This window comes from Bacillus sp. AFS031507 (assembly GCF_002584635.1).
Taxonomy (GTDB): Bacteria; Bacillota; Bacilli; order Bacillales; family Cytobacillaceae; genus Neobacillus.
Genome location: NZ_NUOW01000016.1, coordinates 57,672 through 173,014 on the forward strand (window position 1 = coordinate 57,672; position 115,343 = coordinate 173,014).

99 protein-coding genes and 2 pseudogenes (2 of these 101 cut by a window edge) are annotated in these 115,343 nt (G+C 37.5%); 70 read left to right on the plus strand and 31 right to left on the minus strand.

Annotation, left to right across the window (positions count from 1 at the left end; translation table 11 throughout):
- From COE25_RS17140 to COE25_RS17190, 12 genes and pseudogenes are all read left to right on the plus strand, one after another.
- Positions 1-3,395 carry the 3' portion of an endo-alpha-N-acetylgalactosaminidase family protein gene (locus COE25_RS17140; protein WP_256358552.1) on the plus strand. 778 nt of this gene lie to the left of the window's left edge, so the window shows 3,395 of its 4,173 coding nt (coding positions 779-4,173); the start codon falls outside the window, past its left edge; its stop codon occupies positions 3,393-3,395.
- 54 nt (positions 3,396-3,449) lie between these two features.
- Positions 3,450-3,662 (plus strand): Ig-like domain-containing protein, encoded by a 213-nt coding sequence (locus tag COE25_RS17145; protein ID WP_098933444.1) that lies wholly within the window; start codon positions 3,450-3,452, stop codon positions 3,660-3,662.
- 23 nt (positions 3,663-3,685) lie between these two features.
- Positions 3,686-3,763, plus strand: a pseudogene (locus COE25_RS32285) (S-layer homology domain-containing protein); the annotation flags it as partial.
- Positions 3,758-3,976 (plus strand): S-layer homology domain-containing protein, encoded by a 219-nt coding sequence (locus COE25_RS32290; protein WP_373605362.1) that lies wholly within the window; start codon positions 3,758-3,760, stop codon positions 3,974-3,976. The pseudogene COE25_RS32285 and the gene COE25_RS32290, both read left to right, overlap by 6 nt.
- 313 nt (positions 3,977-4,289) lie before the next feature.
- Entirely contained in the window at positions 4,290-6,065 is a 1,776-nt protein-coding gene (locus COE25_RS17155) for a sensor histidine kinase (RefSeq protein ID WP_180247525.1), read from the plus strand.
- A 2-nt stretch (positions 6,066-6,067) separates the two neighbouring features.
- Positions 6,068-7,687 carry a response regulator gene (locus COE25_RS17160; RefSeq protein WP_098933446.1) on the plus strand — a complete coding sequence of 540 codons (1,620 nt, stop codon included), beginning with the start codon at positions 6,068-6,070 and terminating at the stop codon, positions 7,685-7,687.
- Entirely contained in the window at positions 7,684-8,301 is a 618-nt protein-coding gene (locus COE25_RS17165; protein WP_098933447.1) for a YesL family protein, read from the plus strand. The genes COE25_RS17160 and COE25_RS17165 overlap by 4 nt, the downstream gene beginning before the upstream one ends.
- Positions 8,302-8,783: 482 nt before the next feature.
- Positions 8,784-10,067, plus strand: coding sequence for an ABC transporter substrate-binding protein (locus COE25_RS17170; RefSeq protein WP_098933448.1), 1,284 nt, complete (start codon positions 8,784-8,786; stop codon positions 10,065-10,067).
- 84 nt (positions 10,068-10,151) lie between these two features.
- Positions 10,152-11,033, plus strand: coding sequence for a carbohydrate ABC transporter permease (locus COE25_RS17175; protein WP_098933449.1), 882 nt, complete (start codon positions 10,152-10,154; stop codon positions 11,031-11,033).
- A 4-nt stretch (positions 11,034-11,037) separates the two neighbouring features.
- Complete coding sequence (locus COE25_RS17180; protein WP_098933450.1) at positions 11,038-11,916, plus strand: carbohydrate ABC transporter permease; 879 nt, start codon at positions 11,038-11,040, stop codon at positions 11,914-11,916.
- Between the two features lie 48 nt (positions 11,917-11,964).
- Complete coding sequence (gene gnpA, locus COE25_RS17185; RefSeq protein WP_257208866.1) at positions 11,965-14,139, plus strand: 1,3-beta-galactosyl-N-acetylhexosamine phosphorylase; 2,175 nt, start codon at positions 11,965-11,967, stop codon at positions 14,137-14,139.
- A gap of 14 nt (positions 14,140-14,153) precedes the next feature.
- A complete protein-coding gene (locus COE25_RS17190; protein ID WP_098933451.1) occupies positions 14,154-16,199 on the plus strand; it encodes a beta-galactosidase in 2,046 nt (681 codons plus the stop codon).
- A 99-nt stretch (positions 16,200-16,298) separates the two neighbouring features.
- Here COE25_RS17190 and COE25_RS17195 read toward each other — a convergent pair whose 3' ends face one another.
- The gene (locus COE25_RS17195; RefSeq protein WP_180247526.1) at positions 16,299-16,487 is read right to left on the minus strand and encodes a TetR-like C-terminal domain-containing protein; all 189 of its coding nucleotides are present in this window, start codon (positions 16,485-16,487) and stop codon (positions 16,299-16,301) included.
- 501 nt (positions 16,488-16,988) lie between these two features.
- On the opposite strand from COE25_RS17195, the gene COE25_RS17200 reads away from it, so the two are divergent.
- Both COE25_RS17200 and COE25_RS30820 read left to right on the plus strand, forming a co-directional pair.
- Positions 16,989-17,699, plus strand: a complete 711-nt coding sequence (locus COE25_RS17200; protein ID WP_098933452.1) for a DUF421 domain-containing protein — start codon at positions 16,989-16,991, stop codon at positions 17,697-17,699.
- A 200-nt stretch (positions 17,700-17,899) separates the two neighbouring features.
- On the plus strand, positions 17,900-18,049 hold the full coding sequence (locus COE25_RS30820) for a hypothetical protein (protein ID WP_180247527.1): 150 nt from the start codon (positions 17,900-17,902) through the stop codon (positions 18,047-18,049).
- Positions 18,050-18,125: 76 nt separating this feature from the next.
- Here COE25_RS30820 and COE25_RS17205 read toward each other — a convergent pair whose 3' ends face one another.
- Together COE25_RS17205 and COE25_RS17210 are read right to left on the minus strand one after the other, a co-directional pair.
- Positions 18,126-20,159: a Na+/H+ antiporter gene (locus COE25_RS17205; RefSeq protein WP_098933453.1), complete on the minus strand. Its 2,034-nt coding sequence runs from the start codon at positions 20,157-20,159 to the stop codon at positions 18,126-18,128.
- A 366-nt stretch (positions 20,160-20,525) separates the two neighbouring features.
- Positions 20,526-21,608, minus strand: a complete 1,083-nt coding sequence (locus COE25_RS17210) for a branched-chain amino acid aminotransferase (RefSeq protein WP_088085306.1) — start codon at positions 21,606-21,608, stop codon at positions 20,526-20,528.
- A gap of 363 nt (positions 21,609-21,971) precedes the next feature.
- Between COE25_RS17210 and COE25_RS17215 the strand changes: the two genes are divergently transcribed.
- The gene (locus COE25_RS17215) at positions 21,972-22,436 is read left to right on the plus strand and encodes an SRPBCC family protein (protein WP_098933454.1); all 465 of its coding nucleotides are present in this window, start codon (positions 21,972-21,974) and stop codon (positions 22,434-22,436) included.
- Positions 22,437-22,470: 34 nt separating this feature from the next.
- Here the strand turns inward: COE25_RS17215 and COE25_RS30825 are convergent, their stop codons facing one another.
- Positions 22,471-22,635, minus strand: coding sequence for a hypothetical protein (locus COE25_RS30825; protein ID WP_179195699.1), 165 nt, complete (start codon positions 22,633-22,635; stop codon positions 22,471-22,473).
- A gap of 134 nt (positions 22,636-22,769) precedes the next feature.
- Between COE25_RS30825 and COE25_RS17220 the strand changes: the two genes are divergently transcribed.
- The 4 genes from COE25_RS17220 (at position 22,770) to COE25_RS17235 (ending at position 26,424) form a co-directional block, all read left to right on the plus strand.
- The gene (locus COE25_RS17220) at positions 22,770-23,153 is read left to right on the plus strand and encodes a hypothetical protein (RefSeq protein WP_098933455.1); all 384 of its coding nucleotides are present in this window, start codon (positions 22,770-22,772) and stop codon (positions 23,151-23,153) included.
- 97 nt (positions 23,154-23,250) lie between these two features.
- Positions 23,251-24,468 carry a TerD family protein gene (locus COE25_RS17225; protein WP_098933456.1) on the plus strand — a complete coding sequence of 406 codons (1,218 nt, stop codon included), beginning with the start codon at positions 23,251-23,253 and terminating at the stop codon, positions 24,466-24,468.
- A 281-nt stretch (positions 24,469-24,749) separates the two neighbouring features.
- Positions 24,750-25,109, plus strand: a complete 360-nt coding sequence (locus tag COE25_RS17230) for a P-II family nitrogen regulator (protein ID WP_088085309.1) — start codon at positions 24,750-24,752, stop codon at positions 25,107-25,109.
- 4 nt (positions 25,110-25,113) lie between these two features.
- Positions 25,114-26,424 carry an ammonium transporter gene (locus COE25_RS17235; RefSeq protein WP_098933457.1) on the plus strand — a complete coding sequence of 437 codons (1,311 nt, stop codon included), beginning with the start codon at positions 25,114-25,116 and terminating at the stop codon, positions 26,422-26,424.
- Positions 26,425-26,587: 163 nt separating this feature from the next.
- Here COE25_RS17235 and COE25_RS17240 read toward each other — a convergent pair whose 3' ends face one another.
- Positions 26,588-27,580, minus strand: coding sequence for a metal-dependent hydrolase (locus COE25_RS17240; protein ID WP_098933458.1), 993 nt, complete (start codon positions 27,578-27,580; stop codon positions 26,588-26,590).
- A gap of 51 nt (positions 27,581-27,631) precedes the next feature.
- On the minus strand, positions 27,632-28,774 hold the full coding sequence (locus COE25_RS17245; protein ID WP_098933459.1) for a glycosyltransferase family 4 protein: 1,143 nt from the start codon (positions 28,772-28,774) through the stop codon (positions 27,632-27,634).
- A 180-nt stretch (positions 28,775-28,954) separates the two neighbouring features.
- Between COE25_RS17245 and COE25_RS17250 the strand changes: the two are divergent.
- Positions 28,955-29,119, plus strand: a pseudogene (locus tag COE25_RS17250) (alkaline phosphatase); the annotation flags it as partial.
- Positions 29,120-29,234: 115 nt separating this feature from the next.
- Here the strand turns inward: COE25_RS17250 and COE25_RS17255 are convergent.
- Together COE25_RS17255 and COE25_RS17260 are read right to left on the minus strand one after the other, a co-directional pair.
- The gene (locus COE25_RS17255; protein WP_098933461.1) at positions 29,235-30,017 is read right to left on the minus strand and encodes a GNAT family N-acetyltransferase; all 783 of its coding nucleotides are present in this window, start codon (positions 30,015-30,017) and stop codon (positions 29,235-29,237) included.
- 93 nt (positions 30,018-30,110) lie between these two features.
- Entirely contained in the window at positions 30,111-30,626 is a 516-nt protein-coding gene (locus tag COE25_RS17260) for a DUF2269 family protein (protein WP_098933462.1), read from the minus strand.
- Between the two features lie 388 nt (positions 30,627-31,014).
- Here COE25_RS17260 and COE25_RS17265 point away from each other — a divergent pair, with 388 nt between their 5' ends.
- Entirely contained in the window at positions 31,015-31,887 is an 873-nt protein-coding gene (locus COE25_RS17265; protein WP_098933463.1) for an alpha/beta hydrolase, read from the plus strand.
- Between the two features lie 71 nt (positions 31,888-31,958).
- Here COE25_RS17265 and COE25_RS17270 read toward each other — a convergent pair whose 3' ends face one another.
- The gene (locus tag COE25_RS17270) at positions 31,959-33,668 is read right to left on the minus strand and encodes a PucR family transcriptional regulator (RefSeq protein WP_098933464.1); all 1,710 of its coding nucleotides are present in this window, start codon (positions 33,666-33,668) and stop codon (positions 31,959-31,961) included.
- Positions 33,669-33,947: 279 nt separating this feature from the next.
- On the opposite strand from COE25_RS17270, the gene COE25_RS17275 reads away from it, so the two are divergent.
- From COE25_RS17275 to COE25_RS17325, 11 genes are all read left to right on the plus strand, one after another.
- Entirely contained in the window at positions 33,948-34,832 is an 885-nt protein-coding gene (locus COE25_RS17275) for an oxamate carbamoyltransferase subunit AllH family protein (protein ID WP_098933465.1), read from the plus strand.
- Complete coding sequence (fdrA, locus tag COE25_RS17280; RefSeq protein ID WP_098933466.1) at positions 34,829-36,373, plus strand: acyl-CoA synthetase FdrA; 1,545 nt, start codon at positions 34,829-34,831, stop codon at positions 36,371-36,373. Before COE25_RS17275 ends, fdrA begins: the two co-directional genes overlap by 4 nt.
- Before the next feature lie 3 nt (positions 36,374-36,376).
- Positions 36,377-37,804, plus strand: a complete 1,428-nt coding sequence (locus tag COE25_RS17285; RefSeq protein WP_098933467.1) for a YlbE family protein — start codon at positions 36,377-36,379, stop codon at positions 37,802-37,804.
- Positions 37,805-37,896: 92 nt separating this feature from the next.
- A complete protein-coding gene (locus COE25_RS17290; RefSeq protein ID WP_257208867.1) occupies positions 37,897-39,060 on the plus strand; it encodes an ankyrin repeat domain-containing protein in 1,164 nt (387 codons plus the stop codon).
- 25 nt (positions 39,061-39,085) lie between these two features.
- On the plus strand, positions 39,086-40,036 hold the full coding sequence (arcC, locus tag COE25_RS17295) for a carbamate kinase (RefSeq protein ID WP_098933468.1): 951 nt from the start codon (positions 39,086-39,088) through the stop codon (positions 40,034-40,036).
- 36 nt (positions 40,037-40,072) lie between these two features.
- On the plus strand, positions 40,073-41,524 hold the full coding sequence (locus tag COE25_RS17300) for a cytosine permease (RefSeq protein WP_098933469.1): 1,452 nt from the start codon (positions 40,073-40,075) through the stop codon (positions 41,522-41,524).
- Positions 41,525-41,605: 81 nt separating this feature from the next.
- Positions 41,606-42,058 (plus strand): nucleoside deaminase, encoded by a 453-nt coding sequence (locus tag COE25_RS17305; protein WP_098933470.1) that lies wholly within the window; start codon positions 41,606-41,608, stop codon positions 42,056-42,058.
- Positions 42,059-42,446: 388 nt separating this feature from the next.
- Positions 42,447-44,003, plus strand: a complete 1,557-nt coding sequence (locus COE25_RS31640) for a SulP family inorganic anion transporter (protein WP_098933471.1) — start codon at positions 42,447-42,449, stop codon at positions 44,001-44,003.
- 285 nt (positions 44,004-44,288) lie between these two features.
- Positions 44,289-45,758: an amidohydrolase family protein gene (locus COE25_RS17315; RefSeq protein ID WP_098933472.1), complete on the plus strand. Its 1,470-nt coding sequence runs from the start codon at positions 44,289-44,291 to the stop codon at positions 45,756-45,758.
- A 126-nt stretch (positions 45,759-45,884) separates the two neighbouring features.
- Positions 45,885-47,450 (plus strand): glutathione ABC transporter substrate-binding protein, encoded by a 1,566-nt coding sequence (locus COE25_RS17320; protein ID WP_098933473.1) that lies wholly within the window; start codon positions 45,885-45,887, stop codon positions 47,448-47,450.
- 78 nt (positions 47,451-47,528) lie between these two features.
- Positions 47,529-48,752 carry an amidohydrolase gene (locus COE25_RS17325; protein WP_098933474.1) on the plus strand — a complete coding sequence of 408 codons (1,224 nt, stop codon included), beginning with the start codon at positions 47,529-47,531 and terminating at the stop codon, positions 48,750-48,752.
- A 28-nt stretch (positions 48,753-48,780) separates the two neighbouring features.
- Here the strand turns inward: COE25_RS17325 and ncs1 are convergent, their stop codons facing one another.
- From ncs1 to COE25_RS17365, 8 genes are all read right to left on the minus strand, one after another.
- Positions 48,781-50,253 carry an NCS1 family nucleobase:cation symporter gene (gene ncs1 / locus COE25_RS17330; RefSeq protein ID WP_218964327.1) on the minus strand — a complete coding sequence of 491 codons (1,473 nt, stop codon included), beginning with the start codon at positions 50,251-50,253 and terminating at the stop codon, positions 48,781-48,783.
- Between the two features lie 23 nt (positions 50,254-50,276).
- Complete coding sequence (locus COE25_RS17335) at positions 50,277-51,584, minus strand: SLC5/6 family protein (RefSeq protein ID WP_098933475.1); 1,308 nt, start codon at positions 51,582-51,584, stop codon at positions 50,277-50,279.
- Positions 51,581-52,273 (minus strand): response regulator transcription factor, encoded by a 693-nt coding sequence (locus COE25_RS17340; protein ID WP_098933476.1) that lies wholly within the window; start codon positions 52,271-52,273, stop codon positions 51,581-51,583. Before COE25_RS17340 ends, COE25_RS17335 begins: the two co-directional genes overlap by 4 nt.
- Before the next feature lie 13 nt (positions 52,274-52,286).
- Positions 52,287-53,027, minus strand: a complete 741-nt coding sequence (locus COE25_RS17345) for a sensor histidine kinase (RefSeq protein ID WP_098933477.1) — start codon at positions 53,025-53,027, stop codon at positions 52,287-52,289.
- A 97-nt stretch (positions 53,028-53,124) separates the two neighbouring features.
- Positions 53,125-54,120: an ABC transporter ATP-binding protein gene (locus COE25_RS17350; protein ID WP_088085327.1), complete on the minus strand. Its 996-nt coding sequence runs from the start codon at positions 54,118-54,120 to the stop codon at positions 53,125-53,127.
- Positions 54,120-55,142, minus strand: coding sequence for an ABC transporter ATP-binding protein (locus tag COE25_RS17355; protein ID WP_180247528.1), 1,023 nt, complete (start codon positions 55,140-55,142; stop codon positions 54,120-54,122). Before COE25_RS17355 ends, COE25_RS17350 begins: the two co-directional genes overlap by 1 nt.
- Before the next feature lie 13 nt (positions 55,143-55,155).
- Positions 55,156-56,076: a nickel ABC transporter permease gene (gene nikB / locus COE25_RS17360; protein WP_088085328.1), complete on the minus strand. Its 921-nt coding sequence runs from the start codon at positions 56,074-56,076 to the stop codon at positions 55,156-55,158.
- Between the two features lie 19 nt (positions 56,077-56,095).
- Entirely contained in the window at positions 56,096-56,998 is a 903-nt protein-coding gene (locus COE25_RS17365; RefSeq protein WP_088085329.1) for an ABC transporter permease, read from the minus strand.
- Positions 56,999-57,292: 294 nt separating this feature from the next.
- On the opposite strand from COE25_RS17365, the gene COE25_RS17370 reads away from it, so the two are divergent.
- The 7 genes from COE25_RS17370 to galE all read left to right on the plus strand — a co-directional run bounded on the left by COE25_RS17370 (position 57,293) and on the right by galE (position 66,756).
- A complete protein-coding gene (locus COE25_RS17370) occupies positions 57,293-58,870 on the plus strand; it encodes a glutathione ABC transporter substrate-binding protein (RefSeq protein WP_098933536.1) in 1,578 nt (525 codons plus the stop codon).
- A 95-nt stretch (positions 58,871-58,965) separates the two neighbouring features.
- Entirely contained in the window at positions 58,966-60,204 is a 1,239-nt protein-coding gene (locus COE25_RS17375; RefSeq protein WP_098933478.1) for an amidohydrolase family protein, read from the plus strand.
- Positions 60,205-60,225: 21 nt separating this feature from the next.
- Positions 60,226-61,446: an amidohydrolase gene (locus COE25_RS17380; protein WP_098933479.1), complete on the plus strand. Its 1,221-nt coding sequence runs from the start codon at positions 60,226-60,228 to the stop codon at positions 61,444-61,446.
- 626 nt (positions 61,447-62,072) lie between these two features.
- Positions 62,073-63,266 (plus strand): nucleoside transporter C-terminal domain-containing protein, encoded by a 1,194-nt coding sequence (locus COE25_RS17385; protein ID WP_098933480.1) that lies wholly within the window; start codon positions 62,073-62,075, stop codon positions 63,264-63,266.
- Between the two features lie 225 nt (positions 63,267-63,491).
- Positions 63,492-64,304 carry a UTP--glucose-1-phosphate uridylyltransferase gene (locus COE25_RS17395; protein WP_098933482.1) on the plus strand — a complete coding sequence of 271 codons (813 nt, stop codon included), beginning with the start codon at positions 63,492-63,494 and terminating at the stop codon, positions 64,302-64,304.
- Positions 64,305-64,310: 6 nt separating this feature from the next.
- A complete protein-coding gene (locus COE25_RS17400; RefSeq protein ID WP_098933483.1) occupies positions 64,311-65,588 on the plus strand; it encodes a UDP-glucose dehydrogenase family protein in 1,278 nt (425 codons plus the stop codon).
- A gap of 178 nt (positions 65,589-65,766) precedes the next feature.
- On the plus strand, positions 65,767-66,756 hold the full coding sequence (gene galE, locus COE25_RS17405; protein ID WP_088085350.1) for a UDP-glucose 4-epimerase GalE: 990 nt from the start codon (positions 65,767-65,769) through the stop codon (positions 66,754-66,756).
- Between the two features lie 31 nt (positions 66,757-66,787).
- Here galE and COE25_RS17410 read toward each other — a convergent pair whose 3' ends face one another.
- Positions 66,788-67,855 carry a glycosyltransferase family 61 protein gene (locus COE25_RS17410; RefSeq protein WP_257208870.1) on the minus strand — a complete coding sequence of 356 codons (1,068 nt, stop codon included), beginning with the start codon at positions 67,853-67,855 and terminating at the stop codon, positions 66,788-66,790.
- 227 nt (positions 67,856-68,082) lie between these two features.
- Here COE25_RS17410 and COE25_RS17415 point away from each other — a divergent pair, with 227 nt between their 5' ends.
- The gene (locus COE25_RS17415; RefSeq protein ID WP_098933485.1) at positions 68,083-69,165 is read left to right on the plus strand and encodes a glycosyltransferase family 61 protein; all 1,083 of its coding nucleotides are present in this window, start codon (positions 68,083-68,085) and stop codon (positions 69,163-69,165) included.
- A 72-nt stretch (positions 69,166-69,237) separates the two neighbouring features.
- Here COE25_RS17415 and COE25_RS17420 read toward each other — a convergent pair whose 3' ends face one another.
- Positions 69,238-69,993, minus strand: a complete 756-nt coding sequence (locus COE25_RS17420) for a glycosyltransferase family 8 protein (protein WP_098933486.1) — start codon at positions 69,991-69,993, stop codon at positions 69,238-69,240.
- 3 nt (positions 69,994-69,996) lie between these two features.
- Positions 69,997-70,911, minus strand: a complete 915-nt coding sequence (locus COE25_RS17425; RefSeq protein ID WP_098933487.1) for a glycosyltransferase family 2 protein — start codon at positions 70,909-70,911, stop codon at positions 69,997-69,999.
- Between the two features lie 139 nt (positions 70,912-71,050).
- Between COE25_RS17425 and COE25_RS17430 the strand changes: the two genes are divergently transcribed.
- On the plus strand, positions 71,051-72,034 hold the full coding sequence (locus tag COE25_RS17430) for a glycosyltransferase family 2 protein (protein WP_098933488.1): 984 nt from the start codon (positions 71,051-71,053) through the stop codon (positions 72,032-72,034).
- Between the two features lie 89 nt (positions 72,035-72,123).
- Here the strand turns inward: COE25_RS17430 and COE25_RS17435 are convergent, their stop codons facing one another.
- Positions 72,124-73,077, minus strand: coding sequence for an NAD-dependent epimerase/dehydratase family protein (locus COE25_RS17435; protein ID WP_098933489.1), 954 nt, complete (start codon positions 73,075-73,077; stop codon positions 72,124-72,126).
- A 75-nt stretch (positions 73,078-73,152) separates the two neighbouring features.
- Here COE25_RS17435 and COE25_RS17440 point away from each other — a divergent pair, with 75 nt between their 5' ends.
- Positions 73,153-73,845, plus strand: coding sequence for a glycosyltransferase family 2 protein (locus COE25_RS17440; protein ID WP_098933490.1), 693 nt, complete (start codon positions 73,153-73,155; stop codon positions 73,843-73,845).
- Positions 73,845-74,537: a glycosyltransferase family 2 protein gene (locus COE25_RS17445; protein WP_098933491.1), complete on the plus strand. Its 693-nt coding sequence runs from the start codon at positions 73,845-73,847 to the stop codon at positions 74,535-74,537. Before COE25_RS17440 ends, COE25_RS17445 begins: the two co-directional genes overlap by 1 nt.
- Before the next feature lie 32 nt (positions 74,538-74,569).
- Here the strand turns inward: COE25_RS17445 and COE25_RS17450 are convergent, their stop codons facing one another.
- Positions 74,570-74,878 (minus strand): hypothetical protein, encoded by a 309-nt coding sequence (locus COE25_RS17450; RefSeq protein WP_098933492.1) that lies wholly within the window; start codon positions 74,876-74,878, stop codon positions 74,570-74,572.
- A gap of 657 nt (positions 74,879-75,535) precedes the next feature.
- Here COE25_RS17450 and COE25_RS17455 point away from each other — a divergent pair.
- Both COE25_RS17455 and fabF read left to right on the plus strand, forming a co-directional pair.
- Positions 75,536-75,817 carry a phospholipase A2 family protein gene (locus COE25_RS17455; RefSeq protein ID WP_098933493.1) on the plus strand — a complete coding sequence of 94 codons (282 nt, stop codon included), beginning with the start codon at positions 75,536-75,538 and terminating at the stop codon, positions 75,815-75,817.
- A gap of 177 nt (positions 75,818-75,994) precedes the next feature.
- On the plus strand, positions 75,995-77,236 hold the full coding sequence (gene fabF / locus COE25_RS17460) for a beta-ketoacyl-ACP synthase II (protein ID WP_088085361.1): 1,242 nt from the start codon (positions 75,995-75,997) through the stop codon (positions 77,234-77,236).
- A gap of 364 nt (positions 77,237-77,600) precedes the next feature.
- Here fabF and rlmN read toward each other — a convergent pair whose 3' ends face one another.
- Both rlmN and COE25_RS17470 read right to left on the minus strand, forming a co-directional pair.
- Positions 77,601-78,668 (minus strand): dual-specificity RNA methyltransferase RlmN, encoded by a 1,068-nt coding sequence (gene rlmN, locus COE25_RS17465; RefSeq protein ID WP_098933494.1) that lies wholly within the window; start codon positions 78,666-78,668, stop codon positions 77,601-77,603.
- A gap of 80 nt (positions 78,669-78,748) precedes the next feature.
- The gene (locus COE25_RS17470) at positions 78,749-79,627 is read right to left on the minus strand and encodes a TRM11 family SAM-dependent methyltransferase (RefSeq protein ID WP_257208871.1); all 879 of its coding nucleotides are present in this window, start codon (positions 79,625-79,627) and stop codon (positions 78,749-78,751) included.
- A gap of 259 nt (positions 79,628-79,886) precedes the next feature.
- Between COE25_RS17470 and COE25_RS17475 the strand changes: the two genes are divergently transcribed.
- The gene (locus tag COE25_RS17475; protein WP_098933495.1) at positions 79,887-80,339 is read left to right on the plus strand and encodes an NUDIX hydrolase; all 453 of its coding nucleotides are present in this window, start codon (positions 79,887-79,889) and stop codon (positions 80,337-80,339) included.
- 79 nt (positions 80,340-80,418) lie between these two features.
- On the opposite strand, the gene COE25_RS17480 is transcribed toward COE25_RS17475, so the two are convergent.
- Complete coding sequence (locus tag COE25_RS17480) at positions 80,419-80,814, minus strand: hypothetical protein (RefSeq protein ID WP_098933496.1); 396 nt, start codon at positions 80,812-80,814, stop codon at positions 80,419-80,421.
- Positions 80,815-81,157: 343 nt separating this feature from the next.
- On the opposite strand from COE25_RS17480, the gene COE25_RS17485 reads away from it, so the two are divergent.
- Both COE25_RS17485 and bioB read left to right on the plus strand, forming a co-directional pair.
- A complete protein-coding gene (locus COE25_RS17485) occupies positions 81,158-82,018 on the plus strand; it encodes an alpha/beta hydrolase (RefSeq protein WP_098933497.1) in 861 nt (286 codons plus the stop codon).
- Positions 82,019-82,374: 356 nt separating this feature from the next.
- Complete coding sequence (gene bioB, locus COE25_RS17490; protein WP_088085373.1) at positions 82,375-83,373, plus strand: biotin synthase BioB; 999 nt, start codon at positions 82,375-82,377, stop codon at positions 83,371-83,373.
- 84 nt (positions 83,374-83,457) lie between these two features.
- Here the strand turns inward: bioB and COE25_RS17495 are convergent, their stop codons facing one another.
- Positions 83,458-84,291 carry an RMD1 family protein gene (locus tag COE25_RS17495; RefSeq protein ID WP_098933498.1) on the minus strand — a complete coding sequence of 278 codons (834 nt, stop codon included), beginning with the start codon at positions 84,289-84,291 and terminating at the stop codon, positions 83,458-83,460.
- 248 nt (positions 84,292-84,539) lie between these two features.
- On the opposite strand from COE25_RS17495, the gene COE25_RS17500 reads away from it, so the two are divergent.
- From COE25_RS17500 to COE25_RS17520, 5 genes are all read left to right on the plus strand, one after another.
- Entirely contained in the window at positions 84,540-86,126 is a 1,587-nt protein-coding gene (locus COE25_RS17500; protein ID WP_373605361.1) for a spore germination protein, read from the plus strand.
- Positions 86,123-87,322: a Ger(x)C family spore germination protein gene (locus tag COE25_RS17505; RefSeq protein WP_098933500.1), complete on the plus strand. Its 1,200-nt coding sequence runs from the start codon at positions 86,123-86,125 to the stop codon at positions 87,320-87,322. Before COE25_RS17500 ends, COE25_RS17505 begins: the two co-directional genes overlap by 4 nt.
- The gene (locus COE25_RS17510; protein WP_098933501.1) at positions 87,319-88,410 is read left to right on the plus strand and encodes a GerAB/ArcD/ProY family transporter; all 1,092 of its coding nucleotides are present in this window, start codon (positions 87,319-87,321) and stop codon (positions 88,408-88,410) included. The genes COE25_RS17505 and COE25_RS17510 overlap by 4 nt, the downstream gene beginning before the upstream one ends.
- 258 nt (positions 88,411-88,668) lie before the next feature.
- Complete coding sequence (locus COE25_RS17515) at positions 88,669-89,235, plus strand: LOG family protein (RefSeq protein WP_098933502.1); 567 nt, start codon at positions 88,669-88,671, stop codon at positions 89,233-89,235.
- A 39-nt stretch (positions 89,236-89,274) separates the two neighbouring features.
- Complete coding sequence (locus COE25_RS17520) at positions 89,275-89,502, plus strand: tyrosine-type recombinase/integrase (RefSeq protein WP_257208872.1); 228 nt, start codon at positions 89,275-89,277, stop codon at positions 89,500-89,502.
- Between the two features lie 133 nt (positions 89,503-89,635).
- On the opposite strand, the gene COE25_RS17525 is transcribed toward COE25_RS17520, so the two are convergent.
- A complete protein-coding gene (locus COE25_RS17525) occupies positions 89,636-93,538 on the minus strand; it encodes an endo-beta-N-acetylglucosaminidase (protein WP_098933504.1) in 3,903 nt (1,300 codons plus the stop codon).
- A 593-nt stretch (positions 93,539-94,131) separates the two neighbouring features.
- On the opposite strand from COE25_RS17525, the gene COE25_RS17530 reads away from it, so the two are divergent.
- The gene (locus tag COE25_RS17530; RefSeq protein WP_256942526.1) at positions 94,132-94,368 is read left to right on the plus strand and encodes an IclR family transcriptional regulator C-terminal domain-containing protein; all 237 of its coding nucleotides are present in this window, start codon (positions 94,132-94,134) and stop codon (positions 94,366-94,368) included.
- 94 nt (positions 94,369-94,462) lie between these two features.
- Here COE25_RS17530 and COE25_RS17535 read toward each other — a convergent pair whose 3' ends face one another.
- Positions 94,463-95,626 (minus strand): Gfo/Idh/MocA family protein, encoded by a 1,164-nt coding sequence (locus tag COE25_RS17535; RefSeq protein ID WP_088085382.1) that lies wholly within the window; start codon positions 95,624-95,626, stop codon positions 94,463-94,465.
- 473 nt (positions 95,627-96,099) lie between these two features.
- Between COE25_RS17535 and COE25_RS17540 the strand changes: the two genes are divergently transcribed.
- Together COE25_RS17540 and scpC are read left to right on the plus strand one after the other, a co-directional pair.
- A complete protein-coding gene (locus COE25_RS17540) occupies positions 96,100-96,744 on the plus strand; it encodes a LytTR family DNA-binding domain-containing protein (RefSeq protein ID WP_088085383.1) in 645 nt (214 codons plus the stop codon).
- Positions 96,745-96,875: 131 nt separating this feature from the next.
- Complete coding sequence (gene scpC / locus COE25_RS17545) at positions 96,876-98,390, plus strand: succinyl-CoA:acetate CoA-transferase ScpC (RefSeq protein ID WP_098933505.1); 1,515 nt, start codon at positions 96,876-96,878, stop codon at positions 98,388-98,390.
- 171 nt (positions 98,391-98,561) lie between these two features.
- On the opposite strand, the gene COE25_RS17550 is transcribed toward scpC, so the two are convergent.
- The 3 genes from COE25_RS17550 to COE25_RS17560 form a co-directional block, all read right to left on the minus strand.
- Entirely contained in the window at positions 98,562-98,813 is a 252-nt protein-coding gene (locus COE25_RS17550; protein WP_098933506.1) for a DUF2535 family protein, read from the minus strand.
- Between the two features lie 201 nt (positions 98,814-99,014).
- A complete protein-coding gene (nspC, locus tag COE25_RS17555) occupies positions 99,015-100,142 on the minus strand; it encodes a carboxynorspermidine decarboxylase (RefSeq protein ID WP_098933507.1) in 1,128 nt (375 codons plus the stop codon).
- Between the two features lies 1 nt (position 100,143).
- Positions 100,144-101,382: a saccharopine dehydrogenase family protein gene (locus COE25_RS17560; protein WP_088085387.1), complete on the minus strand. Its 1,239-nt coding sequence runs from the start codon at positions 101,380-101,382 to the stop codon at positions 100,144-100,146.
- Positions 101,383-102,074: 692 nt separating this feature from the next.
- On the opposite strand from COE25_RS17560, the gene COE25_RS17565 reads away from it, so the two are divergent.
- From COE25_RS17565 to COE25_RS17625, 14 genes are all read left to right on the plus strand, one after another.
- Positions 102,075-102,509: a carbohydrate kinase family protein gene (locus COE25_RS17565; RefSeq protein ID WP_257208873.1), complete on the plus strand. Its 435-nt coding sequence runs from the start codon at positions 102,075-102,077 to the stop codon at positions 102,507-102,509.
- A 1-nt stretch (position 102,510) separates the two neighbouring features.
- Positions 102,511-103,305 (plus strand): nucleoside hydrolase, encoded by a 795-nt coding sequence (locus COE25_RS17570; protein WP_257208869.1) that lies wholly within the window; start codon positions 102,511-102,513, stop codon positions 103,303-103,305.
- A gap of 171 nt (positions 103,306-103,476) precedes the next feature.
- Complete coding sequence (gene rbsK, locus COE25_RS17575; protein ID WP_098933509.1) at positions 103,477-104,352, plus strand: ribokinase; 876 nt, start codon at positions 103,477-103,479, stop codon at positions 104,350-104,352.
- Between the two features lie 184 nt (positions 104,353-104,536).
- Positions 104,537-104,701: a hypothetical protein gene (locus COE25_RS30830; protein WP_180247529.1), complete on the plus strand. Its 165-nt coding sequence runs from the start codon at positions 104,537-104,539 to the stop codon at positions 104,699-104,701.
- 580 nt (positions 104,702-105,281) lie between these two features.
- Positions 105,282-105,788, plus strand: a complete 507-nt coding sequence (locus COE25_RS17580) for an acyl-CoA thioesterase (RefSeq protein WP_098933510.1) — start codon at positions 105,282-105,284, stop codon at positions 105,786-105,788.
- A 529-nt stretch (positions 105,789-106,317) separates the two neighbouring features.
- Entirely contained in the window at positions 106,318-107,502 is a 1,185-nt protein-coding gene (locus COE25_RS17585) for a sulfite reductase subunit alpha (protein WP_098933511.1), read from the plus strand.
- A 135-nt stretch (positions 107,503-107,637) separates the two neighbouring features.
- Positions 107,638-107,916: a hypothetical protein gene (locus COE25_RS17590; RefSeq protein WP_098933512.1), complete on the plus strand. Its 279-nt coding sequence runs from the start codon at positions 107,638-107,640 to the stop codon at positions 107,914-107,916.
- Positions 107,917-108,114: 198 nt separating this feature from the next.
- Positions 108,115-109,644 carry a PucR family transcriptional regulator gene (locus COE25_RS17595; protein ID WP_098933513.1) on the plus strand — a complete coding sequence of 510 codons (1,530 nt, stop codon included), beginning with the start codon at positions 108,115-108,117 and terminating at the stop codon, positions 109,642-109,644.
- A gap of 154 nt (positions 109,645-109,798) precedes the next feature.
- A complete protein-coding gene (locus COE25_RS17600) occupies positions 109,799-110,449 on the plus strand; it encodes an aspartate/glutamate racemase family protein (protein WP_098933514.1) in 651 nt (216 codons plus the stop codon).
- Positions 110,450-110,524: 75 nt separating this feature from the next.
- Entirely contained in the window at positions 110,525-111,451 is a 927-nt protein-coding gene (locus COE25_RS17605) for a DMT family transporter (RefSeq protein WP_180247530.1), read from the plus strand.
- Positions 111,452-111,542: 91 nt separating this feature from the next.
- Positions 111,543-113,168 carry an OPT/YSL family transporter gene (locus tag COE25_RS17610; RefSeq protein WP_142354483.1) on the plus strand — a complete coding sequence of 542 codons (1,626 nt, stop codon included), beginning with the start codon at positions 111,543-111,545 and terminating at the stop codon, positions 113,166-113,168.
- Positions 113,169-113,179: 11 nt separating this feature from the next.
- On the plus strand, positions 113,180-114,241 hold the full coding sequence (locus tag COE25_RS17615) for an S-methyl thiohydantoin desulfurase family protein (RefSeq protein WP_098933516.1): 1,062 nt from the start codon (positions 113,180-113,182) through the stop codon (positions 114,239-114,241).
- Positions 114,242-114,261: 20 nt separating this feature from the next.
- Complete coding sequence (locus tag COE25_RS17620) at positions 114,262-115,209, plus strand: DUF1177 domain-containing protein (RefSeq protein ID WP_098933517.1); 948 nt, start codon at positions 114,262-114,264, stop codon at positions 115,207-115,209.
- A 57-nt stretch (positions 115,210-115,266) separates the two neighbouring features.
- Positions 115,267-115,343, plus strand: partial view of an AroM family protein gene (locus COE25_RS17625; protein ID WP_098933518.1) — the 5' end (the start) only. 595 nt of this gene lie beyond the right edge of the window; 77 of the gene's 672 nt are visible here — the first part of the coding sequence; it begins with the start codon at positions 115,267-115,269; its stop codon lies beyond the right edge, outside the window.

Here is a 115,343-nt window from a genome sequence, read left to right on the forward strand (position 1 = left end):
CATTACCACACGCTAAAGTAGTGATCACAGAAGATGCAAATGGTGATGATCAAATGGACTGGCAGGATGCAGCTATTGCTTACCGTAATATTATGAACAATCCTGTTGGCAGCGACAGAATGTCCGAACTTGTTGTTCACCGTATACCAATGAACTTTGGTAGCCAGGCAACAAACCCATTCTTAAAGACATTAGATGAAACAAAAAGAATATATTTATCAACTGATGGGCTTGGACAGTTTGTGGAACTAAAGGGTTACCAAGCAGAAGGTCATGACTCGGCACATCCGGATTACGGCGGACATATAGGTGTACGTCAGGGCGGACAGAAGGATATGGATACACTTGTAAGAAAAGCACAGAGCTATAATGCTTTCATGGGTGTACATATTAGCGGCACAGGTGCTCACCCGGAAGCAAAGGCTTTCGATGATCAATTGGTGAATTTAAATAAACCTGGTTGGGACTGGATTGACCAATCCTATGACTTTGATGATCCAACCTACCGTAGAGAAGTTTATACTGGCAACCGAATGAAACGATTACAGATGTTAAAGGACGATGCACCAACACTTGACTTTATTTATGCTGATGCATGGTATGAACAGGGCTTTAATGGAAGAAGATTTGCAAGAGAAGTGAATTCTTTGGGATGGGCCCTTACTACTGAGTTTCCAAATGTATTAGAAGATGAAGCCGTTTGGAATCACTGGTCAGTTGATTATGATTACGGTGGAAAAAACATAAAGGGCTACAGCAGTGACATCGCAAGATTTATAAGAAATAACCAGAAGGATACTTGGATAGTTCGTCACCCAATCCTCGGCGGCACGGAGGCAACTGATGCTGAAGGATGGCAGGGTAGAGTAAATTATGATGAAATGATCGATGTTGTCTTCAAAACAAATCTACCAACCAAATATCTGCAAAGCTTCCCCATGACGAAGTACGATGTGAAAGACAATGTAGGGAGAGTTGAATTTAAAGGAAATGTTGTTGCGCAGAGAACAGATGATGGAAAAAGAACATTTACGAAAGATGGTAAAAAGCTTCTAGAAGAAGATGTAACAATTACGAAAGCTTCTGATGGAGGGAACATTTATGATAAGGTAACGTATTCAAACCTCAAATATTTGCTGCCATGGTCGCCAAATGCCGATAAGACAGATAGTGAATTGGCTAAAGTTGAAGAGAAATTGTACCACTACAATGAAGTTGGCGGATCATCGACTTGGGAGCTTCCAAATAGCTGGAACAATGTATCAACAGTTAAGTTATACACATTAACAGATACCGGTAAGAAAGATAAAAAAGTATTAAACGTAGTTGATGGCAAAATCACGATTGAAGCAGAACCAAAACAAGCTTACGTTGTATACAAAGGTGATGTTTCTGTAACTGCTGAAGATATGAAGTGGGGATTTGGAATGCCTACAAAGGATCCAAGCTTCAACAGCGGAACATTAGATCACTGGAAAGTAAAGAGCGGTGCTGCAACAGTAGAACGTAACAATCGTGGACAATATGAATTAGTAGTAAAAGAAAACAATGAAGAGACTTTATTAGAAACTAAATTATCAGGATTGAAGCCAGGAACATACTCAACTTCAATATATGTTCAGGTTGGCAATACACCAAACCGTACAAATGCTAGCGATCCAAACACTGCAGGAAATGCAAAACGTAAAACGACTATTGGTGTTAAAAATTTCGGCGGAGCAAACATAACTAACTATACTGAAAGTTCACCGCTTAAAAACTATATCTCAGCTGACTCAAAGCACAGCACAAATATGCAGAGAATGAGAGTAGTATTTGATATAGCAGAAGGACAGGAAACTGCAAAATTATACTTGCAAGTAGCTCCAGGAACAGCGACTGTAACATTTGACGATGTACGCTCTGTACCTACAAAGAGAGTTGTTCCACAATCTTCAGATGTAGTATTAGCTGAAGATTTTGAAAATGTTGACCAAGGTTTGACTCCATTTGTTATAGCAGATGCTGACGGAGTAAGTGATCCACGTACTCATTTATCAGAATTACACGCTCCATACACTCAAAAAGGTTGGAATGGAAAAGCAGTTGATGACGTATTAAATGGCGAATGGTCCATTAAGTCCCATAAAACTGGTAGCGGTCTCATCATGAGAACATTACCGCAGACTTTAAGATTCGATAAAGGAACAACTTACGAAGTATCATTCAAATATGAAAGTCAGTTTGATAAGAAGGTTAATTTCGTTGTTGGTAACGGTACTAAGGAAGTGATGAATGTACCAATGCCACAGGCAACCGTTCCTACACAGTTCACTGTTAAATTTACAGCAAGTACGGAAGATTTCTGGATCGGAGCAAGAAATACGGCCGGAAGTTCAGCAGGAGACTTTATCCTTGATGATCTAGTGGTTAAGGAAGCAAAGGATGCTACAATTGAACCGCTGCCAATTGCACCTGTTGACTTATCTGCTATTCCTGTAGATGGTATCAAAGCAAGTGCAACTGGTTATCAAGAAGGTGATAACCCTGAAAATGTTCTTGATGGAAACACAGGTTCATTGTGGCACACAGCTTGGGATGGAAGCGATACATTACCACAATCCATTACTCTTGATTTAGGTAAAGCTTACAATGGAAACAGATTAGATGTAACTCCAAGACAGGAGACTAATAGTAGAGGAGAAGCAAGTGGTAATGGCTTCATTACAAAATATGACCTATATGTTAAGTATGCAGGTGCTGAAGACTTTACTAAAGTTGTTTCAAGTGGAACATGGGAAAGAACAGTTGCTACAAAACAAGTAGCAATTGATAGTTCAAAGCCAATAACTCATGTTAAGTTAACAGCGTTAGAAGGTATTAATGGTTGGGCGAGTGTAGCTGAGATGAGAGTTGCTCAAGAAGCTCCATCCATTACTGGACCAGATACCGTTGAGGTCAGCACATCAGTGGGAATGCACCCGGAAATGCCTTCAACAGTAAAGGCAACATTGAGCAATAACACAGAAATGGAATTGCCAGTTCAATGGCCAGCAATTGCCCCTTCAAAATATGCTGAAGAAGGATCATTTGAAGTAGTAGGACACATTAATGGCGTTGAAGCTGCAGCTATTATAGCTACTGTAACTGTAACGGCTAGTGAAGAAGTTGATATAGTAGATGCAAAAGTGATGAATGTTTACACTACAGTAGGAACTTCACCTGTTATGCCAGAAACTGCGAAGATGTTCACATCAAATGGTACAGTTATAAATGTACCTGTAACTTGGGATAAAATAGCTAAAGATAGCTATAAGAATGTTGGATCATTCAGCGTAAAGGGTAGGGTAACAGGAACTAAAATAAAAGCTCAGGCTATTGTTATAGTTACAGATCCAAGGGACTACAATCACTGAAATTCCTGAAGTAAAATTAAGTATAGTAATTGGTAAAACACCAATACTCCAAGCATGCTTGAAGTAAAATTAAGTGATAATACAAAGACTTTTGTATCTGTTACATGGGACAGCATTTCTGATAATCAAATAAGCAAGGAAAATGTGTTTATTAAAAATGGTGTGATAGAAGGTACTGACAAGAAAGCTGTTGCAGAAATTACAGTAAAAGAAGATCCAAAAATTGCGTTGAAGAAAACTGCAACCGCAAGCAGTCAGCAGAAGTAATGCAGTAGTTATGGGTTCAGCCATTCATTCAAACACTTGTTAAAGCTGGTTTCATTACGGGATACGAAGATGCTACATTCCGTGCAAATCATGAAATAACCAAAAGTGAATTTGTCGTTATTATTGTTCGTGCGCTGGGTCTTGAAGTAAATACAAAGTTAACACTGGCGTTTGATGATGCAGATCAGATTCCAATATGGGCAAAACCATATGTGGTAACAGCTGCAGAAGCAGGTTTGATTAAAGGGAATGGGGATGGCAAATTTAATCCTAATACCTACTTTCTCTCTTTCAATGCTAGATTACGTGAATAAAAATAGCCAGCGATTAAACTTGCTGGCTATTTTCATGTCATATAGTAGCTTTGAGGAAGGCTGTTGATGAGTTTGTATCGAAGAAAAATACTGTAAATATGACAATACTTCCTAAGACAGGCTCCTTTGCAGATACTAATATGTTAGTTGGGCTTTGACCAATCATCAGCACTATAGGCATTGGTTTATTCAGAAGAAGAAAAACTATAATGAGATAATTCTTTATAAAGAGCATTTACATTTTTCGTAGATGCTCTTTAATATTAATATTATATGCCATTTTATACTATTATTAAAAAGAGGTGGTAATTTTATGATAAATAGTAAAAATATGTCGAAAAAGTTTATTAGTAGCTTTATTTTATTTATAGTTATACCCTTTATTATCACTAGTGTTGTTATTAATAAGCTTTATGAAGGAGTTTTGGTTTCTCACTACAATGAAAAGACTCAGCAAAATATGGAACAGCTATCAATGGATATTGAGCTTGAGTTAAGGCGGATATCCCTCAATGTAGCAAAGGTTTCAAATGAAAATGAACTATTACTCCTTGTAAATAGTTGGTATGAGGAAAAGGATTCTGTTAAAAAGATTGAAATTTCCACAAAGATAGAATCAAAGCTTGATTATTTATTTGCCTATCAAGGGATGATAAATTCAATAGTATTTTTTTCAAAGAATGGCCAGATATTTAAGTATAAAGACCCTCTATATAAAAATGATTCTGATGTAAAAGACAGTTCATTGTATAAGGAAAGTATAAAAAATAAAGACAAAGTATTTAGTATAAATAATTTTAATAGTTCTGATGATGTAAATGCTAAAGGAATTGATTTTTTAGTTGGAATTAGTCCAGAATACAGTTGGTACAATACAGCTACTGAGTTTATATATTGTGAAATTAAAACAGAGGCACTAAATTCTATCTATTCAAGATTTACGAATGATTCTGTAGGAAAAATGATTATCGCTGATCCTAAGGGGAAAATTGTAATATCACCGGATAAAAGTTTGCTTGGAAAAAATGTTTCTCAAGTAGAATATCTTAAGGATATTAACAATAAGGACAATAATTTTTATAAATATAATTATAAAAAAGACACTAAGTATATATCAAAATACACCTCAGAAAAGCCAGGATGGACTGTTATCAATATAATTGACGATAAGGCACTAACAAAAGATACAACTAACATTATGAAAATACTATTTGCCATATTTGTAGTATTCAATTTGTTTTTTATTTTATATTGTAAAACCTTCTTTAAAGATATTTTAAAGCCAATAAAAGAACTTATAAAAAAAATGAAAGGTATTAAAGATGGAAGGCTTGATGAAATCACAAATATAAATACTAATTTGGAAGAAATTAATGAGCTAGGAAGCAACTATAATAAGATGATTAATGATATTAAGAACCTTATGGTAGAGAGGGATTTGAAGGAAAGAGAACGTTCTAAGGAAGAAATGAAGGTCTTACAAGCTCAAATAAATCCCCACTTCATTTATAATACCTTAAATGTAATTAAATTAATGGCTATGATCTCAAAGGCAGAGAACATTAGAAAGGTAACAGATTCCTTTATGAAGCTTTTATCTGCAACCTTTAGAAGTGAATCCACCTTTATTACTGTAAGAGAAGAATTGGAATATCTTGATAATTATGCAGATATAATGAAGGTTCGGTTTGGAGATGATTTCAATTTAGTGGTTAAGGTGGAGGAAGAAGTAAGAAATCTTTATATTATAAAATTGATATTACAGCCTATAGTTGAGAATGCAATCGTACATGGAATAAATGAAATTGATGGAGAAAAAAATATCATTATAGCTGGATATGTGTCAGAGGAAAATCTTATCTTTGAAGTTGAAGACAATGGTAGAGGGATCACAGAAGAAGAAGTTGAAAGAATTTTTACAAGTAAAGAAAAAAGCAACACAAGCTTTAATCATATTGGGATAAAAAATATTGAAAGCAGGATAAGACTGAATTGTGGACAAGGGTATGGAATAAAAATAGAAAGTGAAAAGAATAAATTCACAAAAGTAAAACTTATACTTCCTATACTAATGAAAAGGGAGAGCTAAATATGTATAAAATGCTTTTAGTTGAAGATGAGCCTATTGTAAGACTTGCTTTAAAGTCCTTGATAGATTGGAATAATTATGGTTTCGATGAGGTTTTAGAGGCATCTAATGGAAAGAAAGCTTTAGAGATAATTAAAGCTAGAGGGGATGTTGATATAGTAATAACAGACATTAATATGCCAGTTATGAATGGCATTGAGCTTATTGAGGAAAGTAGACGGCTTGGCATTAATACTGAGTTTTTAGTGTTAAGTGCTTATGATGATTATACACTTGTAAGAAGTGCCTTTAAGCTCGGAATAAATGATTATATTTTAAAAACAGAAATGGAACCGGATAAAATTCTTAAAATGGTTATGACTGCTTTAGAGGACGAAAAAAGAAAAAAAGGTAGTAAAAATCATAGTGTTAATAGAAATGAACTTGTTAGGAAATTAATTGCTGGAGATTTTACTGAGAAGGATTTGGAGAATAGTGCACTAAGATTAAAAGGAGAAAATTATATTTGCTGTTCTCTACTTATTGACAGTTTTCAGATAGTTAAAAAAAGGTATGAGGATAATGATCTTAAGGAACTTATGAGTTCTGTTACAAATGCTGTTATTCAACTGTTTGAAGTAGTAAATATGGGAGAAATTCTACCAATGTCTCCAGAAGAATACGGGATTATTTTAGCCTTCGACAATTCATATGTTAACTGTTTAAAGGAAAAACTTTCAGATATTTCAAATAAAATAAGAAATGCTCTTTTAAATTTCTTAAATATTGAAGTAACTATTGGTATAAGTGAGGTTAGCAGCGATATTACAAAGATAAGCTCACTAATTGATGAAGCACAGAAAAATGCTAGATTTAGATTTATTTATGGCAAGGGAAAAAATATTTATCCTGAGAATGTAGAAGAGTTAAATAAGATAAAGAAAAATAAGAATTACAATATAACTCAACAAATAGTTATAGAAATGAGTAAGGAAAATGGGCTTTTAGAAGCGTTAGATAGATTAGATGAAGAAAAGTGTTTAGAAGAGATGAAAAGGGTTTTTCAGTTGAATGAACTATCCGGAGCAAGAGAAATTGAAAGCTTTTATATTTATTATTTAGAGATAGTATTAATGGTAATTTACTACATAATTAAGGATGAAGGAGATAATCTTGAAGCTATTATTGAGGAAGATTTGGATTTTTATAGCGAAGTAAGAAAATTTGATACTAAATTAGAAATTGAGGAATGGATACTAATGCTTCTAACAAGAGTTATTAATTCTTTAAGAAAAATAAACCAGAGGGAGAATGCGGCAATTAAAAAGGCAAAGGATTTTATTCATAATAATTATGGAGATAGAGTTACCCTAGATCTGGTAAGTAAATCTATAGGCTTTAGTAAGGCATATTTCAGTAAAATATTCACAGAAGAAACAGGGTATAACTTTACTACATATGTAACTAATATAAGGATAGAAAAGGCCAAGGAGTTTTTAGCTAAAACTGATATGAAGATATATGAGATATGTGATAAAATCGGTTATCCTAACATTGAACATTTCAGCAGGACCTTTAAAAAACTTGTAGGCATTAGCCCTATGCAGTATAAAAATGACAGAATGGGGAGGTGTTCCAAGTGAATGGAGGAAAAATAATGAAAGGATTATTTAGCTTTGAAGGACCATTGTACAAGTTTTGTGTATTAGTTTATGAAACCTTTATGTTGAATTTATTATGGTTTATAGGAAGCTTGCCAATAGTGACAATTGGAGTTTCCACTTCTGCACTATATTATGTTTATGGAAAAAAGGTAAGAGAAAATAGCTATAACATATATAGTGACTTTATTAAGGGATACAAAGAAAATTTTAAGCAAGCTTTACCTATAGGAGCAGTTATAACAATAATTTTATCTTTCAGTATTTATAACATATTTAAATTAAATAAAATGGGCAGTGCTTATCTATGGCTTCAGGGCTTTCAACTATTTATTATCTTTCAAATACTACTTATAAGTGTTTTTATATTCCCTTTAATAGCAAGGGTTAATATGAAGCTTATTGATATACTTAAGAATTCACTTATATTAACTTATAAACACATAGTTATAAGTACTACCTCTGTAGCACTCCTTATCGCACTAATATTATTTACCATATATAAGCTTTCCTTTGGATTATTTTTCGTTAGCTTTTATGCGCTTGTTTCCACCTATTTTATTGAGAAGGTACTTAAAAGATATATTAAAATCTAAACCTAGTAATAAAAACACCTGTACTTTTGCGAGGGCACTGAAAAACCTACGGTTTTTAGAGGGGCTCTTTATCGTACAACTCAAAAAGACGACTTAAAAATTCACATATGTGAATTTTGAGTCGTCTTTTTCAATCTTAGGGGGCTATTTTTCCCTAATCTGGAACGATTGTTTGTGATGGTTATTCTGCCTAAGATAAGTTGGAAGGCGTTACCTGCGAATCAATGGTCAAAAAAGATTCAGACAGAATGTAGCAAGTAAATGAAGTAAGCCGTATTCGATTGAAAAAATCAGAATATACTGCTATTTGTGATGCGTACCGGAAAGGTGCGCTTATTTTTATAATTCGGGCTTACCTTTAATCAATTATGCTAGTTTAAATCAAGAGGATAATATAAATCAAAAAAACATTAATATATATCATTCAATGATATTGTAAAAATAATTAAAATATAACTATAAAGTGTGAAGGGGGAAAAAAAGTGATTAAAAAGAAATTATTAAAAAATTTAAGCTTAGCTTTAGTAGCAACAACACTACTAAGCACCTTTGCTGTAGGATGCTCAAATACAAAGAGCGCATCAACAGCTAGCGATAAAAAGGTAACACTAAAAATGGCTCTTTGGGGAGACGACGAGTATAAGTATATGACAGAAACTAAAAAGATAGCAGATGCTTATAAAAAGGTGCATCCAAATGTAACTATAGAAGTGGAAAAAGTTGGAAAAACTGAATATGATAATACAATGAAGATAAGAAGCACAGCAAATCAGCTGCCAGATGTATTCCCAATTAGACAAGCAAATCTTTCACTTTATGGGGATATTATGGTACCTCTAAATGATTTAAAGGCAACTGAAAACAATTTATATGCTAAGGAAACTATGATTAAAGGAAATGTAATAGGGTTACCAGAAGCAGTATTTAATGAATTTGTTTTTTACAACAAGAACATTTTCAAAGAATACAATTTAGAAATACCTAAGACTTGGGATGAGTTTATAAAGGTTTGTCAAACAATAAAAGATGGTAAGAAATATACACCACTTGCATTGGGCTTAAAGGATTCTTGGGTAAATTATCCACTTAATGAATATATGCCAATGCTTGAAGCAGGAGATGGACAATACTACAACAAGATGGCTACTAAGGATGAGCCTTTTACAAAAGGACAGCCATTCTACAATGCATATACAAAGATTCAAAAATTATATGATGCTAAGGTTTTTGGAGATGATCCATTAGGATATGGTTGGGATCAGCAAAGAGCAATGTTTGTAGCGGGAAAAGCTGGTATGTTAGCAGCTGGCTCCTGGTATAAGAGTGATTATAACCAAAATGGAGGTAAGGATGAGAATTTAGGAGTTTTCTTATTACCAACAAGGAATACTACTAGCGATCCATTCTACAATACTGCAATGACTGAATTCTTCTGGGGAGTTCCTAAAACTAGTAAAAATCAAAAGGAAGCAAAAGAATTCCTTGAATGGTTCTTTGGTGATTATTATACTCAGCTTGTTTCTACTCTTAGTATAAAGCCTACAATGAAGGGTGTAAGTTATAATGATCAGTTCTTTGCTCAAGCCTTTGATGGTGTTGATGCTAAGTCAGTAACTGTTTTCTATGATGATAAGTATAACAAGGTAAAGAATGCCATGAAATTTGACGTTAATGGCATAGGTCAACAGATGGTGGCAGGCAAAACTAGTTTAGATTCTATAATGAATGATTTAAATGCACAATGGAAAAAAGCAAGAGGTAACTAAAAAGTAAAATAATTAATTAAAAGAAGAATAAGGTGCCTTTAGCTGCTTTATTCTTCTTTTAATTAGCAGGCTAGGAGGCGGGTTATGTTTAAAAATATTGAGTTAAAGATGCAGAAGAACATAGTGCTAGTTACATTTTTATTTATTCCCACTATTTTAATAAGTTTATTTATGATATACCCAATAATAAATCTAGTAGCATTAAGCTTTACAAGCTGGGATGGACTGAATCCTACAAAAACCTTTGTAGGATTAAAAAATTTCAAGAAAATAATATTTGATTCACCGGAGGTATGGGTATCGCTAAAAAATAACGCTGTATATTTTGCGGGGCATTTGCTTTTTATACCTATTGAATTATTTTTAGCATTTTTATTAGACAATAGAGTGAGATGCAGTAAGATGTTCAAAACTATTACATTTTTACCCTATATAATTAACACAGTTGCAGTTGCATGTATGTTTATCTTTCTTTTTAGCTCACAAGATGGAGTGTTAAATAGTATGCTCCAGTTTTTTCATTTGAATAAAATAGGATGGCTTAGCGACCCGGAAATTGTTAATTATTCTCTTACTGGAGTTTCTATATGGAAATTTTCTGGTATCCATATAATACTTTTTTTAGCGGCATTTCAATCCCTTCCAACGGACATGATTGAAGCATCTATTATTGATGGAGCAAGCACCTTTAAACAGTTTTATCACATTGTATTACCAAATATAAAGCCTGTTGTTGAAATAGTATTATTTTTGAACGTGCGAGGAGCCTTGCAGATATTTGATATTCCTTATGTTATGACTAGCGGTGGTCCCAATCATGCTAGCGAAACTTTTACATTACAAACAATAAATACAGCCTTTCAATATCAAAATTTTGGATTAGCCTGTGCAATGGCAATTGTATTGATGATAATAATAATAATTTTCTCCATTATTCAAAAAAAATTATTTAACTTAAAGGGGTGAGAAAATGGAAGCTAACTTAGAAATAAAAAAGGAAACCACTATTAATATTACAAGGAGATCTGTCAGTGGAGGTGGAGTACTAAAAATACTACTATTTATATTTATATCAGCTATAGTAATTTTGCCAATACTAATTACAGTTTTTGCATCATTTAAAAGCTTACCTCAGATTGGTTCAGAATCAGCACTTAAACCACCTACTAGTCTTAATTTTGAAAATTATAAAGAGGTTCTTAAAAGTGCAAATGTGTTTATTGGATTTAAAAATTCCATGATATTGGTTGTAGCTGCAGTTGTTATAAATTCTATACTTAGCACTATGGTTGCATATTGTTTAACTAGATTTGATTTCAAGTTAAAAAAAGCATATTTTGCTATATTCCTAGTTGGATTAATAATACCAGGTATTGTTACTGAAATATCAAGATTTGGATTAATGACTAATATTCATGTATATGACACTCTTTTAGCACCTATACTCATATATGCCGGTGCAGATTTAATGCAAATATACATTTATAATCAGTTTTTACAGCAGATACCGGTTTCAGTAGATGAAAGTGCCATGATGGATGGAGCATCATATTTTACAATTTACTGGCGAATAATTTTTCCTATGGTGATTCCTGCAACAGCTACTTTAGGCATACTTAAAGCTGTTGATGTTTTAAATGACATGTATATACCATTTTTATATATGCCCGGAGTGGAGCATAGAACTTTAAGTACTTTACTTTTAAATTGTATACAAGATCCTAGAACTTCTTCTATTCCAATGCTAAGTGCAGCAGCGGTTATAGTTATGATTCCAACTCTATTAATCTACTTTATATTCCAGAAATATATTTTTAGTGGAATAGCAGCAGGTGCTGTGAAGGAATAGTGTGTTGTAGTGAAAATCCAGTGTTCCGAGTAAAAGGAGGAAAAGGCAGTGATAGAAGAATTAAGAAAAGGTAGATTTACTTTACCGGCGGAAACAGGAATTGATAATGAGGTTAAGAGAATTATAGAAAAATGGGGAGCAGATGCCATTAGAAATAGTGATGGTACTATACTATCAAAGGAATTAATGGATATGGCAGTAAAGGTATACACAACCTATTTAACTGTTAGAAATGATCAACAGTGGGCCTATTCCCATAGAGATCAACTGCAAATGCAGTATTTAATGTCTAATCATAATACCGCTGCAAACGAGGTGTTAGAAATAGACCTTTTAGATGGATACTTTAATAAACAATTTGAAATAGATAAGGACCATGATATTAAAAGATATTGGGAGGTTATAGATAGAACTAGTGGCGAGTTGTTAGATGTGAACCACTGGGAGTTTGATTGCAACACTCAAAAGGTTGTAATCAACAATGCTAAAAAGTGGCATAGATATACTGTGAGTTTTTTAGCATATCAAGTTTGGGATACAACTCAAATGTATAATCATCTAACAAATAATTGGACTACAGCACCGGAGATGCCTTATGATGCAATCCATGAAGAAACCAGGGAGCATATCTTTAGCTATTTAGATAATTGGCTTAAAGAGAATCCCAGTGTAGATGTTGTTAGATTTACTACATTTTTTTACCACTTCACAATAGCTTATAATGACAAAGCAAAGGAAAAGTTTGTTGATTGGTTTGGATACAGTGCTAGTGTAAGTCCAAAGGCCATGGATGAATTTGAAAAGGTAAAAGGCTACAGGCTAAGAGCAGAAGCTTTCGTTGATGAAGGATATTATAATTCCCCCTTTAGAGTACCTTCTAAGGAATTTTTAGATTGGATTGATTTTGTTCAAGGCTTTGTAGCTGAAAATGCTAAAAAATGTGTTGATTTATGTCATAGCTATGGAAAAGAAGCAATGATGTTTTTAGGTGATAACTGGATTGGAACAGAACCTTATGGAGATTATTTTGGAAACATTGGACTAGATTCAGTGGTAGGCTCTGTGGGAAGCGGAGCTACTTTAAGATTAATTTCCGATATTCCTCACGTAAAATATTCAGAAGGAAGATTTCTACCATATTTCTTTCCAGATACCTTTTATGAAGGTGGAAACCCAACAAAGGAAGCAGTAGAAAATTGGGTACAAGCAAGGCGTGCAATACTTAGAAAGCCAGTGGAAAGAATGGGTTATGGTGGATACTTGAGTCTTGCGCTAAAGTTTCCAGAGTTTGTAGAGAAGATAGAAGAAATCACTAATGAGTTTAGAGAAATCCATTACAAGATGGAAGGAACCAAAGCTTATACTGCCAAATTTAAAGTAGCTGTGTTAAATGCTTGGGGAAAGCTTAGAAGCTGGCAGACTAATATGGTGGCACATGCTTTATGGTATAAGAAAATATATTCTTATGTAGGGGTAATAGAATGTTTAAGCGGTATGCCAGTTGATGTGGTATTTATGAGCTTTGAAGATATAAAGAAAAAGGGCATACCGGAAGATATAGGTGTAATTATAAATGCTGGTGATGCTGGCACAGCATGGTCAGGAGATAAGTATTGGGTAGATGATGAAGTAACAGGTAAGTTAAGAGAATGGGTACATAATGGAGGCGGATTCATTGGAATAGGTGAACCAACTGCATATCAGCATCAAGGTAAGTACTTCCAGCTCTCAGATATACTAGGTGTGGATAGAGAAATGGGCTATACATTAAGTTATACTAGACATGATAAGGCGCAAGAGGAGACCCACTTTATATTACAAGATCAAAAGTCAAAGATAGATTTTGGCGAAGGAATGAAGTATGTATATAGGGTTAGCGATAGCACACAGATTCTTTCAATGGATAATGGAGATATAAATCTTGCTGTGAACGAATTTGGCAAGGGTAGAGCAGTGTATATATCAGGACTTCCTTATACACCAGAAAACGTAAGAATTTTATTAAGAGCTTTATATTGGGCAGCAGCTAAAGAGGAGGAAATGTTCACTTGGTATACTTCAAACAGCAATACTGAGTGTGCAGCATACCTGCAAACAGGCAATGTGGCAATTATAAATAATTCAGATAAAGTACAGGAAACAGAAGTTTACAGAGATAAAAATAGTGCTGTTAAGCTTTCACTAAAACCTTATGAAATAAAATGGATTTGTATGGAGCTATAAGGAGCGATATTTCAATGATTAATGATAAAATTAAAGGCTTTTTTTATGGTGCGGATTATAATCCGGATCAATGGGATGAAGAAGTTTGGAGAGAAGACATAAGACAGATGAAGGTTCATGGAGTAAATGTTGTAACTCTCCCTGTATTTTCATGGGCTAAATTGCAGCCAAGTGAAGAGGAATTTGATTTTTCATGGTTAGATAAAATAGTAAATCTTCTATATGAAAATGGTATTTTCATAAACATGGCTACACCAACTGCAGCGCAGCCAGCTTGGATGAGTAAAAAATATCCGGATATTACAAGAACGGATATTTATGGTCGCAAACGTAAACATGGTGGAAGGGTGAATTTTTGTCCAAATAGTTCCAACTATAAGAGATTGTCAAGTACTATAGCTGAAAAAATGGCTGAACATTATAAAAATAACCCAGCAATTGTGTTATGGCATGTTAACAATGAATATGGTGCCTATTGTTACTGTGAAAATTGTAGACAAGCTTTTATACAATGGTTAAAAAATAAATATATAACTTTAGAAAATTTAAATAAATGTTGGTATACAAGCTTTTGGGGTCATACAATATATGACTTTGATGAAATTGAGGTACCATCTGCTTTAACAGAGATTTTACCAGGAGCTTTAGCAGGAAGAGATGGAACTTATTTTCAGCCGATGGCTATAGATTACAATAGGTTCATGTCAAATAGTTTGTTAGAATGCTTTAATGGAGAAGTGCAGGAAATAAGAAAATATCATAAAGAAACATCTATTACTACTAATATATGGAGTATAAGCCATGAGTTAGACTTATTTAGGTGGGGAGAACAATGTGATGTTGCTTCTTGGGATAGTTATCCGTCAAATAAAGATCATCCAAGTGTAATTGCTTTTAGACATGATGTGATAAGAGGATTAAAAAAAGGAAAACCCTTTTTATTAATGGAGCAAACACCTAGTCAGCAAAATTGGCAAGCCTATAATGCTCAAAAAAGACCAGGGGTAATGAGGCTGTTAAGCTATCAATGTATAGCCCACGGTGCAGATGGAATAATGTTTTTTCAATGGAGGCAATCTCTAGGAGCCTGTGAAAAATTTCATGCTGCTATGGTCCCTCATGTTGGACATGAAAATACGCGGATTGGAAAAGAACTAAGCAAATTAGGCAAGGAATTACAATGCCTTCAGGATAAAATAATTGATTCTAGAACTGAATCAAAGGTAGCAATAATTATGGATTGGGCTAATTGGTGGGGAGTTGAATATTCAAGTGGACCTAGTGTAGATTTAACATATATTGATAGAATAATGAAATATTATAAAGCCTTATATGATTTAAATATACCGTTAGACATAGTTGAACCTACCTCAGATTTATCAAAATATGAAATAGTAATAGCTCCTCTTTTATATATGGTTAGTGATGCCTCTATAGAAAATATTAATAAATTTGTAAGTAGGGGCGGTACATTCATAACAACATTCTTTAGTGGCATTGTTGATGAAAATGATATTGTAAGACTTGGTGGATATCCAGGTGCCTTTAAGGAACTGCTTGGTATATGGATAGAAGAGGTTGATGCACTATATCCTGATTTGAAGAATGGAATAAGGGTAGAAAAGCAGCTGGAGGAAAATGAGAAAACCTTTGAATGTAAATTAATATGTGAAGTAGTTCACAATGAAAATGCAATTGTACTAGGAACCTTCACAGAAGATTACTATAAAGGCTTACCTGCAATAACAGAGAATTCTTATGGAAGTGGAAAGGCTATATATGTGGCATCGGAACCAGAGGACAATTTAATAAAAGTATTAATTGAAAAATATTGCGGAGAAAAGAATATTAAACCTATATTTAAAACTGACGCAGAGGTAGAGATAACTAGAAGAGTGAAGGAAAATAATGAATATATATTTATATTAAACCACAGCAATATTTTACAAAAGGTATCACTTGGAAAAAACTCATACACTGATCTATTTAATGGCGAGATTTTAGAAAATGAAATAGAAATTGAACCAAAGGATGTATTAATTTTAAAAAACTTGGGTTAGCTACCCGAGTTTTTACTATTCAGAATTAAGTTACCTTTGGTTACTAATATGGTCAGGAAAAGGACATTCCTGGTTGACCTTTTATTATGATGGGCAGTTTTATTTGTACATCGGAAAGATCTGTTGTGCAAAGTAACTTGGACTATAAGGTGTCCCTTCTTGTAACCACCATGATACGATGCCAAGTGTTGAGGAAGCAATTATCTCATTAGGCACCCGAAACGACCGCCCTTTCGCTTTTCTATCTTCTGCCCAAAAAGTGATGATATCTAACAATAAATCGAACACTGTTTAGCGAAAATCCTTGTTCTGCAGCATAACATACGTACAGATGGATTCTCTTAAAATAATTGCTTTTATAAAAACCTCACCAACACCCCATGTGTTGCCACATACACTCTGGACACCTGGAGTGTGTGTCGCAGCTCATTTTTAAGAAAGGCAATCCCTTTGGGGATTGCCTTTTTATGTTTCTTGTAACGGATTATCGAAGGTGTATTGAATATGGACCCTGCCATCATGATTACGAGTAATTTTCTCAACCAATGAATAAAGAATCTGCGGCGTTAATTCTTTTGGAGTTAATACATCTTTGGCAAGAAGTTGATGATACTATTAAAAGTGAAACATCCTCTTCTTACCAATGTTAAAACGAAAGCAAACGTGATAAAGGTAAAAATAACGAATTAATTGCGGTTCTATAAATATTCATTCACTCTAAAAAAGAATTTTCTAAAGCTAACAAGTAAAAGATAAAATAATAAAAACAGGTTTGAAAGGGGTGTGAATATGCCTGAGCAATATGAAGTAATTCTTAGGTCAATCACTTCCTTTGGCCTTTTACTTATCGGTGCGCGGATATTAGGCAAACAAACTATCTCTAAAATGACCATGTTTGATTTTATTGCTTCCATTACAATGGGAGCAATTGCAGCAAACTTAGCCTTTAATACTTCTATAACATTTCATCTTACTCTACTTTCATTTAGCATATTTGTTGCTGTGGTATTCTTGACAGCGGTAATTTCACTAAAAAGTAAACGAGGTAGAAAATTTTTTGCAGGAGATCCAACGATCGTTTTACAAAATGGAAAAATATTAGAAAATAACATGAGGAAGATGCGCTATACTTTAGATTATTTAAACCAACAATTAAGAGAAAAAGATATATTTAATATTGAAGAGGTTCTATATGCAATTATAGAGACAAATGGAACATTAACCGTATTAAAGAAACCGCAATATCGGTACGTTACAAGACAAGATTTAATGATTCCGGAAATGCAAGAACAAAGGCTAGCTATTGAACTAATAATGGATGGAGAAGTGATGGAGCAAAATCTAAAACAAAATAATCTTTCACATAAATGGTTGCAATTAGAATTAGATAAACGTAAATTAAGCAAAAAAGAGGTAGTTTATGCTGTTCTGGCTGCTAATGGTAATATTTATGTTGATACATACAAGGACAATATTATTTCACCCATTGATAAAGAATAGGCATCAAGCCAGTTTACTTGTTATTTCACATAATATACTTATCCACACAAAGAAGTGACAGGCACCACAAAAGGACATTTGTCCATACGTGGTGCCTGTCACTTTTTTACCTTAGGTGTTGTTTTCCTCACGAAGAAGTCATTTTTAGAGAACAATATCAAAAAAAGGAAATATGGTAGATTGGCGAATAGTGACTGAAATTGTTCGCATTCTTCCCGGTATCGACTGCCAATAATAGCTATGTTGATTTCAAAAAGTACGACAGGTTTGATTCTCCTTATCTCTATGCAGAAAAGTTGATCGCGGTAACCGATGAGGAAGGAAAGCTGGAGATTATTACTCCGGATTAGGTGGATAATTTTTGTTTTCCAAGGAAAGAGGCGGCAGGGATATGGTTCCTGCCGCCTTAGCATATGTTCTGTACAGTTAATGAGAATGCAAACTACTTTCTTCTATCCAATAAGCTTCCCGTATATTGATCTGCTTACGAATTTTCCGGGTGACATCAATAGTGATTTCACCTTCTTCGTACAAGTTTTGAATTTCATCTCTTTCTGCTTGAAATGCTTTTACTCGTAATTCTCTTTGTAATTGTGTGTAGTGAGTAGAATCTGCGCCTTTTTTGGCTAGTTTTAATTTCATGATCAATTCGCTATATTCTCCGATAATGACTAAATAAATATTGGCATTTTCAGAAGTCATTTGATTCTTCAAATACTGAATAGCTGCTTTCGCCATGTTTACTTTTAGTCGGATGATCTTTTTTATTTGTGCTTGGCGATGTTTAAGCCGTTCTTTGTTATTTGGCAGAAAAAGATGAACAACCTGGTACAAACTTCTTTTAACCAAGGTCCAAATAAATAACCTACGGTAGTGGATTCGGTTTGTAACCGCGAGCCTCATCCGATGGATATGTTCTTCAGACATATAAGTCATTTCACGGTCAATTTGTCCCTCTTTTTTCAATTTTTCGATGTAGATGGCTTCGGCATCAAGGGCCTTCATCCGAATTTCATTTTCTACTAATTTCAGTCGCTCGGAGTTTTCATCACTTACATTAGTAAGGCGATTCCGAATTTGAGTGTATGCTGAAATAACGGAGACAGCTGCTCCACGATTTTCATCATTCATCAATTCTCGAATCGAACGAATCGCGGAGTCAATTGTCCGGAGCATAGCAACCTGTTCCATTTCCTCCTTAAGTTTATCCGTATTTCCTTTATCCGGTTTGGCGAGAATCGGCAAGAAAATGCTTGCTGCTACTAGTGTTACAAGTATCACCCCAGCAGCAATAAAGATAAATAAAGAGCGCTGAGGAAAGGGACTTCCATCCGCCAGTACATAGGGAATCGTAAATGCACCGGCTAGCGTAACAGCCCCTCGTACACCTGAGATCGTAATGATGCCAATCGCTCTCATCGAAGGCATTTGGATTTGCTTTTTCAGCCAGCCCCAATGCCAGGCAGCCCCGATCCACAAGAAGCGAAGGACGAAAAGTGAAACAGAAATGATGAAAATATACTTACTCACTTCCCAATTATTAAACAATGGGTCTTGAAAAATTTCACTAATGACACTTGGTATTTGTAAGCCCAACAGCACAAATACCAATCCGTTTAGAATATAGATAAGTACGGTCCAGGTACTTTGAGAAACCACTTGCAATTGCATTGCAGGGGATTGGTCACGATCGCGATAGATGGTATGAACAATGCCTGCGGCTACGACAGATAAAATGCCAGAGAGATGGAAATGCTCAACCAGGTAAAAAATCACAAAAGGGGTGAGGAGTTGGATGAGCATGTGAATCGTTACATCCTCCATCCCCAGCCGTCGAATAAAAATTTTCAATTGGATAATAAGGACGGCAAGAATGGCACCACCTACTAGACCTCCAATGGAAATAACTAAAAAGCTCCAGCTTGCCTCAGCCAATGAAAAAACGCCCGTCACGGTGGCGGCTACGGCAAATTTAAACGCTACTAAACCGGAGGCATCATTCATGAGCCCTTCTCCTTCAAGGACATGCATAATTGTTTGCGGTATCTTTACCCTGCTTGAAATGGCACTCACGGCAACGACATCAGTAGGAGAAAGGATGGCCGCTAACGCAAAAGCAGCAGGCAATGGAATCGACGGGATGAGCCAATAGATTAAGTATCCAATTGCGAATACGGTGACAAACACAAGCCCAAGAGCTAGCAATAGGATTGGTTTCCGTAATTTCCATAATGCGTGCCGTGAAACATTTTTTCCATCATGAAAAAGCAGGGGAGCGATAAATAGAACGAAGAACAATTCCGGCTCCATCGGGATATGAATTCCTATTGGGAGTGCCGCAAGTAAAACCCCTAGTGCAATTTGAACCAGCGGCACTGGTATGTATGGCATAAAATGATGGATGAAACTAGATAAGCCGATAACAGCGAGTAATAAAAGTGTAAGTAGAAAAAATTCCATTTCATGTCTCCTCTCCTAAGTATTTTGTGTAATAAAGATATTTTTCAACACTTTAAAGAGAGTAATTTCACTTTTTCAAAAAAAATAAGCGAACAGTGAATGGCACTGTCCGCCAAAATTGGTTCGGTAGTAAGGACAGGAAGCGTATGGTGCCCGAGAAGGTGAAAAAAACGGTTTGGCGGTAATCGTAGGAAGCGTATAGAGCCCGAGACAGTGGAAAAAAGGTTCAGCGGTAATCATAGGAAGCGTATAGTGCCCTTGAAGAGGGAAAAAACAGTTTGGTGGTAACTAGAGGAATTGACTGATGTCCGTGAAGCGGTAAATTCAGTAGACAAAAAAGAACCGGGCTGTGCCCGGTTTTTATTCTTAAACTTCCACCTGGGCAACTTTCACTGTCCAGTTAAATGGATCTTCTTTTTTTCCAAGTTGGATTCCGGTCATTTCATCATAGAGGCGCTGAGAGAGTTCACCGATTTGATGGTCATTTATTGTAATCGCTTGGTCATTCCAAGTTAACTCGCCAACAGGGGAAATAACAGCAGCTGTTCCTGCACCAAAAACTTCTTCAAGCTCGCCGCGCGCATGTGCTGCAAAAACCTCTTCAATTGAAATTTTCTCTTCGCGTACAGGAATATTCCAATATTTTAGTAATTCAATAACCGAATCACGGGTAACACCTGGTAAAATGCTTCCATTTAATCTTGGTGTTACCACTTCGCCATTGATCTTGAAGAAGATATTCATGCTGCCAACTTCTTCGACATATTTCTTCTCTTTTGCATCAAGCCAGAGGATTTGAGCAAATCCATTTTCATCGGCTTTTTCCTGTGCTTTCAGACTAGCCGCATAATTTCCAGCAGTCTTCACATGGCCCACTCCGCCAATAACCGCCCGAACATACTGTTCTTCCACATAAATCTTCACAGGACTTAATTGGTCACCATAATATGCACCCGATGGAGAGAGAATGACTAGCAATTTATATTGTTTCGCAGGACGAACTCCAAGATAAGGTTCGGTTGAGAAAATAAACGGACGAATGTATAGAGAAGTCCCTTCTCCATCAGGAATCCAATCCTTTTCTGTTAAAATCAATTGTTTAATGGCATTTAATAAGAAATCCTCATCAATTTGGGGAATGCACAGTCTTTCGCATGAATCATTCAATCGCCTCATGTTTTTTTCAGGGCGGAAGAGCTGGATCGTTCCATCTGCTGCCTTATAGGCTTTCATCCCCTCAAAGATTGCTTGTCCATAGTGAAAAACCATCGCAGAAGGATCGAGTGTTAATGGCTCGTATGGAGTAATTCTCGGATCATACCATCCGATTTCATGTTGATAATCCATAACAAACATATAATCGCTAAAATACTTACCAAAACCAAGTGAAGCAAAATCAGGCTTTTCTTTTAAAACTTCTCTTTGAACAAATCCAATTTCTTGTTTCATGGTTACACCTCTAGTCGATTCTCTACTTTACATTGTTGAAAAGTAGGCTATTTTGAACTTTTGAAAGCAAAGTTTTCCAAATGGGGAAGCCGAATTGAAATTAACTGTATTATCTAACTATACCACTTAAGTAGTACAAACTTCCATCCTCTAAGATTAAGATGAACAAAATCTTGGGTAATGGAACCTATTTAAAATGGGCACGACTAAAGGAAAAATGATTGTGGTAATATTTAACTAAATGTAAACTGGAGGAGAATTAACTATCCCCTACCGAGAGATGGAATTACTTGCTTGGTACGTTGCTCAAAAAAAGAAGAAAAAAATAGATCCTAAAAGTTGAAGGTTACGGAGGTCAAACATGTGGTTGATGTTTTTACAGAAATAATTATCGAACGCCCAGTTGTGCAAGTCTCAAAATATGCAGCCAATCCTGACAACGCCCCAGAATGGTATGTAAATATTCAATCAGCCGAATGGCAAACCGAAAAACCATTAACCTTGGGTTCAAGAGTGGCCTTTAAAGCACAATTCCTCGGGAGAGAACTTGCCTATATCTATGAAATTACAGAGTTTATTCCAGAAAAAAAGCTGGTTATGAAGACCGCACAGGGACCTTTTCCAATGGAAACGACCTATACTTGGGAAGCGTTAGAAGGCAATCAAACACGAATGACCTTAAGGAACAAAGGAAATCCAACCGGTTTTTCAAAAGTATTTGCACCGTTTATGGCTCCAATGATGAAGCGAGCAAATATGAAAGATTTAAAAAAGATTAAGGAGATCCTTGAATCACTAAAAAGTGAATTAAAGGGTGGTAAAAAATAAAAACGCCACAATAGGGCGTCTAAAAAATTCATAATTACTGTTCATTGTTTTCAGTGGTATTAGTAAATGCATTAGGGTCGACCGTGTTTGCTCCGTAATCTGGAACATTGCTCGCATGCTCTTTGTGATACTGTGACCCTGAACCTTGTTGATTAGGATTGGATTTCCCTTTTTGCTGGTCGTTTTGTTGATTTGGCATGATCTTCACCTCCTGAACACAAAGAGTAGTATATGTAGTATGGATGTAATTATTCAATGGAGAAACAACAATTTGAAACTTTCTCCTACTTTTTTCGTATACTTAGAACAAACCCTTAAAGGAGATGTGAAGGAATGTTCCTAGCAGAACTTCAGCCAGAGGAGAGGAAGGCGTTTCTTGAACTTGCTGCTCTGATTGCCAAAATTGATGGAAAAATATCTATATTTGAGAATTCCGTACTTATCAGGTACCAAAAGGAAATGGGACTTGAGGATTATAAAATAAAGGGTCTCGAAATTGGGGAAATCCTTAAAGTATTTAAGAATGAACGCTCAAAAAACATCGTCTTAACCGAACTCCTTCAACTCATCTATTCAGACGGAGTTTTTCATGATCAAGAAAGCGAAACCATCCAATTCATAAAGTCGTACTTTGGCTTTGGCTCAAGTGAATATGGAAGTTTCAAAGAATGGATTGTTAAAATAAGGGAATTAACGGCATCTAAGGGGAATCATTAGTTCGCATTTCCCTTTTAAAACAACCAATAATATCAATCATTTTTCATAATAATAAATGTGCTAGGAATATTTCTTTAAATAGAAAGTAGGTCTTTTGATGTCACTCTCTGTAGTTAAAGGGCAAAAAGCCGATGTAACAAAGACAAACCCACATTTAGCAAAAGTGATCGTGGAGCTGAGCTGGAATACATCGGCAAATATTGATATTGATGCCTCTGCCTTTTTATTGACGGGAAACGGAAAGGTAAGGAATGATGAGGATTTTGTTTTTTACGGACAACCTTCCTCAGTATGTGGAGCGGTAACAAGATTAGAAGGCGAAAACATTCCCCGCCAACCCTTCCAGATTCTTTTTAGAAAAATTCCGGCGGAAATCCAAAAAGTCGTTTTTTCGCTGACAATCTATTCACCCAATCAATCCTTCCGACAAGTTACTGATATTAACCTGAGAATTTCTGATCCACAAACAGGTTCAGAAATCATACGATTCCTAGTGCCTAATGCATTTTCAGATGAGACGGCGATCGTTATTGGTGATCTATATCAACATTCGGGTCAATGGAAATTCAACTCAGTTGGGGCTGGCTATTTTGGGGGGCTTCCGGCATTATGCAATTCATTCGGTGTCGAAGTGGAAGAAGAACCGGTAGCCTCAGTATCATCTGTACATATACCAGAAACTCCATTAAAAACTCAGCAGCCCGTTATTGCACAAGAACCAACCGTTCCAATTGTTAATCTTGCTAAAATTGAATTAAAGAAAAAACAAACAGTAAATATTAAAAAGTCACAACGAGTCACTGCACGCTTAGAGTGGGAAACTAATAAAGACCTTGATCTTTACTGCTATTATGTCATGAAAAATGGAAGGACGGGTAAGGTATATTACCGTGATTTAGGTACTTCCAATCATTTTCCATATATTAAATTAGACGGTGATGCGCAACAGTTTGGGAAAGAGACGATTGAAATCTATAAAACAGATGAGTTAGCCTATGTATTATTTGCGGCCTATAGTGCTGTCGGGAATGGGGTTGGAAGTTTCTATTCTATGAGAGCTAAGGCGGTTGTGGATAACCATAGGGGGAATGTCGTGGTCGCCCCGCTGCTCGAGCGTAATGACAATGCCTACTGGGTAGCGATAGCCCAAATTGATTTTACTCATCCTGGTGCAATGAATGTTGCACATGTCGAACGATACTCTAAAGACCATTCAGAGGCTTCACCACTTTTATTTCCAGATGGTACATTCAAAATGGATGTTGGACCAATCGAATTTAAAAACGATGAGGACTATGATCTCTATTTTAAATAAAGTGAAAATCTTCCTAGCAGTAAGGAAGATTTTTTTTATTGAGACCTACGAAGTAGATTTACTTTCCCAATTAATGATTGAAAGAGTTTTAAAACACACAGGCATCAAATAGCCCGTGTGTTTTTGTGTTTGTGAAGTATAAAAATCAAGTGAGCAAGAGATATTGGCTTGATTATTTTAGAATTTTCCGATTTCCAAAAATTAATATTGACGGAGAATACCTGGCTGTTATATATTTTAACATATTGATGTTAGGAAATATAACATGAGGGGCTGTTTCTTTGAAAAAGATTGAGGCAATCATTCGACCGGAGAGGCTCACAGATACGATTAAGGGTTTGAAAAAACTAGGAATTACAGGTTTTACTGTTTCTCAGGTGGTTGGAAGAGGGAAACAAAAAGATACGCAAGGTGTGTATCGCGGAAAAAATTATCAAGTGACACTCCATCCAAAAGTAAAAATGGAAATTGTTCTTTCGGACTATTTGGTAGAGTCCACAATCCAAACCATCGTTCATTCTGCCCAGACCGGTGAAGATGGAGACGGTAAAATATATATTTATCCAATTCTAGAAGCTTATAACATTCGGACTGGGACAATTGACTATGATATTGATGATTTAGCGAATGATAAGGGGTGATCATATGGAGTTAATGTATATAAATACTGTGTGGGTCGTCCTTGCTGCAGCCATGGTCTTGTTTATGGAAGGCGGATTTAGTTTACTGGAAGCTGGATTTGTCCGAACGAAAAATGCGGTTAATGTTACGATGAAAATTTTTGTTGACTTAACCATTGGAGCTTTAGCGTTTTGGATCATCGGATTTGGGGTAATGTTTGGAAAAGATGCCTTTGGGTTCATTGGGACCAGCCTTTTTGGAAGTCCTGATAAAATTGTACTTTCTATTGAATTGCCAAGTGTTGCTTTTGTTCTTTTTCAAATGGGGTTTGCTGTGGCGTGTGTCTCAATTATTTCGGGTGCAGTAGCAGAACGGATGAATTTTAAAGCCTATGTAGTCACTGCTGCGCTCATTTGTATGATTATCTATCCTCTTTCTGGACATTGGATTTGGAACAGTGAAGGATGGCTGGCGAAGTTAGGAATGGAGGATTTTGCGGGTTCAGCGGCTATTCATGCACTCGGTGGGTTTACTGCTTTGGCTATGGCGAAGCTACTGGGACCGAGAAAAGGTAGGTTTAATTCGGATGGCAGCGTTAATGTGTTTGCCCCAAGTAACATTCCGTTAGCTTCAGCAGGAGCATTTATTTTGTGGTTCGGATGGTTTGCTTTTAATGCAGGAAGTACATTAGATGCCTCTAGCTCAGCTCTAGCGCCTATTGCCATTAATACAATGTTAGCTGGAGCAAGTGGCGGGTCAGCAGCTCTCTTTTTGACGATGCGAAAGTTCGGAAAAGCCGATCCGAGTATGACGATAAATGGTGTATTAGCTGGTTTGGTAGCAATAACGGCAGGATGTGCTTATGTTTCTGAATGGAGTGCAATCTTGATTGGAGCTTTAAGTGGCTTGCTCGTTATTTATGCTACTCTGTTAGTCGATTATTTAAAGGTGGATGATCCTGTGGGGGCCGTGGCAGTTCACGGTTTCGGGGGTGTGTTTGGAACGATTGCTGTTGGATTATTTGATCGGTCACATGGATTTTTAACGACTGGTGATTTATCGCTTTTAAAGGTGCAATTACTGGGTGCGGTAGTGGTCATTGTCTGGGGGCTAATTGCTGGAACTTTTATTGCGAAAGTATGCTCAAAGACAGTGGGTTTCCGAGCAACAGAACGAGAAGAAGACGAGGGCTTAGATATGTCTTATCACGGTATTCCTGCGTACAATGAATTAGAGCGTTTTACCGATATCCCAACTAGCCTATTTAATTTTGAAGAGACAACAGGGATCACCGTTGCTTCTCCTACCATTAGGAAAGAGAAGGAAGTAATGTAGTTAGCTTGGAATCCCTTCACGGAGGGATTCCTTATTTTATGCAAACGTTATTGTTTCGTTGACCTCCGAATCGTTCAGGTAAGATGCAGCTAAGAAATAAATGCGTCCCCCTATATTAAAAGATGACCGCGGTATTTGAACCGTGGTCATTTTTTATAAACTTTTATTTGATTGATGACGAGGAATTCGTTAAGCTGCGAAGCACTTTTTTGTATTGTTTTAAAGAGCTTACCTTGCCTATATAGCTACTCTTTCTTTTGAAATCAGAGGAAATAAACAGGATGGCAAGGGACGGGAAGAATTTTTTGGTACGAAAACGAAGGTCCTTCCAATAAACAAAGTAGCCGTTTTTTCTAACAGCAACAAAAGGATAAGCGAACGATGTACTGGCAAGAAAGTCTGACACGGACTCGTCATTTGTACTCTCAGAAACCAATACTGGAAAGTCAATATTTTTGACAAGAGTATGTTCTATGTCGAGTGTATTATCTGAATAAACTCCAAATAAAAAGTCCTCCCTCGTCTCGATAAAAATATCCCATTTAAATAGGGTGATGCGCGGGATTAGTTTTATACGGTCAGCTCTAATAAAATGTTGCTGTAGGTGCCTTTTGGTTAATAATGCTGACAGAGTTCGAACAGCAAGGTATAAAAATATGAATACATAAATGATTAAAAAGATAATCCCTGCCTGGTAGAAAAAGAGTAATCCAAACCCTAGAAAATGGAGTGTTAAAATGTAAGGGTCCAATAATGGGATAGCGTCAAAGGCAATCCATTTTTGGGAAAAAGGCAGAAGGATTTGCGTTCCATGGACATTGAATAAATCAAAAAAGACATGAAGAATTACTGCTAAGAACGTCCATAAAAAGAGAGGAAGAAATTCTGAAACGGGGAAGAGTGGGTAAAGTAAGCCTGAAACCAGTAATCCCCATAAAGGAAGAGCTGGAAGGGAATGTGACAGGCCTCTGTGATTCCTGAAATAGCTACCTTTTCCTTTTAATCTGTAAATGATATCAAAATCAGGAGCATTTGAACCTATTACCACCCCTAACATGACCGCCTGTGATAGGGTCTGATTAGATGATACGGCAGGGTCGATTTGAGCAAGAGCACCAATGCCAAACCCTATAACAATATGCGAAAAAGTATCCACTCTATCACTCCTCTACTTTATTAATATATTGGGAAAAAATCGTACAACAAATCAGGCATATTTTTGTATCTTTGGTTCATCGATAACGGCTCGATAATGCCAAAGTAAATTGGAAAAGATTTTATCCCAGCTTTGTGTTAGCGCATAATTTCTCCCTTCTATCCCCAATTGCTTTCTCAGGTCATCATTTTCTAATAACTTCAAGATGGCGTTCGTAAACTCAATTACATTGCCGGTTTCACACAAATAACCTGTTACTCCTGCCTTAATAATATTTTTTACGCCTCCGGAATTGGCGGTAATTGCGGGTGTACCACTAGCAAGTGCTTCAATCACAACATTTCCAAACGTTTCAGTAGGAGAGGGAAAAACGAATAAGTCTGATGCAGAGTAGATTTCCGCTAATTGTTCGCCAGTTAAGTATCCTGTTAATGTCATGTTCGCAGGCGCTTCTATTTGAAGTTCTTCCCTTTGGGGACCGTCCCCGATAACAAACCATTGAACTTCTTCATTGATCTCAGCCGGCAGTGCTTTTGCTACAGCTAAGAGTGTCTTTACATCTTTTTCTGGGGCTAACCTGCCTACATAGGTTAAGAGGTACTTTTTTGAAATCCCCCATTGCTCACGAATAGCTTGTTTTTCGTAATAAGGGTGAAAAAGCTGACAGTCAACTCCACCGGGCCAAACTTCTAAATTAACAAATCCCTGGCATTTGAGTTGAGTTAACGTTTCATTAGAAGGGACAAATAATTTTTTAAAGGGTTTATGAAACCAATTCATATATTTCCAAAGGATTTTTGAAAAAAATCTAAGATCATAAAATTTCAAATAATGGTCAAAATCAGTGTGATAGGAGCCGACAAGTGGAATAGCTAGTTTTTTTGCAAGATAGACACCACAAAGTCCCATGTTAAATGGTGTAGCGACATGGATGATATCCGGGGAAAATTCTTCTAATTCTGATTTAATACGAGAAAGATTGGGAAAAGCCAGGCGACACTCAGGATATAAGAAAAAAGAGAGACTTTTAATGCGGCGAACGTTTGAAGAAACATATTCGTTTGAAAGTGAATCAGGTGCAAAGACTTTGTAAGAGATTTTTTTATTATCCAAGTAGTGAATGAAATATTTAAGCGTCCGAGCAACTCCATTGATATCCGGGTCATAGGTATCAGTGAAAATGGCGATCCTCATAACCTTTCCTCACTGACCAATATTGAACTATCGTATTGGGGATACTTTAGATACTTAAACGTCACTCTCATCTACTCCCTCCAAATTATAAACTCCCCTTTATTGTATTAAATAAAGGAAACCAATCTTCTTAAGATTCTGTTAATAAAATGTAAAGATTCTGTATAGTAAAAAAACGCTGATTGGGCAGGGTATGACAATGATATTGTAGGGGCAATGAGTGAGGTTAAAGACTTTGAAATCGCATTTAATGATGCAATTCAGTTCACCTTCAATAGAGAGGATACGAATGTGGTTGCGACAGCTGATCACTCAACCGGCGGGATGAGCATTTATCGAAATGGTAACTCCGGATCGCCATTATTTTAAAATGGCGAACAGCAACTGTTACTGTTCGCCTTTGGGAATGCCCTTTTATGCATTCTTCAATATAATTTAGTAGTCCAACGCCTTTGGACCATCAGCGATGCATGGTCCACATTCCTATATTTTTAAAGCCAAGGCGCTTATAAATTCGTCCAGCTTCAGGGTTATCATAAAAAAGACAGAGAGTTTTCCCTTCGTTTAGGACATCCTGAAAAAGATTTTGCATGATGGAAGTTGCCAGGCCTTTACTGCGATATTCCTTCCTTGTGCAAACCCCTACAATCATCGCTGAAATAGAATTTTCCGCTGCGGTTGAAACACAAGAAGTAATGATACCATTTTCCTCAGTAAAATAGGTTCTAGATGTATTGAATTCCATTGACTGTATTAATACGTCCCTGGCATCACTTCTGACATGAAATTCCTCAATGGTTTGGCGGAGTTGTAAAATTTGATCTACATCTTCCAGACTAGCCTTTTGATATACGACATCATCAGGAGACAGGAATTCATCCGTGTTACATTCAGCAAAGTAAGTAACTTGCTTTTTACCAAGATGCAGGTCATCATAAGCTTCGAATTTTGCTACAATATCGGATTTACCGGATAGAAGAATGGGCTGTCTGTAGTGTTTCATAATCGATACAAAACCGCTTGTATCGAATTCTCCCTTTGCATAAGGAATAAAGGATTGATGAAACCTTAGGAGAACGGCTTTAATCGTGTTGTGTTCATCAAATTCGGCCCAAATTTCCTGAGACTCCGAAGTGTATCCAAAGGCCTCTATATCCCCTATGATAAATAGATTAATAGAAGGTTCCTCACTTAAAAAAGCGAATACCTGATCATGATCTTGGTCTGTAAGCTTTCTAATCATATCGAATTCCCCCTTACTCTTCAAAAGGGTAAACAAATAGTTGGAAAATTTCAAGTGTTTATACAAAATTATACTAAGGGTAGCATACTTGCCTTAACTAGAGTGCTTCGCAACAAGTTTCTTCTTTTTCCAAGGCTTAAATACTGAGATGCAGAATATGAAAATCGTTATGGCTACTTGAATAATAATTGCATATTGCCGTATGGTTTGGTTTTGGATAAATTCTGGATTAACTAATGCCCTAGCTTTTTCGGTCTCCAAGATTGCCATATTCGCCATCATTAATTTGTCGACAATAAAGATCCCTAGAATGGTTTGGCCGACAAAAAGAATCCATTTCACCGTAACCCATCGATGTTTAAAAAACCCCCAATTGGTAAACATTCCATATAAAAACCCAACGAGTAACGTTCCGACAGCGCCGATTCTAATGATTTGATCACTAATAATAATGATCCTTTTATATGTTTCAAACGTTTCATCATAGGTCGCTAGCTTAACCCCGAAATTTAAGGCTAAGGAGCTCATGATTCCGCCAAAAAATAGAGCAACTAATATAATATGAATGATCTTTAACCACTTCATCCCAACTGGACCTAGCTTTTTCACTGATGTACCTCCTATTATCTTGGGATTGTTTTGGAATATCCCGCTTTTATAGTTTATCAAGATAATAGGTTATTAAATATCATCCGCAGATGTAATTTACTCTAAGTCTTAGGTTCTATTTCTCATTATGGTGCACCTTTATAATTTCCATATTATTACTTTGTAGGAAACTCTAATAACTTTATTGTTTACCAATACCAAAGATATAGGGTGTTAATTAGGCATGTTGTACAATTCAATATGCGCAAAATATGTCGTAAATTAGAGTAGGGAATATCTCGTTCAAGTTAATGGTTTACCCTTTGGGTTTTGTTAGACTAAAAAACAATAACTTTATCTACAAACTAACAATTCGAATTTAATTTCATGAAGGACGTGCAGAGTACAAATGAAGAAAACAGTTATTTATAAGAATAATGATTGTTTTTCCATAAAGGCTGATTTTTATGGAAATAGCAATCATAATGCACCTGTTATAGTTTATATTCATGGTGGTGGGCTTGTTTGGGGAACAAGAGAAGAAATAAGTGAAGAGATGATAAAACTCTATAATGATAATGGATTTGCAGTGTTTTCAATTGACTATAGGCTAGCACCCGAGACAAAATTGCCAGAGATCCTAGAGGATGTTCAAGACGCACTTCAGTGGTTAAAATCAGAAGGGCCACAGGAATTTTCCATTGATCCAAAAAGAATAGCTGTTGTAGGTAGTTCTGCAGGTGGTTTTTTGGCGCTTTGTACGGGTTCATTTACTCATAAGCCACGTGCAATTGTCTCTTTTTACGGATATGGAGATATCATTGGTAAATGGGCAACAAATCCAAGCAGTTTCTATTTACAAAAGGACAATGTCCCTAAAGAACTTGCTAGAAGGCTTATCTCCGACCAAGTGATTACAGAGGCATCGATTGATCAGCGGTTTCTTTATTATGTTTATGCTAGACAGCAAGGGGTATGGATCCAAGAGATTACGGGGATAAATCCAATAATGCATAAGGATGCACTCTTAAAGTTTTGCCCAAAGCAAAATATCACTAGCGATTATCCACCAACCTTACTGTTACATGGGACAAAGGATGAGGATGTTCCCTATGAACAATCAGTATTTATGAGAGGTGCATTGATAAAAGAAAAGGTTGAAACTAGGTTAATCACAATTCCAAATGGAGAGCATGTGTTTGATAAGGATTTTGATATTCCAGTTATCCAAGGTGCATTTAAACAAGTGATTGAATTCCTTCAATATCATTTAACGGAATAAGGGCTTATCGATTGCTTTTCACATAAAATAGACGGGTCCCGAGGTTTCATAGAGAACGGGACCCATCTGATTTAAGAATTGATTGGAAGTTTTTTATTTAAGAGTCTAAATATCTTTAAAGCTAATTGGATTTGCAGCAATTCCTCCGAGTTTTTTAAATCAGTATTTAAGATTTCCTTGATTTTATCGATACGATAAATAAGCGTATTTCTGTGTAAAAACATCGCTTTTGCTGTTTCACTAATATTAAGGTTATTAATAAAATAGTTCTCTAACGTAATGATATAACTCGTCCCATGCAAATGGTCATGCTCATAGATTTTCCCAAGGCTTTTCATGAAAAATTCTTCTAATTCTATGTCTTTGATATTACTGTCTAAAAAGTGATAGATGGAATGATCTTCATAGTGAGATACTCCCCCTCGGATATTAAATTTCTCCATGAGTCGAATAGATTCATTTGCTTCAGAAAAGCTTTTATGAAGGGAATGAATGGTTTCGTACTGACGGCCAATTCCAATTAAGAAGGTTGTGTTATTTATTTCCTTTTCAAATGCATTGTAAATTGTATTTCCGTATTGTTTTACCTCATTTACCGATAGAGAAGGTTTATTGTCATTTTGACCAATCATTATAATTATACGATTGTTTCTATGAAAGCATGTGACCTCAGCGTTTGAATAGTTCGAAAGATTATAGACTAAGTCCACACATTTTCTGGTTTTGTTCTCCAGTCGAACCCTCCTTGCTACCATATCATCATAACCGTCATCTTCCTCCGATTCTAAATTAATGACTATACAGTAGTAACTGTAACTTGGATTTAATCCATGCAATTCACTAAAGGTGTGAATTGTATCGACGGATGTTATTTTTCCAGTCAGCAAATCATCAAAGAAATCCTGTTTGATTTTTAATTTTACCTCCTCGATGTCCTTTGCTTTTATACGTTCCAGTGCCATATTAGTTGACGCCTGCTCTAAAATAAGTAAGTCAAACTCCGTTAAATCTTGGACAGTCTGCCATACAACAATATATCCATAAATATTATTTGCAACTGCGACAGGAAGGATGCGGCATTTTATTTCCATTCCTTCTAAGTAATAAATGCGTTGAATACTCTTTTTCATTTCATTTATTTCTTTAGGGACAGAATTAATAAACTCTTTATTGAAAATAGGTCGATTTTTAACCAGAGTAAAGCAGTATGAAAGTGGTACCTTATTATTTAGGTGTTCTGTAAAGTGAAGCAGCTTCCAATCCTGGTCAACGAAAATAATTGGATTATTAATAGATCCCGATAACATGGAAGAAATCCTTTCAATCCCGCCGCCTTCAAGTGTAATTCGAAAAAATAAATTATGCATGTCTAAGGTCTTTCTATTTAATAAATCATAACGGCCAGATGCTTTCTCATTAATAATAGAAATGACCTTTGATAGGGTATATTCAAAGGGTAACTCAATCAGTGGAAAACCCAATTCATTTGCATGATCAATCATTTTCTGTGGGAGTTTTTCAAAGTATCGTTTCATTTTGACAACTAGTCCTGCACAATTAATAGCTGAAAGTTCGTTAAGTATTCTAATTTGCAAATCCTCGTTATCTTTAAAAATATAACCCGTTGATAATAGGAGTTCATTAGGTGAAAGCCAGTCAAATGCCTCGGGATTTTCGATGATATTGACTATTGAGATTTCATTATCAATTCCTTTTTCCCCAGCAACAATCTTTAAGCCATCAATCGCTTGTATTTCAAATAAATCCTTAACGGTCAGCAAGATTATCACTCCTTTGTCAAAAAATCTACACATTTAATTGTATAACATGCACAAATGATATCTATTTTTTTTGGTTTGCTTAAACGATGATGCTTTTATGCAATTTATCTAAAATAAACATGTAAGGTCATATCTTGTCAAACTAAAATAAGAGTTAAACGAATTTTTCCTTTCACAGAAATGAAAAGAAGTTGGTGCTTTATTTATACTGTACCTTACAAATTTATCCTTTGAAAGGGGCTGCATGTACAGACGTTCCAGATCAATGATGTATCACAATTGAGGAATGCAATTTCTGGTGATCTTGAGTTTATTGAAAGAATAAATAATTCTGTCCTAACTGGTTTTGTTCATAGCACATTTAAAAATACAATTAATATTCATTGTAATGAAAATGGCGAATTATTTACGATTGCCAGCAGCCAAATTGATAATGGACCTAATACGCTAGTGATTAATTCTGCCAGCCTTGAGGAATTAAATATCGATGTCAATGATGTAGTGTATGTAAAAAGTAAAATGCTGCACATTTCAAATAAACTTGCCATATCTACGAATCAAGCTGAGAAATGGGCAGGTATTTTACCGGAGTACCCTGCAAACACCGAAAACATCTCTCGAAATTTAAAAAGAATGATAGAATACATCGATATCCACGGAAAAGCTGGGGGAATGAAAAAGAAAGTAGATGCCCCAAGTCTTTTTGACATAGAAATGTCTAGAATGCTCGAAGAACGAACCAAGTTATTATTAAACGAATTATTAAGTAATCGAATGACCATTGCCTTGCATCATGCTGTTTCGTTAATAGGTCTTGGTCCAGGACTAACTCCATCTGGAGATGACTACCTAGTTGGATTATTTACGATCATTAATTTGAGGAATAGCCCTTTCTATTCACATCAATCATTTTGTGGAGAAGTGCTGCAGAAAGCAAAAACCTTAACGAATGAAATAAGCTATATGGCATTAAAAAAGGCATCCATTGGTCAAGTAAGAGAGTCAATCATTCACTTAGTTCATTCCATACTTAATGGAGAAGAAGACGACTTATATCTCTCTTTAAATAAAGTACTAAATATCGGCTCTTCATCAGGAACAGATATAGCCTTAGGTCTTGTCTCTGGGGTGAAAGCCAATCTTAAAGTAGGAGGTCAATTATGACTGTAAAAGCTATTGTAAAAGAGAACACCTATTTCGATTCTGTATCTTTGATGTCACTATCAACAAAAGCGAACCAAATAGAGGGCGTTGAACAGGCCATTATCGCAATGGGTACAGAAATGAATAAAGAGGTAATGAAAAATGTTGGATTAATAACACCAGAAGTGGAAGAGGCAAACTCAAGTGATTTAATCATTGTTGTTAATGCTGCTAATCTTGAGATATGTGAAAGCGCGTTCATTAGTATTGATGAATTATTGACAAAAAAGGATACCTCCACTGAGAAAGGTGAAGTCAAGTATTCAACGATTGCTTCAGCTGCCCAAGGTATTTCTGAAGCTAACCTAGCGGTGATTGCCGTAAACGGAGCGTATGCACCTAGAGAAGCGAGAAAAGCTCTTGAAAACAATCTCCATGTCATGCTATTTAGCGACAATGTAAGCATAGAAGATGAAATCGAATTAAAGAAATTGGCCCATGAAAAAGGCTTATTAATGATGGGTCCGGATTGCGGGACAGCGATTATTGGCAATGTTGCTTTATGCTTTGCCAATGCTGTAAGAAAAGGCAGCATTGGTATTGTGGGTGCATCTGGAACCGGGAGTCAAGAGGTAAGTGTCCGCATTCATGAATTCGGCGCCGGAATCACACAGATGATTGGAACTGGCGGCAGAGATCTAAAAGAGGAAATTGGCGGAATCATGATGCTTGATGGAATCAAGGCTCTGGAAGACGATGAGGCAACTAAAGTGATAGTCCTTATTTCTAAGCCACCTGCTGCAAGTGTTGAAGAGAAAGTATTAGCGCAAATCAAACAATGCAAGAAACCTGTAGTTGTTTGGTTTGTTGGCGGAGATGAAGGGAAGGTCAGACAAGCTGGCGGCCATTTTGCGAAAATGTCTAAAGAGGCTGCACTTAAAGCGGTATTATTGGCTGGTGCCGATGAAAGCAAAATTAATAAACGGGCATTAAACATTCCACTAATTGAAGAGGTTCGCACCAAATTAACACCAGAACAAAAATATATTCGCGGACTATTCAGCGGCGGTACCCTTTGTGATGAGGCTATGCATGCCGCAATGGAGAAGTTCGATAATGTCTATAGCAATATCCAAAGAGACCCTAACTATCGCTTAAAAGATAAAAATATAAGCCAAGAACACACATTTATTGATTTTGGTGATGATGAGTTCACACAAGGGAAGCCACATCCAATGATTGATCCGTCCACAAGAATTTCGAGATTTATCCAAGAAGCGAAAGATCCATCCGTTGGTGTAATCGTCATGGACTTTGTTTTAGGGTATGGTGCACACGAAGATCCAGTTGGGGCAATGCTTCCTGCAATAATAGAAGCAAAGCAAAATGCCGAACAAGAAGGAAGACATCTTGAAATTATCGGATACGTTCTTGGAACTGAACTGGATCCTCAAAACCTTGATGAACAGGTAGAAAAGCTGTTAGCTGCAGGTGCAACACATGCCAGCAGCAGTCAGAATGCAGGTCTTTTGGCAAGAGAATTTGTCGTGAAGGGAGAATAATCAATGAGTAAAATAAATGAGCTTTTTAATCAAAAACTTAATGTTATTAATGTGGGAATCGAGTCCTTTAAGGGTGATTTAGTAAAGCAAAATACAGAAGTAACTCATCTAGAGTGGACTCCGCCAGGCAGAGGGAACACAGAACTTATTGCAGCACTAGACATGCTTGAGGATCCAACAATTCTTGAAAAGATTGAAGTGGCAAATAAGGTAGCTGTCGAAAGAATTATTAAATCACAACCAGTATTAATTGGTTTTGAAAAAGCAATTGATTGTGTACCAGGTATGACGAAAACAACGATTCTTCATGCAGGACCTCCAATAACTTGGGATAAAATGAATGGTCCGATGAGGGGGGCTGTGACTGGGGCAATCTTATTTGAAGGCCTTGCAAGGGATTTAGAAGAAGCTGCTGAGCTTGCTGCATCTGGCGAAATTACCTTCTCCCCGTGTCATGAGCACAACTGTGTCGGCTCTATGGCTGGTGTAACATCTGCTTCGATGTACATGCACATTGTAGAGAATAAGACCTATGGCAATATTGCCTACACAAACTTAAGTGAGCAGCTGTCAAAAATCCTTCGAATGGGTGCTAATGACCAAAGTGTTATTGACCGTTTAGTTTGGATGCGTGATGTTTTCGGTCCAATCCTAAGTACAGCGATGAAGTTAAATCCGAATGGAATTGACTTGCGTTTAATGCTGGCACAAGCCCTTCATATGGGTGATGAGTGTCATAACCGTAACGTTGCCGGAACAACGCTTTTAATCCAAGCGTTAACACCTTTTATTATTCAAACAGATTTTACACTTGAACAAAAGCGGGAAGTTTTTGAGTTTGTTGCAAGCAGTGATTATTTCTCTGGTCCAACTTGGATGGCCCTTGCAAAATGTGCTCTTGACGCAGCACATGGCATTGAAAATAGTACGATTGTGACAACTATGGCACGTAATGGTACTGAATTTGGTATCCGTGTAAGTGGAATTCCAGGAAATACATGGTTTACAGGTCCGGCGCAAAAAGTAATTGGTCCAATGTTTGCCGGGTATAAACCTGAAGATTCTGGATTGGATATTGGGGATAGCGCAATCACAGAAACATATGGAATTGGTGGATTTGCAATGGCTACAGCTCCTGCAATTGTTGCCCTTGTAGGCGGAACAATAGATGATGCAATAGGCTACTCTAAAAAGATGAAAGAAATTACAACAGCAGAAAATCCAAACGTAACGATTCCATTGCTAAATTTCATGGGTATTCCGACTGGAATCGATGTTCGGAAGGTTGTTCAAACTGGAATCCTGCCAATCATTAATACGGCAATAGCCCATAAGGAAGCTGGAATTGGAATGATTGGAGCAGGAATCACTAATCCTCCAGTTGAAGCTTTTGAAAAGGCACTGCTTACTTTAAGTCAAAACATTCAATAATTAATTCTGGTCCTAATTTGTTTAGGACCAGAACTGATACTTTAGTATTTTAATAACTTCCTGTTTAAATACAGCTAAAGGAGAGAATGAACTTGGAAAGTAATACCATGGACAGAGAACTTATTCATGCAAGTGAGCAGGGGGATTATGTTTCTGTAGAAAAGCTCTTACATGAAGGAGCCAGCATTGATTATAAGGATGCGGCCGGCCGGACAGCCTTAATGGCGGCTGTACAAAAAAACCAAATTGTTGTAGTGAAATTGTTACTAGAGGCTGGAAGCGAAGTCAATACGAGAGATATTACCCAATTAACTCCATTTATATGTTCTGGTGCGAACGGATTTCATGAAATTTTAAGTATGATGCTTAAGTTTGGTGCAGACCTAAACAGTGTTAATCGATTTGGGGGTACGGCATTGTTACCTTCTAGTGAAAAAGGCTATTTAAAGACGGTCCAAGTCTGCTTAGATGCTGGGGTTCCGGTAAATCATGTGAACAATTTAGGCTGGTCCGCCCTTCTAGAGTCTGTGATATTAGGTAATGGCGGCAGGCTTTATTCTGATATTATTCAAGAGCTCGTGGAAGCAGGAGCAGATGTAAATCTTCCAGATAGGGACGGGAAGTCAGCGCTGGAGCATGCTCAAGAAATGGGGCACCAAAAGATTGTAAACATCTTGAATAAAGAATATATCGTAAAAAGTGAATCTATCAAAAAGGCAAAAAAACTTGCCAGAGTTGATAAGTATGAAGAGGCCATCTCAGAAATAGAAAAAGGTCTAGAAGATGATAATCATAACCTTGATTTGATTTACTACAAAGGCTATTTCTTACAAGAACAAAAGAGATACGAGGAAGCGCTAGAGGAATACTACAAAGCATTATCACAAGACCCTATGGATCTAGACTTCTATTTCTATACAGCCAACTGTTTAAGAGCAATGAGGAAACCAGATGAGGCTCTATCAGAATACGATAAAGCCTGTGAATTAAACCCTGTTGAGACTTTTTATCGTTATCATAAATCAAATTACTTAAGAGAACTAGGCAGACACGAAGAAGCAGTTATTGAAATGGATAAATTGCTGGCACTAAAGCCAAATCGCTACGATTTTTCATTTCATAAGGCAAATAGCCTTAGGTCGCTTGGTAAACATCAAGAAGCAATTGAAGCAATAGAGAATGCGATTGCAAATGATCCAGCTAACCCGTTATATCATTTGCATAAGGACCAATCTCTTGAATTGCTAAAGAAATAAGCAAATTAAACCAAGGGGAAAAATGATGAAAAAATTAGTGATTGTTGCAATTGGAGGAAACTCATTAGTCCGAGAAAATGGTCTTGACTCTGTCAATGACCAATATGAAGCAGTATGTGAAACCGCAGTTAATATTGCAGATATGGTAGCAGAAGGTTTCAATGTTGTAGTCACACACGGCAATGGACCACAGGTAGGCTTTGGCCTAAGAAGATCGGAAATTGCCAACGAAGTAGCCGGTATGCCGGTGATACCGCTGGTCAATTGTGGAGCAGATACGCAAGGTGGGATTGGCTATCAAATTCAACAGGCCTTAACCAATGAATTTGCCAGAAGGGGTATTAACAAAAAGGTCGCTACGGTTATTACACAGGTAGAAGTGAGTATTGATGACCCCAATTTCAAAAATCCGACAAAACCTGTAGGGGCATTTTTTACACTAAAGCAGGCTGAAGAAATGAAAAAAGAACATCCAGACTGGAGTTTCATAGAAGATTCAGGCCGCGGCTATCGAAGAGTGGTCCCTTCACCAAAACCAATTAACATTGTTGAAAAAGATGCGATTAAAACATTAATCGAAGCTGGGTTTGTGGTCATCGCTGTTGGAGGCGGCGGGATACCTGTAGTAAGGAACAATAACAATGCGTTTGAGGGAATTGACGCTGTCATTGATAAGGATTTTGCAACGAGTCTACTCGCAGAACAGGTTCAAGCGGAAACATTGATCATTACCACGGGTGTTTCAAGAGTTTGTATTAACTTTGGCAAGCCAAATCAAAAGGCACTTGAAAAGATTACGGTTGAAGAAACCAAACAATATGTACTTGAAAACCACTTTCCTCCAGGAAGCATGCTTCCTAAAATTGAGGCTAGCTTAAGCTTTTTAGAAAAAAATGGTTCGAGGGTCATTATCACAAACCCAGAAAGCTTAAAAGAAGCAATCAATGAAGGCGCAGGAACTCATATTGTAAAGTAATGAACAAATTTTATAGCTAAGCAAGGAGATGTAAATATGGAAGAAGCTAAAATTGAAGAAGCCTATGATAAATATAAATCATATGGTTATTCAGATGATTTACTTCCAAAGAAGCCTAGCCAAAGAGATTGGGGCATATCAAACTATACGACACTATGGATGGGCGCCGTCCATAATATCATGTCTTATATGACAGTAGCAGGATTCTTTATTCTAGGATTAAATACAAAGCAAGTACTATTAGCCGTCATGCTTTCAGCAGTTATTGTATCAACATTTTATGTTTTAAACGGTTATTCAGCATCAAAGTATGGCCTCCCATTTGCTATGCTGCTTCGAGATACCTTCGGAGTAAAAGGAGCCATCATCCCTGCGTTATGTCGTGGTCTAATAGCAGGTTTGGTATTCTTTGGTACTACCACTGTCGTTGGGGCGGAATCTTTGAATGTTATTTTTGCGAGATTCATTCCGAATTATATGTCCTTAGGTGGAGATTTTAATATTTTTGGCTTAACTGTTCCTACGATGATTTCCTATGCCATTCTTTGGACGATTACCGTTCTATTGTTCCTAGGTGGAATGAATGTATTAGGTAAATTTGGAAACTGGTCTTCGCCGGTTGTTTACGTATTTATCATTGGTGCAGCAGTTTGGGCAATCAACATGGCGGGTGGTTTTGGACCAATCTTATCGTATGTACCGAAAGATCCGTCCTCTAGCCCACTTGTTTTTATAGCCTGCGTAAGTGCGTTAGTATCTAACTGGGCCGGTCCAGTGGTTAACATGGCTGATTTTACTCATCGAGCTAAATCGCCAAGAGACGTTATTATTGGGTTACCACTAGGATTTATTTTCTCGTATATTCTCTTTGCCATCACTTGTGTTGCGTTAATTGCTGGTACTGAAATTGCGTTTGGTGAGCCTATTTTCAATATCGTTCATGCGCTTGATAAAATTGAAAATACATTTTCTGTAGTAGTATTAATATTAGCCCTAAACGTTGGCGCAACGGCGTTTGTTGTGTTTGCAAACCTATTGCCTTCAGGATTACAAATGACATCTCTATTTCCAAAAAGATTTACTGTAAAGTCAGCAGGTATCTTGACAGCGATTGTTGGAACCTTAATTTTACCATGGAAGCTTGTATCTAGCACAACAACATTGTTCTTCTTCTATAGCTTTATTGGATCCATCTTTGGACCAATTGCAGGGATTATGCTTTCCAGCTTCTATATTCATCGTAAGAGAAAGCTAAACCTTGATAATATTTATGTACCACAAGGCAGTTATGGAGAGTATAAGAACGGCTATAATCCAATTGCAATGGGTGTTTTAGCAGTGAGCTTTATTCTTCCAATGTCAGGTGCATTTCTTAAGAATGTACCACTTTTAGCTAAAATGAATGATTTTGCATTCTTTAGTGGTTTGATTGTATCGTTTATTCTATACACTATTTTTGGAAAGTATAGTAAACCGAATAACCAATAGTTTTTTTGTAGAAGCATAGTCAAAATTTTTAAGGATATTTATTAAAATTTATGTTCAATAAATAATAGGAGGAATTTGATTATGGATTATATGAAAATGGCTGCAGAGGCAACAATTAAAGGAATGAACAATAAAGTTGGAGGTCCATTTGGCGCAACAATTGTCCGTGGTGATGAAGTGATTGCTGCAGTAAGTAACACGATGATGAGAGATACAGATCCATCTGCACATGCAGAAATGGTTGCTATTCGAGAAGCTTGTAAGAAACTTGGAACCATGGATTTATCTGATTGTGTAATATACGCAACTTGTGAACCATGTCCAATGTGTGTCTCAGCCATCATTTGGACAGGCGTTAAAGAAGTTCATTATTGTAACACAAGAGATGATGCTCATGATTATGGTTTTTCTGATATGCACCTACGCAAATATTTAACAGGAGAAGATACAAGTGTGCTTAACATGATCAAAGTAGAAAAAAGAGAAGATTGTGATCATCTATTTGAGCATTTTCACAAACAAAATGAGAAGTAGGATTTCTGTCCTGCTGGTGAATAAAAGAAAAGCAGTCAACCCTCTTTATGGTTGACTGCTTTTTCTTATTTAGATGACATATTTTGTACAAAATCCATTGTATAACTTGCCTAATTGATATCCTTCCTTTTTGGTTTGAGTGGACAATGACGTAATTAGCATTTCCTAATAAAATTTTCATTGTAAGGGCTTTCGTGATGGTTGGAATTTTTACAGTATGTTTATTATATGTTTCCCCCTACGAAGGGAACTTTCTCTCGTAAGAGGCAAAAGGAGGACCGATACTTTCATACAAGGTATAAGAAAGATTTACATTGGGTTATTCGAATTTTGGATAATCTCTCAGGACCACTACGTACTATTACAAAAAAATAAGAGGTGAAACGAAATGAATCAAAGTCTAAAATTATGGTATAAGGGTGACTGGGCTGCATACTTTGGTTTACTTGCTAACAATTTAACAAATCTTTTAACAATGATATCATTATTACTTTTTGTAGTTGGTTTTCCTGAAGAAATTGTATACGGAAGAATCGTTCCAGGTTTTGGTCTTGGCATCTTCTTAGCAAGCTGTTGTTACTTTGTCTTTGGATATTTTTTAGCTAAAAAGACAGGTAGAAATGACATAACTGCTTTGCCGTCAGGCCCTAGTGCGCCATCCATCTTTACGGTTACTTTTTTAGTAATCCTTCCAGTATTTACGGAAACACAGAATGCGGAATTTGCCTTCTCACTTGCACTTGTTTGGTGCTTATTTGAAGCAATGATCTTAATTATTGGCGCGTTTTTAGGCGATACACTTCGAAGAATTATTCCAAGAACGGTACTTTTATCGTGTTTATCTGGTCTTGGTTTATTATTGCTTGCCATGAACCCAATGTTACAATCTTTTGAAACTCCGTTGGTAGCTTTTGTTGTACTTATTATCATTTTTATTAACTGGTTTGGTAAATCGCCAATATTCGCAAAAATCCCTACCGGTTTTCTTTTATTAGCTGCTGGTACAATTTTGGCCTGGGTCTTTGGATTACAAAGTCCTGAAGCGATTACCGCATCATTGCACGGTTTAGGATTTAATCCTCCTACCTTGCATATTGATAGCTGGATTTCTGGCATTCCACATGCGCTTCCTTATTTAGCATCTGCTGTCCCACTTGGACTAGCAAACTATATTTTTGATTTAGAAAATATTGAAAGTGCTCACGCGGCGGGGGACCCATATAAAACTCGTCAAGTAATGTTAGCAAACGGTATTTCCTCTTCGATTGGAGCTTGTTTTGGTAATCCATATCCAGTAACTGTATATATTGGACATGCAGGCTGGAAGTCAATGGGAGCAGGACTTGGTTACTCTATCGCCACTGGTTTATCAATGTTAATTATTTCTCTCTTTGGATTAGGCTCATTCTTATTAGCTGTCATTCCTGTCGCTGCAATTGTACCAATATTGGTATATGTTGGTATCGTAACAGCAAACCAAGTTGTTCGTGAAACACCTAAACTCGAAGTCCCAGTAATATTTGTTTGTTTGTTCCCATGGATCGGAAACTGGGCATTATCCCTTGCAAATAATGTTTTAACTTCCGCAGGAACTACAGGAGCTAAAGTTACCGCTGAAGCTATGTCTCACCACGGTGTGTATTATAACGGTATGATTCACTTAGGTAACGGTGCTCCAATAAGTAGTTTGTTGTGGGGATGTTTAGCGATATTTTCCATTAAAGATCAACCAATCCGTGCTGCCATTGCAGCTGGAATTGCGGCTCTATTGTCTCTATCTGGAATTATCCATTCAGGGGCAGTCGGATTCGCTCAGCCTGCATTAATGCCGTTCTTCTATTCTTATCTCATGGTAGGAGGATTATTTATCATAAAATATATGATGGATTATAAGGCTAAAGCAAAAGAGGACAAAAACACCACAACTATTGAAGAATCAGCCTAATTTTGTTGATTAGAAATAGCTAAATTTACACGATACCCCAAAAGTTTCGTCTACGTATGCGGTGGACGAAATTTTTTTGTCAGTGAAAATAAATTAAAATGGAGATTGCAAGACGAAGTTTATAAAAAAAATTGTAGCTTACTATCTTTATTTAATCACTAAGAAGTAGAAATATTATAAAAAAGGGTAATGATTTCGAATATATAAAATAGTAATTTTTTTTATAATGATACTTATGGGAGTCTAAATAAGCTTACTTCTGAATAATGAAAGGAGTTAATTGAATTGAAAACCAAATTAAAGGGAAGGTACGTTATTGGTTACGATGGAGAAGACCACGTCTTAATTGAAAACGCGGAAGTTGTTTTTGAAAATGATAAGATAATCTTTGTCGGCAAAAATTACCTTGGCACAGTGAATAAGGTAATCGATATGGGGAACTCCGTCATTAGTCCAGGGTTTATCGATTTAAATGCATTAGGTGATATTGACCATGATATTTTACATTTAGAGGCAAGGACAAACAGACAGAATAACCTGCTTTGGTCTGAACAATATATAAAAAACGGACATCATGAAGTAATGACAGCTAAAGAAGAAAATTTCAAATCCCTTTATGCCTACTCACAACTGATTCTCCATGGTGTTACTACTGCGATGCCAATTACTTCGGTACTTTATAAAGAATGGGCAGAAACGTATGAGGAGCTTGCTGCTGCAGCAAACCATGCTGGAAGTTTGGGATTAAGAATCTATCTTGGGCCAAGCTACCAATCTGGAATCAGGGTGGTAAAACCTGATGGTACTATCCAGCTGTACTGGGATGAAGAAGCAGGAAAAGCTGGATTAAATGATGCTGTAAGATTTGTAGAAGAATTTGACGGAGCTTATGATGGAATAGTTAGGGGGATGCTGGCACCCGAACGAATTGAGTGTCAAACGTCAGAAAGTTTGACACAAACAAAATACTATAGTGATAAATTAGGAGTGCCAATTAAGCTTCATGCAGCACAAGGATCCTATGAATATCATACCATTGTTGAAAAGCACGGTGTAACTCCTATTCGCTATTTATATGACCTTGGTTTTTTAGGGTCAAAAACAGGAATTCCGCATGCTCACTTTATTGCTGGATATAGTGAAGCACATTCAGGTAAAGGTGATGATATAGTACTTCTGAAAGAAACAAATACAACGGTTATTCATTGTCCTTTAATCATTGGCAGGCATGCTTCGGCATTAGAATCATTTGCTAAATATAAACGGGCAGGTATTAATTTAGCGCTAGGAACAGATACCTATCCTCCAGATATATTTCAAAACATTCGAACAGGCAGCATGTTTTCCCGATTCATTGAAAAAGAAGTAGAGGGTTCAACATACGCCGATTTCTTCCGGGCGGCCACACTTGGGGCAGCTACGTTCCTAGGGAGAAATGACCTCGGCCGTTTAGCTGTTGGAGCGAAAGCAGATATTATTGCAATTGACTTAAGTGGATATCATCTGGGAGTTCTCGACGATCCAATCCGAACTATGATTGTGAGCGGAACAGGAAGAGACGTGAAACTATCCATTATTAATGGAAGGGTTGTAATGAAGGATCAAAAAATACCTAATTTTGATTTAGAAGAAATGAAAACCAAGGGACAACAATATTTTAACAAAATGAGAAAAGGATATTTAGAAAGAGATTATCAGCAATTGACAGAAAGAGAATTATTTCCTCCGTCCTTCAAAATAGTGGATTCTATCTGAAATCAACAAAAGTAGTAAAGATATTGAAAAATAAAGTAAAAATTTTCGAAATAAAATTATCTGAATATTTTTTATAATTAGACAAACGGTTATAAAGATAATAAAAATATTCAGGAGGTAGATTCCATGGTAAAAAATTGGGGGTTAGGTAGATTTTTTCTGATAATGTTGATGGTGTTTGTCATTACCGGCTGTTCGACAAGTAAAGATGTCAGCACAAAAAGCAATGGTAAAAGCACAGAATCTAAGGACGGGGGTACATTAGTCATTGCTCGATTGTCAGACGCTGAAAACTTAGACCAACAGTTTATGTCAACAATCAATGCAGCAAGTGTTACCCATCGCAAAATCTATGAGGGTTTAGTTGGCCGTGATAATAATGCTGAAATCCAGCCATTGCTGGCGGAAAAATGGGAACAACTAGATGATACGACATGGGAGTTTAAATTACGAAAAGGTGTTAAATTTCATGATGGGTCAGCTTTTAATGCCAATGCTGTAAAAGCTACCTTTGATCGACTTTTAGATCCAAAGGTGGCATCTCCTAGAGCTATTGTTTTTAAAATGGTAAAAGAAGTAAAGGTAATTGATGACTACACCATTCATTTTATTTTAACAGAGCCGTTTGCTCCATTACTCTCTATTTTGGCTAGTCATGAAGGCGGGATTATTAGTCCAAAAACGATCGAGAAATACGGGAAAAGCATTATTAAAGAACCAAATGGGACAGGTCCATTTGTTTTCAAATCATGGACACCTGGACAAGAAATTGTATTAACAAACAACAATAGTTATTGGGGAGATAAGGCGAAGGTCGATAAAGTCGTATTTAAGGTTGTACCTGAGGAAACAACTAGAATCTCCATGCTAGAAACAGGTGAAGCTCAAATAGCTGAACCCCTTTCTGTACCAATGATGGATACCGTAAAGGCTTCCCAAGCAATCGATGTTTACCATAGTGAAGGATATGGAACAGAGTATATTGGCTTTAATGTTCAAAAGAAACCATTTAATGATGAAAAGGTTCGAAAGGCCATCGCTCATGCGGTTGAAATGGATTCCATTATGAAAGGTGTCTATAATAATGTGGGAAAAAGGGCTAATTCCTTATTAGGCTCAAAGGTTTTCGGTTACCATCCTAATATGGAATCGTATAAATATAACCTAAATGAGGCAAAGAGATTACTGGCTGAAGCAGGTTATCCAAATGGTTTTGAAGTTACACTTAAAACGATGGATAGCAAAGAAAGAGTGAACATGGCTGAAGTACTGCAATCACAGTTAAAAGGTATTGGTGTCAAAATAAAAATACAGGTGTTGGAGTACGGTACGTTTGTTGACCAAGTAAATAAGGGTGACTCTGAGATGTTTATCCTTAGCTGGAGAAATGCTACCGGTGATGCTGATTATAATCAGTATAACCTTTTCCATACAAGCTCGCAGGGTGGAGCGGGGAATACCTTCTTTTACAGTAATAAAGAGGTCGATAGTTTAATAGAAGATGCACGCAGTGAAAAAGACCAAGAAAAACGAAAAGAACTATATGCGCAGTCACAAGAAATAGAAATGAAAGAGGCAGTTTATATTCCTGTTCGAGTTATTGAAAATTTAGCGGCTGTTGGAAAAGACGTAAAAGGTTTTTCTATTAGTCCATCAGGCTATTTAGAAATAAATGATGTGTCAATCCAATAAGATACAGCTTACAAGAGGGATATCCATTTTGGGTAACCTCTTTTATCGTGGTAGTTAACAATGAAAGGATGAATAGAAATGAATAACAAGTATTGGTTAAAGAATGCACATATCGAAACAGGGTACAATGAAGAAAATGGAAGAGTTGTAGGAACTATGACTGAGATGTGTCATTTATTAATAGAGGATGGGAAAATTTCAAAAATAATAAAACCTTCTGAGCCATTTGAATTTGGGTTACCTGTAATAGATGCAAAAGGAATGCTTTTGCTTCCTTCTTTCATCGAAAAGCATGTTCACCTCGATAAAACCTATATGGGTGATAAATGGCGGGCTTGTATCCCTGCTTCAGGCGTAATTGAACGCTGTGATATTGAAAAGAATATCCTAGCTTCTATCTCATCTAGCACACAAAAACGTGCTGAAGCCTTGCTTGAAGTATTACTATCATACGGATCCACCCATGTCAGAACGCATGTTGATATATATCCTGAGGTGAAATTGCAGAATTTAGAAGGTGTTCAGCACGCTCTAGAATCTTATTCCAATAAAATAAGCTCTGAAATTGTTGCGTTTGCCCAGCATGGCTTGCTCCGTCCAGGAACAGTAGAGCTTGTAAGGGAAGCCTTGAGAAATGGAGCAGGGATTGTCGGAGCTGTCGATCCAGCAACGGTCGACAATAATATTGAAGCATCATTGGTACAGTTAATGGATTTAGCAGTTGAAGGTGATGCCGATATTGATTTGCATTTACATGATCCTGGTCACTTAGGTACTTTTACAATGAAACGTCTTGCCTATTTAACGAAGCAAGCAGGCTGGGAAGGAAGAGTAGCAATCAGTCATGCCTTTGGGCTTGGAGATGTATCAAGGGAAGAGGCCATAGAAATGGCAGAGTTATTAAGGGAGGCAAGTATTTCGATTGTTACGAGCCTCCCAATTGGTAGAAACATACCTCCAGTAAGCTTGCTATCAGAATGTGGTGTTAATGTGGCCGTAGGAAACGATAATATTTTTGATTCGTGGTGGCCGACTGGAAATGGAGACGTTCTTGAAAGGGTTGGCCGACTAATTGAACGGTGTCGATGGACAGATGAAGTTTCTCTCTCTCAAGCATTAAAATATATTACTGGTGGTTTGACACCTTTAGACAAAGATGGCAGAAAGCAATGGCCAAAAGAAGGGGATGCAGCCAATATGATTTTAGTAGATGCAAGTTGTTCTGCCGAAGTAGTTGCCAGACGTTCAAACCGTAAGGCAGTCTTTTATCAAGGTAACTTGGTTTCAGGTTCCATTAGCTAGATATTAATAGAAAAGGGGGATGAAAATATCATCCCCCTTTTGATATACTTGCCAAATCCTTATCTGTTCTACCGATGTGTAACAGTTTGCTCAAATAAATAAATAGTAAATACAGGACGACTGAAACGATTATCCCAGTAAACCACGAAATATTATAAATCGGCTCAAGGATATCAATAAATCTACCAATCATGCTAATACACCCAGCGAAAAGAGTGGTAAGCAGCGCAGGCCAGTTTACTCCGTTTGAGAAACGGCTCTTACTATTTGGAAAATATAATTCTTGTAAATTGATTTCTCTTTTCTTGATAATAAAATAATCCGCAAGCATCACACCAATTACAGGGCTTAACATTCCACCAATCATATTTAAAAAAGTAAAAATGCTTGTAGGGCTCTCCATCAGCTTCCAGGGCATAATCAGTAATCCAATAATGGTACCAATGAAGGCACCAGATTTAATGTTTAATCTTTTCGGGGATAAGGAGGCCAGTTGATACCCTGCAGGGATAATGTTACCTACAATGTTTACAGATAATGTCGTTAAACAAATGGTAAGTAGAGAAAGGATAATGGCAAATTTGCTATCAAATCGATTAATCACTTCAAGTACATTCCAGATTGGAACTCCGAAAGCAATTTCAGACCCAACGATGATGGTAATACTTGCAACAGCAAATAATAAATAGGTAATTAGAAGTCCAACAATTTGTCCGCATGATTGGCCTTTATTGGTGCGAGAATACCTTGTAACATCAGAAACGCTTAGTATTTGTGCCACCCATGTTGCTAATATCGCTGAAATACAGCTTAGGATAATCAAAATACTATTTCCTTCTACACCTTTCTCGCTAAAGTTTAAGATTGGGATGATTCCACCAGCTAAATTAATGGCCCAAATGGACATTCCGCCAAAAACGACAAATACCAAGGGAGAGAGTAGCTTAGTTAACTTTCCTAAGGCATCTACCCCTGCAAAAATAAAAAAGACATTAATCATCCAAAAGAGGAGAAGGGATATAAGGTTGGCTAAAGATAATCCTAAAAAACTCCAATCTGCTCCTAACGTTGGATAGGGCTCCCAAAATTCTGCAATTAAAATAGTTACGGCAAGGCTTCCAGCATACGTTTGCAGACCGAACCACATAATGGCTGCGATTATCCCCCTTAATACCCCTGGAATAATTGCTCCTTTGCGACCAAAACTGGTACGGAGCAGGATTGAGAAAGGGATTCCATATTTCCCCCCTGCATGACCATTCAATGCCATCATTCCGGCGAGTATTATCGATGAAATCATAATGATAAAAAATACCTGCCATATGGATAATCCTAACGCAAAGAAACCGCCAATGGTAACATAGGATGGCACATTATGAACCGAACCTATCCAAATGGAGAAGTAATGGCTAAACTTCCATGTTCTAGCTTCCAGTTTTGTTGGTAATAAATCTGTGTTATCCGAGAATGAATCATCAAGGATGACTTGCTTTTCTCCCAATGTTGCTTCCCTCCAATCTTCTATTAATGCGTTATCCTAGTGGATACTGTTTGGAAAATAAAAACCAATAGACAAACAACACCAGAAATTATGAAGCTTATCCAGATGATCGTTAAGTTATTATTCATAGGAATAAATATAAAGCCCCCTAAGGCGCCAATCAAAGAGGAAAAGGGGATGATTGCTGGAATCGATTTGTTACTTAGAATAATAAATAACATCGGTACAATGATGGCAGCGTAAATATTCCCAGAGAAAAACAATAATTGCAGCGGAGTAGGTTTAAAAATACTCACGATTATTAGTAAACATATACAAATGCTTCCTGAAAAAATATAAGTGAATTTCCATCTTTCATGGTCAGATAAAGGACGAAATAATTCAATAATATTTTTTACAACTAAGGTAGTCGTCGCATGTAGTTCTGCACTAATTGCTGACGAAATCGCACTAAAGCAAAATAAAACAAATAAAACAATTAGCATGGTTGATTGTATTTTATCAACAAGTTCAAACAGTAACGAATAAATATCTTTATAGCTTCTGCCAAACATAATAATCATTAGCAGGGAGGTTAGAGCTAATGGGATTGTGGCCCATATTACTCCTGCTAGAGTAAAGGTCATTTGAACTTTTTCCTTTTTGATGATAAATAATCTCTGCCATGTTGCTCGATCAATTATGACCTGTCCAAAGCCAATCAAAATCGCTGTGAAAATAAACCAAATCGAATCTGTATTTTTATAGAATAAAATATAAGGATGAAAAAGTTTAATTCCTTCATAAACAGGGTGGACACCTTCCTGAATATAAAAATAGACAGGAATGACTAAAACAGCGCCGAAGATCAATGAGACATTAACACCTGATAACTGGTGCAGCCGCTGCATTCCACCAACACCGCCTACAAAAAAACAAAAGCCTATAAACAATAGCATTCCTATAAAAACAGGCATAGGGAACAGGATATGAATGAGGATTCCCGCTCCCATTGCTTGGATAAATAAGGAATGCAGGCTGGTAATGAGAAGAATTGTAATGACATACCAGTAGCCGCTTGGTGATAATTTTTTTCTCAGTACATCTCCAATCGTTTGCTCATCGGGAAATTTTTCTCTAATGACTTTGGCTAAAAATCCAAACAATATGAGCGCTAAAGCCCCCATTAAAGAATAGCCAATTCCACCAGTTAATCCGTATTTAATTAATGTTTCTGGAGAAGAGAGGATCGTATTGCCAGTTATCCACCTCGCTAATAGACTAACAACCCCAAAGCTTACCCCCAATTTTATCGCACCGCTTATATATAATTGATAAGAACTTCTATTCAACGGTATGTCTCCTTTAATCGATAGTCACTCGGTGATTGTCCAGTCAATTTCCGAAAGATTTGACTAAAGTAATGCTGGCTATTGAATCCACATCTTTCTGAAATCGTGCTAATGCTTAAATCAGGATTATTAATTAACATTTTTTGAGCTTCCTTTAAACGATAATCATTTAAATATTCAGAGAAGCCCATCCCTACTTCTTCGTGAAATTTTCTGCTTAAATATGCAGGGTTTATGTGAATCTTTGAAGCTAAATAATTTAATGTTAATTTTTCACTATATTCCTGATGTATAATTTGTAAGGCGTTTACGATTTGCTCCGTATATCGTCCTAATCGCTCATACCTGCTTAATACGTTCAAAAGCTCTTCTTCAATGACAGGCTTCGTAATATAATCAACAACCCCAATTCTTATCGAGATTTGAGCATATTCAAAATTCTGAAAAGCAGTAACCATGATAATATCCATTGAATAAGAGTGTGTGAGTTCCATCGCTAATTCCAAACCTGATTTACCTGGGAGTTGGATATCAAGAAATGCTAGAAAGATTTCATGTTGTTTGATGATTTGAATGGCTTGTGAAGCATCTAGAGCCTTAAAAAACTTCCAGTTTGGAAACTTTTTTTGAATTAAATATTCGAGCAGTTCTAATTCAAGTGGTTCATCATCTACTAAAAGAATATTCATTTGGATGCACCTCCTATCCTAGTACAAATGGGAAAACAGCTAAAACACTGGTACCATCTTCTGAAGGTATTAAGCTTACTGAAGTCCGATCCCCTTGAAAGAGAAGATCAAGCCTTTTTGCAATATTATCTAAACCAAGTCCATCTTTATGAGATTGGACCACCTGCCCTTCTAAGGCATTGTTCCAGACAGTTACATAAACTTCCTTCTCGTTCTTTTCAATGATTATTTTTAAAAAAGCCTCACCAATATGTCTGTCAAATGAATGCTTAAAGGCGTTCTCGACAAGAGTTTGAATTAAAAAAGGGATGATAACAGCCTGTCCTACTGTTGAATCCATGGATATTTCGTAATGAAGTCTGTCTCGGAACCTTATTTTTTGTATTTCCAAATAATAATTTATATAGGATAATTCCTCATTAATTGTTATTAAAGGTGTATTTGTCTTATATTTAAACTTAAGCAATCTTGAAAGGGTTTCAATCGAGTGAATTAATTCTGTTTTTCTCTCTAATCTTGCAAGGCTTAAAATGGAATTTAATGTATTAAAGAGGAAATGTGGTTGGATTTCCTGATTTAATTGATTATAAAGGGCTGTTTGCAGTTCTTTCTCGAGAGCAATTTCCCGTGTTTGCTTTTCTAAAAGATCAATTCGTTTTTCAAATATAAATAAAAACAGCAAAGTAAATGCACCTAGTAAAGGGGCTAAGACACATAGCATAATGTAGATGGAGAAAGCTTCAATATTAAGCATTAAACGAGATTCTCCTTTAGATGTAGAAAAAGGGAGTCTATAAATACTCCCTTTATTAATATGATATTTTATAAAGTTTTTTATTTCTAATATAACTTTATTGCGAAAGTTGCTCTGCAAAATGGCAGCTGACAAAATGATTCTCAGCTAATTCTCTTAAGGCAGGTTCCTCTAATTTACACTTCTCCGTCGCAAACGGACAGCGTGTATGGAAACGGCATCCGCTGGGAGGGTCAATAGGGGAAGGGACATCTCCTTTTAAAATGACACGTTCCCTTTTTAGGACTGGATTAGGTACCGGAATTGATGATAACAATGCCTTTGTATATGGATGAAGCGGTGAATCGAATAGCTCCTTTTTGTCAGCAATCTCAACGATCTTTCCTAAATACATAACCATTACCCGGTCAGAGATATGCCTTACTACACTCAAATCGTGTGAGATGAATAAAAAGGTAAGCTGAAACTGATTTTGTAGTTTTTTTAATAGATTTAGGATTTGGGCTTGGATGGAAACATCCAAAGCAGATACTGCTTCGTCACAAATAATTAATTTAGGATCGACTGCAAGTGCACGGGCAATCCCAATTCGCTGACGCTGCCCTCCACTAAATTCATGGGGATAGCGATCAAGTGCTTCTTGGGGTAGTCCGACATACCCCAGTAATTCTAACATTCTTTCCATCCTTTTCGGTTTTTCAACGACATTTTGAATGGCCATTGCTTCATTTAGAATATGCTTTACCGTTTGACGGGGGTTAAGTGAGGCAAAAGGATCTTGGAAAATTACTTGCAAGTCTCCTCTAAGCTTTCTCATCTCTTTATTATTAAGGCTTAAAATGTCTTTACCAGAGTAGTATACATTCCCGTCTGTTGGTTCATCGAGCCGTAAAATCGCTCGTCCTGTAGTTGATTTACCGCAGCCAGATTCCCCAACAATACTTAGTGTTTCTCCTTCGTATAGGTGAAAAGAAATGTCGTCAACTGCTTTTACAAATGCCTTAGGTTTAAAAATGGATTCTGATTTAACAGGGAAATATTGTTTCAAATGGTCCACTTTTAATAATACTTTTTTCTCTGTAGCAGTCACCATTATTTAACAGCCCCCTCTTTTTCCACAGGTCTCGTCCATTCGTCCGTGTACATCCAACAACGTACTTTAACACCATCATTTTGTTCAATTAAATCAGGCTTCTGCAAGTGACACAAAGGTTTCTGATAGGGGCACCTTGAAGCAAAACGGCAGCCTGTCGGCAAATTATACGGACTTGGTACACTCCCTTCGATCGTTTGCAATTCTTCTTGGTCCTCATGGATCTTCGGTAAAGAATTTAACAATCCTTGTGTATAGGGGTGCCTTGGATTTGTAAAAATCTTTTCAGTTGGCGCATGTTCAATTATATTGCCAGCATACATAACTGCAACTTTATCACATGTTTCAGAAACAACTCCTAAATCATGTGTAATCATAATAACGCCCATACCTATCTTTTTTTGTAAATCTTTAATCAGCTCTAATATTTGTGCTTGAATGGTTACATCTAAGGCTGTTGTTGGTTCATCGGCAATTAACACTTCTGGAGTACAGGCAAGTGCCATCGCAATCATTACACGCTGGCGCATACCGCCACTTAATTGGAATGGTTCTTGTTTTGCCCTTTTTTCAGGAGATGGTATTCCCACAAGCTTAAGCATTTCAACGGCCTTAATCCACGCTTCCTTTTTTCTCATACCTTGATGCAATCTTAATGCTTCAGCAATTTGTTCTCCGACAGGAATTACCGGATTTAATGATGTCATCGGTTCTTGGAAAATCATCGAGATTTCGTTTCCTCGGATTTTCCTCATTTCATCCTCTGAGAGTGTTACTAAATCTTTCCCTTTATAAAGCACCTGCCCGCCGGCAATTTTCCCTGGAGGGGAGGGGATTAGTCGTAATATGGAAAGAGATGTCATACTTTTTCCACAGCCTGATTCTCCGACAATACCTAAAGTCTCTCCCTTTCGAAGGGTAAAATCAATACCGTCGACGGCTTTACTTACACCATGTTTTGTAAAGAAATGTGTTTTTAATCCTTTTACTTCTAAAATTGGATTGTTTTTTTCTCTCACCATTATTCACCACCCGTTAATTTAGTTCAATTCGTTTATTAAAGAACCGATAGAATACGTCCACAAATAAGTTCACGATAACAAAGATTAGCGAGGCAGCTAAAACTCCCCCTTGAACCACTGGTAAATCCCGCATTCGGATAGCATCAACTATCATTCTGCCAAGTCCGTTAATCGCAAAGATGGATTCAACTAATACAGTTCCGCCAAGCAGAGCACCAAACTGTAAACCAACAACCGTTATTACTGGAATTAAGGCATTCCGTAATGCGTGCTTATAAATAATGACATGTTCACGCAGTCCTTTTGCTCGCGCTGTACGGATATAATCTTGCCTGATGACTTCAAGCATACTGGAACGAGTCATCCGGGCAACAATTGCTGCACCTCCTGCTCCTAATGTTAGAGCAGGAAGGATGACGTGAAGGATACTATCCCATCCTGCAACCGGAAGAATTTGCAGTTTTACGGAGAAGAAATACATCATCATTAAACCAAACCAAAAGCTCGGTAAGGAAATTCCAAGTAAGGCAACTAACATAACACTTGTGTCTGTAAGTGAATAAGGTTTAACCGCTGAAATAATTCCCGCTGCCATACCTAAAACGATTGTGATAATGATACTAAAAAATGCTAACTCCATTGTGATCGGTAGTCTAACCATTATTTCATCAAGTACTGGCTGGCTATTCTTAAGTGAATTACCAAAGTCTCCTTGAAAAACATTCAAAAGGTAGTCAAAATATTGAACCAGTAATGGCCGGTTTAACCCCAATTGCTCGCGAAGGGCATTAACTGTTTCTTTTGATGCTCCTTCACCTGCAAGCAAAACAGCAGGATCACCGGGAACTAGTTGCATGATAAAAAATACGACAAAAGTTACCCCAATTACTACTGGGATCGTTTGTATTAAACGGCGTAAAATAAACATCAACATCTGCTAACCTCCTTAAATTTTACTTTTTCATTCTTGGATCAAAAGCATCGCGTAATCCATCACCAAAGATATTAAAACCTAAAACGAGGATAGAAATCGCTAAACCTGGAAAAATCGCAATGTATGGCGCAGAGAATAAGAAATCCCTTCCATTACTTAGCATCGTTCCCCATTCCGGAGAAGGAGGCTGTGCGCCAAGACCAAGAAACGATAAGCCAGCAGCTGATAAAATCGCCGTCGCAAGACGTAATGTCCCTTGGACAATAATTGGAGAAAGAATATTCGGTAAAATATGTTTGAAAATAATTGTAAAATCATTTGCGCCAAGCGACCGAATGGCGTCGATATACTCGAGACGTTTCACTTCCAATGTAGAACCGCGGACAATTCGTGCAAATAAAGGAACTGAAAATGCTCCAACCGCAATCGTAACATTAATCAGACCTGGTCCTAGAGCACTTATGATGGCTAATGCTAGTAAGATTCCAGGAAAGGCGAGCATGACGTCCATCAATCGCATAATGAACGAGTCAACCCATTTTCCATAATAGCCAGCAACTAGTCCAAAAATGATTCCGAAGAATGAGCCAAAGGCTACAGCAGCAAAACCGACACCCATCGAAAGTCTCGAGCCATACAGAATGCGACTTAATATATCTCTCCCTTTATCATCGGTTCCCATCCAGTGATCACTCGATGGAGGCAGTAATTTATCTTCTAATATAATTTCATATGGATTGTATGGGGCTAAGAGCGGTGCAAATAATCCGATAAAAATGTAAAAGAGGATAATAATTGCACCGACCATCGCTGCTTTATTAACCATTAAAATAGAAAGGAAGTCTTTTAATTTAGATTGTTTCGGTAGATTAATTGTTTGTGTGATTACAATTGGTTTTTCAGTGTTTACTTCAACTGACATGTAAAACCCTCCTTATTTTAATTTTTTTGAAAGATAAGGTGTAATTTATCGTTGCTGTGGACCCCCTTCTAAACCTTCAGACTTTTTATTGGGTTAAGTACAAATTATCAAAATTAGGTGAAAAGTAAATATTTTTTAAATAATATGTCAATATAGTTAAAATTTAAGTAAATATTCTGTAAATATTATTTTCGATTGTCTTTTATAATGCAGATATGTACTAGCGGAGGGATGGTGGATACACGAATGAAAGGTCAGAATTTACAAAATAACAAAATAAGGGAGCATAAAAAAATGGAGAAAAAAGGACGCAGTATTAATAGGGGACTACTATTTGTTCTAATCGGCTTAATGATGATTTTTGCTCAAGCTTGTTCTACAAAATCAACTTCTTCAACTGATACGGCAAGCAAAAAGGAAGCATCCAAACAAGGCGGTACATTAACAGTTGTAAGACTTTCAGATGCTACAAAACTTGATCCGCATTTTATAACAGATATTCCTTCTGCGAATATCATTTATCAAAAAGTTTATCAAACACTAATTGCACCAGATAAAGACTTCAAAATTCAACCACTGTTAGCGAAAGAATGGAAAGTCGTAAATGACACAACTTGGGAATTTAAATTACAAGAGGGCGTTAAATTCCATGATGGAGCACCATTCAATGCTGAAGCTGTTAAAACAACATTTGATCGTATGTTAGATCCGAAAACAGAATCACCGCAACGCGAGAAGTTCTCAATGATTAAGGAAGTAAAAGTTGTGGATGATTATACAGTTCAATTTTTACTTGAATATCCTTATGCTCCACTGCTATCTATTTTGGCCAGCCAAGAAGGTAGTATTATTAGTCCCAAAGCACTTACAGAAAACCCGGATACATTATCACAGCACCCAGTTGGTACAGGTCCATTTGTGTTTGAATCATGGAAGACTGGACAAGAAATTTCATTAAAGAGAAATGAAAACTATTGGGGGAAGAAACCTAATATTGATAGAGTAGTATTCAAAGTCGTTCCTGAAGATGCAACCCGCCTAGCTATGATTGAAACAGGTGAGGCGCATATTAATGACCAAGTGCCTGTAACCGAGATTGAGCGCATTGAAGCTTCTGACAAAATGGGACTCTATCGTACAGAAGGACTAGCTGTTGAATATCTTGGATTTAACACAAAGAAAAAACCGTTTGATGATGTAAGAGTTCGTAAGGCAATTAGCCACGGCATTGAAAGAGAAGCAATTATTAAAGGCGTTTATAATAACGTTGGTACCCTTGCCAATGTAGCAATGAGCCCTAAGGTGCTTGGATACAGTGATAAGGTTAAAGCATATGACTATGATTTGAACGAAGCAAAGAAATTGTTAAAGGAAGCTGGCTATGAAAAAGGATTAAATGTCACCTTATTAACAAGTGATCGAAAAGAACGTATTAACATGGCTGAAGTGATGCAATCGCAATTAAAAGGGATTGGAGTAAATGTGAAAATCCAGGTAATGGAATATGGTGCTTATATCGACATGATTGAAAAAGGTGAGCACGATATGGCTATTGGTGGATGGGGAAATGCAACCGGCGACGGAGATTACAACCAGTATAACTTATTCCATTCAGCATCACAGGGAGCTGCAGGGAACCATTTCTACTATAGTAATCCAGGTGTAGACAAAATGATTGAATCAGCACGAAAAGAAACAGATGAGCAAAAACGATTAAAGCTATATGAAGATGTAATGCAGAAAGAGATTGACGATGCGGTTTATGTTCCAATCCGAAATTATGAACATTTGGCTGCCTATAGTAAAAATGTAAGTGGTTTTTGGTTAAATGCTGCCAACTATCTAATGATTGATGATGTAGTAATTAAATAAGTGATTTTATGAAGAAATGAATAGTGTTCAAGGAGGAAGAGTACTTTTGTGAAAAAAGTACTTTTCCTAGTTCTATAACTTAGGAGGGAATAGGAATGACAATTTTTTGGTTAACGAATGTCTGCTTAGAAAAAGGTTTCATTTATGAAAATGATCGAATTGTCGCAACCAAGACAGAAATTTGCCACTTGAAAATTGAAGGCGGTAAAATTACTGAAATTACAAATGAAATTCCTAATACAAAGGTTAAGCAGCATGATGCTTATTGTCAGCTATTGCTGCCATCCTTAAGGGATATGCATATTCATATCGATAAAACCTATTATGGTGGACCATGGAAAGCATGTACGCCCATCACAAAAGGCATTTTTACCAGATTAGAAGAAGAAAAAGAACTGCTGCCAAAGCTCCTGCCGACAGCCCAAGAGCGTGCAGAGAAAATGATTGAACTATTTATTAAAAACGGCCATACCCATATTCGCACCCATTGTAATGTTGACCCAGTGATTGGACTTAAAAATCTTGAGGTAACCGTCAATGCATTGAAAAAATATGAGGATGTTCTTACCTATGAGATTGTTGCCTTTCCACAGCACGGTTTATTAAAAAGTGACTCAGTTCAGCTCATTCGTGATGCGATGAAGAATGGCGCGACATTAGTTGGAGGCGTCGACCCTGCGACTGTGGATCGGAACATTGAAAAATCTTTAAGCACTATTTTTGATATTGCTGTTGAAAACAATAAGGGCGTAGATATTCATTTACATGATCCGAATACATTAGGAGCATTTACATTTGAACGCATGGCTTATTATACGAAGGAATCTGGACTTAAAGGTAGAGCCACGATTAGCCATGGGATTGCATTAGGTGACCTGGATGGTGAGGAACTTAATGAAATCACTGCTATTCTAAAAGAACAAGAGATGGATGTTACCACCACTGTTCCTATAAATCGGGCGACAATTCCGATACCAACTCTTGATAAATTAGGGATTCAAGTATCTGTTGGACATGACAGTATTACAGACCACTGGTCTCCATTTGGAACTGGAAACTCGATCCAAAAGCTAGGGGTTCTTGCTGAAAGATTCCGCATGAGTGACGAATATTCATTATCAGCTGCCCTAAAATACGGCACTGGCGGTGTAACACCACTGAATGAAAAAGGTGAGCGTGTCTGGCCAAAGGTTGGCGATGATGCAACGATGATGCTAGTAAAGGCAACTTGTTCAGCAGAAGCAGTCGCAAGAAGAGCACCGGTAGAAGCTTTGTTTTTTAAAGGAAAAAAGGTTGAAAGTAAACTAGAAGACACAGACCTAGTGCGTGTTTAAACTTATAAAGGAGGAGAAAGAATGACTACCTCATATTGGTTGACAAATGTTCGGTTAGAGACAGGCTATGTACAAGATGAAAAAGGAGTCTATGAAACAAAGACAGAGCTTTTCCATTTGAAAATTCAGGGTGGGAAAATTGCTGAAAAGCAAAAGCTGCGTTATAACATTCCATCGGGCGAGTATACTATGGATGGAAAATGTTTTTTGGCGTTACCTACCTTTAAAGAAATGCACAACCATTTGGATAAAACCTATCTTTCACTTGATTGGAAGGCTCCTATACCTGCAAAAAATTTGAAGGACCGATTACGTATGGAGGCAATGGAACTTGAGGAATTGGCGCCAACAACAAAACAGCGTGCTAGTACCATGATTGACTTACTGCTTTCACAAGGATCCACACACATCCGCACCCATGTAAATATTGACCCTTATATTGGTCTGAAAAATTTAGAAGGCGTAAAAGCAGCGTTGGAGGATTACACTGATAAGCTAACCTACGAGATTGTTGCTTTCCCGCAGCATGGATTATTAACTGAAAATGTCATTCCACTTATGAAAGAGGCAATGAGATCAGGTGCCCAATTAGTTGGTGGGTTAGACCCAGCTGGAATTGACCACAATATCGAAAAATCACTCTATGAAGTGATGAATCTAGCAACTGAGTTTGATGCAGATGTAGATATCCATTTACATGATAGCGGCCATGTTGGTTTTTATACGGTAGATAAATTGACAGAAATGGTAGAAGCAGCGAAATGGCACAATCGCGTGGCCGTAAGCCATGCATTCAGTCTAGGAGAAGTACCAGTTCCACAACAGGAAGAAATCGCCGATAAATTGAGCAAGTTAGGAATTTCGGTTATGTCTACGATTCCAATTACAAAAACTCTGCCTCCAATTGATTTATTAGATCGAAGGGGAGTAAACGTGTATTTAGGGTGTGATGGTTTCTATGACTCTTGGGGGCCATATGGAACAGGGGATGTTTTAGAAAAGGTAACCCGATATAGTGAGCTGTACCGGAAAAGCGACGAACGTGCATTAGCTCAGACAATAAAGTATGCTACTGGAGGACCTACCCCATTAACGAAAGACGGTGAAGTAGCCTGGCCTCTGGTAGGCGATGAAGCAAATCTTGTTCTTGTAAATGCATCATGTTCTGCTGAAGCTGTTGCAAGAACACCAGAGCGCGAAGCAGTTATTTTTAAAGGAAAAGTTGTATTTGGACAACTGTAAACATTGTTTTTAAGAACTTAATAGTTTAGGAAGAGAAGTCTTTCACATTTGGATTATCCGTAACTCAAAAAACATCTATAAAATTAACAGTGCAATTCGCAAATGAATTAGCACTGTTTTTTACAGATATAAAGATTTAATTTATATTGATGAACTAAATGGGTTACTAAAATCGCTTACTGATTCACTTCCGTTATATCCTCAGCTTATGGAAAAAAGTAGTTCCTTTCTCCATAAGCGGGATACAATTATCTTTATATCTTCAATCTTCTTCTATCTAGATTGTGAGTCTTTCATGATTCTAGACCAAAAACGAATTTCATTTAATGATCAGTCAACAAACAATCCAGATGTAATACCCGTATCAGGGTGTAATAAGGCTTCATCACTATTCATTCCCAACCCCCCAGAACATACTACGTTCGTTCTATTCTTATTAACTTATACTTATAAAAATACCATCAAGAATATTTCAGTTTAGCTAAAAGAATAATCTGTTTTTCTCACATTGTCGCAACATAAATAATATTTCTCGGGCTTTACTCTTCAACAAACCCGTGAAAAGTTGACGACTTTTTCTATATAAATAAACATTTTGGGAATAATAAACCAAAGGAGTTGATAACTTGTATTTTTTGTTAAATGTACTAGGAGTATTAGTAATGCTCGTTCTTATTTATTTTTGCTCGCCTAATAAAAGAAAGGTTAAATGGAAATCGATTTTGACGTTGTTGGTTGTTGAATTAGCGATCACCTGGTTTATGTTATCGACGAAAATCGGGTCATGGATTATTAATAAAATAGCATCGTTTTTTAACTGGTTAATTGCTTGTGCGAACGAAGGGACTTCATTTGTATTCCCATCCGTGATGGCGAACGAGCATGTGGATTTCTTTTTTAGTGCGTTAATGCCAATTATTTTCATTATTACATTCTTTGATATTTTAACGTACTTCGGAATCTTAACATGGATTATTGATAAAGTGGGCTGGCTCATTTCAAAAGTATCTGGATTGCCAAAGCTAGAGAGTTTCTTTTCGATCCAGATGATGTTTCTTGGAAATACAGAAGCCCTGGCCGTTATCCGTCAGCAGCTGACCGTATTAAAGGAACATCGCCTGCTAACGTTTGGAATCATGAGTATGAGCAGCATCAGCGGTTCGATTATTGGGGCTTACTTAACAATGGTTCCGGCGACATATGTATTTGTGGCGATTCCGTTGAATTGCTTGAACGCGCTTTTGATTGCAAACATGCTGAACCCTGTTGAGGTGAGTAAAGAGGAAGATATCGTTTATGTTCCTTCGAAGGAGGAGCGAAAAGATTTCTTTTCAACCATATCAAACAGTATGTTAGTCGGAGTGAAGATGGTCATTGTCATCATGGCAATGGTAATCGGTTATGTTGCCTTAACCGCTGGTATAAATGGGATTTTAGGATTCGTTGTGAAAGGGTTGACCATCCAAAAAATCTTCTCAATTATCTTTAGCCCATTCGCGTTCTTGCTTGGTTTAGCTGGGGATGATGCCATGTATGTGGCGCAACTAATGGGAATAAAGCTAGCGACCAATGAGTTTGTTGCGATGTTGGACCTAAAAGGCAAGATCAGTGGACTTGCTCCGCATACAGTCGCTGTTGCCGTCACGTTCTTAACTTCCTTTGCAAACTTTAGTACAGTCGGGATGATTTATGGAACGTTTAATTCGATCCTTAGTGAGGAAAAATCAAGTATTATTGGAAAAAATGTCTGGAAGCTGTTGGTCAGTGGAGTGGGAGTATCTTTATTGAGTGCGATGATTGTTGGATTATTTGTTTGGTAAAAGAGCGGAAAGCAATGGTAGTGGAGATTAATGCTATTACACGGACTTATCTTTTTAGAAAAGTAGAATCCATTAGTAATCCGGTTCCCATTCAAAATGGGGCCGGATTTTTTTCTTCTGCCACACTTGGACACCTTCCCATTTTACTGCCCTTTCTATATGGACAACCTTCCTCCCCTTCCCTTTTGGAATAAATTAATACTAGTACGCTAGGAGGGAAGAGACATGGTAAGGAAAGCAATCATTCCTGCAGCGGGGTATGGAACAAGAACCTTGCCGATCACGAAGGTTTTGCCGAAGGAGATGCTGCCGATATGTGGAAGGCCGGCGCTTGATTTTATAGTGGAGGAAGCGATTAATTCAGGAATCGAGCAAATTCTAATTGTGGTATCAAGATCAAAAAATATGATCCTTGATTATTACGATCGGTCGGTAGAATTAGAGACGTATTTAGAAGAAAAAAATAAGACGCATTTATTAAAGAAAATCAGTCCTCCAAATGTGCATTTTCAATATGTTAGGCAGACCTATGCGCGTGGATTAGGGGAGGCCATCCTTCTTGGCAAGCACTTTGTAGGGAATGAACCTTTTGCCGTCATGCTTCCTGATGAAATTATTCTTTCCAACGAAAAGGAACCGTTAAGACAATTAATTGATATGTTCACCGAAGTTAAGGGAAATATCGTCGGGGTTAAAAAAATGGATCCGTCCCAGTTAAAGAATTATGGAGTGATTCAACCAGAACTATTCAAAAACACACAATATAAAATTAAAGATATTGTCGAAAAGCCGCAAGAATCACCTCCATCGGATTTGGCTGTGATTGGCAGGTATATTTTTAATCCAACCATATTCTCCTATCTTGAAAACGTGAAACCGGGTGTAGGTGGTGAAATTCAATTAACCGATGCGATTAAAGCAATGGCGAAAGAATATACAAGCTTTGGGTTGGAGGTTGAAGGCAAGTGCTTTGACATAGCCAAAATGTCCGAGTATGTCGACCTCATTAATTATATTTGGAATTCAAAGGAGGGGTAAGAACCAATGAAAATCTTAATAATTGGCACAGGATATGTGGGAACCACTACAGGACTAATATTTTGCGAACTGGGTCACAAGGTAACCGGCCTTGACCTTGATGAGCAAAAAATCCAAGCTTTGCAGACTGGTAAACTCCATTTCTATGAACCAGGACTTGAGGCCCTGCTAAAAAAGCATATCGATTCTCATAATATTACTTTTACAAAAGATACAGAAACAGCAATAAAAGAGAATGATCTGATATTCATTTGCGTCGGTACCCCGCAGGGACCTAACGGCAGCGCGGATCTGATCTTTGTGAAAAATGTCGCTGCATCGATCGGTCAGCACATCAACCAATACAAGGTCATCGTTACAAAAAGCACCGTTCCGGTTGGGACCGCAACGCTAATCACGAAGGTAATAGAGGAAAATCAAACAGCCCCGATTCCATTCGATGTCGTATCTAATCCCGAGTTTCTACGCGAGGGTTCCGCTCTTCAGGATGCACTGAATCCTGATCGAATCGTCATCGGCACAACGAGTGAAACAGCCAGAACAATCATGAGAGAATTATATAAAGACTTCGACTGCCCAATCGTCGAAACGCACCCAAAAGCCTCTGAAATGATTAAGTATGCAGCCAATTCTTTCCTCGCTTTGAAAATTTCCTATATCAATGAGTTAGCAAGAGTTTGTGACAACCTCGCCATAAATGTGAAGGATGTCTCGAACGGAATCGGGCTCGACCACCGGATTAATCCGCATTTCTTAAAAGCAGGATTGGGCTACGGCGGCTCCTGTTTTCCAAAGGATGTCAATGCGTTAATCCAAACAGCAAAGGAACAGGGAAATCCTTTATCCATTCTTGAAGCTGTAGTCAAAGTCAACGCGGATCAGCCTGTTTATTTTATTGAAAAAGTAAAACAGGCTCTCGGCAGCGATTTGAAGAATAAGACCATTGCCGTGCTCGGGTTATCCTTTAAATCGAATACTGATGATACAAGGGAGTCACCTAGTTTCATTTTGATTAATAGATTATTAGAAGAACAAGCAACGATTAAGACACATGATCCGATTGTGAAAATGGGAGCACCCCAACAATTTCCGACGATTGAAGAAACCGTTGCTGGTGCAGATGCGCTCGTCATCTGCACGGATTGGGATGATTATAAAAATCTAAATTGGAAGAGCCTTAAGCCGTTTATGAAGCAACCATATATTTTTGATGGTAGAAATATGCTTGATAAGGAGAAAGTGGAGAAACTAGGGTTCTATTACTTTGGAGTTGCTAATCATTAAAAAAGAGCATTGAAGCATGCTCTTTTTACTTTGACTTAGGCTGTGTTAAAGCTAAATGTTGATTTTACACACTCTGTTGATTGGAGCGGAACGCCCGCGAACCGCCCGCGAATGGAGCGGAAATCAACAGACAAGTTTAACACAGCCTTGACTTAAAAAAAGAGGAAGTGAATAATCGATGATTTTGGTTACAGGTGGAGCCGGTTATATCGGCAGCCATGTCGTCAGGGATCTTGCGGATAGGGGCTATTCCCTTTTAGTTATAGATAATCTAACAACCGGGCATATCGAGGCAGTAGATAAACGGGCCATTTTTATTCAGGGGGATGTGGGAGATCCAAAACTACTCGAACGTATTTTTAAAACGTATTCCATCCAGGCGGTTATGCACTTTGCGGCAAGCTGTCTTGTAGGTGAATCTGTTGTTAATCCCCTTAAATACTATCAAAATAATGTTGTGGAAACCGTTCGCTTACTTCAAAAAATGAATGAATACCATATTAAGCATTTTATCTTTTCCTCGACATGTGCAACATATGGGATACCGAATCAATCAACCATCCATGAAAAGCTGCCAACTAACCCGATTAACCCCTATGGAAAGTCTAAACTAATGGTTGAAACCATGTTAAATAGTATTTCAGATAGCGATGACTTCAATTATATCGCCCTCCGTTATTTTAATGTGGCCGGAGCATATCATTCTGGTGAAATAGGAGAAGATCATGATCCAGAAACACATTTAATTCCCAATATTTTAAGACATTTACAGGGGAAGTCACCCTATATAGAAATTTTTGGGAATGATTACGCGACTCCAGATGGCACGTGCATTCGCGATTATATTCACGTAACCGATTTGTCCGCGGGTCATATTCTAGCATTGGAATATTTATTGAAAAATCAGGGGCAAAAAACGGCGGAAATCTTCAATTTGGGGAATGAACGTGGCGTATCTGTTTTAGAAATGATTAACCTCTGTGAGCAGGTTGCCGGCGCCAAGGCCAATGTAAAAATTCAGCCGCGGCGAAAAGGAGATCCGTCACAGTTAGTGGCATCATCTCAAAAAATACGCGGTGTACTAGGCTGGGCACCAAGATACGATATCAAATCGACCATTGAAACTGCATGGAACTGGCACCAGAAGCATCCTAACGGGTATAACTAAAAAACTATCCACTGTGAAAAGTGGATAGTTTTTAAAGTTTCATACTTCTTATGAAAGCGGCAAACCTGTGGGGGTTAATGGTTATGTTATCTAATCCAGTCCATCCTCGATTTTCCTGAGTACGATTGAGTCCTCCGTAATGACCAATAAAATAATTATGATTCAATTTTCCAAATGAACTGATTACCCAATAAAGGGGAGTTATATAGGTAGGAGTGAAAATTTCAATCACTTTTGTATCTGGCCTGCAAAAGGTCAAATTTGCAAATCCTGCTCCATGTGCGCCAACAATGACTTCGGCAGTTGAAAAAAGCTGGGCTTGTTCAACGACTGAAAGGGTTTCAAGCTCAACTTTGATAAAGCCATATTGCTTTAATAGATCCCATAAGTCAGACTCATTCGTGATGATTCGAGACCATTTTCTACTAATGTAGATTCGCTTTTTTTCAGTGGAGTTCATGTTATCTTCTTTTAAAAAAGTTTTTCTTAAGAAATCATAGCCCCACTTTGTTGCAAAGGAGGGCTGGGATGGAACAACTAAATGATCAGCTTGAATATGGAATCCATCGTATGTCTTTATTAATTGATCATCCGTTATTCCAAGTTGGTGTAAGGCTTCAGATTGAAAAGGTAAATGGTCAGGTTCTGATTTTATAATAAAACGCTCAACATTTATGCCACTTTGCTGCAGCAAATGAATACGGGGAATCACTTCATACATCCAATGATAATAGTTTCTGCCCACTACATGTGTGAGGTCTGCTATTTGTCCGTAGTGATGTGAAATAGGGGGTAAGGTTTCCTCTTTAAAAATGGAATGATTGGAGCGTGGATGGACAAATTCTAAAGATGCATCCCAGATTAGATGATTATCTGAGGTTACAATCGCTCCATTTAGTCCCCATACGCGTCCATTCGGAATCACTCCGACAGATCCACCTTCTAATTTAGTTGGATAGCGAGTTGGAGGACGTTTCATACGTCTTGAAAAAGAAGTTTCAGGGTAAATTTCTTTAAAAACTGCTCCCTGAGAAACTGATTCGACGTTCGCTTCAATCCAATCCTTTACGAAATTATGGATACCAATAGGCGGCAGCATGTGAGCCAAAAAAATCGCCTCCAATTTTTTAAGAAAATGTTTCCGTTATTGGATCATGAAAGAAGAATACATTCTATATTACTATTCCTGTTTAAAGGTTTATGTTACTTAAATTTTTTAACCCCTTATACACCTTAAATAACAATAAAGAATAAATAATATTAAGGAGTAGTCCTACGTTAATGCCATGACAGAAGAAAAACAAATAAGAATAGGAGTGTTTTTTTTTGAATCATATACTGCCGCCGATTGGAATCTTTCATTCTATAAAAGATTGGATTGCTGCAAAGGATGGATCCTTTTCAAACGGAGTTGATATGAAGAAAATTTACCCTGAAACTCCTGTTTCAAGTAGTATTGACCGTCGTCCTCCTTGTCCTCCTTCATGGTATCCTGGTGAATTTGCGGGTGGTGATGTCGCAGTTATTCCGAATGCGCGTATATGGGGTGCGAATGGAGCAATCATTACTCCTGATAATCATCTAATTTGGGATGTATCTGTTGAGCGTGTGCATATTATTCCCGAGAATCATTCCATTTTTCAAGAGAAAGCATTGCCAGAGGCTGCTTACATTAAAAAAGCCGCAGACCTAACACATGTTTACAGCGGGAATTATTATCATTGGATGTATGAGGTAATTCCCCGGATTGATTTGCTTCAGCAGAGTGGTCTAACAGTCGATCGGTTTATCGTGAATCCTGAATCTGAACAACCTTACCAACCTGAAACCTTACATCAACTTGGAATAGCGGATGATCAATTAATAAAGACACACAGTGGTTTTCATGGTCAGGCTGAAAATTTAATTATTCCTTCTCAACCAGCTTTCCCGACAAAATGGGGATATGATTTTTTACGAAAAGCATTTTTAAGAGACACTATGTTAACATCCTCTGATAGAAAAAGAATCTTCATCAGCAGAAAATGGTCGCGAAAAATCACGAATGAAGAACAAGTAATGAAGGTACTAACCAAATATGGTTTTGTTAAAGTTGATTTGGAATCCCTCTCAGTGGCTGATCAGGTTCAGCTTTTTTCTTCCGCTGAAGTCATCATTGCTGCACACGGAGCAGCCTTAACAAATTTAACCTTCTGTCAGCCTGGGACTAAGATCCTTGAAATTTTTACTCCATCCTATATTATCCCCCATTATTGGGCGATAAGTTCATTGGGCAATTTGAAGTATGACTATTTTATTGGTCAATTAGGCAGGCATGTTTCTCAGAGTGAAAATAGGTGGACAGGAGGAGATGACATCATCATAAACCTTCCAAAATTTAAAACTCACTTAAAAAGAATGCGCCTATAAATATTCAGGTGAAAAAAGGAAAATCCCGTACACTTGTAAATGACGGGATTTTCTTTGTTTAGTACTATTTATCTACCAGTCTAGTCGATCCCTGTAATAATAATATTCTTCTTTAAGATAGGTCTCACCATTCCAAGGTTTTACATCTGTATTGAAATGAATAATTATTGGGCTAATGTTCAAATGCCCCATCCTAAAGACTTGATAATTCCACTTGTAATCGAGTGGAATCCATTTATTGTATAATATCGCATTGAGGGCATCCTGATCCCACCAAATGATTTTTTTAGGATTTTTATTAATAAAATTAAGGACCTTGTTTGAAATTTTATATTTTCTCCACTTTTTAAGATTCATTAACAGGACACCCGAATTAAAATATTTATAGCCATTCGGCAGTCTTATTCCAGAAAAATCAACAGGGTCCTCTACAGCCCCTAAGAAATGATTCTCCAAATGCTCATTCTCCCATAATTCTCGGAGGTCCCCTTTGATAATCAAATCACTATCTAGATAGATGGCCTTTTTTATTCTCTTATCTAAAAGATCAGGTATAGATATCCGATAAAATGCTTCTCGACTTACATGGCCCCATCCCTTGAAATGTTTATAAATACTCGGGTCCACATTTAAATAGATAGGGGAGGTGTTATAATTTTGGAGGAGGCTATTGATTTTCGATTTATTATCGATGGATAAATTTCCATCGATAATATAGATTTGATAATTGGTTTCAGTCAATTTATTTTCAAATAAGGATAATAGCATGGTTGCTAAATGAACTGCGTAATTATCGTTACTAAGTGCAACTATCGAAATCGGTTTCATTGATCAACCTCCACGTCGTAGTTTATCCATTTCTCTATAGTGAATTGCTAAGGACTCACAATAATTTAATAGGTTGCTTATTGCACTTACTTCATTGTGATATGTGTATTTTAAATCCAATGAATGGCAAAAGGAAAAGTCCATTGGAACATATGTTTCGTTATGCTCTAGAATGGCATCTACACTTAGATTAAAGTTATTCTTTTTAAGTTCCTCAAAGAGCGTATGCCAGTGATAATTATGGCCTTCACTATAGTTATAAGAAGCAAGCGTGTTAATCCACCCCACAGTTATTTTTGATTTTAGATGTTCCAAAGATCGATATGGGAAATGCCCTAATTTTAGGTTTTGTGAAATCTCAACTTTGACATTTCTTTTATCAAATAGTAAATCATGGTTTCCACCTGAAATAGAAGGGGAATAGGTTTTCCAAATTTTTTTTGAAACGACTACTTTGGGCCAATAATCTTTGATAGGACTTGCGTACGTAATTCTTTTCGGTATAAACAACTCGTTTTCATTGAGGTGGATAGGGAAATAAGTATATTCTCTTTCAAGGTAATAAACTTTACTAGTTGATAATTTGTTCACCAATTTTCGCGGGTTTCCAGAATAGTTTGGAGCCGTTAAAAACTCATCCACGTCTAATGGGAAAATAAAATCAGGATCAAATTGTTCGAAAGTATAGTTGATTAACTCCGTAGTTTTTTCTCCCTGAACATACTCCAGTGTATCGTCATGTCGCAAATAAATTGGGAGACCTTCTGATTGTAATTGCTGGATAATATCTAGAGTACGATCCGTACTCCCATTATCTAAGAGGACAATACCATCGAAAATATTAAGATGGTATCGAATATATGATTCAATAATATCTGCCTCATTTTTTATCATGCCTACACAATATACCTTTCTCATATCAATCTCCTTCACCTTCATTCATTCAATGGTCCTTTTAGTTTATTCACTCGATTTCTTTTCGTGTAGACGGATTCCAGATTTTTTTATCATGCATATGATAAATCAAATTGTTTATCGGGGGTGTCGTGTAGTAACTATGGAAATATCAGTGGTAACAGCAGTGTATAATGGTGAAGAGTACCTTGAGGAATCGATTGAAAGTATTCTTAAACAAACATTTCCACATTTTGAATATATTATTGTGAATGATGGCTCCAATGATAAAACAAAAGAGATTTTAGATAATATAACAGATCCAAGAGTGAAGGTAATTCATCTAGTGAAGAATGGCGGGGCAGCCAATGCCTTAAATATTGGAATTAATGAAGCAAAAGGTCAATGGATTGCCCTTCAAGATGCCGATGATGTTAGCAGTGAGCATCGATTGCAAAGGCAGTTAGAATATATAAAGTCTGACTCTAGGCTTGTAGCTGTTGGTTCATTCATTAAATGTATCCCTGGAAATGATCGGGTTGAGCAAAGTGCTCTTGAATGGGAAGAGGTTTTTTTTAACAGCAAAGAACATTTCAGAAATGAACAGTTCTACAGTACACCCATGTGCCATGGCACTGGCTTTTTCTCTAAGAAAGCCTATGAAAATATTGGAGGATATGATCCAACATTTAAAATTGCTTATGATTATGATCTTTGGACGAGAATGTTTGAAGAAGGTGAAATTTCCAGGGTGCCGGAAGTACTATATAAATATAGAATTCATGGGAATTCTCTTGCACATAGTAATAAAATTGATACAATGAACGAGATTTTACTCAGCACCTTTAAAAGTATTTCGGAGCTTCGGTTTCAACATTTAAAGAGGAAACCAAAACTGTTATTACTAGGTACAAAAAACAATATTGAATTCTATAAGGATAATCTGGAACATAAAAATCATTATTTAATGATGAGTTTTCTTGAACAAGACCTTAAAAATATTAAAAAAGCCTATTCTTTATACCAATCAAATGAAATTGATGGAATTATTCTTGTTGCAAATCAACAAATTGCTGAGATTTTACGTTTTTATAGAAGAAAAGGTTTGTCATACAGAAAAAACTTTTTTATGATTTGGATACCTTGAGGCCTTAAGTAAGTCAACTGACAATTTCAACAGTGATAACTAAATGCAATAAAAGACCTATTCATAATTGAATGGGTCTTTTATTTGATTTACAATATCTTTCTTCTATACTCTTTAATCGTTTCTTCAAGTCCCGAATTCAATGTTATTAAAGGTTCCCATCCTAGTAATTCCTTTGCTTTTTCTATGACAGGCCGCCTGACTTTCGGGTCGTCTTCCGGCAGTGGGTGAAAAGTGATGTTACTTTCTGAGTTTGCCAATGCTTTTACCAAATGTGCTAAATCAATTATCGGATATTCGATTGGATTACCAATATTGATGATTTCGCCATTTGCCTCGTCTTTTTCCATTAAAAGCTTTAGTCCGTTAAGCGTATCGGTGACATAGCAAAACGACCGTGTTTGTGTTCCATCACCATAAACGGTAATATCTTCGCCTTTGAGTGCTTGCGTGACAAAGTTAGAGATCACCCGGCCATCATCGTTTGCCAATCCAGCCGAATACGTATTAAAAATCCGTGCAACCTTTACCTTTGTTTGATATTCCGTAAAGTACAAATAGCAAAGGACTTCACCTAATCGCTTCGCTTCATCATAACAGGCACGGGGGCCCCATGTATTGACATTGCCTCTGTAGGTTTCTGGCTGGGGATGTACTTCTGGATCACCATAGGCCTCACTTGTACTGGTATAAACAATATTAGCTTGATTCCTCTTAGCCAGTTCAAGCATATATTTCGTTCCTATCGTATTAACATTAATCGTTTCAAAAGGGCTTGCCTGATAATATTTTGGAGAGGCAGCGGAGGCAAGGTGATAAATTTCCTGTACGTTTAATAAGTCAGGGTCAGTAAGTAATTTCCGCGAACATGCATCCATCTCCTTAAAAATAAACCGGTCTTCTGGGAGGCCCTTTATGTTTGTGAATTTCCCTGATAGTAAATTATCTACTCCAACCACAACGCATCCGGCTGCAAGTAAATCCTTTGCAAGCTGCGACCCCAGGAATCCCGCCACTCCCGTTATCAACACTTTCTTTTCCATGTTTCACCTCTAATTTTCAAGTCTCTTACATACTATGAAATAAATATGAATTGGTATGGGTAGGAGGTGGACATCGTGGTAACAGTTGTAACTAGTACGATAAGAGAAAACATGCTTGAGCGAGTTATCGAGAATTTCTTGAGGCAAAACCTACAGGAAAAAGAACTAATTATTATCTTGAACAAGAATGATATGAAACTAGAAAATTTAACGGCGCCTAATATAAGAATATTTCAAATGGATGAAGAGAAAACATTGGGGGAGTGCCTGAATTTTGGTGCCATGCAGGCCCGCTATGGGCTAATTGCTAAATTTGACGACGACGATTATTATTCACCTGCCTATTTGGACAACGCTCTTTGTTTGTTGAAGGAAACGGGTGCAGATGTCGTCGGGAAGGCAGGGATCTTTGTTTATTTTAACAAAGATATGCTGTTAACAGTATTTCGTCCTAGAATGAGTAATTTCTTTTTGAAAAATAAGAGGATATTTCTGGCCGGAGGGACGTTAGTTTTTAAAAAGGATGTGCTCGTCAAGGTTCAGTTTCAGGCGTTAAATAGCGGCGAGGATGTGCAATTTCAAAAGGATTGCCTTAATCAGAAGTTAACATTATATTCAGGGAGCCTAGATGATTATGTACTGATCCGCTATCAAGAGAATCATCAGCATTCCTGGCTGGTTCTTGATGAGACCTTCCAAAAACATTGCAAACGGATTGTGGTGACGGACTCGTTTGAGGAGTATGTGTGGGAAGGGGGCAGGTGCTAATGATTTCCGTCGTTGCCTGCACGAATCGCCAAGCCTATCTACCGAAGATTTTCGAGAATTTTCACAGACAAACTTTAGTGAAAAAAGAGCTTATTATCATTGTTAATTCTACGGTAATGGAAGTGGATAGCGTTGGATATCAAATTCTCAAAATTCCTGAGGAAGTCAGTTTGGGAGCGTGCTTAAATAAAGGGGTTCGTTTAGCGAAATATGATTTTGTGACAAAAATGGATGATGATGACTATTACGGTCCCGAATATTTAAAGGAAGTGTATGAGGCCCTTGTTCAAACAGACGCAGACGTGGTGGGTAAGAGCAGCTTTTATATTTACTTCAAAAAAAATAATGAATTACGCTTGTATAATCCTAATCGTGAAAATCGGTGGGTTGTGAACAATGGTCCTTATAAAAGCGCGTATTTTCTAAGCGGGGCCACGCTCGCCTTCAAGAAAAAAATCCTCGATAAAGTTAGCTTTCCCAATGTGGATGTTGGCGAGGATAGTGGTTTTCAGCGACTTTGCTTTGAAAGTGGGCTGAAAATGTATTCGTTATCGAAGGAACACTATACGTATTTGCGCTATACTGACCCTCTGCACCATCATTCAGATGCAAGGGAATCGCTTTTAAGAAGGGAAAGTCGTTTCATCGTCCACACCGCTTCGATTGAAAAATACGTCAATACAAAAAAGTAAGGCAGTAGTGTCGTACTACTGCCTTGATTTGGTTAGCTGCCTGAGCTTCCTGAGCTGAGTAAATCGACGGAAAAGCTTTCGATGTCCTTACAACGGATAACTGTCAACCGCTCAGTAACAAAAGGTGACACCATACCTGGCTCAATGATTTTGACGCAGCAGTCGTTTGTTACACATTTTAATTCCCCGGTAAAGAAATCGCCAGACTTAGTTCTAATAGTCACTTCGCTATGCTTAAACTTCTTTAGAATGCGACATAAACAATCTTTCTTGCAACTGCAATTTTTCTTACATTTACAATTGCTTTTCTTTTTACTACTTTTGTTTTTACTACTTCCCATTTTGCTTCCTCCTTCAATTAGGATTTTCAAATTAATATATTCATTAGAAAGATGAAGGTGTGCTAATCTTGTAGTTTTTCTGCCCATTTATAGGAATGGGATTAGCATGTTTAATGAAGGAATAAGAAATGGTGTCAGGCACCGCAGATGGACAAATCAGCAGTTTGTCCATCTGTGGTGGACTTTAAGGACTGGAAAATACTTAAGTACATAAAAATAAGCGATACATGGGTCGTATCGCTTTTCTTGTATTTTAAAAATAAAGTGGTTATAGTCAGTATTTAAAATAAATTATTCCTCTTCTCCATAGGACTCAGTGGTTGTATCCATACACTCCCAACATTCACTTCTATTCCGTTCAAATCTGGACAATTCCTCCCCACAAGAAATGCAAACATCCATAGGTATAGATTCCCCCTTCAAGTAAAAATTTTTGATTAAACCTATAAGCCGTAAAAACCTATTATGTTTAATGTATTCCACGATAGCTTGTTAGAGAACCTTGAAACTTCATAGCGAAAACAAAATCAATCGTGAGTTCCACTTTTAAAATCAGATAGGTACTGGGGTCAGGTAATCTTTTTAGATAGCATGTCTAATCAGGTTTTATATTTTTCCATATTAATATAGTAATAAACTTCTAGGAGGTGTAAATGATTGAAACGTAGAAAAAAGAGCCTGCTGCCTCTTTGTATTTTTCCAGGTTATCGATGGTGTGGGCCAGGATGCAGCGGGCCGGGTAGTCCAATTAATGATGTAGATGGCTGCTGCTACCAGCATGATCGTTGTCTGAGCCGAGGGAATTCCCCGTGTTACTGTGATAAGCAATTTATGAAATGCCTTGAATCAAAAATAAATCCTCATACGCAAAAAGGTAGAAATGCCCGCCTAATGTACGGATTTATGAAACTGAAAACAACATTCACCTGTCCCAAATAGGTGATGTGAAGTTAAACTTTGATATGCTTAAGCGACATCCATTTGCTTACACAAAATAAACTTATATCTAAAGATAGTTCGATATCAATTTGTCCAACCACTCTAAATTAGTTAAACTATAAAGGATGATAATTCGTCGGTAAATTACTTTGAAGAATGAGTGGGAGAGAGCATTATATGAATAAAAGAGTAGTGATTACAGGTATTGGAGCAGTCACTCCTTTGGGGAATGATGCTCATTCAACATGGGAACAGATTAAAAGGGGTATATCAGGTGTTGGTCCAGCCACCATATTTGATGTGGAAAAAGTGGATATCAAAATCGCAGCAGAAGTAAAAGGCTTTGCACCAGAAGAATTTATGGATAGAAAAGAAGCGAGAAGAATGGGGCGTTATAGCCAATTTGCTGTGGCTGCAAGTCAAATGGCTGTCAATGATGCAGGAATCCAAATCGGTGAGAATGTTCAACCTGAGCGAGTGGGCGTTTGGATTGGATCAGGGATTGGCGGGCTAGCTGAATTCGAGGAACAACACCGGAAGTTTATTGAAAAAGGTCAAAGAAGAGTCAACCCGTTTATTATTCCCATGTTTATACCGGACATGGCGGCTGGACAAGTTTCGATTGCACTTGGAGCAAAAGGAATCAACAATTGTTCGGTTACAGCATGTGCGTCAGGCGCCAATTCAATCGGTGATGCATTCCGCGTTATTCAAAAGGGGAATGTGGATATGATAATTGCTGGCGGAACAGAAGCAACGATTACAGAGATGACCGTTGCGGGATTTTCTAATATGACAGCCCTTTCAAAAAATCCAGATCCGAACACAGCAAGCCGGCCTTTTGATAAGAATCGTGATGGATTTGTCATCGGGGAAGGCGCAGGAATTGTGGTCCTAGAAGAATTAGAGCATGCTTTAGCGCGTGGTGCGAATATATATGGGGAATTGATAGGATATGGAGCTACGGGTGATGCCCATCATATTACTACACCTGCACCAGACGGAGATGGACCTGGGAGAGCAATGAAATTAGCATTAGATGATGCTGGGATTTCCCCTGAACAAGTCGACTATATCAATGCACATGGAACGTCGACTTATTATAATGATTTGTATGAAACATTAGCCATTAAAGAGGTTTTCAAGGAACATGCCTATAGTTTATCTGTCAGTTCCACGAAATCGATGACGGGGCACTTGTTGGGAGCAACAGGGGCTATTGAGGCCATTTTTTCTCTATTAGCCATCAAGGAAGGTATCATTCCTCCAACCATTAACTATGAAACACCTGATGAACAACTTGATTTAGATTATGTCCCCAATGTGGCAAAGGAGAAGGATGTTCAAGTAGTGCTATCCAACTCATTAGGATTTGGCGGTCATAATGCCACATTGATTTTTAAAAAGTTTACTGAATAAAGATAACAAGTCTAAAACGAAGGTGTCTAAATATCATTTAGATACCTTTTTTTATGTTTTTTCACATTTTATCAGCGTATTTAAAAATAAGCAGCCCCAGTTATATTTTTCCGCTATTAAAATAAAAAACAAGTCGATAATAGGACTTTCATCGGTAATAAATCATTCATCGACAGGTTTCCCGATAATTCCTTACTAACCAAACGTTTGATTAGATTCTATATAAATCCTTTTTTCAACAGGATTTTTTCCCGGGAAATGGAGAAAACAATGTCGAAATCCGCACCGACATAAAAAACGGATAAAACAAAAAAGGTCATATTAAACAAAATACCTTGTTTAACATAACCTTTTTGGACTGAAATTACTTTGCTTCAGCTTTTTTGATTTGTTTGCTTCGTAATTGTCCACACGCGGCATCAATATCTGTTCCGTGTTCTTGGCGGATTTTACAATTAATACCGCCCTTTTTCAACGTATCATAAAACGCTAGGACTGATTCTTGTTCACTTCTTTGATATTGACTATGTTCATCGACCGGATTATATGGAATTAAGTTTACATAGACTTGCTGTCCGAGAGGGCGAAGAAGTTCGGCCAGTTGCTCGGCTTCTTGCTTATGATCATTTACATCTCGCAGCAAAATATATTCAATCGTAATCCGACGGTTAGTCTTTTCTACGTAATACTTCATCGCCTGCATTAATCTTTCAATCGGAATTGCACGGTTTATTTTCATAATACGCGTACGAAGCTCATTATTTGGCGCATGCAAGGAAACAGCAAGATTTACCTGCAGCCCCATATCCGTGAACTCAATAAGCTTGTCCGCGAGACCGCTGGTTGACACGGTGATCCGTCTAGCCGCAATCGCAAGCCCTTTATCATCTTTAATCACCCTGATAAAGTCTATTAGGTTTATAAAATTATCAAATGGTTCACCAATCCCCATCACGACTACGTGACTGACCGTTTCACCTTGCCCTTTTTTGTCTAGGTGCAGTTGTACGTTCATAATCTGCTCGACAATTTCCCCGCTCGATAAATCCCGGCTTTTTGCTAATAAACCACTCGCACAAAAACTGCAGCCAATATTACAGCCTACTTGAGTTGTCACACAAACAGAAAGGCCATATTTCTGTCGCATTAAAACCGTTTCAATCAAATTGCCATCCTGAAGTTTAAACAAGAATTTAATCGTTCCATCAGCTGATTCTTGTTTAATATGCTCCTGTAAGGTTTGGATTTCGAAGTTGTCTGACAGTAATTGAAGACATGCTTGATTTACTTCTGTCATTTCCGAGAAAGCTGTTACACGCTTTCGATAAAGATATTCCCATACTTTTTGTGCTCTCGACTTCTTCTCACCGTGCTCGATAAGCCAAGTAGCCAATTGATCTATAGTTAATCCGTATATGGACTGTTTATTCATACATTCCCCTCTTTTCGTTACGATAAAACTTAATAAAGCTTACGTTATATTATTAATGAATAGGCAAAGATGGAGCCTTATCAATTACATACTATCACTTCTCGTATAAATAACCCTTTTTTAGCAACAGCACGATCAATAATCGAAAAACCTGCTTTTATAAGGATTTCATCGACAGATTCAACTGTAACGACGACCACTTTGTCAGCAAGCCTACGTGCACTTTGGAGCATTTCCAGCTGCTCATCAGGGGTTATCACCGAACACAAATTATAAGGCAAATCAATGATGGCTACATCATAATGATTGGTGATCTCGCGAATATCAGCTAAGTTTATTTCTCCGCTAAGACCAAAGTGTATCATATTTTCTCGTGCTCCAGGAAGAATCAGCTGATTACGGTCACTTCCGACAATATCAATTCCAATCGACCTAGCTTCAACTAGGACGGTTCCAATTCCACAGCAAGGATCGATGGCCTTAATTCCGTTTGGATTGGGGATAGCGATATTTACCACTGCTCTAGCAACACGTGTGTTGAGCGCTGTGGAATAACCGTTTGGCTTCTTTTGATGCCGGAACCAAACCGATTCACTTTTTACATACTCACCGAAAACCCAACTTCCGTCTATATTCATGACGCCAAACAATCGATCAGGATGACGAAGATCTGCTTGACCATTGATGTGTAAGCCAAGCTCTCGTTCAATGGCACGTCGGTTTTCGAATCCTTTTTGTTCACTTTTTGCCTGACCACTATTTTTTACATAGGTGACTTTAAACGTTGCTCCGCTTAGTTGTAAAGTTTCTACCTGTAAAAAAAGATTCTCAAGGCTTTCCACCTCATATAACACCGTGATTCTTTCTTTAATAAACGGGCTTCGACTTGGATCGATTTTAACGAAACTTTCCAAGACATTAGATTGAGACACCTCACCGAATAATGAGCGCATTTCCAAAGCACACAAAGAGCGTTCATCCTCAGCATAGGCGTAAGTATATATATAGGTCGTACCTTTTTGGAGAGTCATATCCAAATCGTTATCATACTTTAATTTATTTATTTCAACTTCACCTCAAGTTTATCTGAAAAACATAATCTATTATACCAAGAAAAGACGCATTTTTAAAAATTTCCTTTAATTGGGTGTCGAAATGAGTGTCAGGCACCAATTCGCTAGATTATAATTATAATGAGGCAATTTATGGAGGTTAATGATGGGCTATATTGAAGATTTACGAGAAACAGTCGGGAACCGGCCACTTATTTTAGTAGGTGCTATGGTGTGCGTAATTGATGATCAGGGAAAAATTCTTTTACAAAAAAGACCTGAAGGCATTTGGGGACTTCCAGGCGGGCTATTAGAATTAGGGGAGTCTGTCGAGGAGGCCGGAAGAAGAGAAGTGTTTGAAGAAACCGGCGTTGAAATTGGCCAACTTCAGTTAGTAGAGATATTTTCAGGGAAGCAGTACTTTCGAAAGCTGCCAAATGGCGATGAATTCTATCCAGTCACGATTGCCTATCTATCAAAGGATATTAAAAATGGTACGATCAAAATTGATGGGAAAGAGTCGATTGATGCTGGATTTTTCCCGTTACACGAGTTACCGGAAAAAACAAGTCCGTTAGTCAGGAAGATGATTCAACAATATCCTAATATGCTCAAATAGACCTTTCATAAGAAGGTCTATTTGTAGGTATGGTGTAATCATAGTATCCGTCTCCATGGACATCTTATAGACAGAATAATTACATTTTCTCATTCGCAGCAAAAGCTGGTATTTGTTTTAGATTTGATATCCACTCGTTGTAGTGGCTTTCACATAGACCTCTAAGAAAGTGGTGATTTGAGCACTTTTTAACTCCACATAATTTTATTACTTTTGGCATATGTGGGTAGCCTAATTTATTGTAAATGTAGTTATGATGTTCACAGTATCCATTTGCAAAGTAAGGTTTGGAACAGTCTACAGCCAGACAATGGTCAATTGAGCAAGCTTCAACCCTAATGGTGTCAGTTTTTCCGGACCTTCTCATTCGTACATAATGCTTATTACATAACTGTCGTGCTTTTATTTGTTCATCGCATCCCTCTACCGTACATATACCCTTTGTTGAATACCGCTTATTTTCAAGGATTTCCAATCTTACTCACCTCCCGTACATGCTGTCGAATTTTTATAGACATTTATTCCCCTCAAATGGTTACATATATAATTGTCGAAATATCTTTAATTTTTATATTATTGAAATAATAATACATTTCCTTAGGTTTGTATATATACTTAAAAATATTCAAAGTATTAAGATTTGTAAGCGTTTTTTTAGACAAGCATATTGAAGGTGCCGGAGGATATAGTTGTGGTTTCCAAAGGCCAAGTTTTTTTGCGGTTATTTTTGCATTGTTTTATAATAAAAGGAACTTAAAATGCTTTCTAAACTACAATGACTTGATTTAATAAGGTTTTCAACAGGAGGATTACTTGGAATGACAACAGAAGGGACATTTAATGGTGTCGATGGAACAGAACTATTTTTTCAAGTGATCGAACCATTAACGGCTCCAAAAGCGGCAGTTATTTTAGTTCACGGTCATGGCGACCATAGCGGAGGGCTCCAGAATCTAAGTGAAAGCTTGGTTGAAAAAGAATATATTGTTTATGCCTTTGATTTGCGCGGTCATGGAAAAAGCACTGGTAAAAGGGGATTTATCCGGTCTTGGGATGAATTTAGAGGGGATTTACACATGTTTCGAAAGCTCGTTTCTCTAGATCAGCCAGAATTACCATTGTATATTGTCGGACATAGCATTGGCGGCCTGATTACCCTCGACTATTGCTTAGATCATAGCGCAGGTATCTCAGGCATTGTTGCGATTTCTCCTGCCATCTCTTACGAAGTGACACCGATAGAGCAGTTAGGCATTAGCTTAATGGGGAAGGTTAGACCAGACTATAGTATCAATAAATCTCGAAATTTTCGATTGCTGAGGAAAAATTCAGCCGTGCGTGCTAAATATTATTCCGACCGTTTACGTCACAATATCGTTACACCTGGTTTGGGACATAGCTTAATCCAAGCGACTTCACACTTCGTAAATAAAGCAACGTCGATTAGTCTTCCGTTTTTATTGCAATACGGACTTGACGATAAGATTACACCACCAGCAAAGCTGAGCCAATTTTTTCAACAAGTTGCTTCAAAGGATAAACAGCTATATGAGTACTCATTAGTCAAGCATCGCCCCTTTGATGGAGTGGGAAGAGAGAAGTTTTTAGGAGATTTGGTTGGCTGGTTAGACAAACAGATGGATAACAAACAAAAGGTGCTTTATAAAGAGATCATTTAAAGTCCATTTCCCACTATTTTATGTGGAACTGGACTTTATTTGAGTTTTTTATTTAGCGGAAGGAAAAAACTCCTGCCGTTTTGTTCCAATACATTAATACTGTAATCTCCTTTCATTATCCGTTCGTACCCCCAAATGCAATGCAGTAGTTATCGGGAATAATCAGAAAAAGTCTTTCATTTGGACATAAGAAAAATTTTCCGAACTTTATTTGCAGAATAATTTATCGATTCTACGAATTAATTGTTAACCTTTTTGTGATTTTAGTTTACAATTAAGGTGACATAGGTTGGAACTATGGATAGTGGGTATTTATCGGTTGGATACGGTAAATGAAATAAAATGGAGGGATAAAGATGAGTAAATGGATGGAACTTGCAGATCGTGTGTTAGATGGGGTGGAAGTAACAAATCAGGAGGCCCTTTCTATTTTAGATTGTCCTGATGATGACGTACTTTTACTAATGCATGCTGCTTTTCAAATTAGAAAGCGCTATTATGGGAAAAAAGTAAAGCTTAATATGATCATGAATGCGAAATCTGGACTCTGTCCGGAAAATTGTGGCTATTGCTCTCAATCTTCGATTTCGACAGCACCGATTAATTCTTACAGAATGGTAGATAAGGATACTATACTTGAAGGAGCAAAACGTGCACATGATTTAAATATAGGGACGTACTGTATTGTGGCTAGTGGTAGAGGGCCATCTAATAAAGATGTAGATCACGTGGTGGACGCAGTTAAAGAAATAAAGACAACATATGGATTGAAAGTTTGTGCCTGTCTAGGGCTGTTAAAACCTGAGCAAGCAAAGCGACTGAAAGAAGCCGGGGTAGATCGTTACAATCACAATATCAATACATCTGCGAGCAATCATGCAAACATCACAACTTCACATACATACGATGATCGAATCACTACGGTGGAAACGGTAAAAGAATACGGAATGTCCCCATGTTCAGGTGTTATTGTAGGGATGAAAGAGACCAAGCAGGATGTAGTCGATATGGCTCACAGCTTAAAAGCTCTTGATGCGGATTCAATTCCCGTTAATTTCTTACATGCGATTGATGGTACTCCGTTAGAAGGAGTAAAAGAATTGAACCCACTTTATTGTTTAAAGGTTTTGGCGTTATTTCGTTTTATCAATCCAACAAAGGAAATTCGAATATCAGGTGGACGAGAAGTCAACCTTCGTTCACTCCAAGCATTGGGTTTATATGCAGCCAATTCCATCTTTGTCGGTGATTACTTAACAACTGCTGGACAAGCTGAAACGGAAGATCACAAAATGTTACTTGATTTAGGATTTGAAGTAGAATCCGTAGAAGAAATGAAAGCTAGCCTTAGCTAGAGGATTTATTGTAATAGCAAATCAAAGCAAGAGACACCCAGACCGAAGTCATTAGGTGTCTCTTTTCTGTTTTAAGTGCATCCTTTATAACCATCCGCCAATTTCTAAGATCGACAGACCAATCTCAACAACAATAAGAGTTACGATGATCCATTCCACGAATAGTCCACGAATCGAATGGCTGATGGTGGAAAAACCATCCATGATGTTATATAAAATCTCCGTTTTGCTTTTTAAAATTTTATAGCGATCATTCAACTCAAAAAACTCCAACATCCTGTCATAAAAATCACCAGCTGTGCTGCTTGTCCATGTAATATCAGGCTTATCCAAAATCATGATATAGGCAAGCGTATTATACTCATGACGGACGATTTTTGCAGTGGTCCTCGCCAGTTCCTTGTTGCCGATTCTCAGTTTTCCTTTCTCTAGCCTGTCGATCATAGTTTCGAGTTTGTCGTGGATTTTCCCGAGTTGTTCCTCTGTTTTCTCGAGTGCCACTGATTTGGCGATTACTGTAGAAATCAATTCAGGATAAAAATCCTCATATTCTGGCACGACCACATATTCGTCGGTCAATTCAATATTCTCCGTTTCACAGATATGAAGGCAGTAATCGTCGCTATATCTGTCGGCATGTTCAATTTCGAAGTCTGGCTCGAAGGAATGGATGAAATGCAATAATCCCTTTATTTCATCTTCGTGAGTGTGATTAGTGAAGACAATGCTGCCAAACGAAAAAACCAGTACCATTTGCGAATCATCTACATTTTGATGGAGGATCGATTCTAGAATATCGCCTTTCAGGATTAGTGGCTGTTCCCAAGTGAATTTCTTGGGAATACCGCAATGGATGGCAATTTTATTCAAGTCAATTTCATGGGTAATGGCAAATGCTTTAAAGGTAATTTCTTTCACTTTGATCACCTTTCCAGTGAATTGTCCTTGTCCTTCTTTCGATTTTATTCTATTCTACTCAAAAACATGCTTGAACAGTTCTAGTGTTATAAAAAACGGATTTAAAAAGTGACCCACTTAATTAGCGGATTCAAATTTAGTGAAAACTTTCTAGATATAATTAAATAATATTCCATCTCAGGTTCGGCCAATGCGTATATTAACCCTTATAATTGGAAAAATATACATAGTTAAATAAGGGGGCATTGATGATGGTTCGGTTCCGCAAACGAAAAAAGTTACACGAATTGAAAAAGATGATCTCACTGCCTTCTGAAGAAGAAAATATCGAACCGTTTAGTTCGGATCTTTCAAAAAACGAGCAAATTTTAAAAGAAATGTTTCAAAAATGCTCTGATTTTGTTATTCGCCCTATTCATATAACTGGAAAACCTAAAATACTTCTAATTTATTTAGATGGGTTAACTGACACAATAACACTGGAAAATATTCTGTTAAAGCCTATATTGTCTGATGGTTTTCCGAACGAATTAGGTGAAATTTGTACAATTGTACAAATAATGGAGGAGCAACTTTTTTCTGCCACTCCAGTTAAAACTGTTTCACATATTAACGATCTGGTCAACGGAATCTTGAAGGCGAATGTCGGATTGTTAATAGATGGAGAGTCTGAGGCGTTACTTGCCAGTTTAACAGGTTTTGAAAAGCGCAATGTTGAAGAACCAACGACAGAAATTGCTATTAGAGGTCCGAGAGAAGGGTTTACCGAATCAATACGGACAAATACCACCCTACTACGCAGAAGAATCCGCAGCACAAGACTGAAATTCGAGCCCCTCTCGATTGGCGAGCTTTCTCAAACTGATGTTGTAATTGCTTATATCGAGGGAATTGCTCGTGAATCCCTCTTGGAAGAGGTCCGCAAAAGGCTATACCGCATTAAAATTGACGCAATACTAGAATCAGAATATATCGAGGAATTTATTGAGGACATGCCTTATTCCCCGTTCCCGCAAATCCAAAATACCGAAAGGCCCGATATTGTCATTGCCAACCTGCTGGAAGGAAAGGTGGCGATAATCGTCGATAACACTCCCTTTGCCCTCATTGTGCCAATGACATTTTGGGATGGAATGCAGGCGGTTGAAGATTACTATGAACGGCCTATCTATACCAGCTTCATTCGGCTGGTTCGTTATGTTTTGTTTAATATGGCTCTCTTTTTACCATCTATCTATGTCGCCCTTACAACCTTTCATCCAAAACTTATTCCGACTAAACTTCTTATTAGTATTGCGGCTGCCCGGGAAGGTGTCCCGTTTCCAACGATCATCGAAGCGTTGCTAATGGAATTTGTGTTTGAAGGTCTAAGGGAGGCAGGAATCCGACTGCCGAAAGCGGTCGGTTCAGCCGTCAGTATCGTCGGAGCACTTGTCGTCGGCCAGGCTGCTGTACAAGCAGGCATCGTTTCTGCCCCAACGGTCATTGTGGTGGCCACAACTGGAATTGCCTCGTTTTCGATTCCGCGTTACAATCTGGGAACCGCACTCCGGCTTATAAGGTTCGCCATGCTGATATTAGCAGGAACCTTTGGTTTTTACGGTATTACCCTAGGTTTTATTACACTGACAATTCATCTGGTCAATCTGCGTTCTTTTGGTGTTCCGTATTTTACTCCGGTAGCCCCGCAGATTCCCGCTGATTTAAAGGATGTAATAGTCAGGTCACCCAGATGGGCTTTACAGACTGGTCCAATCTTTACATTTGGCAGGGATAAACAGCGGGTCCCCCCCGGCCAGAAGCCAGATCCCCAAAAAGGAGGAAGAGACGATTGAAGAAGATCATTCTTCGTTTAGGATTATGTTTTTCCTTCCTTTTTATCTCTGGTTGCTGGGATCGCAAGGAATTAAATGAACAGGCCATTTGGCTTGCTTCAGGTTGGGATGTTGCCAAAAATGACGATGTAGAAGTCAGCGGACAAATTGTCATTCCCTCCAACATTCAAACCCAAGGCGGTGGTGGAGGAACAATGCAAAAGGGCTTTTTTACAATTTCTGCGAGAGGAAAAAATCTAAGCGACGCCTTGCAAAACATACAGACAAAACTTCCAAGGGAGGCGTTTTCTGGACAGCGGCGCGTTATGATATTTGGGGAACAATTTGCTAGACGGGGACTTAAGAGAGAAATCGACAACACACAACGGCGTCCCGAGGTTAGTTTGCGGACGGATGTCTTTGTGATCAAAGGGTCGACGGCGAAGAAAGCCCTTTCTGTAGCCAATCCATTAGAAAATCCACCGGTTATTGCCACATTAAATGAACATAAACTAAGTGGAGGCAGAGGGAACACGGCTTATTTAAGTCTCCTCATGGCCGCTACCAGTGACGGTTTACGCCCTTCTATTCCTGTTCTTGAATTTAGCAGTTCTCAAGAAGGAGTAAAAAAAGGGAAAGCAGATTCAGCTAATCCCCCGCTACTTCGGATGGCTGGTGTTGCTATATTTGATAAAAACCTAAAAATGCAAGGAATTTTGAATATGGAAGAAAACAGACATATGCTTTGGGTAATGGGAATCCTGAAAAATTTGACAATTGGTGTTAAAAAAAAGGATATCAATGCCAGCCTCGTCTTAAACAAACTCAGCAGTAAAATCGAACCACATATAAGTAAAAATCAGCAGATTACATTCATTGTCACCTTAAAAGGTGAAGGATCCCTGAAGGAAAATAATTCAGGTTTGGACGTTCAGTACCCAAATAATCTTAAACGGCTAGAAAAGGAATTTGAAAAAATTTCTCAAAAACGAGTTCAACAAACGGTTACAAAAGTCCAAAAGGAATACGGCCTTGATATCTTTGGATTGGGCGAAATGATCCACCGAAAGAATCCAAACGAGTGGAAATCATTGAAGCATGATTGGGACAAGAAATTTTTAGAAGCGGACATAATAGTGAAAACAGACTTAAAGATCAGGGAGACCGGAATGGAAGGGCCCTCATTATTGTTCAAAGAAAGTGAGATAAAAAAATGAAACTTTCAGGGCTGCAAATTTTTTGGTTGATGTTCACTTTCGAAACGGGAAATATGATCCTGCTTACTCTTTCCCCAACCTTTCAAGAGGCTAAACAAGATGCTTGGATTTCCTTTGGCCTTGCCGGCATTTCGGGGATGCTGATTGTTTATGTTTCATCAAAGGCAGCCCTGCTGTATCCCGGTAAGACACTTATTGAATATAGTAAGCAAATTTTGGGCAAGTGGCTCGGGATGCTCATTGTTATTGTCTATCTTATTCTATGGTATTCCGTAATCGGGATTATCTTAAGAGAATTTGCCGACTTTACGATTACCATCCTTCTTCCCACCACGCCACAGTGGGTATTGGTTTTAACGATGCTGTTGTTACTCATTTATATTACTTACAGCGGCGGAATTGAAGGAATTGGACGGTGCAGCGAAGTGTTTGGTCCCATCATCTTCCTATCCGTGTTCATTTTGTTGATTTTATCTGTGTCAATTCTCAATTACAGGAATATTCTGCCTGTATTTTCAGATACCGGCCTCCTGCCGATTCTTAAAGGGACCATGTATCCGCTGTCCTTCTTGGGAGAGTCCGTCATGATGTTGATGCTTCTCTCATTTATGGACCAGCCACATAAGGGTCCAAAAAGAGCCGTTTGGGGAATTGCCGCAGCCTCCAGTTTAGTTAGTACAGTCGCTATTTGGGTATTGCTAATTTTGGGTCCAGAAATTGCATCGAAGCTGCGTCACCCTGCTTTTGATACAGTCAGCTATGTTACCGTAATGGATTTTATTCAAAACTTAGAAATCCTGGCGGTTCTGGTTTGGATCCTTAGTATTTTTATTAAGCTATCGCTTTACTTCTTTTTAGCCAATTATGGCACAGCACAATTGCTCCATATAAAAGACTGGCGGAAATTGATCTGGGTTACTTCAGCATTCTTTTTCGTTTTAGCCGTCATCTTTCCCAACCCTACATACACCTACATCTATTTGAAAACGTATTGGATCTATTTTGCCCTACCTGTCAATATGGTGGGAATCCCATTTTTACTATGGTTTGTAGGAAGCTTACGCAAAAAATTACAGGCACATCATTAACACACAAGGGAAAGTTATTGCTGGTTTTTTGCTTATGAATTTTACAAGGAGGCACACAGGGGGGATAATAAATGGGTGTCTCTTACAATTTAGAGACTGTCAATTATTAGAGGAATCTAGTAAGGAAAGTGTAGCTCTCCTGTTATTAGTCCTTCGTTTCACAGATATGAAGTCAGTAATCGTCGGTATATCTGTATTCTAGTTCCAATGGGAATCATATATATTTTATAATAGATAGAAAAAATGGGGAGGCAGGATATGAAACAATTAGCAGTTTTTTGTGGTTCAAGTTTCGGTGCTTCTGAAGCTTATAGAGAAGGAGCCATTCTATTAGGAAAAGAGTTAGCAAAACGAAATATTACCTTAGTATACGGCGGTTCGAGTAACGGCTTGATGGGTGCAGTTGCAGATACAGTATTAAATGAAGGCGGTCATGCGATTGGTGTGATCCCTAAAGTATTGGAGGAACGTGAAATATCTCATAAAGGCTTAACGGAGTTAATTACCGTTGAAACTATGCACGAGAGAAAAGCAAGAATGGCTGATTTGTCTGATGGATATGTGGTCTTGCCTGGTGGAACCGGTACACTTGAAGAGTTTTTTGAAATGTTCACTTGGGGTCAAATTGGTTTGCACCAAAAGCCTTGTGGTCTTCTAAATATTAATCATTATTATGACCCATTGATCAGCTTGTTTGACCATATGATCGAACAAAAATTCCTCCAAGAGAAATTCCGCTCGATGGCAATTATTGAAGAAACCCCAGACGCATTACTCGATAAATTTTTAGACTATTTACCTCCGACGATCAAATCATATGAATAGGAAATGGAATAAAATGAGGTTTTAGAAACGTGAGATTCTATTCTAAGGCTTAGAGAAAACATGAAACTTGATTCTAGAATTTCTGTCCATACATTAAGACATTGTTTTTCTACTCATTCCTTAGAAGACGGAATCGGTCCTGTGTTTATCCCACAGATGCTTGGGCATAAGAATCTTCAAGCTACATTAGCCTACCAACACATGACTTCCAAAAGCTTAATGGGAGTCAAAAGTCCTTTAGATTTTAAAGGAGATTGTGCAGTTTGATGATTAAAAAAGCTGAATGGAATTCCATTCAGCTTTTTCGCCTTTTAATTCAGTTCTCGTTGTGTTTTTCATTCATTTTGAATTCTTTGCAAACACTCCTATATCAAATTGGTGTGTTTGCGCATAGATACAATTAAGGTGTCATCGTTTCGTTTGTAACAATATGTTCCAGCAAGGATGTTATTTGTTTTGCGTCATCCTTGTCAATATGTTTGCCAGATTGATTTGCAACCCAATCTATTAAACTCTCAAGCGTTTTATAGCCATTTTTTCGGGATTCCTCGGCTTGTTTTTCTTTTCCATTCTGTGTATATGCCTCAGCCTTGTTAAAATGTTTCTCGGCATTTTCCAATTGAACAAGTAAAGCATTGCGAATTCCTTTTGGTTCGATTTTAGCTTGTTCCACTATATCTTTAATCGTGCTAACTTTTGCATACACGAAAATGTTTAATGTTCCTACTTCCTTGTTTTTTGTCAAGGATGTATAGGAAACCTGATGTGTACCAATTATTGTTGTATCTACCGTTTTAGACTTCACTTTGGATGGATTCGTCACTTGAACAAACAAACCTAAATCCGACACTTGTTTGTTTAGATCATAATCGTCTGCAATAAAGCTTATATCAGTCAGGCTCAAATAATCAGTTCCCCGAACGGTTATAATAGGCAGCAAGGTTAATGGGTCAAACTCACCATTGTTATAATTAACTTCTAATCTCTTCTTGTCGTTTTCAAATTTCCCGATATAAACACTAGGTCGTTGATTACTATAATCAGCACCTTGCCCAATTAGGTCGGCTAATGCCCGTTCTGGAGTCCCTTCAGTCATATCAAATTTTGCATTTGATAGATCAAGAGATGTAAGTTTTGAAAACGATGATAAATCGTTGTAAGTTAACTTTTCAATGGCAGTATTACTGAACGATGCAGCTTGAAGATTCGTTAAACCTGTAATAATAACCTCTTTCAATTTCAAATTACCCAAAAATGTACCATTTTTGATGGTTGTTAAACTTTTACAATTCGTAAGGTCTATACTGGATATATTTGAAAGCAAAGAAATACCAGTTAGATCACTAACATTTGAATTGGATAAGTCTAATTTCCCAGTAAAATTAAATAATTCTTTTGTCGTTGTTCCAACTTGTTCCTGTACAGCGGCAAGCAGTGCTGCATCCGGGATCATGGTTGAATCTATTTTTATAGAATCACCGTAAAGGTATGCTGCAGGCTCAGACTTATTACCACTATAGTCTTCTAGAACGAGTGTGACCACGCCTGATGCAGATGGAAGCTTAATATTTTTTGATGCTGTACTTGAATTCAAATAACTTTTTCCTCTAATTCCGAATGTAGTAGGTGTTGTATATTCATTTTGGAAGGTTAATGGCTTTCCATCTACATATGCATATATTCGCCACCAATCTTCTTGTCTAGGAGCGTCAAGGCTCATATAGGAAGATGTACCACTCTTGGTAACATTGATTTCACCATTATATGGTTCAATATATACATCCTTGAGTTTGCCCGTATAAAGAATCGGTTCACCTTGTTTGTTATCCGTTCCGACTACGGATAGAGCCAGCGTATATTCCGAACCATCTGCTACAGGAGCAATAAGCTGAGTTGAGGTAGTTCCTTTATTAACAGTCTTTTTAAAAGTCTCTTTATTGGTACTGTTATTAAATGAAACCTCTATATTGATGCCAGAATAATCAATATCAGGATTTTTCCAGCTTATATCCAATGTACCGGCATTTGCAGATTGCATAAGGTTGCCGCTTTTAGATAAAGCTTCCTCTACAGTTAGATTACTCACTTTTGTCGAAAAGTCATAACTTGTTGTTGCAGGAGAGCTCTCTGTTTTGTCTGCACCAACGGCCCTTAGCTCTAAGTTTACGATGTTTTTTTCGCCATATAATGATTTGATATAGAATGTATCACCATATGTCCCGCCAAGGTAAACCCTTTTACCATTAGACAGGTTTGCGTACAAGTTATATTGTTTTACTTTACTGTAGTCTTCAAGATCCCATGATACAATCATTTCATTTGTATCAAACGCTTTTTTTACTTTAAATCCTGTTGGTGTATCAGGTGTTACATTTGAGCCATTCGTAAGTTTAATTTCCCCAATGTTTAGTTGGTATTTTTCTATTACAGAATCTTCTTCTGTTCCAAATGATAATCCGATTGCTGAAACTTCTTTACCTTTAAATTTGCTCAAGTCAAAATCTTTAGTGACCCAGGATTCTGATTTCTTATTAGCATCCGGTACGCTGATATATTCAATTTTATTTGGTTCGTCCTTGAATATTAACCCCAGTTTCACTTTAGAATCATCTGTTTCGGAAGGTTTATTGTACGTCAAAGATAATTTGCTGTTTGCGGCTACATCTAAATTCGTTTTATATAAATGTAAGAAGTTATCAGCATCAAGCTTCCCTGATACTACAAGGGAACTTCCGCCATTATATGCGCCTACTTTCGTATAGTCGTATGCTTGTGTATTATATTTTTGACCATAATCAAAGTCTACTTTCAGCTTGTTCTTACTCGTTGTATCAATCCACCATTGCCAAGTTGGGAGAATATCTTGCAGGTTAATATTCGACCATTGCTGATCATTTACCACTTTACCATTCTGATAATACTCCATCCCGTGTCCTGTATTAAAGTTTGTAACGAATGTTGATCCGTTAACAACAGACCGTTCGCTAGCAAAATGAGATACTCCGACCCACCCACTTGCATCCGCAGCTTCAACATCAGGTCTAGAATATCCAGGTTTTTTGCCAGTATCTGTCGGATCCATTAAAACCCCTGAATAGTACATTCTTTCCCGTTCTGAAATCATCCATTGATTTTCAGCTTTTTCTGCTTTTCGATCTAGATGTAACTGGATAAAGTCACTAGGGGTGAACAAAGCAACGCTTCCTCTTAGATTGCCCGTTTCATCAAGTAATTTTTCAACGTCACTTGCAGATCCATGTGAACCACTTAACTTTCCTTGGGCGGCTTCAACTCCAAAGAAAACTTGCTTGAAGGGATCAATTCCCCTCTTTGAAGCATGCTCTAGCGAAGTTTCAATTCGGTTAGATCTGAACCAATCATAATTGACAAAAAGAGAATTGTTTACTGTACCATAAGTATCATCTTTAATCCAATGGCTGTTCTTTTCATTTAGTTGATTTTGATATTGAAGTTTCCCATCTGGCAAAATAGAGTCATACGATTGAATGTAAAGCCCGTTCTCCATTAGGTATTTGGTAAACTGCTTATAGATAGGGACATCAGCAGCCGGAACCGTCTCTTCTAAATTAATGAAGAAACCGTCAAAGCCGTAGTATTTGGCAAACTCAACCAGTTTCTTTCCGATTGGAAAGTCTCCATTCTTATCCTGAACAATCATCTGTTTTGGGGCTTGTCCAGCACGAGGCAAGAATATACACCCAAGAGATTTAACCCCATTTTTATGTGCCGCATTGGTATATGAAGGGTTAGGTACATTGATAATACCGAATTCAAAGAATCGCGTTTGCCAAGGACCTTCGGGATCATAGAGACTTTTAGGTACATCTTTTGTCACTACTCCATGCCATGAGGCATAATAGTCCGTGTATTGCCAAAAGTTAAATTGATATTGGCTGAAATCATTGTTATATGGTACTCCTTCAAAGAAAGAGTTCCCGTAGTCACCGCCCATGACTAAGATTTCTGCCTCTGATTTTAGTTTTGGATTTGCTTGTGTGGCTGTAAATGGTTCAATTCGCTTCTGAAGTGGAATATTTGCACGCATTAAATCCGCATATGGATCTGTTTCAGAAGACCATTTCTCCATATCATACATACGTTGCCCCACCATACGCGGCTGATTTTCTCCGACTGCAGCATCACCTGTATATGGCCAAGTATCAGCTGATACAGTCCCTGCACCCATAAATCCTGTATTAGTTAAAACTTGACCAAACATTAGGACGATTACAAACCATGCAAGTGTCCTTTTCATTTGTTTATGTACACATTTTTTTCTCACGATATTCGTACACCACTTTCTAATTTTTAGATGTTTTTGCCTTTTTTCTATTAGAGGTAACAATATCTTGAATTTATAAAGTTAAATATCCTTCACCACCTTTTACTTTATTTGACCTTTGGGAAAAGTATATTTCCACTTCAGAATTAGTCATTGATCTAAGTCTTGCTGAAGTGAAAACATTTTATCTATTGACAACACATCATTCCAATTAGTCAAAGAAGTACTTAGCTTAGTAGATGGAAGAATATGCTTACCAATCAAAAAATGAATTGATTTATCATTAGGAGTTTTATAGTTTGCAGGCTTACTTCTGGGAGGAAATTAGTGGTCTGTTTTGTTCACCTGTAATGGGATTATGAATTGTACTAGCTTACAGTAATGTTAAGTGGCAACTTTTAGGAATACATATGGAATTTGCCATGTTGAAGGCTATTTAGAATCAACAGCAAAATTTCGCGGCAACATAATTCCATGCTATGAGTCCATACAAAAGTAAGCCCTTTCATTTATACTATCAGGTACTTGATCATGAATATATTGGATAAACTATAGATTTATTGGATTAACCATAGGGAACAGACAGAGTGGTGATGGGCTGCTTAAAAGAATCAGTCTGGATTGACGAGGGGGGTGCTTTTGCCAAGGAAGAACACATACAAGGAATTTGTGCGGTGGGCGCAGTTATTTCTGATCAAATGGGGAACTTAAGGGCGATTTCGAATCCGCTCCCATCTACTCGTTTTTATGGCAGGGAAGAGAAGCATACGGCTTCCCTTCGTAATACTTTTCAAACAATTAACCATCACTTTAATAACAAAGGAAAATAACGGGGACCATTGGAACCATCGGGACGGTTCTGATGGCTTTTTATTGGCCGGAGTTAACCATAATTGAGCCATGAGTACCGTCCCCTTGGCACATTTAATGCGTCCCCTGGACATCTAATGTAATATTTCTTACATGTTTTTTCCTATATGTGGAAGTGTTGATTTTTTCTTGTAATTTTTCATAATAGAGGTCCGGGTCGATAGGTAATTCTACTATTTCGTTTAGCCAAGAAGACAAGTAAATGGCATTTGAAATTTCCAACGCCTTTATGCCTTCTGTACCCGGTGCCAATAATGATGACCCTGTAACAATCGAATCAATCCAATTTTGAACAATCATGGAGTGATTTGCATTTTCAGACTTTACAGGAATTACGACTTTCTGCCATTCAGGCAAGCCGAAACCTCCAGTATACGAAGCATTAAATTCACGTTCAGATTGTGTTAATCGGTGAAAAGTAAGTTCTTCATTTTCAACAATGATTTTCCCTCGATCGCCAACAACCTCAAAGCGATCCGATCCCGGAGCTTCTCCTGTTGAAGCGATAAACACACCTGTCGCTCCATTTTCATATTCCAAAAATGCGGTTACATCATCTTCCACTTCAATATCATGATACTTTCCTATACTGCACATGGCACGAATGCTCTTTGGCAGAAATCCTGTTGTCCATTGGCAAATATCTAAATGGTGTAGTGCCTGGTTTAATAGAACACCGCCTCCTTCACCCTGCCATGTGGCTCTCCATTTACTTGAATCGTAATAGCTTTGTGAACGGTAAATATCCGTAATAATCCAATTGATCCGTTTTATTGCGCCAAGTTCACCTGATTGAATAAGGTCTCGTAATTTTTGAAAAAGTGGGTTGGCCCTTTGGTTATACATGATGCCAAATACTTTTCCACTAGACTTCGCTGCCTCATTCATTTCCAATACATCTTTTGTATAGACGCCTGCCGGTTTTTCAATGAGGACATGTATTCCTTTCGCAAAGGCCTTTTTGGCGAGTTCCGGATGACTGTAATGTGGTGTGGCAATAAGGACGGCATCAATTTCCGATTCATTAAAAAAGGTCTCTACGTCCTGGAAAATTTGCACATTACCTTGCGTATTATTTTTCACCCATTCGGTTCGACTTGCATTACTACTGCAAATCGCCGTTAAAGTTGCTCCTATGATTTGTCCTTGATCCAGCATTTGTACATGGGAACTGCCCATATTTCCTATTCCAATCACTCCAACCTTAACTAAACCCATCTCTATTCCTCATCTACTATTAGATTCTTTTTTTAATATGAAAATCCGAGGATTTATTTGAAAATGTTCTTTATATAGTATTGATGATAAAATAATTAACCACATTGTGGTACAGTTGTATCGTTTTTTTAACTTTAGTATAATGAATGGTAGAAACAGATGTCAATGAATATCTTTATCCATTTTTTTGGTGTTATTATCAAAAAGCATTGAATCGAAAAAGTAATCTTTCGATCAGGAAATTGAGGAAAAAGGAAAGAAGCTGATTAAATATAATCAGCTTCGACATGGATGAGGAATTAAGCAGTAAAATTGCCATCATAGCTTAACATAATGGCGGATTTTACTCCTTCGATGGCAGAGATTACTCTATCAAAAAGCGCCTGATATAGGGGCTTTTTAATTTTTTCCATCTGAATCGGTCAGTTTAGTTTTAATAATAGTAGTATAATAGTCAATGAGGTGTTAATAGTATGGAAGATATAACTTTAGGATCACTGCTAGATGTGATTGGTGAATTATTTTCAGATGAAATTTCAATTGCTGTTTCTAATACAAAAGAATATATCTACTATCGGCCAAGTAAACGAATTGATTTAAAAATAAGCGCTGGGGACCCTGTCAAGGAAGGGACGATTGCCCATAATGCATTGGTGACGAAGCAAAAGGTCTCTGAGTTTATTAACCGGGATGTTTTTGGTGTTCCTTATCACGGAATGGCCGTACCATTTTTACATAATGGACAGCTAGAGGGCTGTGTAACAGCGATTTATCCTGCTTTAACGGATGGGAAATCGGTGGTTACCGTGAAAACATTGGATGGCTGGGTTCCCATCCCTTTTTCAAAGGTCGTTTATTTAGAGGCTAAAGATAAGAAGACGAGTGTGTATTCAGAAGGGGTTTCAGGCACGCATAAATACTCTCTAAATGAATTTGAATATTTGCTTCCGAAGGATTCCTTTATTAGATGCCATCGGTCATTTATTGTTAATGTTAATCATATTAAAGAGATTTATCCTGACACTCATTCCACCTTTTTACTTTCGATGGATAATGGGGAGCGGGTACCTGTTAGCCAATCATACTCTAGTTATTTTCGAAAGATTCTGGGATTCTAGATTTTCCTGCTTTAGAGCCTAAATTCGCTGTTTTATCAGAATATTTTGTATCATATTCCATAATTCCTATCCTGATGATGTAAATAGGTAAAATGAGGATAATAACTATTTATGAAGAGAGGGATTGCTTTATGGAGAAAAATTTGGAGCGAATTAGGGATCTTCGTTTAAGAGACCGTGTGGTTACCCCTGATCAAGCAGCTTCCTGGATTCAAAACGGAATGACGTTAGGATTAAGTGGCTTTACACGTGCAGGTGATGTGAAAGCGGTACCAGTTGCGTTGGTGAACCGAGTTAAGGATGATGAATGGTTTAAAGTCAATGTCTATACAGGGGCTTCCTTAGGTTCGGATGTGGATCGACTATTTGCTGAAGCAGGGATTTTAGGAAAGAGGTTGCCTTTCCAGGCTGATGCTACTATGCGAAAAGGAATCAATCAAGGAGACTTTTTATTTGTTGATCAGCATTTGTCTCACACAGCGGAGCTCATCCGATCTGAAGTGTTGAATATAGATGTTGCTATTTTGGAAGCGGTTGCAATAACGGAGGACGGAATGGTCATTCCTACAACTTCAATTGGAAATTCCTTATCGTTTGCCTTAAATGCTAAGTCTATTATTATTGAAATTAATATGGCCCAATCCACACAGCTAGAGGGGTTGCATGATTTATATGAACCTGGAAAACAGGGGTCACGGCTTCCTATTCCGCTCGTTAAACCGGATGATCGAATTGGAACAATCGGCATTCCGATTGATGTTGAGAAAGTAAAGGGGATTGTGTTTACTAACCAACTTGATTCGCCATCGACGATTGTTCCTCCAGATGAAGAAACGGTTATCATGGCTCAGCATTTGATAGAGTTTCTTCAAAAAGAAGTAAAAAGTGGCCGATTAACGGAAAGTTTGGCGCCATTACAATCGGGGATTGGTTCGGTGGCCAATGCCGTTTTGCATGGAATGTTAGATTCAGAGTTTCAAAATTTGGAAGTTTATTCTGAGGTGTTACAGGATGCGGTGTTTGATCTAATGGATGCGGGAAAAGTACGTTTTGCTTCCTGTTGCTCGATCACGCTGTCCGAAGCAAAACATCAACAGGTATTTTCCAATTTTGAATTATATAGTAATAAATTGATGATGCGCCCGCAAGAGATTTCTAACCATCCTGAAATCATCCGCCGCCTTGGATTAATCTCGATTAATACTGCTTTAGAATTAGATATATACGGAAATGTAAATTCCACACATGTGTTAGGTGCAAGAATGATGAATGGTATTGGTGGCTCCGGCGATTTTGCAAGAAATGCACGCCTAGCTATCTTTGTCACGAAATCGATTGCGAAAGCGGGTAACATTTCAAGCATTGTTCCTTTCGTCTCTCATGTAGACCATACCGAACACGATGTAGATGTGATCGTCACTGAACAAGGATATGCTGACCTACGAGGACTGGCGCCGAGGGAAAGAGTGGAACTGATTATTGAAAATTGTGCGCATCCGATGTATCGTGATCAGCTGAGAGCTTATTACCAGGAAGCACAAACAAGGGGGGGGCAAACTCCTCATGTTTTAGAAAAAGCTTTCTCCTGGCATACGAATTATGCTAAAAATGGAACAATGCTCGAAGCGGTAGTAGAAACGGTATAGGTTTATTTTAGATCAATGTAATAAATGTATCTTAAGCAACTAAGAAACAAGAAAAATCCAGCAGNNCTGCTGGATTTTTCTTGTTTAGATAATAATATAAGTTCATTACTACTTCTTTATAGATGATATAAAAAAATGCAGGAGAATCATTTGTAAGGTTTCTTAAGAAAATTAAGCGTTACTTTTAAACTGTTTCATACTATATAATTTCTTGAAATCAGGCCAACTCATTTTTCGTTTCAAATATTCTCGAAAAGAATAGCAGCTTTTTTCGTGAGGTTTATTATATAGAAATGAAATATATATTTGTAAACGAATTTGTATCATAAAATAATAATAATTATTTGTTTCTAATACAGGGATTTCAATGACTTTTATCTTCTGTCCAAAAACATTTTTGAACTCTAGGCTCTTACATAACAAAATATCATCTTCTTTTTACGAGTTTCTTTCGATTATAACCTATTATCCTCTTAATATCTAAATATTAAATGTTTAAAAATAATTCAGACTTTTTGATAAAAACCAGACTCATCTTTCAGAATCTGGTTTTTCAATAGATATTCAGGAAGGAGTAGCAGCTACAACTTCGTACTCGTGCTTCTCTTCATAGATAATAGTCTTTTAAGCTAGTCGCATCTTAAAATCTTGATAGCCAAATTCACGCACGACATGACAATCTCCATCTTTATCTTGAATAGCGATGGCCGGTAATGGCATGCCGTTAAAAGTGGTATTCTTGACCATCGTATAGATCGCCATATCACCGAAAACTAAGCGGTCACCGCTCTTTAATGGCTGATCAAAAGAATAATCTCCGATAACATCGCCTGTCAGGCAGGTTTGCCCGCCAAGTCGATAAGTAAATGGCTTCTCGCCAGCTTCCCCAGATTCAAAAAGCGGGGGACGATAAGGCATTTCCAATACATCGGGCATATGGCAGGTGGCAGAAGTGTCAAGAATCGCAATCTCCAATCCGTTTTGATGGAGATCAAGAACAGACGTTATCAAGTAACCTGCATTGAGAGCAATCGCTTCTCCCGGCTCAAGATAGACTTCTAAACCGTAGTTATCTTGCATTCTCTTAATACACGCTTCTAGTCTCGGAATATCATAATCTTCTCTAGTAATATGATGACCGCCGCCAAAGTTGATCCATTCCATTTGCGGGAGCCATTCACCAAACTTTTCTTCCACTGCATGAAGAGTGGTTTCTAAGTCGTCCGAGTTTTGCTGACAAAGTGTGTGAAAATGCAGCCCTGAAACGCCATCAAGCAAATCAGGACGAAAATGCTTTTTTGTTACACCAAACCTAGAACCCGGTGAACATGGGTCATAGATGGCGTGTCCAATTTGTGTAGAGCATTCAGGATTGATGCGCAATCCTACTTTACAACCAGCTTGAAGGGCTTTATCTTTAAATTTTTCCAGCTGTGAGAAGGAATTAAAGATAATATGGTCGGAAATGGATACAATTTCATCGATTTCATCTTCACGATAGGCAGGGGCAAAGACATGATTCTCTTTGCCCATTTCTTCGTAACCTAGACGAGCCTCGTACAAGCCGCTGGCTGTTGTACCACTTAAATACTTTCCAATGAGAGGATACATGGCTGTCATAGAAAATGCTTTTTGCGCCAAAACAATCTTAGCTCCTGTCCGTTCCATGACTCCGTTCAGGATTTTTAGATTTTTCTCGACAAGACCTTCATCGACTACATAACAGGGTGTTGGTAATTCCTCAAACCGCATCTTAACGAACAAGCTCCGGCTCTTTTACCTTAAGAGGCTCAGAATCTACTAGCTCTGGATATAAGTCTTCTTGCCATGGAAGTCCCCACGTGTTCAATGCATCCATAAATGGATCTGGATCAAATTCTTCGATATTGAATACGCCTGGTTTATTCCATTTTCCAGTCATTAACATCATTGCACCGATCATCGCAGGAACACCTGTTGTATAAGAAATTGCTTGAGAACCGACTTCTTTATAGCATTCTTGGTGATCACAAACATTGTAAACGTAATAGGATTTCTCTTTTCCATCCTTTTTACCTCTAAAGATACAGCCGATATTTGTTTTGCCAACTGTACGAGGTCCAAGTGAAGCTGGATCTGGTAACATAGCCTTTAAGAATTGAAGTGGAATGATTTGTTTTCCTTCGTATTCAATTGGCTCAATGGAAGTCATGCCTACATTCTCAAGACATTTTAGGTGAGTAATGTAGCTTTGGCCAAATGTCATGAAGAAGCGGATCCGCTTAATGCCTGGGATGTTTACAGCAAGAGATTCAAGTTCTTCATGGTAAAGCAAGTACATATCTTTCTCGCCAACTTCAGGGAAGTTATAAACGCGTTTGATTTCCATTGGCTCGGTTTCGATCCACTCACCGTTTTCCCAATATCTTCCGTTTGCAGAAACCTCACGGATATTGATTTCAGGATTGAAATTAGTCGCGAAAGGATAGCCATGATCCCCGCCATTACAGTCAAGGATGTCGATGTATTCAATTTCATCAAAATGGTGTTTAAGTGCATGAGCAGAGAATACCCCTGTTACACCTGGGTCAAAGCCGCTGCCTAAAAGAGCTGTAATACCAGCTTTTTCAAAGCGTTCGCGATAATCCCATTGCCATTTGTATTCAAATTTAGCCGTATCTTCAGGCTCATAGTTTGCAGTATCCATATAGTTTGTTTTTGTTGCCAGACAAGCATCCATGATCGTTAAATCCTGATAAGGCAACGCTAAGTTCATCACGATATCTGGTTTTACTTCTTCAATTAAAGCAATCAACTCATCAACATTGTTTGCATCAACCTGTGCAGTTGTAATTTTCGTTTTGCCGCCATCTAGTTTGGCTTTTAAGTCATCACATTTTGATTTTGTCCGACTTGCGATACAAATCTCTTCAAATACCTCACTGTTTTGAACACATTTATGGATGGCTACTGATGCCACTCCACCACAACCAATAATAAGCGCTTTTCCCATTTTCTTATCTCCTAACTTAATAGACTTTTGACCGTGCAAAGAGGAGTTCTATAACAATATTTCTATGGTCTGAACGATAATAATTATTGTCATAACCCCTAAAAAACTGTTGAAACGCAACAAAAAAAGCAAGTGCAAAGCGCATAATTGCGCACAACACTTGCTTTCGATATAATCATCAATATTAAAAAAGCATAAGTATACCGTAATGAAAATCATATGTATACTTTCACCATAAAGGTCCGAGGACATTTGTAAGGAAGCTCTATAATATTCAAAATATATCATAATAGGATCAGAGTCTATATAGCAAATAATCACTTTTACTACTCTTATTGACCGTTTCACAAGTTGTGTGCATATGCACTGGTTGTAAAGTAACCAACTTATAAAATTTGAGCTTTTAACTCAATCAATAAGGCAACTAAAGTTGCCATTCGGCATTTGACCCGGCTGTCCGTATGGCCTTAACTTCTTTGAGGAAGTGGTCAAAAGTTATCTGCTTGGAAAGATCCAGACATATTGAATATTCGCTTTCCAAATTACGCACTTTTTATATTATCAGTATATAAAAATATTGGCAATAGAAAAAAAGAAAAAAATATGACAAATTTCGACTTTCTCTTGAAAAAGATTGAAAATGCCGATCGCATTTTTGGGAAATTAATTCAGATTCCGCCCATATTGAATTAATTCATCAAGTTAAAAAAATAGTTGAAAATATCTATGTTTTTTCAATCAATAAACATGAAGCACAATCATTGTTCGGCGAAAGTGATTTAGAAGTTATCATGAAACGATTAAAAGAATGGAACATTAACACGGTATTTTTAAGAGTCGGTTCAGAAGGTGCCTATCTAATTACCAAAAAGAACACCGTAAAGGTAAGCAGTGTGAAAAATGTAAAGGTTGTGGATGTAACGGGTGGCGGAAATAGTTCGTCTGCGGGGGTATTAATTGGATACTGCGAAAATCGTTCTTTAGTTGAAATGGGATTAATGGGTACTATTAGTGCGGCAATTTGTATTGAGCAAGAAGGTACTCCGGCTAAATTTGACCAAAGCACACGAAAGAAAGCAGAGGAGTTATTACAAAAAATGATGGAAAAGGTGAATGGGGATGACTGAAATGAAAAAAGTATTAATTGACTGCGATCCAGGAATGGATGATTCATTAGCAATTATCCTGGCTTGCAAATCTGATGTCCTTGATGTTAAAGCAATTACCACGGTTTCCGGTAATTATCATGTTGATATTACAAGTGTCAACGCAAGGAAAACACTTGAACTGTTGAATAGGACAGATATACCTGTAGCTAAAGGGATGGCCAAACCAATTGTTCGAGACTTACCTGGTGATCCTTTTACACATGGGGAAGACGGACAAGCGGATGCAAATCTTCCGGAGCCTGCAATGGATCTGGTCAATCAACATGCAATAGATCTTATTATTGAAACCGTAAAAAAATATCCCAATGAACTATATATTGCAGCACTTGCACCATTAACCAATATAGCAATGGCCTTCTTAAAAAGTCCAGAAATCATCCCGATGATTAAAGGGATCTACGCCATTGCAGGAGCGTACGGTCTGAACAAATATTCAACAGCGAATGCAACGGGAGACAATCCCCAAAGTGAATGGAATGTATATGTAGATCCTGAAGCTGCTGATATCGTATTTAAATCAGGCGTGTCATTAACCGCGATTGGATTAGATGTGGCCACGCATTTTGATGTTAATTTTACCCAACAGCATTTACAATTATTAGAGGAAACGAAAATGCAAGAAACAGATTTTCTCTTGAATATGATTGGATTTGTTAACAAGAGAGGTTTTGAGTCGTATTGCGTCTTAATTGATTCAATGGCGATTGGAGCTCTTATTGATGAATCCATCATTAAAACCATGAGAGAAAAGTAGGCATTGAAACAAAAGGTGAACTTACACTTAGTATGACAGTTTTAGATACAAGACATCACCATACATGGAATACTTTACCTGAGGTTGAAATTGCATGTGAAGCTGAATATGAAAAGTTCTTAGGAATTGTCATGAGTACAGTACTAAAATAATCAAACTGGTGGCGATGAAATGATAACGGTGGTTGGCAGTATCAATATGGACTTGGTAGTTGAAAGTGAAAAAAATCCAACACAGGGAGAAACACTTTTAGGGAAGTCCTTTTCAACCTTTCCAGGTGGTAAAGGATCGAATCAAGCCGTCGCAGCTGCTAGGTTAGGCAGCTGTGTGAATTTTGTTGGGAAAATCGGTAAGGATATTTTTGGGAAAGAACTCCAAGAGAATTTAACTAAAGAGGGTATTAGCATTGAACATATTAATATAGTAAAAGATCAATCCACAGGTGTGGCAAATATCATATTATCTGAAAATGATAATCGTATTATTGTCGTTCCAGGTGCTAATTTTAGTTTATTTCCTTCGGATATCGAAAAGGTGAAAGAATTTTTAGCAAAAAGTGCAATTGTCATCGTTCAGTTAGAAATTCTACCAGAAACAGTGGAGAAAGTACTTGAGCTTTGTCAGCAACAAAATGTTCCTGTTCTCTTAAATCCAGCGCCAGCATCTAATTGCACGAAGGAAATGATAGATATGGCATCCTTTATTACACCTAACGAAACAGAATGTGAGGAACTATTTGGGGGATATTCACATGAAATTTTAAAGAAATATCCCAATAAACTAATCGTTACACTAGGGGAATCTGGTGCAGCCTACTACAATGGTTCAGAAATTGTTCATGTCAATGGCTATCAGACAACTGTAGTGGATACAACCGGTGCCGGTGATACTTTTAATGGCGCTTTGGGCTATGCAATCAGTGAAGGGTACGAATTAAAAGAGGCCATTCAATTTGCCAATGCTGCAGCTTCACTCTCTGTAGAGAAGCTTGGTGCACAACAAGGCATGCCGTCATTTGATGATGTGAAAAAACGATTAAGACATTGAAATCATGATCCATATTTTGGTGCGTGGTGTTATGGCTCGATCACGTTAAACTCTAGTGATAAACTAGAGTTTATTTTTCAATGGAGAGTTAGTAATTAAATATCTAGCTATCAAAAGGTATGTTGAAATTTAAATAAAAAACGAATTATTGCAGATAATTTATACATAGGGAAGGAGGGCGACAATGGAAACAAACAATAATGATAAAAATCTTACAAACAAGAATCAAGAAGAAAGCTTGGAAATTAGTTCTACAGGTTATGGATATGAGTCTGTTACAACAGAAACAGGAGCGGAACAAACAAAACAACAAGCAAAAGGGACGAGCCAATCTTGTGGAGGTTTGTAATTTCTCCCATTTGATTATGAATTTTCACTTCAATGCCATGATTAAAATACCCGTTCGAAAAGGTACACTTTTCCGAACAGGTATTTTTTTTTAAAAACAGCTTTTTTACGTTCGTAAAATTAGAAAAATAAATATATCCTTTGATGACTAATAAATTTCAAGAACTAACTAGCATTCATGGGTGCAGTAATGTGGACTAGTAATGGCTGAGTAGTCTCGTTTTTAGTACTTGCATTAGAAGAATCTGGTCCAGCAATACTTAAAAAATCCCCTGCCTAATTAATGGTTTTTTTTAACTATTTTTTAATAAAGGTAATCTATTATTAACCCCTAAATTTATACCATATAAAAGTTTTTTATATGTGATTATAATTTTATATCATTTTATTTATTTCAATAATTGCATTATTCTTAATCATAAGAAATTAATAATTATTTTTTTCAACGAAAAAAATAAGGAGAAAGTTATTTGTAAGATCGAGAAACTTAATTATTAGAAGACTAAGAGCTTTATAGGGTGGACTTAATTAAAGCTATTTCGTAGAAGATTGTGCCAGTAGTTCAATAGGGGAGTATATATATGGAAGCAAAATATTGTAAAGAATCACGAGTTATACGAACAAGTCGTGTATTTCCAAATGACGTAAACAATCACAATACATTATTTGGTGGAAAATTAATGAGTGATGTGGACCAGGTAGCGTCTGTTTCTGCGGCTCGCCATAGTCGCAGGGAATGTGTAACTGCTTCAACTGATTCAGTTGACTTCTTATATCCTGTTCGTACAACAGATTCGGTCTGTTTTGAATCATATGTGACATGGACAGGGACATCGTCTATGGAGGTTTTTGTGAAAATTATTGCTGAAGATTTAAAAAGTGGAAAACGTACAATTGCTGCAACAGCTCTATTAACATTTGTCGCACTTGATGAACATAAACGTCCAACAGATGTTCCACAGGTTATTCCGGAAACAGAAGAAGAGAAAAAATTGCATGAGACCGCACCAGGGCGAGCAAGAGTGCGCAAAGAAAGAAAACAAAAGAGCAAAAAATTAGCTGCTTTTTTAACAACAAATTATCCTTAAGGTCAACAAAGCTTAAGTTAATTTAGTTAAGTTAGTCAGCAGGACTAGCAAATAGGTAATCTTTAAATTCGGGTGGGATTTTTATGTGGATTATCACTCAGTATTTAGATTCAAATATTACAATGTTTGAATTTGAGACAGAAGCAGAAGCAAAAGAGGCCTTTTAAAAAAATCGCAGGTTATAAAATTCTTTCTGAAATTGTTTACTTACCTATTCTTTTTTTCCGATAGTTACGGATTGAGATATATTTATTATGTTAACTAAGGATAGAATGGTTGAAATCCCAAGTTTTTTAATCCTATTTTCTAGGCTCATTTCATTCAATTAATTTGTATTAGCATTAAGAAAATTGATCTACTGGGGCCAGGCACTATTCGAACTTTTTTAAATAAGGAATGAGAACTTAAAGCTTCTTCAAATTTATTGGTAAATTCACTCGGGATTGGTAAGAAAATTGTGAAAAAATACATATCTGATTTCCAAAATCAATGTTAAAATTGTCTATATTACTTTTGGAGGTTAAGAACCATGCAAATTACTTTGGATAACACCAAAACTGCCGAAAAAGACAAACAGGTTCAAACACCATTTTCACGAACAAATCCATTTCCGGCAAAAGTTCTTAAAAATATTAATATCAATGGGGCAGGCTCTAGTAAAGAAACAAGACATATTGAGTTATCACTAGAAGGGTCAGACCTTTCTTATGTACCAGGTGATACCCTAGGCATTATCCCTTCGAATGATCCAGAGCTTGTGGCTTCGCTTTTTGAGGAAATGCATTGGGATGAAGAAGCGATTGTAATTATCAATAAGCAAGGTGAGACATTGCCACTAGAGAAAGCGCTTATTAACTATTTTGAAATTACGTTACTTTCAAAAAAGATTTTACAGCAGGCAGCTGCGTTTACAGAAAGCGAAGCGTTACAAAAGCTTCTCTTGGTTGAAAATGCAGCCCAATTGAAAGAATATTGCTATGGACGAGATTTGCTTGATATGTTACGTGAATTTGGTCCATGGAAAGCTAGTGCTCAGGAAATCGTCTCCTTCTTAAGAAAAATGACGCCGCGCCTCTATTCGATTGCTAGCAGTATTGCAGCGAATCCAGAGGAAGTTCATTTAACCATCGGTGCTGTGCGCTACACTTCTCATGGACGCGAGCGTAATGGGGTTTGTTCTGTTTTATGTGCTGAACGTGTAAATGAAGGAGATACGCTTCCAGTCTTTGTTCAAGCAAATAAACATTTTTATCTGCCAGAGTCTCAGGATACTGATATTATTATGGTTGGACCTGGGACAGGTATTGCGCCATTCCGTTCTTTTATACAGGAACGTACAGTGAATAAAGGAAAAGGGCGATCATGGCTATTTTTTGGAGACCAGCATGCTGCTTCTGATTTCCTTTATCAAGATGAATTGGAGAAATATCAACAAGATGGGGTACTGACAAAACTAGATGCTGCCTTCTCCCGCGACACAGCACAAAAAGTCTATGTTCAACATAAAATGCTTGAACATAGTAAAGAACTGTACGAATGGCTTCAAAAAGGTGCATATTTCTACGTTTGTGGAGATAAGGAATACATGGCGAAAGACGTCCATGAAACGCTTATCAGCATAATTGAAAAAGAAGGTGCGATGAGTCGCGATGCAGCAGAAGCGTATCTAAAAGATATGCAGAAGCAAGGGCGTTATCAACGTGATGTGTATTAAAAGATAAGCAACAAAAATCTATAGTAACCACCCTTCGTTCCGGTTGGACGAAGGGTTTTTTTATTGTGCTGCACTCATATAATTATTCATATTGATATAATTGGAAGGTTCCAGGCATTTACAGAGGAGGAGTTTATGAAACTATATCTCATTATAAGCCAAATCTTATATTTACTTTCTTTAATCCCATGGTTTGCAATTTGGGGATTGTCATTTAAGAGTTTCGACGGTGGTGTGAATCTATCTAATGTTTCTTTTGTTCTGGCTATTTCTTTATATCCAATTGCTGTCATATTTGGTTCCATTTTAGCTTGGGTCTTCCGAATGAAAAAGAAACGACTTGCGATCATGATTAATTTAATTCCGATGGTATGGATTATCGTTTTTCTCTATTTCATGTTACTGTACAATTAAAAAAATCAATCATTGAATTGTAAATGAGTACAAAATTTAGCCCTTCTCACTGAGAGGGGCTTTAAAACAAAATCTATTAAAAATTCTGGGATAACTGAAATTTTGTCTACTTTAGAAATTATAATGTACAGTCATGAGAAGGGCATATAGAATATTTTTTAATGACTATTAAATAAAATAATGGAATAGGTGAATAAGATGAATCCAGCTGGGATTACATTACGTGAGTTACTTGACCTTCCAGTGTTAAAAGATGCAAAGGTAATTAGTGGAGAAAAGGGACTAGATCGAGTAGTCCGATACATAGATATAATGGAAGTGCCGGACGTTACTGGCTGGTTGAGGGAAGGAGAGTTACTCCTTACGACAGCTTATTCCATTCGTCACGAGCCAGCCTTACTTCCAAAATTAGTGAAACAATTGGCAGAGGCCAATGCTGCGGCATTAGCGATTAAACCAGAAAGATTTCTACATGAAATGCCTATAGCAATGATTCAAATGAGTAATACCTTTGATTTACCCATAATACAGCTGCCTAAAGGAATACCATACATTGATATAACCCATTCAATTATGGAACAAATAATCAATAAGCAATCCTCCTTACTCAGAAAATCAGAAGAAATATATAAGAAATTGACCACTTTAGTTCTTGAGAATAGCGGTATTCAAGCTGTGGCCGATAATGTTTCTCTATTATTAAAATCACCCATTTGGCTTATAGATAAGACGGGGGAAACAATCGTCGCCTCACCGTCCAATGCCCATTATCATTTTTCACCAAATTCGCGCTATTGGGAGATAAGGGTGGACAAGGAGATGGTAGGAAAGCTGATTGTTGACAAGGAGAAATTAGATGAGTTAGACCAGGTTTGTATTGAACAAGCACGGCTCGTGTTTTCGTTAGAATTAATGAGGAGAAAGACAGCAGTGGATACGGAAAAAAAACTGCGCGGCAATTTTGTTGATGAGCTGTTATCCGGTTTGCCACTATCGAAACAGGAGATTTTGAATAAAGGGAGTCAATTAGGTTTAAAACCAGAGGCAGTTTGGGAAGTCGCCGTTATAGAAGGTGATGAAGAGGAGATGTCCCGACAGATCGATAAATTAAATCATTTAATAGCCGAAGAATCTCAAAAGCATCATATTAAATCACTTATCCATTGGATAGGTGAAAGATTAGTTTTATTGCTTGGATCACCAAGACAAGAAATACCAGCTGAGAACCCGAAGAAGGATCCCTTTAATTGGAGAGATAAATTGATACCCTTTATTCATCATTGTAGTGGGATTCGAATTGGATTTGGAGACAAAGTTCCGTTATGGGAAGTACAGCAAAGTTATATAGAAGCAAAAAAAGCAGTCATATTTGGTATGAAGTTAGATAATCAAAAAAGGATTTTTACCTTTGAAGAAATAGAAATGTTTCATTTATTAATGGAAGTTTCCGAATCAGTGGAAATAGACAAGTTTGTAGAAAAAAAGATAGGGAAGCTTCATCAATATGATCAGGAGAATGGAACAGACTTTGTAAAAACATTATACTACTATATTTATACAAGTGGCAGTTTATTAGAAACTGCAAAACATTTGTTTTTACACAGAAATTCAATTAAATACCGAATGGATAAAATTCGGGATTTATTTGACATCCACATGGCAAATAGCCAAGAAAGATTGGTTTATTTCTTTTGTATTTCTTACCACATATTCAAAAACAATGAATAAAAAGGGTGTGTTGTGCTGGGAGCACAACGTACCCTTTTTATTTTTGGTTTCAGGAGACGTGTTCATCTTGCTAAATGTACATTAAAATTTAAACATTCATTACTTTCGAGTTTTTCTGAAAAATGATAAATCATATTAGAAGGGAGATCACTAAATGATTGGTGTCATAAGGGTTTTTACAACGGAGGAAGAAGAAATTCTTGAACAGCATGGAAAAATAATTTCCAATTGCTACGGAATCCCAACAGTTAATAAATGTATCCCTAATCAGCCACTTGGAATCTTTAATGATGAAACAGAAAAAATAGCGATCCCTAAAATTGTCGAATTAGGTAAAAGGTTGGAGCAAGAGGGATGCAAGGTTATAACAATTAGCTGTGCTGCTGATCCGGCAATCGAGGAGCTTAGAAAGGAAGTAGCTATCCCAGTCATTGGAGCAGGAAGTGCAGCCGCGCATACCGCTTTAGCGATTGGTCAGCCAGTGGGGATACTTGGGATTACGGAAACCGCACCATCTGTAATAAATAACTTATTAGGAAATTTAATTGTAGGTTATCAACAGCCAGAAGGGGTAACAAATACTACCGACTTACTAACGCCGACTGGCAAGGAGCGGGGAGTCGAAGCAGTAAATAAACTAATCGATCAAGGTGCTAAAGTGATTGTGTTTGCCTGCACCGGTTTTTCAACTATTGGGCTGGCAGACCTTTTGCGGCAAGAATTAGATGTTCCTATCATTGATGCAGTGGAAGCAGAAGGATTGATTGCATCCACCCTTTACAAGCAACAGGCTTCAAATGCATGACAATCATGGCTTCGGCCACATTTAACCATGCGAAAAGCTTAAAATAAGGTTTTTGCTTTGAAAGAAGGTTATTTTTTGGCCAAATCCTATCTCATTCTTTTAACTTGTGTTCTTATTTGGGCAGGGAACTATCTTGCAAGGCAATTCCTGCTAAAAGAATTTTCTCCTTTTTTCCTATCCGCTTTTAGCTTGACTGTTATATCGATTTTCTTTTGTTTGATGGGGTTAATCACTAAATCCTTTGTTCGACTGCGACGGAAGGAATTCATGCTTTTCTGTTGTGCTGGTTTAATTGGTTTGGTTGCCAATCAAATATTCTTATTTACAGGCTTAAAATATTCAACAGCGACCAATGCTTCGTTAATTTTCAGCATGTCTCCACTGATTACGGCAGCTCTTGCGGGTGTAATCCTTAAAGAGAAGATTACTCGGCAGATGATTTTTGGAAGTGTCATTGCAATTATTGGATTATATTTTGTATTATCTGTCAAAGGACAATTTGTCTTCGGCATGGGGGATTTATTATTACTTGGTGCCACCACAACATTTTCCTTCAACCTTATTTTTGTCCGTTTGCTCTCAAAGCGTGTATCACCATTCATTATTACGTCCTATAGCTTTTTCATTAGTGCAATTATTTTTGATCCATTCATCTTAATAGGAAATGACATTGATTGGAATCATTCCATTTCAATTTGGGTATTCGCTGTCGTGTCAGTGTTGATTGGCCAAGGTATAACTACAATGATGTGGAATAAGGCTATGAATAATCTGGGTGCTTCAAGGTCATCTATTGTGCTAAACCTACAACCAATTATGACGATGTTATTAGATTTTTTGATTTACCAAAATCCCCTTACTGTAAAAAAAATATTTGGTGCTGGACTCGTTTTTACAGGAATTCTCCTAAGCACTGTGCATATAGGTTTTATTCTTAAAAAGAGAATTGGCACACGGGAGAAACAAATCACAGAGGGAAATGGAATGGTAAAAAAACTGTAATCATAATGAAAGTTTTGCACTTTTCTAAAGATTTATTGCGTACAAGGAAGTTTCAGAAAAACTACAAAATATATAGACAGGGGGTATTTTTGTGAAAAATGAACAAGACGTAAAAAAACATCCGCGAATTTTTGAACCATTTGCTCTGATTCTGACCGTTGTTACAAGTGTTTTCGGTGCAATTATCGGTATGCAAATCGTTACCACTCTTGGGGTAACACCGAATACAGCTATTATTGGTGCTCTTATTGCCATGTTGATTGCTAGAATTCCACTCAATATTTTCAAAAAATACAAATCGGTTCATCGCCAAAACCTAGTGCAAACAGCCATTTCATCCGCAACATTTGGTGCTGCAAATAGTTTATTAATTCCGATTGGGATCCCTTATCTTATGGGAAAAACGGAATTAATTCTTCCGATGTTACTTGGTGCCGCATTAGCGATGTTTGTAGATGCACGGATTCTTTACAAGCTATTTGATTCAAAGCTGTTTCCTGCATCTGGAACGTGGGCTCCTGGTGTAGCAACTGCTCAATCCATCCTGGCAGGTGATAAGGGCGGAAAGCGTGCAGGACTCCTTGGAATTGGGACAACCATCGGTATAGTAGGTTCATTCCTTCATATTCCAATGTCGGCATTTGGTGTCGCCTTTATCGGTAATATTTGGGCACTTACTATGTTCGGAATTGGATTAATGATTCGTCAGTACTCTGTCCCATGGTTCGGCGTCGACGTTAACCAGCTTTATATTGCCCATGGAATCATGATTGGTGCAGGAATCGTGGCGTTAATCCAGGTTTCTATATTGATTTTTGGGAAGCAAAAAAAATCAGCGAAATCTAGTAAATCCGAAGTGGCTGCCACTTTAGAGGCGGTAGATGATGATTCTTTATTAACACGCCCAATTAATGAGGCAAAAAAAGCGTTAGGTATTGGTTTTGTTCTTTATTTAGTGATTGCGCTAATCATTGCTATTACGGGAGGACTTTTGACTGACATGTCTCCTGGTATGTTTATTGGATTCTTGTTTTTTGCAGCCTTTGCTGCTTTCGTTCATGAGTTGATTGTTGGGATTGCCGCGATGCACTCTGGATGGTTCCCAGCGTTTGCTGTGGCATTTATTACTCTTCTAATTGGGATGATGGTGGGTTTTCCACCTGTAGCGCTTGCTTTACTTGCTGGCTTTAGTGCAGCAACCGGTCCTGCATTTGCTGATATGGGGTATGACTTAAAAACAGGTCATATTCTCCGTGGAAATGGGCAAGATAAGGAGTTTGAAATTGCCGGAAGAAAACAACAATATGTTACTGCAATGATTGCATTTGGCGTTGCTCTATTAACAGTAATCGTTACCTATAAAGGATATTTTGCCCAACATCTTGTCCCACCGATTGATACGGTTTATGTTTCAACAATTAAAGCGGGTGCATCAGGCGATGTTGCCATGAAACTGTTAATGTGGGCTATTCCAGGAGCAATTATTCAATTCATCGGTGGTCCTAACCGTCAGTTAGGGGTCTTATTTGCGACAGGTTTATTAATTTTAACACCTTATGCATGTTGGGCTGTTTTATCTGGTATCTTGATTCGAATGATTTGGCTTAAAGCAAAGGGGAAAGAAGCGGAAACTTCAATGAGTATTTTAGCTGCTGGATTTATCGCTGGTGATGCATTATTCAGCTTCTTCAACTCTGTATTTAAAATAGGTAAGTGAGGCGAGAGAGGTTGGCAAAAATTAGTTTAGATAAAAAAATGGTGGAATACGCCGTATATGGTGGTGCTGTTCTTGGAGGCGGTGGAGGCGGTTGGATTGATGACGGCCTTCAAATTGGCAATCTTGCACTCGATGTTGCCCAGCCAGAACTTTATACAGTTGATGAACTTCAAGATGAAGATTTACTTGTTACGGTGTCATTGGTAGGTGCACCGGCAGCAAAAGATAAATTTGTAAAACCTATTCATTATACTAGGGCTTTAGATCTCCTTTCGCAAAAGATCGGAAAGCCCATTCAGGGGATTATCACGAATGAAAATGGAGCAGGTACTACGGTGAATGGCTGGTTTCAATCAGCCGTAACAGGGATTCCAATTATAGATATTCCTTGTAATGGCAGGGCGCATCCAACAGGTTCAATGGGTTCAATGAATCTATCCGAACAGGCAAATTACCTTTCCCACCAAGCAGCAGTTGGCGGGAAAGGGGCTAACTATATGGAGTTAACGATTTCCGGTTCGCTTGATAAAGCTTCTACCATGATTCGCAAAGCGTCAGTTGAGGCCGGGGGATTATTAGCTGTTGCGAGGAACCCTGTAACGGTTGCCTATGCGAAGGCAAATGGGGCAGCAGGCGCCATTCAACAGGCAATAGAGGTTGGGGAAGCTTTGTTAAGTAATATCGGGGAATCAGCCATTGATGCAGTGGTGAGAAAATTAGGAGGTAAAGTCGTAACAGAAGGGATTGTAACAGATTTTACGCTCGAGACATCTGGCGGCTTTGATGTTGGAACAGTAATCATAAATGATGCTTATGAATTAACATTCTGGAATGAATATATGACGATTGAAAAAAATGGTGAACGGTTCGCGACATTCCCAGATTTAATCATGACTCTTGATGCAAAAACCGCCGAACCAATTGTTACAGCTGCAATGGAAAAAGGGAAATACATTTCGGTTATTTCGGTTCCAAAAGAAAATTTAATCTTGAGCAGCACGATGAGAAATGAAAAATTAATGAAACCAGTAGAAGAAGTCATTAAGAAGTCAATTCTACAATATTGCTTTTAATAGATTAGGAGGAAAAGGAAATGGTACTTAAGCAAACACTAACTGTGCTCGAAACCTTAGATAGTGCTTATGTGACAGGGGAAAATGTAAAGGAATTATTCAGCCAATTTTCAAACGTAACGGTTTCCGTACAAACAGTTACAGGTGAAAAGGGCAGTACAGACTTTGTTAAAATTGTTATTCCGGGATCAAATGGTAAAAGCAAGGGTGGGGATGCAACTACCTTTGGAATCATTGGCCGTCTGGGCGGAATTGGCGCTCGTCCAAGCCGAATTGGATTGGTTTCTGATGCTGATGGTGCGATTGCGGCAGTCGCTTCGGCTCTAAAATTGGCGGAAATGCAAATAAAAGGTGATACCCTTTTAGGCGATGTAATTGTAACGACGCATATTTGTCCAGATGCCCCAACACGGCCACATGAACCTGTTGACTTTATGGATTCACCGGTTGATATTTTGACAATGAATAAGTATGAAGTGGTACCTGAAATGGAAGCTGTTATTTCGATTGATACGACAAAGGGCAATCGTGTCATCAACCATAAAGGAATTGCCATTTCACCAACTGTAAAGGAAGGTTATATCCTTCGTGTCAGTGATGATTTACTGCGGATTATGGAAATGACTACAGGTCAATTGGCTGTTACATTCCCAATAACTACCCAAGATATTACACCATATGGAAATGACTTATATCATATTAATTCCATTCTACAGCCGGCAGTAGCAACAGAAGCACCTGTTGTTGGAGTTGCCATTACAGCACAATCAGTTGTTCCAGGATGTGGGACAGGTGCGAGCCATGAAACAGATATTGCTGATGCAGTTCGCTTCGCTGTGGAAGTAGCAAAAGAAACAACTAATGGGACATGTCAGCTTTATAGTGAGGACGAATTTACAAAAATTGAAGAGCTCTACGGTTCTATGAAAAGGTTACAGACGATGGGGCAAAAAGCTTCTCAACTATAGATAGAGAAGGGGGGCTGTTGCCCTCCTTTATTCATTTTGAAAATTTGAGGTGAAGAGATGAAGAAACTAGGAATGATTACAATTGGCCAAGCTCCAAGGACAGATGTTGCGCCAATTATTGAGAAATATTTGAA

Bases quoted from the DNA above. Each gene is read 5' to 3' on its own strand.
- COE25_RS17530 (WP_256942526.1), top strand. From the start codon at position 94,132: ATGGGCTGCTTAAAAGAATCAGTCTGGATTGACGAGGGGGGTGCTTTT.
- COE25_RS17485 (WP_098933497.1), top strand. From the start codon at position 81,158: ATGACAACAGAAGGGACATTTAATGGTGTCGATGGAACAGAACTATTT.
- COE25_RS17410 (WP_257208870.1), bottom strand. From the start codon at position 67,855: ATGCTGCCGCCTATTGGTATCCATAATTTCGTAAAGGATTGGATTGAA.
- COE25_RS17340 (WP_098933476.1), bottom strand. From the start codon at position 52,273: ATGAATATTCTTTTAGTAGATGATGAACCACTTGAATTAGAACTGCTC.
- COE25_RS17620 (WP_098933517.1), top strand. From the start codon at position 114,262: ATGGTACTTAAGCAAACACTAACTGTGCTCGAAACCTTAGATAGTGCT.
- COE25_RS17570 (WP_257208869.1), top strand. From the start codon at position 102,511: ATGAAAAAAGTATTAATTGACTGCGATCCAGGAATGGATGATTCATTA.
- COE25_RS17370 (WP_098933536.1), top strand. From the start codon at position 57,293: ATGGAGAAAAAAGGACGCAGTATTAATAGGGGACTACTATTTGTTCTA.
- COE25_RS17190 (WP_098933451.1), top strand. From the start codon at position 14,154: ATGATTAATGATAAAATTAAAGGCTTTTTTTATGGTGCGGATTATAAT.
- COE25_RS17595 (WP_098933513.1), top strand. From the start codon at position 108,115: ATGAATCCAGCTGGGATTACATTACGTGAGTTACTTGACCTTCCAGTG.
- COE25_RS17210 (WP_088085306.1), bottom strand. From the start codon at position 21,608: ATGAAACAAGAAATTGGATTTGTTCAAAGAGAAGTTTTAAAAGAAAAG.
- COE25_RS31640 (WP_098933471.1), top strand. From the start codon at position 42,447: ATGAATCAAAGTCTAAAATTATGGTATAAGGGTGACTGGGCTGCATAC.
- COE25_RS17175 (WP_098933449.1), top strand. From the start codon at position 10,152: ATGTTTAAAAATATTGAGTTAAAGATGCAGAAGAACATAGTGCTAGTT.
- COE25_RS17400 (WP_098933483.1), top strand. From the start codon at position 64,311: ATGAAAATCTTAATAATTGGCACAGGATATGTGGGAACCACTACAGGA.
- COE25_RS17430 (WP_098933488.1), top strand. From the start codon at position 71,051: ATGGAAATATCAGTGGTAACAGCAGTGTATAATGGTGAAGAGTACCTT.
- COE25_RS17350 (WP_088085327.1), bottom strand. From the start codon at position 54,120: ATGGTGACTGCTACAGAGAAAAAAGTATTATTAAAAGTGGACCATTTG.
- rlmN (WP_098933494.1), bottom strand. From the start codon at position 78,668: ATGAATAAACAGTCCATATACGGATTAACTATAGATCAATTGGCTACT.
- COE25_RS17365 (WP_088085329.1), bottom strand. From the start codon at position 56,998: ATGTCAGTTGAAGTAAACACTGAAAAACCAATTGTAATCACACAAACA.
- COE25_RS17245 (WP_098933459.1), bottom strand. From the start codon at position 28,774: ATGAGGATCGCCATTTTCACTGATACCTATGACCCGGATATCAATGGA.
- COE25_RS17225 (WP_098933456.1), top strand. From the start codon at position 23,251: ATGTCACTCTCTGTAGTTAAAGGGCAAAAAGCCGATGTAACAAAGACA.
- COE25_RS17345 (WP_098933477.1), bottom strand. From the start codon at position 53,027: ATGCTTAATATTGAAGCTTTCTCCATCTACATTATGCTATGTGTCTTA.
- COE25_RS17145 (WP_098933444.1), top strand. From the start codon at position 3,450: ATGCTTGAAGTAAAATTAAGTGATAATACAAAGACTTTTGTATCTGTT.
- COE25_RS17580 (WP_098933510.1), top strand. From the start codon at position 105,282: ATGGAAGCAAAATATTGTAAAGAATCACGAGTTATACGAACAAGTCGT.
- COE25_RS17380 (WP_098933479.1), top strand. From the start codon at position 60,226: ATGACTACCTCATATTGGTTGACAAATGTTCGGTTAGAGACAGGCTAT.
- COE25_RS17420 (WP_098933486.1), bottom strand. From the start codon at position 69,993: ATGAAACCGATTTCGATAGTTGCACTTAGTAACGATAATTACGCAGTT.
- COE25_RS17425 (WP_098933487.1), bottom strand. From the start codon at position 70,911: ATGAGAAAGGTATATTGTGTAGGCATGATAAAAAATGAGGCAGATATT.
- COE25_RS17500 (WP_373605361.1), top strand. From the start codon at position 84,540: ATGATGGTTCGGTTCCGCAAACGAAAAAAGTTACACGAATTGAAAAAG.
- COE25_RS17285 (WP_098933467.1), top strand. From the start codon at position 36,377: ATGAGTAAAATAAATGAGCTTTTTAATCAAAAACTTAATGTTATTAAT.
- COE25_RS17535 (WP_088085382.1), bottom strand. From the start codon at position 95,626: ATGGGTTTAGTTAAGGTTGGAGTGATTGGAATAGGAAATATGGGCAGT.
- COE25_RS17560 (WP_088085387.1), bottom strand. From the start codon at position 101,382: ATGGGAAAAGCGCTTATTATTGGTTGTGGTGGAGTGGCATCAGTAGCC.
- COE25_RS17475 (WP_098933495.1), top strand. From the start codon at position 79,887: ATGGGCTATATTGAAGATTTACGAGAAACAGTCGGGAACCGGCCACTT.
- COE25_RS17355 (WP_180247528.1), bottom strand. From the start codon at position 55,142: ATGGTGAGAGAAAAAAACAATCCAATTTTAGAAGTAAAAGGATTAAAA.
- galE (WP_088085350.1), top strand. From the start codon at position 65,767: ATGATTTTGGTTACAGGTGGAGCCGGTTATATCGGCAGCCATGTCGTC.
- COE25_RS17325 (WP_098933474.1), top strand. From the start codon at position 47,529: ATGAATAACAAGTATTGGTTAAAGAATGCACATATCGAAACAGGGTAC.
- COE25_RS17235 (WP_098933457.1), top strand. From the start codon at position 25,114: ATGGAGTTAATGTATATAAATACTGTGTGGGTCGTCCTTGCTGCAGCC.
- COE25_RS17540 (WP_088085383.1), top strand. From the start codon at position 96,100: ATGGAAGATATAACTTTAGGATCACTGCTAGATGTGATTGGTGAATTA.
- COE25_RS17300 (WP_098933469.1), top strand. From the start codon at position 40,073: ATGGAAGAAGCTAAAATTGAAGAAGCCTATGATAAATATAAATCATAT.
- arcC (WP_098933468.1), top strand. From the start codon at position 39,086: ATGAAAAAATTAGTGATTGTTGCAATTGGAGGAAACTCATTAGTCCGA.
- COE25_RS17435 (WP_098933489.1), bottom strand. From the start codon at position 73,077: ATGGAAAAGAAAGTGTTGATAACGGGAGTGGCGGGATTCCTGGGGTCG.
- COE25_RS17155 (WP_180247525.1), top strand. From the start codon at position 4,290: ATGATAAATAGTAAAAATATGTCGAAAAAGTTTATTAGTAGCTTTATT.
- scpC (WP_098933505.1), top strand. From the start codon at position 96,876: ATGGAGAAAAATTTGGAGCGAATTAGGGATCTTCGTTTAAGAGACCGT.
- COE25_RS17320 (WP_098933473.1), top strand. From the start codon at position 45,885: ATGGTAAAAAATTGGGGGTTAGGTAGATTTTTTCTGATAATGTTGATG.
- COE25_RS17305 (WP_098933470.1), top strand. From the start codon at position 41,606: ATGGATTATATGAAAATGGCTGCAGAGGCAACAATTAAAGGAATGAAC.
- fdrA (WP_098933466.1), top strand. From the start codon at position 34,829: ATGACTGTAAAAGCTATTGTAAAAGAGAACACCTATTTCGATTCTGTA.
- nspC (WP_098933507.1), bottom strand. From the start codon at position 100,142: ATGCGGTTTGAGGAATTACCAACACCCTGTTATGTAGTCGATGAAGGT.
- COE25_RS17445 (WP_098933491.1), top strand. From the start codon at position 73,845: ATGATTTCCGTCGTTGCCTGCACGAATCGCCAAGCCTATCTACCGAAG.
- COE25_RS17180 (WP_098933450.1), top strand. From the start codon at position 11,038: ATGGAAGCTAACTTAGAAATAAAAAAGGAAACCACTATTAATATTACA.
- COE25_RS17205 (WP_098933453.1), bottom strand. From the start codon at position 20,159: ATGGAATTTTTTCTACTTACACTTTTATTACTCGCTGTTATCGGCTTA.
- COE25_RS30830 (WP_180247529.1), top strand. From the start codon at position 104,537: ATGGAAACAAACAATAATGATAAAAATCTTACAAACAAGAATCAAGAA.
- COE25_RS17510 (WP_098933501.1), top strand. From the start codon at position 87,319: ATGAAACTTTCAGGGCTGCAAATTTTTTGGTTGATGTTCACTTTCGAA.
- COE25_RS17515 (WP_098933502.1), top strand. From the start codon at position 88,669: ATGAAACAATTAGCAGTTTTTTGTGGTTCAAGTTTCGGTGCTTCTGAA.
- nikB (WP_088085328.1), bottom strand. From the start codon at position 56,076: ATGTTGATGTTTATTTTACGCCGTTTAATACAAACGATCCCAGTAGTA.
- COE25_RS17220 (WP_098933455.1), top strand. From the start codon at position 22,770: ATGTTCCTAGCAGAACTTCAGCCAGAGGAGAGGAAGGCGTTTCTTGAA.
- COE25_RS17585 (WP_098933511.1), top strand. From the start codon at position 106,318: ATGCAAATTACTTTGGATAACACCAAAACTGCCGAAAAAGACAAACAG.
- COE25_RS17590 (WP_098933512.1), top strand. From the start codon at position 107,638: ATGAAACTATATCTCATTATAAGCCAAATCTTATATTTACTTTCTTTA.
- COE25_RS17395 (WP_098933482.1), top strand. From the start codon at position 63,492: ATGGTAAGGAAAGCAATCATTCCTGCAGCGGGGTATGGAACAAGAACC.
- COE25_RS17375 (WP_098933478.1), top strand. From the start codon at position 58,966: ATGACAATTTTTTGGTTAACGAATGTCTGCTTAGAAAAAGGTTTCATT.
- bioB (WP_088085373.1), top strand. From the start codon at position 82,375: ATGAGTAAATGGATGGAACTTGCAGATCGTGTGTTAGATGGGGTGGAA.
- COE25_RS17160 (WP_098933446.1), top strand. From the start codon at position 6,068: ATGTATAAAATGCTTTTAGTTGAAGATGAGCCTATTGTAAGACTTGCT.
- COE25_RS30825 (WP_179195699.1), bottom strand. From the start codon at position 22,635: ATGCCAAATCAACAAAACGACCAGCAAAAAGGGAAATCCAATCCTAAT.
- fabF (WP_088085361.1), top strand. From the start codon at position 75,995: ATGAATAAAAGAGTAGTGATTACAGGTATTGGAGCAGTCACTCCTTTG.
- COE25_RS17265 (WP_098933463.1), top strand. From the start codon at position 31,015: ATGAAGAAAACAGTTATTTATAAGAATAATGATTGTTTTTCCATAAAG.
- COE25_RS17450 (WP_098933492.1), bottom strand. From the start codon at position 74,878: ATGGGAAGTAGTAAAAACAAAAGTAGTAAAAAGAAAAGCAATTGTAAA.
- COE25_RS17200 (WP_098933452.1), top strand. From the start codon at position 16,989: ATGCCTGAGCAATATGAAGTAATTCTTAGGTCAATCACTTCCTTTGGC.
- COE25_RS17600 (WP_098933514.1), top strand. From the start codon at position 109,799: ATGATTGGTGTCATAAGGGTTTTTACAACGGAGGAAGAAGAAATTCTT.
- rbsK (WP_098933509.1), top strand. From the start codon at position 103,477: ATGATAACGGTGGTTGGCAGTATCAATATGGACTTGGTAGTTGAAAGT.
- COE25_RS17255 (WP_098933461.1), bottom strand. From the start codon at position 30,017: ATGATTAGAAAGCTTACAGACCAAGATCATGATCAGGTATTCGCTTTT.